This is a genomic window from Agrobacterium vitis (assembly GCF_014926405.1).
Classification (GTDB): domain Bacteria; phylum Pseudomonadota; class Alphaproteobacteria; order Rhizobiales; family Rhizobiaceae; genus Allorhizobium; species Allorhizobium vitis_H.
Map to the genome: position 1 here is coordinate 2810387 of NZ_JACXXJ020000005.1, position 113062 is coordinate 2923448.

Annotated in this window: 112 protein-coding genes (2 of these 112 cut by a window edge); 55 read left to right on the forward strand and 57 right to left on the reverse strand. The window is 58.6% G+C overall.

The genetic code is table 11. From position 1 onward, the window contains the following. On the reverse strand, positions 1-628 hold the 5' portion of the coding sequence (locus IEI95_RS24355; RefSeq protein ID WP_156531334.1) for a nucleoside hydrolase. 317 nt of this gene lie to the left of the window's left edge; only the first 628 of its 945 coding nucleotides appear in the window; its start codon is at positions 626-628; the stop codon falls past the left edge of the window. Between the two features lie 211 nt (positions 629-839). On the opposite strand from IEI95_RS24355, the gene IEI95_RS24360 reads away from it, so the two are divergent. Further along, positions 840-1268, forward strand: a complete 429-nt coding sequence (locus IEI95_RS24360; protein WP_012654843.1) for an Hsp20 family protein — start codon at positions 840-842, stop codon at positions 1266-1268. A gap of 143 nt (positions 1269-1411) precedes the next feature. Continuing rightward, positions 1412-1669, forward strand: a complete 258-nt coding sequence (locus IEI95_RS24365; RefSeq protein ID WP_012654842.1) for a BQ00720 family protein — start codon at positions 1412-1414, stop codon at positions 1667-1669. 230 nt (positions 1670-1899) lie between these two features. Here IEI95_RS24365 and trmB read toward each other — a convergent pair whose 3' ends face one another. From trmB to IEI95_RS24465, 20 genes are all read right to left on the reverse strand, one after another. Next, complete coding sequence (gene trmB, locus IEI95_RS24370; RefSeq protein WP_012654841.1) at positions 1900-2598, reverse strand: tRNA (guanine(46)-N(7))-methyltransferase TrmB; 699 nt, start codon at positions 2596-2598, stop codon at positions 1900-1902. A 5-nt stretch (positions 2599-2603) separates the two neighbouring features. Next, a complete protein-coding gene (gene metK / locus IEI95_RS24375; protein WP_194417126.1) occupies positions 2604-3842 on the reverse strand; it encodes a methionine adenosyltransferase in 1239 nt (412 codons plus the stop codon). Positions 3843-4016: 174 nt separating this feature from the next. Next, positions 4017-4439, reverse strand: coding sequence for a helix-turn-helix domain-containing protein (locus tag IEI95_RS24380; RefSeq protein WP_012654839.1), 423 nt, complete (start codon positions 4437-4439; stop codon positions 4017-4019). Positions 4440-4585: 146 nt separating this feature from the next. Next, positions 4586-6172 (reverse strand): apolipoprotein N-acyltransferase, encoded by a 1587-nt coding sequence (gene lnt / locus IEI95_RS24385; RefSeq protein ID WP_156531333.1) that lies wholly within the window; start codon positions 6170-6172, stop codon positions 4586-4588. A 229-nt stretch (positions 6173-6401) separates the two neighbouring features. Then, on the reverse strand, positions 6402-7439 hold the full coding sequence (locus IEI95_RS24390) for a hemolysin family protein (RefSeq protein ID WP_012654837.1): 1038 nt from the start codon (positions 7437-7439) through the stop codon (positions 6402-6404). A gap of 12 nt (positions 7440-7451) precedes the next feature. Beyond that, on the reverse strand, positions 7452-7955 hold the full coding sequence (gene ybeY, locus IEI95_RS24395; RefSeq protein ID WP_156531332.1) for an rRNA maturation RNase YbeY: 504 nt from the start codon (positions 7953-7955) through the stop codon (positions 7452-7454). 36 nt (positions 7956-7991) lie between these two features. Further along, positions 7992-9065, reverse strand: coding sequence for a PhoH family protein (locus tag IEI95_RS24400; RefSeq protein ID WP_156531331.1), 1074 nt, complete (start codon positions 9063-9065; stop codon positions 7992-7994). Between the two features lie 41 nt (positions 9066-9106). Next, complete coding sequence (gene miaB / locus IEI95_RS24405) at positions 9107-10489, reverse strand: tRNA (N6-isopentenyl adenosine(37)-C2)-methylthiotransferase MiaB (RefSeq protein ID WP_156531597.1); 1383 nt, start codon at positions 10487-10489, stop codon at positions 9107-9109. Positions 10490-10630: 141 nt separating this feature from the next. Continuing rightward, positions 10631-11428, reverse strand: coding sequence for a lyso-ornithine lipid O-acyltransferase (olsA, locus tag IEI95_RS24410; RefSeq protein ID WP_156531330.1), 798 nt, complete (start codon positions 11426-11428; stop codon positions 10631-10633). 31 nt (positions 11429-11459) lie between these two features. After that, positions 11460-11888 carry a Fur family transcriptional regulator gene (locus IEI95_RS24415; protein ID WP_041696121.1) on the reverse strand — a complete coding sequence of 143 codons (429 nt, stop codon included), beginning with the start codon at positions 11886-11888 and terminating at the stop codon, positions 11460-11462. A 37-nt stretch (positions 11889-11925) separates the two neighbouring features. Beyond that, positions 11926-12423 carry a GNAT family N-acetyltransferase gene (locus IEI95_RS24420; protein ID WP_012654831.1) on the reverse strand — a complete coding sequence of 166 codons (498 nt, stop codon included), beginning with the start codon at positions 12421-12423 and terminating at the stop codon, positions 11926-11928. 172 nt (positions 12424-12595) lie between these two features. Continuing rightward, positions 12596-13285, reverse strand: a complete 690-nt coding sequence (gene tsaB, locus IEI95_RS24425) for a tRNA (adenosine(37)-N6)-threonylcarbamoyltransferase complex dimerization subunit type 1 TsaB (RefSeq protein ID WP_156531329.1) — start codon at positions 13283-13285, stop codon at positions 12596-12598. Between the two features lie 79 nt (positions 13286-13364). Continuing rightward, positions 13365-13925, reverse strand: a complete 561-nt coding sequence (locus tag IEI95_RS24430) for a NifU family protein (protein ID WP_012654829.1) — start codon at positions 13923-13925, stop codon at positions 13365-13367. 163 nt (positions 13926-14088) lie between these two features. Then, a complete protein-coding gene (locus IEI95_RS24435) occupies positions 14089-14580 on the reverse strand; it encodes a universal stress protein (RefSeq protein ID WP_070163734.1) in 492 nt (163 codons plus the stop codon). Between the two features lie 89 nt (positions 14581-14669). After that, on the reverse strand, positions 14670-15734 hold the full coding sequence (gene trpS, locus IEI95_RS24440; RefSeq protein WP_012654827.1) for a tryptophan--tRNA ligase: 1065 nt from the start codon (positions 15732-15734) through the stop codon (positions 14670-14672). A 105-nt stretch (positions 15735-15839) separates the two neighbouring features. Further along, positions 15840-16244, reverse strand: coding sequence for a VOC family protein (locus tag IEI95_RS24445; RefSeq protein ID WP_156531328.1), 405 nt, complete (start codon positions 16242-16244; stop codon positions 15840-15842). Beyond that, the gene (gene murJ / locus IEI95_RS24450; protein WP_156531327.1) at positions 16231-17829 is read right to left on the reverse strand and encodes a murein biosynthesis integral membrane protein MurJ; all 1599 of its coding nucleotides are present in this window, start codon (positions 17827-17829) and stop codon (positions 16231-16233) included. The genes IEI95_RS24445 and murJ overlap by 14 nt, the downstream gene beginning before the upstream one ends. 1 nt (position 17830) lies before the next feature. Beyond that, positions 17831-20656 carry a [protein-PII] uridylyltransferase gene (locus IEI95_RS24455; protein ID WP_012654824.1) on the reverse strand — a complete coding sequence of 942 codons (2826 nt, stop codon included), beginning with the start codon at positions 20654-20656 and terminating at the stop codon, positions 17831-17833. Between the two features lie 168 nt (positions 20657-20824). Further along, complete coding sequence (mutS, locus tag IEI95_RS24460; RefSeq protein WP_234890876.1) at positions 20825-23476, reverse strand: DNA mismatch repair protein MutS; 2652 nt, start codon at positions 23474-23476, stop codon at positions 20825-20827. A gap of 222 nt (positions 23477-23698) precedes the next feature. Continuing rightward, a complete protein-coding gene (locus IEI95_RS24465; RefSeq protein WP_156531326.1) occupies positions 23699-24673 on the reverse strand; it encodes a LysR substrate-binding domain-containing protein in 975 nt (324 codons plus the stop codon). 142 nt (positions 24674-24815) lie between these two features. On the opposite strand from IEI95_RS24465, the gene IEI95_RS24470 reads away from it, so the two are divergent. Then, positions 24816-25094 carry a hypothetical protein gene (locus IEI95_RS24470; protein WP_194417129.1) on the forward strand — a complete coding sequence of 93 codons (279 nt, stop codon included), beginning with the start codon at positions 24816-24818 and terminating at the stop codon, positions 25092-25094. Here IEI95_RS24470 and olsB read toward each other — a convergent pair. The 7 genes from olsB to IEI95_RS24505 form a co-directional block, all read right to left on the reverse strand. Further along, a complete protein-coding gene (gene olsB / locus IEI95_RS24475) occupies positions 25091-25966 on the reverse strand; it encodes a l-ornithine N(alpha)-acyltransferase (protein ID WP_012654820.1) in 876 nt (291 codons plus the stop codon). The genes IEI95_RS24470 and olsB overlap by 4 nt on opposite strands. Positions 25967-26119: 153 nt before the next feature. Further along, the gene (locus IEI95_RS24480; protein WP_156531323.1) at positions 26120-27754 is read right to left on the reverse strand and encodes a hybrid sensor histidine kinase/response regulator; all 1635 of its coding nucleotides are present in this window, start codon (positions 27752-27754) and stop codon (positions 26120-26122) included. Between the two features lie 427 nt (positions 27755-28181). Continuing rightward, positions 28182-28673, reverse strand: a complete 492-nt coding sequence (gene lspA / locus IEI95_RS24485) for a signal peptidase II (RefSeq protein ID WP_012654818.1) — start codon at positions 28671-28673, stop codon at positions 28182-28184. Then, positions 28670-29566 carry a TrmH family RNA methyltransferase gene (locus tag IEI95_RS24490; protein ID WP_156531322.1) on the reverse strand — a complete coding sequence of 299 codons (897 nt, stop codon included), beginning with the start codon at positions 29564-29566 and terminating at the stop codon, positions 28670-28672. Before IEI95_RS24490 ends, lspA begins: the two co-directional genes overlap by 4 nt. Next, the gene (locus IEI95_RS24495; protein WP_409050037.1) at positions 29563-30621 is read right to left on the reverse strand and encodes a class I SAM-dependent methyltransferase; all 1059 of its coding nucleotides are present in this window, start codon (positions 30619-30621) and stop codon (positions 29563-29565) included. The genes IEI95_RS24490 and IEI95_RS24495 overlap by 4 nt, the downstream gene beginning before the upstream one ends. Positions 30622-31084: 463 nt before the next feature. Further along, positions 31085-31432 carry a LapA family protein gene (locus tag IEI95_RS24500; RefSeq protein WP_041697404.1) on the reverse strand — a complete coding sequence of 116 codons (348 nt, stop codon included), beginning with the start codon at positions 31430-31432 and terminating at the stop codon, positions 31085-31087. A gap of 237 nt (positions 31433-31669) precedes the next feature. Beyond that, positions 31670-31981, reverse strand: a complete 312-nt coding sequence (locus IEI95_RS24505; RefSeq protein WP_012654814.1) for an integration host factor subunit beta — start codon at positions 31979-31981, stop codon at positions 31670-31672. Positions 31982-32448: 467 nt separating this feature from the next. Between IEI95_RS24505 and lptC the strand changes: the two genes are divergently transcribed. From lptC to ptsN, 6 genes are all read left to right on the forward strand, one after another. Next, positions 32449-33114, forward strand: coding sequence for an LPS export ABC transporter periplasmic protein LptC (lptC, locus tag IEI95_RS24510; protein ID WP_156531321.1), 666 nt, complete (start codon positions 32449-32451; stop codon positions 33112-33114). A 9-nt stretch (positions 33115-33123) separates the two neighbouring features. Continuing rightward, entirely contained in the window at positions 33124-33687 is a 564-nt protein-coding gene (locus tag IEI95_RS24515) for an LptA/OstA family protein (protein WP_012654812.1), read from the forward strand. A 29-nt stretch (positions 33688-33716) separates the two neighbouring features. Then, the gene (gene lptB, locus IEI95_RS24520) at positions 33717-34508 is read left to right on the forward strand and encodes an LPS export ABC transporter ATP-binding protein (RefSeq protein WP_087727208.1); all 792 of its coding nucleotides are present in this window, start codon (positions 33717-33719) and stop codon (positions 34506-34508) included. 208 nt (positions 34509-34716) lie between these two features. Continuing rightward, on the forward strand, positions 34717-36306 hold the full coding sequence (gene rpoN, locus IEI95_RS24525; protein WP_156531320.1) for an RNA polymerase factor sigma-54: 1590 nt from the start codon (positions 34717-34719) through the stop codon (positions 36304-36306). Between the two features lie 334 nt (positions 36307-36640). Next, complete coding sequence (gene hpf, locus IEI95_RS24530) at positions 36641-37207, forward strand: ribosome hibernation-promoting factor, HPF/YfiA family (RefSeq protein ID WP_070151431.1); 567 nt, start codon at positions 36641-36643, stop codon at positions 37205-37207. A gap of 71 nt (positions 37208-37278) precedes the next feature. Then, on the forward strand, positions 37279-37743 hold the full coding sequence (ptsN, locus tag IEI95_RS24535) for a PTS IIA-like nitrogen regulatory protein PtsN (RefSeq protein WP_012654808.1): 465 nt from the start codon (positions 37279-37281) through the stop codon (positions 37741-37743). 86 nt (positions 37744-37829) lie between these two features. On the opposite strand, the gene grpE is transcribed toward ptsN, so the two are convergent. Next, positions 37830-38456: a nucleotide exchange factor GrpE gene (gene grpE, locus IEI95_RS24540; RefSeq protein ID WP_070163763.1), complete on the reverse strand. Its 627-nt coding sequence runs from the start codon at positions 38454-38456 to the stop codon at positions 37830-37832. A gap of 99 nt (positions 38457-38555) precedes the next feature. After that, positions 38556-39638, reverse strand: a complete 1083-nt coding sequence (hrcA, locus tag IEI95_RS24545; RefSeq protein WP_012654806.1) for a heat-inducible transcriptional repressor HrcA — start codon at positions 39636-39638, stop codon at positions 38556-38558. Between the two features lie 287 nt (positions 39639-39925). Here hrcA and rph point away from each other — a divergent pair, with 287 nt between their 5' ends. The 5 genes from rph to IEI95_RS24570 are packed head-to-tail and all read left to right on the forward strand — an operon-like array spanning position 39926 to position 43698. Next, a complete protein-coding gene (gene rph / locus IEI95_RS24550; protein ID WP_060719646.1) occupies positions 39926-40645 on the forward strand; it encodes a ribonuclease PH in 720 nt (239 codons plus the stop codon). Positions 40646-40658: 13 nt separating this feature from the next. After that, on the forward strand, positions 40659-41075 hold the full coding sequence (locus tag IEI95_RS24555; protein WP_156531319.1) for a VOC family protein: 417 nt from the start codon (positions 40659-40661) through the stop codon (positions 41073-41075). A 9-nt stretch (positions 41076-41084) separates the two neighbouring features. Next, complete coding sequence (gene rdgB, locus IEI95_RS24560; protein ID WP_156531318.1) at positions 41085-41729, forward strand: RdgB/HAM1 family non-canonical purine NTP pyrophosphatase; 645 nt, start codon at positions 41085-41087, stop codon at positions 41727-41729. A gap of 6 nt (positions 41730-41735) precedes the next feature. Continuing rightward, positions 41736-42917, forward strand: coding sequence for a radical SAM family heme chaperone HemW (hemW, locus tag IEI95_RS24565; protein WP_156531317.1), 1182 nt, complete (start codon positions 41736-41738; stop codon positions 42915-42917). Between the two features lie 40 nt (positions 42918-42957). Continuing rightward, positions 42958-43698 (forward strand): class I SAM-dependent methyltransferase, encoded by a 741-nt coding sequence (locus IEI95_RS24570; protein WP_156531316.1) that lies wholly within the window; start codon positions 42958-42960, stop codon positions 43696-43698. Between the two features lie 19 nt (positions 43699-43717). Here the strand turns inward: IEI95_RS24570 and IEI95_RS24575 are convergent, their stop codons facing one another. The 4 genes from IEI95_RS24575 to mutM all read right to left on the reverse strand — a co-directional run bounded on the left by IEI95_RS24575 (position 43718) and on the right by mutM (position 48722). After that, positions 43718-44635 (reverse strand): DMT family transporter, encoded by a 918-nt coding sequence (locus tag IEI95_RS24575; protein ID WP_234890855.1) that lies wholly within the window; start codon positions 44633-44635, stop codon positions 43718-43720. A gap of 193 nt (positions 44636-44828) precedes the next feature. After that, entirely contained in the window at positions 44829-46403 is a 1575-nt protein-coding gene (gene dnaA, locus IEI95_RS24580) for a chromosomal replication initiator protein DnaA (RefSeq protein ID WP_012654799.1), read from the reverse strand. Between the two features lie 933 nt (positions 46404-47336). Then, positions 47337-47603, reverse strand: a complete 267-nt coding sequence (rpsT, locus tag IEI95_RS24585; protein WP_012654798.1) for a 30S ribosomal protein S20 — start codon at positions 47601-47603, stop codon at positions 47337-47339. Positions 47604-47828: 225 nt separating this feature from the next. Further along, positions 47829-48722 carry a bifunctional DNA-formamidopyrimidine glycosylase/DNA-(apurinic or apyrimidinic site) lyase gene (mutM, locus tag IEI95_RS24590; RefSeq protein ID WP_156531315.1) on the reverse strand — a complete coding sequence of 298 codons (894 nt, stop codon included), beginning with the start codon at positions 48720-48722 and terminating at the stop codon, positions 47829-47831. Positions 48723-48912: 190 nt separating this feature from the next. On the opposite strand from mutM, the gene ubiE reads away from it, so the two are divergent. The 6 genes from ubiE (at position 48913) to coaBC (ending at position 55610) form a co-directional block, all read left to right on the forward strand. Continuing rightward, a complete protein-coding gene (ubiE, locus tag IEI95_RS24595) occupies positions 48913-49689 on the forward strand; it encodes a bifunctional demethylmenaquinone methyltransferase/2-methoxy-6-polyprenyl-1,4-benzoquinol methylase UbiE (RefSeq protein ID WP_156531314.1) in 777 nt (258 codons plus the stop codon). Positions 49690-49730: 41 nt separating this feature from the next. After that, on the forward strand, positions 49731-51314 hold the full coding sequence (ubiB, locus tag IEI95_RS24600) for a 2-polyprenylphenol 6-hydroxylase (protein WP_156531313.1): 1584 nt from the start codon (positions 49731-49733) through the stop codon (positions 51312-51314). Between the two features lie 6 nt (positions 51315-51320). Beyond that, the gene (locus IEI95_RS24605; RefSeq protein ID WP_012654794.1) at positions 51321-52808 is read left to right on the forward strand and encodes a sensor histidine kinase; all 1488 of its coding nucleotides are present in this window, start codon (positions 51321-51323) and stop codon (positions 52806-52808) included. A 2-nt stretch (positions 52809-52810) separates the two neighbouring features. Beyond that, positions 52811-53248, forward strand: coding sequence for a response regulator (locus IEI95_RS24610; RefSeq protein WP_012654793.1), 438 nt, complete (start codon positions 52811-52813; stop codon positions 53246-53248). A 15-nt stretch (positions 53249-53263) separates the two neighbouring features. After that, positions 53264-54298: a sensor histidine kinase gene (locus tag IEI95_RS24615; protein WP_012654792.1), complete on the forward strand. Its 1035-nt coding sequence runs from the start codon at positions 53264-53266 to the stop codon at positions 54296-54298. A gap of 94 nt (positions 54299-54392) precedes the next feature. Further along, complete coding sequence (gene coaBC / locus IEI95_RS24620; RefSeq protein ID WP_156531312.1) at positions 54393-55610, forward strand: bifunctional phosphopantothenoylcysteine decarboxylase/phosphopantothenate--cysteine ligase CoaBC; 1218 nt, start codon at positions 54393-54395, stop codon at positions 55608-55610. On the opposite strand, the gene IEI95_RS24625 is transcribed toward coaBC, so the two are convergent. Together IEI95_RS24625 and IEI95_RS24630 are read right to left on the reverse strand one after the other, a co-directional pair. After that, the gene (locus tag IEI95_RS24625) at positions 55607-56128 is read right to left on the reverse strand and encodes a chromate transporter (protein WP_071202523.1); all 522 of its coding nucleotides are present in this window, start codon (positions 56126-56128) and stop codon (positions 55607-55609) included. The two genes, coaBC and IEI95_RS24625, sit on opposite strands and share 4 nt — an antisense overlap. Next, entirely contained in the window at positions 56125-56688 is a 564-nt protein-coding gene (locus tag IEI95_RS24630; RefSeq protein ID WP_194417131.1) for a chromate transporter, read from the reverse strand. The genes IEI95_RS24625 and IEI95_RS24630 overlap by 4 nt, the downstream gene beginning before the upstream one ends. A gap of 269 nt (positions 56689-56957) precedes the next feature. On the opposite strand from IEI95_RS24630, the gene IEI95_RS24635 reads away from it, so the two are divergent. Further along, positions 56958-57263 carry a type II toxin-antitoxin system MqsR family toxin gene (locus tag IEI95_RS24635; RefSeq protein ID WP_156531310.1) on the forward strand — a complete coding sequence of 102 codons (306 nt, stop codon included), beginning with the start codon at positions 56958-56960 and terminating at the stop codon, positions 57261-57263. Between the two features lie 2 nt (positions 57264-57265). After that, entirely contained in the window at positions 57266-57664 is a 399-nt protein-coding gene (locus tag IEI95_RS24640) for a type II TA system antitoxin MqsA family protein (protein ID WP_156531309.1), read from the forward strand. A gap of 139 nt (positions 57665-57803) precedes the next feature. Here the strand turns inward: IEI95_RS24640 and IEI95_RS24645 are convergent, their stop codons facing one another. Continuing rightward, positions 57804-58619 carry a class II glutamine amidotransferase gene (locus IEI95_RS24645; RefSeq protein ID WP_156531308.1) on the reverse strand — a complete coding sequence of 272 codons (816 nt, stop codon included), beginning with the start codon at positions 58617-58619 and terminating at the stop codon, positions 57804-57806. A 281-nt stretch (positions 58620-58900) separates the two neighbouring features. Between IEI95_RS24645 and IEI95_RS24650 the strand changes: the two genes are divergently transcribed. From IEI95_RS24650 to IEI95_RS24660, 3 genes are all read left to right on the forward strand, one after another. Next, positions 58901-59812, forward strand: coding sequence for a pirin family protein (locus tag IEI95_RS24650; protein WP_012654786.1), 912 nt, complete (start codon positions 58901-58903; stop codon positions 59810-59812). Between the two features lie 120 nt (positions 59813-59932). Further along, positions 59933-60508, forward strand: a complete 576-nt coding sequence (locus tag IEI95_RS24655) for a dual specificity protein phosphatase family protein (protein ID WP_087727088.1) — start codon at positions 59933-59935, stop codon at positions 60506-60508. A 48-nt stretch (positions 60509-60556) separates the two neighbouring features. Continuing rightward, positions 60557-60961, forward strand: coding sequence for a GFA family protein (locus IEI95_RS24660; RefSeq protein WP_156531307.1), 405 nt, complete (start codon positions 60557-60559; stop codon positions 60959-60961). 11 nt (positions 60962-60972) lie between these two features. On the opposite strand, the gene thiD is transcribed toward IEI95_RS24660, so the two are convergent. Further along, positions 60973-61845 (reverse strand): bifunctional hydroxymethylpyrimidine kinase/phosphomethylpyrimidine kinase, encoded by an 873-nt coding sequence (gene thiD / locus IEI95_RS24665; RefSeq protein ID WP_156531306.1) that lies wholly within the window; start codon positions 61843-61845, stop codon positions 60973-60975. A gap of 211 nt (positions 61846-62056) precedes the next feature. Here thiD and otsB point away from each other — a divergent pair, with 211 nt between their 5' ends. Continuing rightward, positions 62057-62857: a trehalose-phosphatase gene (gene otsB, locus IEI95_RS24670; protein WP_156537844.1), complete on the forward strand. Its 801-nt coding sequence runs from the start codon at positions 62057-62059 to the stop codon at positions 62855-62857. Between the two features lie 29 nt (positions 62858-62886). Further along, positions 62887-64290 (forward strand): alpha,alpha-trehalose-phosphate synthase (UDP-forming), encoded by a 1404-nt coding sequence (gene otsA / locus IEI95_RS24675; RefSeq protein WP_156549185.1) that lies wholly within the window; start codon positions 62887-62889, stop codon positions 64288-64290. A 64-nt stretch (positions 64291-64354) separates the two neighbouring features. Here the strand turns inward: otsA and IEI95_RS24680 are convergent, their stop codons facing one another. Beyond that, positions 64355-65938 carry a peptide chain release factor 3 gene (locus tag IEI95_RS24680; RefSeq protein ID WP_012654780.1) on the reverse strand — a complete coding sequence of 528 codons (1584 nt, stop codon included), beginning with the start codon at positions 65936-65938 and terminating at the stop codon, positions 64355-64357. Between the two features lie 84 nt (positions 65939-66022). Here IEI95_RS24680 and dut point away from each other — a divergent pair, with 84 nt between their 5' ends. Then, a complete protein-coding gene (dut, locus tag IEI95_RS24685) occupies positions 66023-66487 on the forward strand; it encodes a dUTP diphosphatase (protein WP_194417132.1) in 465 nt (154 codons plus the stop codon). A 4-nt stretch (positions 66488-66491) separates the two neighbouring features. Here the strand turns inward: dut and IEI95_RS24690 are convergent, their stop codons facing one another. Next, positions 66492-67124, reverse strand: a complete 633-nt coding sequence (locus IEI95_RS24690; RefSeq protein ID WP_156531302.1) for a LysE family translocator — start codon at positions 67122-67124, stop codon at positions 66492-66494. 129 nt (positions 67125-67253) lie between these two features. Here IEI95_RS24690 and IEI95_RS24695 point away from each other — a divergent pair, with 129 nt between their 5' ends. Together IEI95_RS24695 and cysK are read left to right on the forward strand one after the other, a co-directional pair. After that, positions 67254-67871, forward strand: coding sequence for a LysE family translocator (locus IEI95_RS24695; protein WP_156531301.1), 618 nt, complete (start codon positions 67254-67256; stop codon positions 67869-67871). Between the two features lie 135 nt (positions 67872-68006). Then, the gene (gene cysK, locus IEI95_RS24700; RefSeq protein WP_012654775.1) at positions 68007-68975 is read left to right on the forward strand and encodes a cysteine synthase A; all 969 of its coding nucleotides are present in this window, start codon (positions 68007-68009) and stop codon (positions 68973-68975) included. Positions 68976-69362: 387 nt separating this feature from the next. On the opposite strand, the gene IEI95_RS24705 is transcribed toward cysK, so the two are convergent. The 9 genes from IEI95_RS24705 to rsmI all read right to left on the reverse strand — a co-directional run bounded on the left by IEI95_RS24705 (position 69363) and on the right by rsmI (position 78622). Next, positions 69363-70895 (reverse strand): YifB family Mg chelatase-like AAA ATPase, encoded by a 1533-nt coding sequence (locus IEI95_RS24705; protein ID WP_194417133.1) that lies wholly within the window; start codon positions 70893-70895, stop codon positions 69363-69365. A 346-nt stretch (positions 70896-71241) separates the two neighbouring features. Beyond that, the gene (gene gshB, locus IEI95_RS24710; protein WP_156531300.1) at positions 71242-72189 is read right to left on the reverse strand and encodes a glutathione synthase; all 948 of its coding nucleotides are present in this window, start codon (positions 72187-72189) and stop codon (positions 71242-71244) included. Between the two features lie 86 nt (positions 72190-72275). Beyond that, positions 72276-72767, reverse strand: coding sequence for a cupin domain-containing protein (locus tag IEI95_RS24715; RefSeq protein ID WP_156531299.1), 492 nt, complete (start codon positions 72765-72767; stop codon positions 72276-72278). Positions 72768-72918: 151 nt separating this feature from the next. Further along, positions 72919-74025: a sn-glycerol-3-phosphate import ATP-binding protein UgpC gene (locus IEI95_RS24720; protein ID WP_087727080.1), complete on the reverse strand. Its 1107-nt coding sequence runs from the start codon at positions 74023-74025 to the stop codon at positions 72919-72921. 11 nt (positions 74026-74036) lie between these two features. Further along, positions 74037-74879, reverse strand: a complete 843-nt coding sequence (ugpE, locus tag IEI95_RS24725) for a sn-glycerol-3-phosphate ABC transporter permease UgpE (RefSeq protein ID WP_012654770.1) — start codon at positions 74877-74879, stop codon at positions 74037-74039. Positions 74880-74889: 10 nt separating this feature from the next. Beyond that, positions 74890-75771 carry an ABC transporter permease subunit gene (locus tag IEI95_RS24730; RefSeq protein WP_156536337.1) on the reverse strand — a complete coding sequence of 294 codons (882 nt, stop codon included), beginning with the start codon at positions 75769-75771 and terminating at the stop codon, positions 74890-74892. Between the two features lie 75 nt (positions 75772-75846). After that, positions 75847-77145, reverse strand: coding sequence for an extracellular solute-binding protein (locus IEI95_RS24735; RefSeq protein ID WP_156536336.1), 1299 nt, complete (start codon positions 77143-77145; stop codon positions 75847-75849). A gap of 173 nt (positions 77146-77318) precedes the next feature. Next, on the reverse strand, positions 77319-77705 hold the full coding sequence (locus tag IEI95_RS24740) for a YraN family protein (protein WP_194417134.1): 387 nt from the start codon (positions 77703-77705) through the stop codon (positions 77319-77321). Further along, complete coding sequence (rsmI, locus tag IEI95_RS24745) at positions 77702-78622, reverse strand: 16S rRNA (cytidine(1402)-2'-O)-methyltransferase (protein WP_156537848.1); 921 nt, start codon at positions 78620-78622, stop codon at positions 77702-77704. The genes IEI95_RS24740 and rsmI overlap by 4 nt, the downstream gene beginning before the upstream one ends. 298 nt (positions 78623-78920) lie before the next feature. On the opposite strand from rsmI, the gene dnaN reads away from it, so the two are divergent. From dnaN to pyrF, 4 genes are all read left to right on the forward strand, one after another. Beyond that, positions 78921-80039: a DNA polymerase III subunit beta gene (dnaN, locus tag IEI95_RS24750; RefSeq protein ID WP_060719676.1), complete on the forward strand. Its 1119-nt coding sequence runs from the start codon at positions 78921-78923 to the stop codon at positions 80037-80039. A gap of 242 nt (positions 80040-80281) precedes the next feature. Continuing rightward, positions 80282-80875, forward strand: a complete 594-nt coding sequence (gene pmtA, locus IEI95_RS24755; protein ID WP_060719677.1) for a phospholipid N-methyltransferase PmtA — start codon at positions 80282-80284, stop codon at positions 80873-80875. Positions 80876-80888: 13 nt separating this feature from the next. Beyond that, a complete protein-coding gene (locus tag IEI95_RS24760) occupies positions 80889-81476 on the forward strand; it encodes a histidine phosphatase family protein (RefSeq protein WP_156536335.1) in 588 nt (195 codons plus the stop codon). Beyond that, positions 81476-82171, forward strand: a complete 696-nt coding sequence (pyrF, locus tag IEI95_RS24765) for an orotidine-5'-phosphate decarboxylase (RefSeq protein ID WP_156536334.1) — start codon at positions 81476-81478, stop codon at positions 82169-82171. The genes IEI95_RS24760 and pyrF overlap by 1 nt, the downstream gene beginning before the upstream one ends. 19 nt (positions 82172-82190) lie before the next feature. Here pyrF and IEI95_RS24770 read toward each other — a convergent pair whose 3' ends face one another. Next, positions 82191-83330 (reverse strand): right-handed parallel beta-helix repeat-containing protein, encoded by a 1140-nt coding sequence (locus tag IEI95_RS24770; protein WP_194417135.1) that lies wholly within the window; start codon positions 83328-83330, stop codon positions 82191-82193. Between the two features lie 265 nt (positions 83331-83595). On the opposite strand from IEI95_RS24770, the gene IEI95_RS24775 reads away from it, so the two are divergent. Together IEI95_RS24775 and IEI95_RS24780 are read left to right on the forward strand one after the other, a co-directional pair. Beyond that, entirely contained in the window at positions 83596-83886 is a 291-nt protein-coding gene (locus tag IEI95_RS24775; protein WP_012654760.1) for a DUF1330 domain-containing protein, read from the forward strand. A 153-nt stretch (positions 83887-84039) separates the two neighbouring features. Further along, entirely contained in the window at positions 84040-85017 is a 978-nt protein-coding gene (locus IEI95_RS24780; protein ID WP_012654759.1) for a complex I NDUFA9 subunit family protein, read from the forward strand. Positions 85018-85188: 171 nt separating this feature from the next. Here the strand turns inward: IEI95_RS24780 and IEI95_RS24785 are convergent, their stop codons facing one another. Beyond that, on the reverse strand, positions 85189-85374 hold the full coding sequence (locus tag IEI95_RS24785; RefSeq protein WP_194417136.1) for a hypothetical protein: 186 nt from the start codon (positions 85372-85374) through the stop codon (positions 85189-85191). 376 nt (positions 85375-85750) lie between these two features. Next, positions 85751-86557 carry an undecaprenyl-diphosphate phosphatase gene (locus IEI95_RS24790; protein WP_194417137.1) on the reverse strand — a complete coding sequence of 269 codons (807 nt, stop codon included), beginning with the start codon at positions 86555-86557 and terminating at the stop codon, positions 85751-85753. A gap of 173 nt (positions 86558-86730) precedes the next feature. Here IEI95_RS24790 and IEI95_RS24795 point away from each other — a divergent pair, with 173 nt between their 5' ends. The 13 genes from IEI95_RS24795 to guaA all read left to right on the forward strand — a co-directional run bounded on the left by IEI95_RS24795 (position 86731) and on the right by guaA (position 100227). Continuing rightward, on the forward strand, positions 86731-87423 hold the full coding sequence (locus IEI95_RS24795) for a glutathione S-transferase family protein (protein WP_012654757.1): 693 nt from the start codon (positions 86731-86733) through the stop codon (positions 87421-87423). Between the two features lie 11 nt (positions 87424-87434). Next, entirely contained in the window at positions 87435-88607 is a 1173-nt protein-coding gene (gene queG, locus IEI95_RS24800; protein ID WP_194417138.1) for a tRNA epoxyqueuosine(34) reductase QueG, read from the forward strand. Beyond that, a complete protein-coding gene (locus IEI95_RS24805) occupies positions 88604-89476 on the forward strand; it encodes an SDR family oxidoreductase (RefSeq protein ID WP_194417139.1) in 873 nt (290 codons plus the stop codon). The genes queG and IEI95_RS24805 overlap by 4 nt, the downstream gene beginning before the upstream one ends. A gap of 373 nt (positions 89477-89849) precedes the next feature. Next, positions 89850-90185 carry a septal ring lytic transglycosylase RlpA family protein gene (locus IEI95_RS24810; protein ID WP_409065484.1) on the forward strand — a complete coding sequence of 112 codons (336 nt, stop codon included), beginning with the start codon at positions 89850-89852 and terminating at the stop codon, positions 90183-90185. 198 nt (positions 90186-90383) lie between these two features. Continuing rightward, positions 90384-91670, forward strand: coding sequence for an RsmB/NOP family class I SAM-dependent RNA methyltransferase (locus tag IEI95_RS24815; protein WP_156536329.1), 1287 nt, complete (start codon positions 90384-90386; stop codon positions 91668-91670). 116 nt (positions 91671-91786) lie between these two features. Next, a complete protein-coding gene (locus IEI95_RS24820; RefSeq protein WP_156536328.1) occupies positions 91787-93064 on the forward strand; it encodes an imelysin family protein in 1278 nt (425 codons plus the stop codon). 116 nt (positions 93065-93180) lie between these two features. Then, the gene (locus IEI95_RS24825) at positions 93181-94668 is read left to right on the forward strand and encodes a di-heme oxidoreductase family protein (protein WP_234894781.1); all 1488 of its coding nucleotides are present in this window, start codon (positions 93181-93183) and stop codon (positions 94666-94668) included. After that, a complete protein-coding gene (locus IEI95_RS24830) occupies positions 94668-95792 on the forward strand; it encodes an imelysin family protein (RefSeq protein ID WP_156536326.1) in 1125 nt (374 codons plus the stop codon). The genes IEI95_RS24825 and IEI95_RS24830 overlap by 1 nt, the downstream gene beginning before the upstream one ends. Before the next feature lie 5 nt (positions 95793-95797). Beyond that, a complete protein-coding gene (locus tag IEI95_RS24835; RefSeq protein ID WP_156536325.1) occupies positions 95798-96871 on the forward strand; it encodes a DUF1513 domain-containing protein in 1074 nt (357 codons plus the stop codon). 48 nt (positions 96872-96919) lie between these two features. Next, positions 96920-97384: a TspO/MBR family protein gene (locus tag IEI95_RS24840; RefSeq protein ID WP_156536324.1), complete on the forward strand. Its 465-nt coding sequence runs from the start codon at positions 96920-96922 to the stop codon at positions 97382-97384. Positions 97385-97507: 123 nt separating this feature from the next. Then, the gene (locus IEI95_RS24845; protein ID WP_156536323.1) at positions 97508-97945 is read left to right on the forward strand and encodes a PaaI family thioesterase; all 438 of its coding nucleotides are present in this window, start codon (positions 97508-97510) and stop codon (positions 97943-97945) included. Continuing rightward, the gene (locus IEI95_RS24850; protein ID WP_156536322.1) at positions 97942-98580 is read left to right on the forward strand and encodes a 5'-methylthioadenosine/S-adenosylhomocysteine nucleosidase; all 639 of its coding nucleotides are present in this window, start codon (positions 97942-97944) and stop codon (positions 98578-98580) included. Before IEI95_RS24845 ends, IEI95_RS24850 begins: the two co-directional genes overlap by 4 nt. An 84-nt stretch (positions 98581-98664) precedes the next feature. Next, a complete protein-coding gene (gene guaA / locus IEI95_RS24855; protein ID WP_012654745.1) occupies positions 98665-100227 on the forward strand; it encodes a glutamine-hydrolyzing GMP synthase in 1563 nt (520 codons plus the stop codon). A gap of 130 nt (positions 100228-100357) precedes the next feature. Here guaA and IEI95_RS24860 read toward each other — a convergent pair whose 3' ends face one another. After that, positions 100358-101260, reverse strand: coding sequence for a LysR family transcriptional regulator (locus IEI95_RS24860; RefSeq protein ID WP_194417140.1), 903 nt, complete (start codon positions 101258-101260; stop codon positions 100358-100360). A gap of 108 nt (positions 101261-101368) precedes the next feature. Between IEI95_RS24860 and IEI95_RS24865 the strand changes: the two genes are divergently transcribed. The 4 genes from IEI95_RS24865 (at position 101369) to IEI95_RS24880 (ending at position 108278) form a co-directional block, all read left to right on the forward strand. Then, positions 101369-102940 carry an NADH-quinone oxidoreductase subunit L gene (locus IEI95_RS24865; protein WP_194417141.1) on the forward strand — a complete coding sequence of 524 codons (1572 nt, stop codon included), beginning with the start codon at positions 101369-101371 and terminating at the stop codon, positions 102938-102940. A gap of 19 nt (positions 102941-102959) precedes the next feature. Next, entirely contained in the window at positions 102960-105398 is a 2439-nt protein-coding gene (locus tag IEI95_RS24870) for a DUF2309 domain-containing protein (RefSeq protein ID WP_194417142.1), read from the forward strand. A 213-nt stretch (positions 105399-105611) separates the two neighbouring features. After that, entirely contained in the window at positions 105612-107174 is a 1563-nt protein-coding gene (locus IEI95_RS24875) for a putative bifunctional diguanylate cyclase/phosphodiesterase (protein WP_234890967.1), read from the forward strand. A gap of 111 nt (positions 107175-107285) precedes the next feature. Continuing rightward, entirely contained in the window at positions 107286-108278 is a 993-nt protein-coding gene (locus IEI95_RS24880; RefSeq protein ID WP_156532429.1) for an adenosine kinase, read from the forward strand. 60 nt (positions 108279-108338) lie between these two features. On the opposite strand, the gene IEI95_RS24885 is transcribed toward IEI95_RS24880, so the two are convergent. Beyond that, complete coding sequence (locus tag IEI95_RS24885) at positions 108339-108878, reverse strand: SH3 domain-containing protein (RefSeq protein WP_156532430.1); 540 nt, start codon at positions 108876-108878, stop codon at positions 108339-108341. A gap of 288 nt (positions 108879-109166) precedes the next feature. Between IEI95_RS24885 and IEI95_RS24890 the strand changes: the two genes are divergently transcribed. After that, complete coding sequence (locus IEI95_RS24890) at positions 109167-110171, forward strand: 2-hydroxyacid dehydrogenase (protein WP_012654736.1); 1005 nt, start codon at positions 109167-109169, stop codon at positions 110169-110171. Between the two features lie 79 nt (positions 110172-110250). On the opposite strand, the gene IEI95_RS24895 is transcribed toward IEI95_RS24890, so the two are convergent. From IEI95_RS24895 to recF, 3 genes are read right to left on the reverse strand one after another with little or no spacing between them, the layout of a single operon-like run. Then, positions 110251-110727, reverse strand: coding sequence for a GNAT family N-acetyltransferase (locus tag IEI95_RS24895; RefSeq protein ID WP_081355219.1), 477 nt, complete (start codon positions 110725-110727; stop codon positions 110251-110253). A gap of 42 nt (positions 110728-110769) precedes the next feature. Further along, positions 110770-111540 (reverse strand): molybdopterin-synthase adenylyltransferase MoeB, encoded by a 771-nt coding sequence (locus tag IEI95_RS24900; RefSeq protein WP_194417362.1) that lies wholly within the window; start codon positions 111538-111540, stop codon positions 110770-110772. 35 nt (positions 111541-111575) lie between these two features. Continuing rightward, entirely contained in the window at positions 111576-112700 is a 1125-nt protein-coding gene (gene recF, locus IEI95_RS24905; RefSeq protein WP_156532432.1) for a DNA replication/repair protein RecF, read from the reverse strand. A gap of 162 nt (positions 112701-112862) precedes the next feature. Between recF and IEI95_RS24910 the strand changes: the two genes are divergently transcribed. After that, positions 112863-113062: the 5' portion of a SlyX family protein gene (locus IEI95_RS24910; protein WP_156532433.1), read on the forward strand. 25 nt of this gene lie beyond the right edge of the window; only the first 200 of its 225 coding nucleotides appear in the window; the start codon lies at positions 112863-112865; its stop codon lies off the right edge, out of view.

The following is a 113062-nucleotide window of genomic DNA, read 5'->3' on the forward strand; positions in this document are numbered from 1 at the left end:
TGCGGGCAACCCGGGCCTTGGTGGTCAAAAGCTGGTGGGTGACGTCCAGCGGCATCATCACGATCGGGATGCCTGAACCAAACACAATCCGGGATGCCTGCGGATCGACATAGACATTGAACTCCGCCGCAGGGGTAATATTGCCACCCTCGAAAAAGCCGCCACCCATCATCACAAGTTCACGAACACGCGGTGCAATATCCGGGGCCTTTTGCAGTGCCAGGGCAATATTGGTCTGCGGTCCGAGCGTGCAGAGCGTAATGGTGCCCGCTGGCTCGCGGCGAATGGTATCGATGATAAAATCGACCGCATGCTGGTCTTGAACCGGCATGACCGGCTCATCGACCTCGGCCCCGTCCAGCCCGGTCTTGCCATGCACATGTTCCGCCGTCACCTGGGGCCGCTCCAGAGGCTTCAGTGCGCCTTCATAGACCGGTAGGTCTAATCGGCCCGACAGTTCGCAGACGATACGGGCATTGCGGCTGGTCATCGACAGGGGAACATTTCCTGCAACCACCGTCAGGCCGAGGACGTCCAACTGATCGGGACTGGCAAGCGCCAGCATGATGGCTGCGGCATCGTCCTGACCGGGATCGGTATCGATGATGATTTTTCTGGGCTTTTCCATGCGGGCCTATCCTTGGATTGATAGGGTTTGATGGACGGGCAGCCGGGCTATTGTCAAGATCTATCGTGCCGGTCAAACGCTTGTTTCCCGCCCTCGGGGCTCCCATATCTTAACCAAAGTACAGACATGCCGACCACCGGAAACACAATCCCGCAACGACTGGCCCGCAAGGACCGACTTGTCGTCTGGCGGGGGGCCAGACGAGGACAGAATGCGACGGACAAAATCCATCACCACACCCCTGCTGCTGGGTTTCGACATTACCGATGCCGTGTTGAGTCAGTTGGCCCGGACCAGCGACGGCTATCCGCCCTATAATATCGAGCTTGTTCGCCGCACCAGCGACCATGAAGGGGACCGGTTGCGGATTACTCTTGCCGTGGCGGGCTTTTCCGAGAGCGATCTGGAGGTTCTGGTCGAGGGAAACCAGCTGATCATTCGAGGTTCCCAGACCGAACGCCCGGATGCCGATTATTTGTTTCGCGGCATAGCCGCACGGAACTTTCAGCGCAGTTTCCTGTTAACGGACGGAATGGACGTTTCGCGCGCACGGATGCGAAACGGCCTACTGGTGGTCGAACTAATTCGTCCTGATACGCAGCAAATGGTAAGGAAAATTAATATTTCCGCCTCAGACTAGGATCATGGCGCTTTTGCACAAGTTCCTTGGACCGGGTCGGTTTCAGGACCACATACTGCAAAAGATATAGGGTGTTACAGCAGATTTCGCGCGTCCTGGTGAAGGCTGTTGTGCCGCCCCTCCCTCAATGACGGAGATCCGGAATGTTGATTAAAGAAGCCACCTCCAAGCTCTCGAAAAATGAGCTGGCACATCTTGGCTCCGGCGAAGTGGGCTATATCCGCAAGATCCGTTACGACGAAGTGTCCCGCTGCTTTCCCGATGCCCCGGAAATCGACCCGCGCACGGATCTCTGGGCGCTATTTGCCGCTGACGGCACACCCATCCTGCTTACCGATAACCGCTCCTCCACCTTCTTCAAGGCCGCAGAAGACGAGTTGAAAACCGTCAGCCTACACTGAGCTTTCATCGATAACGATTGACTAAAAACACCCTGCGCCATGCATTGCGCAGGGTGTTTTGATTCGCACTTTAAGTGAAGATGAAAGCGTCTCCGCAGAGGCTTGAGCCTATAACAGGCCACGGCAAGACCTGCCTCAATCAAGCCTGAATATTTCAAAGCTTTTATGCAGTTGAGATACTCGAAATCTTTTCCAGTCAGGAAGACTCGCGGCTCTTCAAGAGCCTTGGATTAGGTCCTGCGGAAGGTCAAATAAGCCGATGAACGGCCCTCGCGACGGGCTTTGGCCTCATAGCGCGTGCCTGGCCAGCCCTCGTAGGGCGTCAGCCAATCGGCGGAGCTTTCGGCCAGCCAATCGAAACCGCCATGGTTGCGGCAATGCAGCAGCGTCCAGTTCACGTAGGTATCGATATCAGAGGCGAAGCAGAAATTTGCGCCTGGTTTCAACACCCGGTGAAACCGCTCCAGGTTGACCTGCGAGACGAAACGGCGCTTCCAATGCTTGCGCTTTGGCCAGGGGTCAGCGTAGAGAAGATCGATCTGATCGATCGATGACGCTGGCAGCCAGTCCAGCAATTGCGTGGCATCGTCGTCATAGACCCGGATATTGGGCAGACCCTCATCCTCAATTACGGCCAGCAGCTTGGCCATGGAATTGACGAAGGGCTCGACGCCAATAAAGCCGGTCGTGGCATCATGTCTGGCACGGTGGGCCAGATGTTCGCCCCCACCAAAGCCGATTTCCAGGCGTATGCGCTGCACCGGCACAGGAAACAGTGTCTTCAAATCGCCAGGCGCTGCCGACCCCAAGTCTAACTTGCGTTCGGGCAGGAGATGGGTCATCCGCTCGACTTGCTGGTCGCGGAGCGGCTTTCCCTTGCGACGACCGAAAAAGGCTTCGGTCGCCCGGCTACGGCGATCTGTGGTCATCGTATTCAGCCCTTCAAGGCTTCCTTGAGCGGCTTGACCAGATCAAGCTTCTCCCATGCGAAGGAGCCGTCACGGCCAGCCTTGCGGCCAAAATGGCCATAGGCAGAGGTCTTGGCATAGATTGGCTTGTTGAGATCGAGATGGCGGCGAATACCGGTCGGAGACAGATCCATCACGCAGCGGATTGCCGCCTCGATCTGGTCCTCGGTATATTTGCCGGTACCATGCAGATCGACATAGATCGACAAAGGCTGAGCAATGCCGATCGCATAGGCGATCTGGATGGTGCAGCGCTCCGCTAAGCCGGCTGCAACCACGTTCTTGGCCAGATAACGCGCTGCATAAGCAGCCGAGCGGTCGACCTTGGTGGTATCCTTGCCGGAAAATGCGCCACCGCCATGCGGGGCCGCGCCACCATAGGTGTCGACGATGATCTTGCGACCTGTCAGGCCTGCATCGCCATCGGGACCGCCGATCACGAATTTGCCGGTCGGGTTGATATACCACTTGCAGTCGTCAGCAACCTTCAGGTCGCCAAACGCTTCGAGAATATAGGGCTCAACGACCGAACGGACCTTGGCCGAATCCCAGCTTTCGTCGAGATGCTGCGTGGAAAGCACGATGGAGGCGACATCGGAAGGCTTGCCATCAACATAACGGACAGTGACCTGGCTCTTGGCATCGGGACCAAGTTTGCCCACGTCGCCCTCGCCCTTTTTACGGGCTGCCGAGAGAAGCTGAAGGATCTTGTGGGAATAATAGATCGGTGCAGGCATCAGGTCCGGCGTTTCGCCGCAGGCATAGCCGAACATAATGCCCTGGTCACCTGCGCCTTCGCCGCCTTCATGGTCGGCAGCCTTGTCGACGCCTTGGGCGATATGGGCCGACTGGGAATGCAGGAGAACGTCGATCTTGGCGGTCTTCCAATGGAAGCCGTCCTGTTCATAGCCGATGTCGCGGATTGCCTTGCGCGCCGCAGCCTTGAACTTGGCAGGGTTGATGACCTCATTGCCGTTCTTGTCGGTCTTCATCAGGCTCGGCGGCAGGCGAACCTCACCGGCGATGACAACACGATTGGTGGTCGCCAGCGTCTCGCAGGCGATGCGCACCGTCCAGGGATCCACCCCGGTCCGTGCCGCTTCACGATAGACCAGATCGACGATTTCGTCCGAAATTCGGTCGCAGACCTTGTCTGGATGACCTTCCGAAACGGACTCACTCGTAAACAGATAGTTTGAGCGCATGCGGGATTCCCCTCAATGAACCAGATGCTCCTGTGATAGAGGCTCCAAGCCTCAAAAACAAGGACACAACGACATAAATATATCTTTATGTCAGCAAGCCTTTCTCAAACGTGACCAAGACATAAAAAAAGCGGCTTAATCGCCGCTTTTTTTTCGAGCCCTGAAGGGTCCCGGTTATTCCGCGTCTGCGTCGGCGGCAAGCGCCTTGACCAGATCGACGACTTTACGGCGCACTTTCGGATCGTTGATCTTCACGAAAGCGCGGTTCAGCTGCAGGCCTTCGGAAGACGAGAGGAAGTCCACGACATAGTTGGAACTGGCCGCCTCGGAAAAGCCATTGGCGCCTGCTACAACCTGCTCACCCGGTGCATCCTCGAAAAAGAACGAGACGGGTACATTCAGAATGCTTGAAATATTCTGCAAGCGGCTGGCGCCGACACGATTTGTGCCTTTTTCGTACTTCTGAATTTGTTGAAACGTAATGCCGAGGCTTTCGCCCAGCTTTTCCTGGCTCATTCCGAGCATGGTGCGGCGAAGACGAATCCGGCTACCGACATGAATGTCGATGGGGTTAGGCTTCTTTTTGTTTTCGAGCATGTGACGATCCTGAAGACAGTTGAAATTGATCTTAACCCGTAGCGCTTGCAACTTCATATAACGTTACGTTGCACACGCCAGCGCTTCAAGCGCTGGATTACAAGCACTACCAAGCTACAGCACTATGCATTTTTAGGGGTTTTTCGTCAATTCACTCTCGATATTAAACCTAAACGAGAAATTACAGCCGCAGATAATAACAAAGCAGTTACCGCCCAAAAGTTGTATTTATTATGATTTACATTGGTTTCAGGCGCAACTGATAGCGTAAAAGTTGCATTTTCCACGCCTTCAGCGTTCAATCGCAAACCCGAAAACACGCGTCCCCGTCCGTCAATTAAGGCAGAAATGCCATTATTGGCGGCGCGAATAATTGGCAGCCCAGTCTCGACGGCGCGTAATCTTGCCTGTTGAAAATGCTGAAATGGACCTGGCGTATCTCCAAACCAGGCATCGTTGGTGACATTGATTATGGCATTGGCCCCGGATAATCCCTTAACCATTTCGTCAGGAAAAATGACCTCGTAACAGATCAACGGATAGAGCTTCAGCCCCCCCGGAAGGGTCATAAGGGACCGTGATGCACCTGGAGAAAAGCCTCCTGGCAGGTCGATAATGTTGGTAATACCGAGCTTCGACAGGATGTCCTGCCATGGGACATATTCCCCAAATGGCACAAGATGGACCTTGTCGGCGGCGGCAAGGATCTGCCCCTGACTGTCGATTGCATAGATCGAATTATAATAGCGCGGGGCAATTCCGGCACCCTGATCTTCCGAACGGACTGTGCCGGTGATCAGCACTTGGCCCTCCTGCAACGTCCCGGCAATCTGCCGCAAGGCGTCTGGATTTTCGGTGAGGATGAAGGGAATGGTGGTTTCCGGCCAGACAATCACATCCGGGCGTGGCTGATCGGCCGGTGTCGGCAACGCTGTCAGGCGAAGATGTTTCTCGAAAATCGCAACGCGGTCGGTATCGTCCATCTTCGCTGCCTGGTCTATATTCGGCTGGACCAGGCGCATTGTCACCTTCCGTCCGTCCGGCTCCGGCAGAGACAGCCGGTAAGCGCCATAGCCGAGATGGCCGCAGATCAATATTCCGGCCAGCGCCAGCCCGAGCTTTGCCCCACGGCGGGTTCCCAGAAGAGCCGGGGCGGCAAAGACGAAGACGGCAAGGGCCGAAACCCCGAAAAGACCCAGCACCGCAGCCGATTGCATCATCAATGGGATGGGCATGGCGCCATAGCCGATGGCATTCCAGGGAAAGCCCGTGGCAACAAAGCTGCGCAGCCATTCGGTTATACCGAACATCGCCGCCAGCGCGGCAATCCGGCCAAGGCCTTCGGACCAGAGCAGACGGGCGGCAAGGCAGGCCAAGCCATAAAACACCGCCAACACCGCCGGCAGGCCGAGCACCGCGAGCGGCAGTGCCCAGGCAAATTCGTCGGCCTCCACCATCAGCGCATTGCCCAACCACCAGAGCCCAGCAACGAAATAACCGAAGCCGAACAGCCAGCCGATCCAGAAGGCGGACCGCAGTCCCCGCGACCAGCTCCTGTCGGGATTGCCACTTACACCATCGAGCAGCCAGACAAGCATGGAGAAGGAGAAAAACAGAGCGGCAAAGAACCCTACCGGCGGCAACGCCAGCGCCCCGACCGCGCCTGAGGCAATGGCAAGAAGGGCACGTCGCCATCCCGCCAGAAGCATGATCCTTGCCGCCAACCGTTCCATCTTCGCCCCCAAGACCTTGCTATTGCATAATTTCAAAGACCTCAAATGCTTGAGATACTTGAAAACGGAATACGGGCTGCCCTTTTCAAGGCCAGTTCGTATAGCACTTCAAATTTACGACAAAGGGCAAGACACTGCCACAACCCTGCCTGCAAGAATCGAAGAGGCGGCAGTTCTTTTTAAAAACTGCCGCCTCGTCTTAAACCATAGGTGATGGGCTACATGCCCGCTACTTACCCTGCCCGGATCCGACTGTCTGCAAATCGGCGCCTTCCTGCAGGCGCTTGGCAATGGGCGCCATGCGGGTGATGCGGACCTTCTTCACTCTTCGCGGATCGGCATCGAGAATATGTAGCTCGAAGCCTGCCACCGCCTGCACCACTTCACCACGCTGCGGCACCCGGCCAATCGCGGTGGAGAGCAATCCGCCCAGAGTATCGACTTCATCGATTTCCGCACTGATATCGAAATCGGGACCGATCACCTCGGCGATTTCCTCAAGTTCGATGCGGGCATCGGCCAGATAGACATCCTGTGAGACGCGGGTGACCAGCGCCTCTTCCTTATCATGCTCATCTTCAATGTCGCCAACCACCATCTCGACGATGTCTTCATGCGAAACCAGGCCATCGGTGCCGCCATATTCGTCGATCACCAGCGCCATCTGGGTGCGGGCAGCCTGCATACGGGCCAGAAGGTCGGAGGCTTGCATGGACGGTGGCACGAACAGGATGGAGCGGATGATGCCAGCCTCCTCCAGCGTCACGCCAAGATCGACGCAGGCGAGGTCGAGGCCGTTGCCGTTCAGCGCCTTCAGGGTGATATAGGAGAGAAGATCGCGGATATGCACCATGCCGCGTGGATCATCCAGCGTGTCGCAATAGACCGGCATGCGCGAATGGCCGGTTTGCTGGAACAGGGTCATCAATTCGCCGATGCTGGTCTCGACATCGACAGCATGGATATCGGAGCGCGGCACCATGACATCTTCGACGCGCACTTCGCGAAAGCGCAGGATATTGTGCAACATCGCCCGCTCTTCGGCGGAAAAGGCCTCTTCAGCGGCCCTGTCGGACATCAGCGCGTCGGCGATATCCTCACGCAGGTTGCCGCCGGCGGGTTTCAAGATCCGGGCGGCACGCGCCCAGAAAGATGATTGCGGCTTGTGGGCCGCGGAACTTCGCTGCGGACTAGACCCCTCTTCGGAGGAGGAGCCGTCCTGCTCCTTCGTGGCCTCACTGGCCGATCGTGTCGAAAAATCGCTCATTTTACCGTTCTATCAAACCGGGACTTGACCCGCATAAGGATCAGATAAGCCAAGACCGGCCAAAATGCGAGTCTCCAGTCCCTCCATCTCCTCCGCCTCATCCTCGGTCATGTGATCATAACCGAAAAGGTGGAGGAATCCATGCACCATCAAATGCGTCAGATGGTCCGTAATCGTTTTCTCCAGCTCCGCCGCTTCCCGCTCCACGGTCTGGCGGGCAATGACGATATCGCCCAGCATCGGTCCCGGCTTATCGCCGGGCTCTATCGGATAAGCCGGAAAGGACAGAACATTGGTCGGCTTGTCCTGCCCCCGCCATTCGCTATTGATCGCCTGGATCTCGGTATCCCCGGTGAAGACCAGAGAGACCTCTGCAGGCATCGATGCAAAAGGCTGGCCTTCAGCAGCGATGAAATCCGCCGCATGGTCCAAAATCCGTGTGCTCAACGCCTCGAGTTCCGCCTCATCCGGCCAGCCATCGGTTTCGATAGCGATCTGAACGTCAAGTTTCTTCATCAATCACACGCACTCAACCAAGGACACAGCAACAGGTTATTCCGGCTTCTCGCCTTCGAGAGGCTGCGTATAGTGAGGCTCAGGCTGCGCATATTGGGCATCATAGGCCCTGACGATCCGCCCGACAAGCGGGTGACGCACAACATCGACATCCTTGAAGCGCACGAAAGAGACGCCTTCCACGCCAGCCAGAATATCCAAGGCCTCAACCAGACCGGATTTTACACCGCGCGGCAGGTCCACCTGGCTCGGGTCGCCGGTAATGATCATCCGGGAATTTTCGCCAAGCCGCGTCAGAAACATCTTCATCTGCATGGATGTGGTGTTCTGTGCTTCATCAAGAATGATGGCGGCATTGGCCAGCGTGCGCCCGCGCATGAAAGCCAGCGGGGCAATTTCGATTACGCCCGCGGTAATCGCCCGCTCCACCTTGTCGCCCAGCATCATATCATAGAGGGCATCGTAGAGCGGCCGCAGGTAAGGATCGACCTTTTCCTTCATATCGCCGGGCAGGAAGCCCAGCCGTTCACCCGCCTCGACCGCCGGGCGCGACAGGATGATCTTGTCGACGGCGCCACGTTCCAGCAATTGCGCGGCCTGCGCCACGGCCAGATAGGTCTTGCCGGTGCCAGCCGGGCCGGTGCCGAACACCAGTTCGGACCGCTCCAGCGCCCGCATATAGGCATCCTGGGTCGGTGTGCGGGCAACAATGGTTTTCTTGCGGGTAGAAATCTGCGCCATGCTGAGCTTGGCCTTGCGCTCCAGCGTCGGCAAGGTCAGCTGGTCATCGGCGGCCACCGCCATGCGAATCGCACCTTCCACGTCGGAAGCCTCGACGCTGCCGCCGCTTTGCAGCCTGGCATAGAGGAAATCCAGCGCCCGGCGCGCCTGGTTGGTGGCCATGATGTCGCCGGAGATGGAGACGGAATTGCCGCGCGCGCTGGCTTTGATATTCAGCCGCTGCTCCAGCAACTTCAGGTTTTGTTCGAACTGGCCGAAAAGCTCGCTGGCATGCCGGTTGTTCTCGAACGTCAAGATGAAGTGATTGGCGTCGGTCGCGGCGGTTTTGGTGTTGCGCGAGGGTGAGGTTACCACTTCTGGTGCGTTCAAGCGATCAGGCTCCCTATCGGAATTCAGTCCCTGCCCTCACTCTAACTCTCTGCCACCTCGGCAAACAAGCTGTTTGGGCCGATATCCGTGATTCGTACCTGAATAATGTCGCCTATTTGCGAAGGTTTTGCATCAACATTCACAGACTGCAACCACGGAGACCGGCCAATAATCTGTCCCGGCATCCGGCCCGGCTTTTCCAAAAGCAGGTCCATGGTCTGCCCCACCAGCGAGCGGGCAAAGTCATGCTGTTGTTTTAACAACAGTTCCTGCAATCGAGCCAGCCGTTCGGTCTTGACGTCCTCGGCCACATGGTCGGGCATGTCGGCACCGGGCGTGCCTGGACGTGGCGAATATTTGAACGAAAAGGCCTGTGCATAGCCGATCCGCTCGACCAATTTCATTGTGTCTTCGAAATCCGCGTCGGTTTCGCCGGGAAAACCGACGATGAAATCGCCTGATATGGCGATGTCTGGACGCGCCTCGCGGATACGATCGACGAGAGCGATGTAATCGGCAGCTTTATGCCGACGGTTCATCGCTTTCAGTATCCGGTCGGAACCCGACTGTACCGGCAGATGCAGATAGGGCATCAACATCCGCAGATCGCGATGTGCCTCGATCAGCCGCTCGTCCATGTCACGCGGATGGCTGGTCGTATAGCGCAGCCGGGCAAGGCCTGGAATTTCGGCGAGCTTGTAAAGAAGATCGCCCAGGCCCATCTCACGCCCGTCCGGTCCCTTGCCATGCCAGGCATTGACGTTCTGACCAAGCAGGGTGATTTCGCGCACACCGCTTTCCACCAGCCTCTGGGCTTCACCCAGCAATTGGGCAAGCGGACGGGAAACCTCGGACCCACGGGTATAGGGTACCACGCAGAAGGTGCAGAATTTATCACAGCCTTCCTGCACGGTCAGAAAAGCCGTGATCATCCGGCGCTTGCCGGCGATCTTCGTTGGATCGGGCAGGTGCTCGAACTTGTCTTCGACGGCATAATCGGTATCGACCACCCGCTCTCCGCTTCGCGCCCGTCTTAGGGCCTGCGGCAGGCGGTGATAGGTCTGCGGACCGACAACCACATCGACGCCCGGCTCACGGCGGACGATTTCCTCGCCCTCGGCCTGGGCGACGCAACCGGCCACGCCGATCATGAATTCCTCGCCTCTCGCAGCGCGGACCTTTTTCATTTCGCGCAGGCGCCCAAGCGCCGAATAAACCTTGTCGGCGGCCTTTTCGCGGATATGACAGGTATTGAGCAGCACGAGGCTGGCTTCCTCCATATCCTCGGTCGATTGATAGCCTTCAGCCACCAGCGCATCGGCCATGCGGCTGCTGTCATAGACATTCATCTGGCAGCCATAGGTCTTGATAAACACCTTCTTCTGCGGCGCAGGCTTTTGCTGGGCAGAGGTGTGGTCAACCATGGCGGACACCGGCTCTACCGATGCTGAAAGGCTTGAAATTTCCTGGGTCATGGCGCGCTTTTATACCAATGATCGGCATTAGCAAAGAGTGCCGCAACATCCCAATGAAAAGCGGCAGACAGTTCGTTGTTCTAGAGTCTGCTATTCGATAGTCCGGCCCAGTAGCTTTGACAGCAGCATGCGGCGGATCTCCGCTTCCACCTTAGCGCTCACCCGCTTGCGATTGCTATCCTTGGTATAGGCGACCGGCGCACCGAAGCAGACATCGACATCCACCGCAGCCACGTTGAGCAGACCGGCCAGATGCGGTCCAAGCGTGACATCGCCCGGCCAACTGACCAGTGGCCGATGGAAGCGGCCCATCGGCATGCCATGGATTCCCGTATAGGCGATGGCAACCGGCTGCACATAGACCACGCCCTCAGGAGCAAGCGGCACTGCCATGGCGGCAGCGCCAAACAGCGAGGATTTGACCGGCAGCAGCCGATTGCCGTCTGACGTCGTGCCCTCAGGAAACAGAACAACGATTTCACCATCCGCCATGCGGGCCGCAATATCATTGACCTGCTCACCGGAAGAACGCTTTTCCTCGCGGCGAATGAAAATGCTTTTTTGCAGCTTGGCCAGCGTCCCGAAAATCGGCCATTCCGACACTTCCATCTTGGCGATGAACACCACATCGGCAATGGAACTCAGCACCAGGATATCGGTCCAGGAACAGTGATTGACGGCCAGCATCAACGGCCTTTGCCGTTCCGGCAGGCCATGCAGCCGCACCCGGATACCGAGAACCAGACAGGCAATCCTATGCCAGTAGCGCGGCAACAGCCGTCGTATTTTCAGATCGAACGCCAGGCCAAGCAATTGCAGCGGCAACATAATCAGCGTGACGACGACAAGCAGCGTCAGCATGAAGACAGTTCGGATGGTGATGATCATGGCTGCCACGAACAGCCAAAGCTTGCCCTGCTCACGGCTCGTCCTTCGCCAATGGCACGCCATAGAGTTCCAGCCGGTGATCCACCAGCCGGAAGCCGTGTTCTCGAGCGATTCGCTCCTGGAGCGCCTCGATCTCGGGTGAGCGGAACTCGATGACCACGCCCGTCTTCAAATCGATCAGATGATCGTGATGTTCTTCCGGCACCGTTTCGTAACGGGAGCGCCCATCGCGAAAATCATGACGGGCGATAATCCCCGCATCCTCAAACAGCTTGACGGTGCGATAGACGGTCGAGATCGAAATTTTGGCGTCTATCGCCGAGGAGCGGCGGTACAGCTCCTCGACGTCAGGATGGTCGTCGCAGCCTTCCAGGATGCGCGCGATGATCCGCCGCTGTTCGGTCATGCGCATTCCACGCTCCGCGCAGAGCTCTTCAAGCGTTTTCGGCGTCTCCGTCATGATGGTCCGGTTGCTCGTGAATTTCGATAGTCACGAGTTAGCGAAGATCGCGCCGCATGACAAGCGCTGCACTGCGACGACCGTTGGCATCGGCGTAATAAGCGGGCCTTTCGCCAGCTTTTTCAAAGCCAAGCTTGCGGTAGAGATTGATGGCGGGATGATTGCCATCATCCACTTCGAGGAACATGATTTCGCCGCCGCGCACCCTGGATTCGCGCATCGCGCCCTGCATCAGCCGCCAGCCAAGGCCGTTTCGGGCGCCCTTTTCATGCACGGCAATCGTCAGGATTTCTGCTTCGCCCGCTGCTTCGCGGGCCAGCACGAAACCGCTGAGCTGCGGCTTGAACATCAGCGTATTGGTCTGGCGAATCACGAAACCGAAAACATTGGGCTGCAACAGCAGGCTTTCGAATGCGCCATCATTCCATGGCTGCGAAAACCGCTGGCCATGCAATTCCGACACGTCATGGCAATCGTCCAGCTCCATAGCGACGATTTCAAACTCGGCTTTACGGGCAAAAATTGTTTCAAGCATAAGACCCTCCCCAGAGTCAGGATAAAATATGTTTATTCCGACATGCTCACGGCACAGATTACCCGATAATTCCTAAGATCACCTGGGATTTATGGTGAAAATACGCAGCAGATTTAACTATATTGCGTTTATCGTCTACAAACCCACCAGCCCATCGTGCTCTAAAACAGGATCATGCCCGCGCCACGGCAAAACCTGCCTGCGGCTTGACATCCGGCCCCCGCAAGTAAAGCGGTTTTGGCTTGCCCGAGGCCTGCGCAACCGCTCCAAGCCTGGCAATATCCTCCATCGGAAAGTGATCTGCCTCCACTGTTGCAGCCTCTTCACTTTCCCCTGCCACGTTTTTCTCCAGCAGCCGGCATGCCGAACCGGTGACGCGTCCTGCGCCATGCCTGGCAAGCTCAGCCGCCATCGCCCGAAATTCGTCCACCGACAGCAATCGAGCGTCATCCAGCGCCACGGCATCAGGGCTGAAACTCTGGACATAGACCTCATCGCGCTTGGCATCCATCGCAGCAAGCACCGCAACCGCGCCACCCCGCCTGCGCTCTGCCGCCGCCAGAACGGCAAGCGTTGAAATGCCGACGATATCGACACCCAGCGCCAGAGCTAGCCCCCGCGCCGCCGACAGGCCGACGCGAATGCCGGTAAAGGAACCGGGACCAATGGTGACCGCAACCCGCTCGACACTGCTGAGCGCAAGTGACGCCTCGGTCAGGACCGCGTCGATCATGCCCATCAGCTTTTCGGCATGACCACGGCCAATCGTTTCGCTTCTGGCCGCCAGCATCCGGTCAAGATCGCTGTCATACAGGCCAACAGCGCAATCAACGCCGGCGGTGTCGATTGCCAAAAGGATCATGCCTGCTCGCTTTTCATTGCGTGACGTTTCACATTTATCGAAAGCGCGGCAACCTAAGGGACGCCGCGCCCAAACCGTATCAAACGGCTTCGACTTCCTGCACTTCGGGAATGAAATGGCGCAGCAGGTTCTGTACGCCATGCTTCAGTGTCGCGGTGGAGGATGGGCAACCCGCGCAAGAGCCCTTCATGTTAAGAAACACCTTGCCATCGCGGAAACCACGGAAAGTGATATCGCCGCCATCCTGGGCGACGGCCGGACGAACCCGGGTTTCCAGCAGTTCCTTGATGGTGGCAACGATGGTCTCGTCACCCTCGTTGAAGAACTCTTCGTCCGACGCCTCATCTCCTGCCACAGCGCTGCCCATGATCGGCGCGCCGCTCATGAAATGCTCCATGATCGAACCGAGTATGGCCGGCTTCAGATGCGGCCATTCGGCAGTATCCTTGGTCACGGTCACAAAGTCATAGCCAAAGAACACGGAGGTGACGCCGGGTATGGCAAACAGCTTTTCAGCCAGTGGCGAGGCCATGGCCGCCTCCCGGTCGCGGAATTCAGCCGTGCCATTGTCCATCACCACCTTGCCCGGCAGGAATTTCAAAGTAGCCGGATTGGGGGTGGATTCCGTCTGAATGAACATCACAAACTCCTTGCGAACCGGTCAAGCCGGGTCCGATTTAGAATGCTTCAAAAATAAACCTTCGCAGGTCCTGCTTCAAGCACTGGCTGCAAATAAAGATCTTATACCACGGCTCGAAGATGCCGAGGCAGTCTTACCTTGAAGGCATGTCCAGCCTCACTTTTCAGCAAAGCGCGTCGATTTCTTCATTGCTCAGCGTATCCGGCAGCACAGTCACCGGAATAGGAAACGCCTGCGCCCGCCCGGCGATCATCGAGACCAGCGGGCCAGGCCCGTCCTTGGCCGAGCCTGCGGCTAGAACGAGGATGGCGATATCGCGATCTTCCTCAATCACCGCCTGGATCTGCTCGGCGGCACTGCCCTCGCGGATGACGATTTCCGGTTCAAGCCCAATGGTTTCACGCACCGTCTGGGCAGATTTCGCCATAACGGCTTCGGCAGCTTCCTGGGCCTCGGCCCGCATAATTTCCTCGACACCCAGCCATTGCTGGAAATCGCCCTCGGGAATCACATAGAGCAGAACCAGCCCGCCATTGGAATTCTTGGCGCGCCTGCCTGCATAATGGACGGCGCGGGAGCATTCCGGCGTATCGTCGATGACCGTCAGAAATTTCCGTCGGTGCCCGTCAAGACGCGATAGACGTTTCGATACCATGGCCTGCCCTGTTCGTCGGGCCGGATCGACCGGCCCCGATAACCGTTACCTGATGACGCGTGACACCTGCCACGCATCATCATAAAAGCTTAGCGCACGAAACCGATAATGTCGCGGATTTCCGTCATGGTTTTTTCGGCACGGACCCGCGCCCGCTCACCACCATCGCGCAACACGGCGTCGATATGAGCAGGGTCACCCATCAAACGGCGCATTTCACCAGTGATCGGCGACAGAACCTCGACAGCAAGTTCGATAAGAGCAGGCTTGAATACTGAGAACTGCTGCCCGCCGAATTCCGCCAGCACCTCGGCTTTGGTCTTGTCGGCAAGGGCTGCATAAATACCAACCAGATTATCGGCCTCCGGCCGTCCGGCCAGTCCATCCGTTTCGCTTGGCAAGGCGTCCGGATCGGTCTTGGCCTTGCGGATCTTCTTGGCAATCGCCTCGGCATCGTCCATCAGGTTGATGCGCGACAGATCCGAAGGATCGGACTTCGACATTTTCTTGGTGCCATCCTTCAGGCTCATCACCCTGGGGGCCGGACCGTCGATCAGCGGTTCGACCATCGGGAAATAGGCATGCACCGGTTCGTTGCCGACAGTGATATCGATGCCAAGTCCGGTCGGGCGGATCTGTTGGGCAAAATCCAGATTGAACTTCATGGCGATATCGCGGGTCAGTTCCAGATGCTGCTTCTGGTCATCGCCCACAGGCACATGGGTGGCGCGGTAGACCAGGATGTCGGCAGCCATCAGGCTCGGATAGGCAAACAGGCCAAGCGAGGCCTGCTCACGGTCCTTGCCCGCCTTGTCCTTGAACTGGGTCATCCGGTTCATCCAGCCGATGCGGGCGACACAGTTGAAGATCCAGGCCAGTTCGGCATGTTGTGGCACTTGGCTCTGGTTGAAAACGATATGCTTGACCGGGTCGATACCCGCCGCGAGAAAAGCCGCCGTGATCGACCGGATCTGACCGCGCATATCCTCATGCACCAGCTGCGCCGTCAGCGCATGCAGGTCAACGACGCAATACATGCAGTCGTTATTTTCCTGGAGCGCGACGAATTTGCGGATCGCGCCGAGGTAATTGCCAAGATGGAGATTGCCGGTGGGCTGAACGCCGGAAAAAACCAGCGGCTGAAATTCGCTCATGATTGACCTCAGCAGGCTTGTGGAGGGCCTGATACCTCGTGTGGATTTATAGCGCTTATGCACAGGCAGACGTTCCCGATCAAGCGGGGAACGGCTAAGGCGCGATTATAATTTGGGCTCGATCAGGTCCCAGCGATTGCCGTAGAGATCTTCGAACACGGCAACTGTGCCGTAGAGTTCGTAACGCGGCTCTTCCTGAAAGACGATGCCATCAGCGATAAACGCCGCATGATCACGGGCAAAGTCATCCGTTTCCAGAAAGAAGGCAACCCGGCCGCCTGTTTGGTTGCCGATTGTCGCCAGCTGTTTTTCTCCATCCGCCTGCGCCAGAAGCAGCCCGGCACCGTCTTCAGTGGGAGAGATAACCACCCAGCGCTTGCCATCGCCCAGGTCGATATCTGCTTTGCAGGCAAAGCCCAGCTTGCCGCAATAAAAGGCCAGCGCCCGATCATAATCATCAACCACAAGCGTTACGGTGGCGATGCGTTTTACCGGCCTATTCTGCGTCATCGGCGGCCTCGCTTGGCGTCGCGCGCGCCTTGCGCTTAAGATTGCGTCTCAGCATGCCGATATCCGCGCCGCCGATCAGGAAGGCCAGCGAGAAATAGATCAGCATCGCCAGGCCGATCTGGATGAACAGCACCAACACCTTGTGCAGGAAGGGCGAACCGGTGCCGATATAAGGCGCGAAAAAGCCCGACAGCGCCATCAGCGCCGCGCCCATGGCCAGCGCCGCCAGCAAAAGCCGCAGCGCCCGGGACACCAGCGCCCATTCCACCTGCAAATGTCCGCGCCGTACCAGCATGGTGAACAGCAGAACCGTGTTGATCGCGCCCGCCGTCGCTTCGGCAATGGCGATACCCCGCTCCTGCAACAGCGGAAACAGCGAAATGGCCAGCGCCGAATTGACCACCACCGAAATGCCGGTGAAGCGCATCGGGGTTTTTGTATCCTCGCGGGCGTAAAAACCGGGCTGCAGCGCCTTGATCATCACGAAACCGGGCAGGCCCAAGCCGTAATAGGCGAGGATTGCCCCGACAATGGCGGTATTGTGCGCGGTAAACGCGCCGCGCTCATAAAGCACCCGGATGATATCATCCGACAGCACCCACAGCCCGACCGCCGCTGGCAGGGTCAGGAACAGCACGAATTCAATCGACCGATTCTGAATGGTTGAAGCCTCGCGCTGGTGGTCGGATTTCAGCGCCCGCGCCAGCTCCGGCAAAAGCACCACGCCGACGGCAACGCCCACCACGCCCAAGGGCAATTGATAGATACGGTCGGCATATTGCAGGGCGGCAATCGCCCCATCCTTGGAGGAGGCAATGGCCTGGCCGATCAACTGGTTGATCTGGGTAATGCCGCCAGTCACCGCGGCAGGGACGGCGAGCACCAGCAACCGTTTCACGTTGGGGGTGATCTTCGGCCATTTGAAACCGAGCCTTATCCCCGCATGGCGCACGCCGATATAGACCACCAGCAACTGCAAAATCCCGGCCACCAGCACCGACCAGGAGAGATACCAGGCCGTTACGACAGGCTCGACGCCATGGTAGAGCGCATAAAACAGCGCACTGATCATCACCAGATTGAGAAAGATCGGCGCGACGGCGGCGGCGAAAAAGTGATGCAGCGAATTGAGCATGCCGCTCAGCATCGCCGTCAACGACATGCACATCAGATAGGGAAACATCACCACGGCGAGACGCACGGTCAGCGAAAACTTTTCCGCGTCATCGGCAAAACCCGGTGCGATGACAAACCGCACCAGGAGCGGCATGGAAAGCTCCATGGCGATGGTGATCAGCAACAGGACGGTAAAGAGGACGCCGAAGACTTCCTCGGAAAAACGCTTGGCGCCGTCCAGTCCGTTCGCCTCGATTTCCTTGGAAAACAGCGGCACGAAAGCAGCGTTGAAGGCGCCTTCGGCAAACAACCGGCGAAACAGGTTGGGAAAGCGGAAAGCCGCATAAAACACATCGGCCATCGGCCCAGTGCCAAGCGCTGCCGCCATCAGGGTTTCGCGGGCAAACCCGAACAATCGGCTGCCAAGCGTGGCGCCGCCAACGGTCATGAACTTCTTGACGAGGGACATATCAGACGCGGGCTTTCTTTTCAGCAGCCGGGGATTTCGTCGCGGCGGGCGCGATAATGCCCGATGGCATCTGCTCGCGCAATTCGTCGGGTTGCTCGCTCATCACCGCTTTCAGCCGGACCGAAATGGAGCCCTGCCGGTTTTCATTGGTGATCTTCTGGCCGACCAGATCGATGACGTAAAACGTATCGATGACCTTTTCACCAAAGGTGGTGATACGGGCCGAGTGAATATCGAGCGACAGATCGGCCAGGACCGCCGTGACCTCGGCCAGCAGACCAATGCGGTCGAGGCATTCGATCTCGATCACTGTAAACTTATTGGAAAGGCTGTTGGAAATCGTCACATGCGGCTTGACGGTGAAGGTCTTGTTGCGTTTGCGGCCCTTGGTGCGGGTGGCAATCACTTCCGGCAGGCGCTTCTTGCCCGCCAGCACGTCTTCGATCATCTTGCTAATCGTATTGGCCCGGCGCATCTCGTCCTCGTCAATGGGAAACTCCCTGTTGATGAGAATGGTATCGAGCGCCCGGCCATCCGAGGTGGTAAAAATCTGCGCATCGGCAATATTGGCGCCCGCCGCCGCACAGGCACCGGCAATGATCGACAACAGGCGCGGATGGTCAGGGGCAAGCACCGTGATCTCGGTGATCGCGTGGAAGGAATGGGTGCGGACCATGGTTGCCAACGCCTGATCGGCCTTGTCAGCCTGGCGGATAAAATGGGCATGGCGCACCTGGTCTTCCAAAGGCACCGTCAGCAAATAGGGTTGGTAATGCAGCTTGGTATAGGTTTTCTGGTCCTTCTGGCTCCAGTCCGACAGGGCCTCCGCCAATTGCTCGGCGGCCTGTTTGGCGCGCTCCTTGCGCGGGCTTTCGGAAAACCCGCCTGATAGCAGCAATTCGGTTTCATAATAGAGCGTGCGCAGCAATTGGCCTTTCCAGCCGTTCCAGACGCCCGGACCGACGGCGCGGATATCGCAGACCGTCAGCACCAGAAGCATGCGCAGCCTGTCAAGCGACTGCACCTTCTCGGCGAAATCGGTAATGGTCTTGCGGTCATGCAGATCGCGGGTCTGGGCGACCATCGACATCAGCAGATGCTGATCAATCAACCAGACCACCAATTCGGTCTGCTTGTCGTTCAAACCAAGACGCGGGCAGAGACGCCGGGCAACCTTGGCACCGGCAATCGAATGATCCTCCTGACGGCCCTTGGCGATGTCATGCAGCAGCACCGCGACGAACAGCACAGTGCGCTCCTCTATATTCGGCATCAGCTTGACGGCCAACGGATGGATGTCGGCATGCTGCCCCTGATCGACCTCGGCCAGAATGCCGACTGAGCGGATCAAATGCTCGTCCACGGTATAATGATGATACATGTTGAACTGCATCATCGAAACGATCCGCCCGAAATCCGGGATGAACTTGCCCAGAACGCCCGCTTCGTTCATCCGGGTCAGCATCAGCGCCGGGTCGCGTTTGGAGGTCAGGATGGAGAGGAACAGCCGGTTGGCCTCCTCGTTCTCGCGGAAATCATGATCGATCAGCGGCAGGCAGCGGGTAATCGCCTTGAGCGCATCGGGATGGAATTCCAGCCCATGCAGATCGGCGACATGGAAAAACCGCATGATATTGATCGGATCACGCTTGAAAATGTCCGGACCGGACAGAGCGATCCGGCCCCTGTCCTCGATGAACTCAGGCGTGCCGGGAATGCGCCGGGGCCGATGGGCAAAACGCCCGATGGCTGCGGTCAGTCCTGGAGCGGCCTTTGCCTGCTTATCCTCCAGGCTGGCACAGACGATCCGGGTCAGGTCGCCGACATTTTTGGCGACATGGAAGTAATGCTTCATGAAGCGTTCGACCTCCGAAAGGCCGGGACGGGCATTATAGCCGAGATTGCGGGCAATTTCCGGCTGAAGATCGAAAGACAGCCGCTCTTCCGGCTTGCCGGTGGCGAAATGCATATGGCAGCGCACCGCCCAGAGAAAATCGTCGGATTTCTGAAACATCCGCCATTCCTGGCGCGACAGAACACCAAGTTTGACCAGATCGGCCGGATCGGAAATCCGGTAATAATATTTGGCGATCCAGAACAGCGTGTGCAGATCGCGCAATCCGCCTTTGCCTTCCTTCACATTCGGCTCGACAAGATAACGGGTATCGCCCGCCTTGCGGTGCCGTTCATCACGTTCGGCCAGTTTGGCGGCAATGAATTCAGGCGCGGTCTTTTCAACCACCTCCGCATCGAACCGTTTCTGCAATTCGCCAACCAGCAGCGCTTCCCCGCAGATGAAACGGGTTTCGAGAATGGCGGTCCTGATGGTCATATCGGTGCGCGACAGCCGGATGCATTCCTCAACGAGGCGGGTGGCATGGCCGACCTTAAAACCCAGATCCCAGAGAATATAGAGCAGGAATTCCACCGCCTTGCGGGCATCCGCCCCGGCCTTGACTGAAAGCAGGAACAGGAGATCGATGTCGGAACCGGGAGCAAGGGTGCTGCGGCCATAACCGCCGACCGCAGCCACCGCAAATTCCTGCTGGGTGGTGGGGTAGACAGCCTGGGTGACCATGCGATGCACCAGCGTGATCAGATTGTCCTGGAGATTGGAAATCATCCCGGCGCATTCCAACCCGCTGCCATTGGTGGTCAGATGGCGCAGGGCCGCCTCCCGGCCATCAATGCTTGCTTTTTTCAACAAGGGGAGAATGGCGGCCCGTGTTTCCGGCACTTTGCCATTCTGGAGCACGATGGACATGCATTCCGCCTCCAATGCCTTGAAATCGGGGAGCGTTGCGTCTGATAGGTCGTGCTTTGCCATGATCGTCCGGTTATCTGTTCCCTGCCGCTTGGAATGAGGCGGCTTTTGTCTGTCACGGGTTTAGCGTTTTTAAGGCGCTGCGGGCAACAGGATAGCCGATAATTCCTAAAATCCGTTGACTGAGCCAAAACCAGAAAGCACAGAACCAAAAAGCAACACGATTCTGGATCAGGATTTCGCCAGAGTGGTTTTCAGATCGTAGAGCGCATCCATCGCTTGCCTTGGCGTCAAGTCATCCAGATTGAGGCTGCGCAATGCCTCTTCCACCGCCGACACCTGCGCCCCTGTCCCCGTCCGGCTCTCCCGCCTCTGACTGACCTGAAACAGCGGCAGGTCGTCAATCAACTGGCTGGCCGGATTTTTGCGATCGGCATCTTCGAGCTGCGACAACACTGCGCGGGCGCGCTCCACCACCATGCCCGGCAGCCCGGCCAGTCGCGCCACCTGGATGCCGTAGGAGCGGTCAGCGGCACCAGCCCCAACCTCATGCAGGAAAATTACCTCGCCATGCCATTCCTTGACTTTCATAGTGACGTTCGACAGCCGGACAAGCTTTTCAGACAGCGCCGTCAGCTCGTGAAAATGCGTGGCAAACAACGACCGGCAGCGATTGACCTCATGCAGATGCTCGACAGTCGCCCACGCAATCGACAGGCCGTCGAATGTCGCCGTACCACGGCCAATCTCATCGAGAATGACCAGAGACCGCTCGCCCGCCTGATTGAGAATGGCCGCCGTTTCCACCATCTCGACCATGAAGGTCGAACGGCCCCGCGCCAGATCGTCGGAGGCGCCAACGCGGGAAAACAGCCGATCGACAATACCGATATGCGCCGATCCGGCAGGTACGAAAGACCCCATCTGGGCGAGAATGGCGATCAGCGCATTCTGGCGCAGAAAGGTGGATTTACCGCCCATGTTCGGACCGGTCAGCATCCAGATCGCGCCGTGCTTCTGATCGCCTACTGGTGAAAGATCGCAATTATTGGCGATGAAAGGGCTGGCCGCCTGCTTGCGCAAGGCCTGCTCGACCACCGGATGACGCCCGGCGACAATGGAAAACATCCTGCTGTCATCGACCAGGGGCCTGCAATAGCCCTGCTCCTCGGCCAGCACGGCAAGACCGGCGGCCACATCGATCACTGCCAGCGCGCGCGCTGCTTTCTTGATGGCCTCGGCCTCGGTCACCACCGCCTGACGCATCCGCTCAAACGCCGCAAGCTCGATTTCCAGCGCCTGTCCCGCCGCATTGGCAATGCGGCTTTCGAGATCAGCCAGTTCGGTCGTGGTAAAGCGCATGGCATTGGCCATAGACTGGCGATGGATAAAGCGGGCCTTGGCTTCGCCCTCGATCAGCGGCCCGGCATTGCCGGCGGTGACTTCGATGAAATAGCCCAGCACATTGTTATGCTTGATCTTCAGCGACTTGACGCCGGTTTCTTCGGCATATTGCAATTGCAGCCCGGCGATCACCCGGCGCGACTGGTCACGCAGCGCCCGCACCTCGTCCAGCCCCTCATCGGCGCCCTCTCTCAAAAACCCGCCATCGCGTTTCAACAATGGCAGATCTTCCGCCAGTTGCGAGGCCAGCAGATTTTCGAGCGATGGTGATAGCATTTCGAGATCGATGAGCGCCGAGGCAAGCTCATCCGGCAGGACAGCCCCCCGCAGCAACCCAGCCACATCGCCTGATGTGGACAACCCATACCGGATCGCCGCCAGATCTCTTGGCCCGCCTCGGTCCAGCGCCAGCCGCGACAGGGCACGTGGCATATCCGGGGCGCGTTTCAAAAGGTCGCGCAGCCGCTCACACAGAAAACCGTCCGTCAACAAATAAGCAACCGCATCCTGCCGCTGCGCAATTGCCACAACCTCCGTCAAGGGCGACATCAGCCGTTCGGCCATCAGCCGCGCGCCGCCCCCGGTTACGGTTCGGTCAATGGTGTTGAGCAGGGAACCCTGTTTCTGGCCGGAAAGGGTCTTCACCAATTCCAGATTGGCGCGGGTGGCCGCGTCAATAAACAGCGTCGAGGACGAGGATTGCCGCTCAGGCAACCCAAGCGGCGGACGCTCGGACATCTGGGTTTTTTCCACATAGGCAATCGCCGCCGAAGCCGCAGCCATTTCTGGCCGTGAAAACCCGCCGAAACCGTCGAGCGTCTTGACGTTGAAATAGCGCGTGATGCGCCCCTCCGCCGAAGCGCTATCGAACAGCACCGATGGCTGCGGCACGACCACGCGGCCAAGCACATCAAAGGCCGGCTTCAGGTCCGGGTCCTGCATCAACGTTTCGGCGACGATCACTTCACGCGGATCGATGCGGAAAATATCGGCCAGCAGACGGGTGGGATTGGTTTCAGCCAGACGGAAGACGCCAGTGGAAATATCGATCCAGGCCAGCGCCAGTTCATCGCCGCTGCCGCGCACCCGTGCCAGCGCCATCAGATAATTGGTCTCCGACGGCGACAGCAGCTTTTCCTCCGTCAGCGTGCCGGGCGTGACCAGACGCACCACGTCACGCTTGACCACGGATTTGGAGCCGCGCTTCTTTGCCTCAGCCGGGTCTTCCACCTGTTCGCAAACGGCGACACGGAACCCGAGCGTGATCAGCTTTTGCAGATAATCGTCAGAGGCATGTACAGGGACACCGCACATCGGAATGTCTTGACCCAGATGCTGCCCGCGCTTGGTCAGGGTAATGCCGAGCGCCCGGGACGCCTCGACGGCGTCCTCGAAAAACAGCTCATAGAAATCGCCCATCCGGTAAAACAGCAGCGAACCGGGATTGTTCGCCTTGATTTCAATATACTGTTCCATCATCGGGGTTGCCGTTGCGCGGCTTTCTTGCGACGTCAGGGCGGCGGTGTTGAGCACATCCGGTTCGGCAGCTTTGTCGATGATCACAGGTTCACGCTTTGCAAAATTGAGGGTATCGGGACACGACCGCGTCCAGACGACATCTAACGATGTTCAAGCCACAATGACAACCGATGCAGCGGCAAGCCACCCGCCTGCCCACAAAAAGCTGCGGTCGCACAAAGATCAACCGCACTCGCCTTTCAGAAATGGGCCTTTCAGAAATGGGCTTTCCAGAAAAGGGCCGCCTAGAAAAGGAATTGCCTTGGCGAGACGGGTCATATCCTCGTGAAGCTCACCGCGCAGCCACCGCTTGAAGGCATCGACCTTGTCATTGCGGCGCGCGCCTTCTGGGCTGACGAAATAATGGGCAAGCCCTGTCGGCACTGCCGGCCCGAAGGGCGCCACCAACTGCCCCTGCTGTAATTGCTGGGAAGCAATCGTCTGCCAGGCCAGCAAGATGCCTTGCCCAGCCAGTGCAGCGTCCAGGCATAGAGAGGCTTCGCTAAAGACGTGCCGTGTGCGGACCGATCGCCCGGGAAGCCCTGCAGCGGCCAGCCATACATCCCAACTGAACATCGCCCGGCCATCTTCAACAATCGGCAAGTCCAGGAGATCGGCTGGTGATTGCAGACGCTTTGCCATGGCAGGTGTGCAGACCGGAAAAACCTTCTGCTCCAGCAGCAACTCGGCCCGTACACCGGGCCAGTCACCACGCCCGACCCGAATACACAGATCGACATCGGAGCTTGATGGATCGATTAACCGGTCGCTTGCCTCCATTCTAAGACGGATCGTCGGAAACCGTTCTGAAAACGCACCAATGCGATGCACCAACCAGCGTGCAGCAAAGACCGGCGCCACCGAAATCGTTAAAACCGTATCATCGCTCTTCAGCGCAAGCGCCACTGCCCCCGACAAATGCCGAAAGCCCGCACTCAAACGGTCAAGCACCGGCTCAGCCACATCTGTCGGCACCATGCCGCGGCTGGTTCGCTCGAATAATTGCAATTGCAACTGCTGCTCAGCCTTGATGACCTGCTGGCTGATGGCACCGATCGAAACGCCAAGTTCGCTGGCAGCCGCTTGCAGAGAGCCTAGCCGCCCGACAGCCTCCACGGCCCGCAATCCATTGAGATGCACCAAATTGAGTTTGCTCATCCAGGAAATCTATAGGCACCGCCCAAAAATCTCAATTGCCGATAGCAGAGAACTCTCTAGCCTTTGAAGGCCTGATACAGCACGGCAAAGGATGTAACCATGAAGATTATCTGGAGATTTTTCTCAAGGTCAGGATCTTCGGATGCCTGCAATTACGCCGCGAGCAAAGATCCACTTCTGCATCCAGATTTGGTGGGTCTATCGCAACGGCAATTGGCCGACCTCGTCATCCCGCCCGAGCAACCAATGGAAATGCAAAACGATGAACCGCTGGCAAAATCTGCAGCGTCCTGCGTTTCAGCAAACAGACACCTTCGACAGAAGGTGCCAGTTTCAACCTGAACCGGACAGTTCCCAGCTTTCTTTACTGAAAGCGATCTTTTCGAGAAAGCCGGGCTTCGGCTTTCCTGATATAGCCTAGCTCGCAAACCGCCCGGCATCGGCACCGTAATAATTCACGTAGCGATCGGAAATGCTGGTAATTGGCAGGACGATTAGCACATCGGTGGTGTTGAAGGCATGGTCGACCACGGCACCGGTACCGATCATCGCGCCGAGACGCAGATAACCCTTGACCAGCGGCGGCATGGCGGACAGCGCCTTGCGGGCATTGACGATTTCGGATGGCATCAAGTCCATGGGGCAGAACAGTTCCGGGCGGGCACGAACCGCCCATTCGCCGCGGGCTTCGGCATTCTGCGCCAGAAAGGACAGAGCCAGCGCATGCTGTTCCGGCTGCACGCCTGGAAAAGAGGCGCAGCCGATCATGGCGCTCATATTGTGGCGCAGCGCGTAGGCCCAGTTTCCCTGCCAGAGCAATTCTACCGTCCGCTTGGTGCGATAATTCGGCAGGACACAGGAACGGCCAAGCTCCATGAAGCGCTTGTCGGGATGTCGGGCGATGAGATCGTCCAGCGCAAATTCCGAGGCGGAATAGAAGCCGAAATTGGCCAGCGCCACTTCATGACGCAGCAGCCGATAGGTGCCGACGATCTGATCTTCCGGATCACCCTCAATGGCGTGGTCTAGAACCAGAAGATGATCGCAGATTTCATCGAACGCATCGATATCGCGCTTCTGCCGCATGGCATCGGGCGGCAGCATGGCATTCATCTCTTCGACGAATACCCGGTAGCGCACCGCCTGGGCCGCATCGATCTCACGTGCATTGCGGGCGAGCCTGGTTTCCAGCGTACCGATCCGGCCCAGGACATCGCCAGCAGGGCCGGACACTGCACCGGAGGAACGCTCCGTTTCAGGTGTGACTGCACGATCAAGGAGTTCGACTGTCATGGCGGTTCATCCGGCTCTGTTCAAACAAGACCTGTTAAACACGGATATGCGACAAGATGTTGACACAGGATACGCTGATTTCGATTTTTACGGCGGTTTTTCCCGTAAAATCAATGGATACTCCAAGATAATAATAGGAAATTTTCTCGGAATCTAGCCGTACAGTCTTGTACGATGTGTTTTCATCAGCGAGGCAATTTCATTCAGCAGGCGCTCGGGATTGACAGGCTTCTGCAAGACCAGATCCGCGCCGCTGGTCAGCGCCTCGGCCCGGGCGGCATCCCTGAGATCGCCGGTCAAGACCAGGATGGGGCAGCGCGGGCGGCGTTTCAATTGTTCGATCATCCGCACGTAGCGCAGAACTGAGCTGCCATCACCGCCAGGCATGCCGAGATCGGTAATGATAAGATCCAGTTTTACCGCCTCTTCCAAAGCCACTTCACGGCGTAGGGCATCGAAATCATTGACCACGCCAACCATATGACCGGCTTTCTGCAAGACGGCCCGCAACAGGGTTGCATTGACGAAATCGTCCTCTCCGACCAGAACATTGAGCACCTCGGGGACCTGTTTGCCCGGCTCCATGCCTTCTCCCGAAAGCAAGACACCTGCATGGGAGACATCGGTATCCTGTACATCGACATGGGCCGCATCCACACCACTCATCAGCCCCCGCAGCACATCGCTCAAGGTTTGCTCACGCAGCGGACGGATCAGCCAGGCATCGAAACCGGTCAGCGGCCGCACAGGCCGCTCTTCCGGATTGACCAGATAGATGCGCCGAATTTTTCCCAAACCGGACAGCCGTCTGGCGAGATTGGCATCGTAATCGGAAATGCAGCGATGATCGACGATCAGATCCGTCAGGTGAGCATCCTGCCTCTCGACCTGATCCAAAAGGTCAAGCGCCTCTTCGGTTTTCTTTGCCCAATGGCAAAACCCGCCAAGCGTACGAATGGTCATGGACGCGCCTTCAGCCGCCGGACCGTCGGGCGCCAGCAGCAGAACGCTGGACCCTGACAGCAGCGACTGCCGCTGGGAAACGGTCCGATCCTGCGCAATCGCCTTGGTTGGCAAGCGGATCTCGAAGGACGTTCCCCGTCCGCGCACGGTTTCAATAATCGACAGAGAACCGCCGAGCGCCATCATCAACCGCTGGGAAATGAACAGGCCGAGGCCCGTGCCACCACTGCGCTGCACCGGGTCTCCGCCTTGCGAAAACTCGACGAACAGCCGAGTGCGTTCCTCTTCCGTCATGCCAGGACCAGTGTCGCGGACCCGCACCACCAATTCGTCGCCAATGCAGCTGGCCGACACCAGCACACCACCCTCGACGGTGAATTTCACCGCATTGCCGATGACATTGAACAAAACCTGCCGCAGCCGAGCGACATCGATATCGACTTCCTCGGGAACCCCGGACTGTGTCGTCGCGGCGATCTCGATACCCTTGGCATGGGCGCGTGGCGACAACATCTCGACCACGCCTTCAATCAGACGCCTCGGCGACACACGTTGATTGTGAAGTTCGAAATGGCCAGTTTCAAGCGTCGTATAATCAAGAAGGTCGGCAATCAATTGTTGCAGGGATTCGCCCGCTTGCACGATGCCGGACAGATAGTTGCGCTGCTCTGGAGACAGATCGGTCCGGCCCAGCAAATGACTCATGCCGAGAATGCCGTTCAGCGGCGTGCGCATTTCATGACTGACAGTGGCAAGCAGACGGGTGCGAACGAGTTCCGCACTCGCGATGGATGGGAGGACAGGGCTCTGCGTCTTCGATAGCATCTGCGCCTACTCCGGCAACTGTCCGGCAAAGCCTTTCGGAAGAGGAGGATGAAACCCACCTTAGTTCGGTGTTTTTTCCATCGTCCGGTATCCGGCGCGCCCACCAAGATCACGACATTTATCTGGCCACACCACCAGGTCCCTGCAAGAAACGTCAGGTACGCTATGGTGCTTCAAATCCGCTGCATAACTCTCTCATTAAACCAAGGCCGATTTGATGAATTATGCAGTAGCAAAGCCCCGTCAATGTTTTGTTACGACCGGCACACCACGTTCAATCTCGGTAAACCGACCCTCAATGCTGCGTGAAAAAACCGCTTGGGGCGAGCGGCTCACGGCATGAAGCAATTCTGTTCCATGCCATGCTACACCTTTTGGGGAAAATTTCCATCACTAGTTCGACGTGGCCGAGCGGGAAATTTCGCCTCTACCCTTTTGAGCGGCGCAGAACCAGCAGTTCTTCCAGCAGGATGAAGCCCGCCCCTATTGTAATCAAGCTATCGGCCAGGTTGAAGACCGCAAACGACCATGTCTCGGTATGAAACAAGATATAGTCCACCACATAGCCATAGGTGAAGCGGTCGATGATATTACCGAAAGCGCCGGCAATGATCAGGCAATAGCCCAGATGCGCAAACTGGTGATCGCGGCTGGTCTGGCGCCAGAGCCAGGCGACAAAAGCGACGATGGCAAGCCGCATGACGACGATGACCCAGGCATCGAGATGCGAAAGCATGGAAAAGGCCACGCCGAGATTGTGGGTGCGAAACAGGCCAAGCATCGGCACAACAGGCACGAGTTCATGCATGGGCAAGCTGACCTCAACCGCATATTTGATCGCCTGGTCCAAAATCAGCAGCGACAGGATGAACAGGATGGCCGGAACCGGGCGACAAAACAAGGCAGCGGAACGGGTCATTTGGCCTCGTCGAGGGTGAGAAGATGGCGCCGGGCTTCAAACAGCATGACGCCAGTTGCCACAGCCAGATTAAGGGAATCGGCCAATCCGGCCTGAGGGATGCGCGCCAGCATGTCAGCCCGGCTGGCCAATTCCTCCGGCAGGCCGGATTGCTCATTGCCCATCAGCACCACGACCGGGCGGCGCTTGTAATCCACGGTACGGTAATCCACCGCGCCAGCCAGATGGGTGGCGACGACGCTGACGCCAGCCTTGGTCTTCCAGCCGAGAAAATCAGCAACGGTGGTCTTGACCAGCGGCAGCGCGAAAATCGACCCCATCGTAGCACGCACCGTCTCCATGGCGAAAGGATCGGTGCTGTCACCAATCAGCATGACACCAGAGGCACCCGCTGCATCGGCAGTGCGGATAATCGTGCCGAGATTGCCGGGATCGCGCACCCGGTCGAGCGCCACCCAGGTTTCCCGCTCCGTCAGGCTGACATCCTTCAGCGCCTTCCAGCGCTGATCGAACACACCCGCCACCATTTGCGGATTGTCTTTGCGGGTAATGGAGGCCATGACCTTTTCGCTGACCTCCAGCACCATGCCGCCATGGGCAACGGTGCGCGCCGCGATCCGTTCCACCTGCGGCTTGCCCTTGGCAGCCTTGGAATAGATCAGGTAGCGCAGGCTCCAGCCGAGCTCCACCGCATCGATCACCAGCTTCAGGCCTTCGGCCAGAAACGTCCGCGTCTCGTCGCGGGTCTTTTTCTGGGAAAGCGCCTTGATATCCTTGACGATCGGATTGGCGAGGCTGGTGACTTCCTTCACCTGCCCAACCTTGCCCTGCACGCCTCTTTCCGCGGAGCTAGCCGCAAAACCGGAAGCGCCATCCTTGAACCCGTTACTCATTTTGGAACCCATCTGCTGAACAGCGACGTGGACAAGGCCCGCCCAGGTGTCTTGCCATCCAGACCTGCTTCGCGCAGGACCAGTTCACCAGACTCGACCAGACCGCCCTTGCCGCGCATGGTCTCGCGCATCAATTCATGGATAGCGTAGAAGCTGGCGCGGATTGAATAGGCCGTCAGCACCAGGCCTTCGGCCTTGGGCGACAGGATTTCCCGGCACAGCGACAGCATCAGCGGCAAATGCTCGAACAGATGCCAGACCTCGCCATTCGGACCTCGGCCAAATTTTGGCGGGTCGGTGAGGATGATGTCATACTGGCTGCCGCGCCGCTCTTCCCGCTGGATAAATTTCATTGCGTCATCGCAGATCCAGCGGATCGGAGCCCGGTCGAGACGGCTGAGCGCCTGGTTTTCCCGCGCCCAACCGATTGCCTTCTTCGATGCATCCACATGGGTGACTTCGGCACCCGCCGCCGCCGCAACCAGTGAGGCGACGCCGGTATAGCCGAAAAGATTGAGCACTCTCAATGGCCGCTCTGCGTTCGCGATCTTTGCTTTCTCAACCCGGTCTTTCATCCAGGTCCAATGGGCGATCTGTTCGGGAAAGACGCCAACATGGCGAAAGGACGTGAAGCGCCCGAGAAAATCGACGCCCAACAGCGAAAGCGGCCAGGTTTCGCCCAGCGCCTCGCGGGGAAAGCGCCAGCGGCCCATGCCATCCTCGTCGGTATCGCCGGAAAACACCGCATCGGCTTTTTCCCAGACATGCGGAGCAAGGCCCGGCGGCCAGAGAGCCTGTGCTTCGGGGCGCACGATCCGATAGGGGCCGTATTGTTCGAGTTTCAGACCATGACCACTGTCGATCAGGTGAAAATCGCCAGCCCCCATCGATTCCAGAATGAGCGGCAGCTTCTCGCGGGGCAGCGGGCCTGGGCGAAGCGCCAATGGCGCATTGGCGGGTGTTGCCGAATCCTGCACAGGATCTTTTTCCATGCGGGGCGATGGTGCGGAAACCCTTGCCGTTTCCCTAGCATCTGCGCCTGCCTGGCTGCGCACCGGCTTTTGCCCGGTACCACGATAAGGGCTTCCCCCATTGCGATCGGGCTGAGACTTGGCTGGGAGAGATGCGGCGGGGCGAGAGGAAGAACGCCCCTTGCCGGCGGACGCCGTGCCGGGAGCGCTCTTGCTGGGTGGTCGGCGGGATTTGTCTTTCACAATCGGCTCGGCTTTCCGATGACAGCGCCCTGAACCCACGACGAGCCTGGAATTGCTCGCGCGGTTCTATGGTAACGCTTCATAACGACGTCATGGTCTCCTGGCCGTCTCCGGTTCAGGCATGGTATTGGCTATAGTCATAATTCCTCACATCGGGTCCGATCCAAGGAATTATGCGGTAGGTTGCCCGCGCAAATTATGCTCGAAATCGAAAACATAAATCCTGCGTGGCCAAGGCAGCGGGCCTTTATCATTCAAACGCCGCGGAGAAAAGGGTAGCGAGCAGCTTAAGTTCCGGCAACCGTCAAGGCGATGGCAACTGGCTCACGTGACCGGATGCCGCGATCTGCTCGGCTCGCTTCTTCTGCTGATCGGCCTCGCCACGCCATTTTACCGCAGCACGTGCCTCATGCCGGGCGCGCTTGCGGTGCTTGCCCTGGGTCAGCCAAGTGGCAAAACTGCCTGCCAAGGCGCCAAGCAAAAAAGTGATCAGCAGGAAGACGAAGAAGGGCGCGCCTGCCGACAGCATCTGATCATCAGGGCGGAATGGATTAAGCGCCAGCGTCACCCATTGCCGATTGGCAACGCACAGCACGATCAGCACCACCGCCAGCGGCACCAGAATGACGATATTGAAAATCTTTTTGACCACCATCACGCATCTCCTGCCGGATCTTGCCGCCGCCGGGTTTTATCGTTGCCGATTACTGTCATCACGACGAAAAACCGACAACCCTGCAACTCACAGTCCAACGGCCTCTTCACCACGAATTGCGTCATCATATGGAAAGGGGCCGGGCTCATGCAAGGCCGGCCCGGATAATTCGCCCGATATCATTTGCAGGGTCACGACACGCCGGAATGCAACGCCGAACGGCTGAAGATCCGATCAGTCGGCGTCGCCGTCATCCTCGTCGTCCATGCCGGGATTGAGGCGCTCGCGCAATTCCTTGCCGGTCTTGAAAAACGGCACCCATTTTTCCTCGACGAAAACCGTATCCCCCGTGCGGGGATTGCGTCCGGTCCGCGACGGGCGGTTTTTCACCGAAAAAGCGCCGAAGCCCCGCAATTCGACACGATTGCCGGACGCGAGCGCATCGGTGATTTCATCCAGAACGGCGTTGACGATGTTTTCCACGTCGCGGTGATAAAGATGCGGATTGCGGGCCGCAACGATTTGCACCAGCTCGGATTTGATCACGTTAACCCCCTGTTCGGTCTAGACAGTTCACTGAAAATCAGTTCGCGGGGCCCAGCCCGCCTTAAAAGCGGCAGAGCAACGGCCGCCAGCTTGTTCGGGTGTAAAACACCATAAAAAATTGGATTAATCAATCGCTTAAGCCCACATGTCGCTGACGATTTCATATCCACGGTCCAATGCGAGTCAATTCGGATTGTAAAATCGACAAATACAACCGAAAAATAACCTGTCATCATAGCATCCAGCATGCACGAGACAGATAGTGGCACGCAGTCTGCTGCGGGTCGAGCATTGACAAAAGACGAGGGATAGCACCGCTCCCCCACAAAAAGCCGCAGGCGGAAAGCTTGTAACAGACTTGAAAAAATCCATATTTCCAGCCAGTAACTGTCTTGAATGGTAGCTGGAAGCGGTTCACCCGGAAGACGGGTGACAAAATAACCGATCGGCTCTACGGATTATCGAGCATGCTCAAGCGTTTAGATAAAGGTGCCCTAGAGCCGCGCCCACCTGCCCCCGATACCTCCTATCGCAAGGCGGTCGGTCACTCGCATCGAGTCAGGCGGCTGCGCATCGCCTTGCCGGCTTTAGCGGTCGTGCTCTCGCTTGGCTTTGTTGCTGTCTCCGTCGTCAGGGCTTACCTGCCCGACAACATCAAGATCGAGGGCGCCAAGATCGAGGATGGCAAGGTCGTCATGGCCAAGCCAGCCATATCCGGACGCAATTCAAACGGCGCGCCCTATTCGATGAATGCCGTGCGGGCGCTGCAAGATATCAAGAACCCCAACCTCATCACGCTGGAAACGATTACAGCGACCATGCCGGTCAATGATGACACCTCCGCCGATATCAAGGCACAAAGGGGCACCTATGACCGCTCTTCCGACAAGATGGTGCTGGACAGGCCCTTCACGATCCATCTCTCCAGCGGTGTGGACGCAGAGTTTCAATCCGCCGATCTTGACGTGAAAGCGGGAAAGCTTAAGACAAATCAACCGGTCTCCATCAAGACGAAAGAGTCATCAATCGTTGCACAGTCGATGGATATGACCGATAAGGGACAGACAATCACGCTGACGGGCGCGGTCCGATTGAATATCGCACCGACCGCCCTGCAGAAACCGGGCAACTGAGAACAGATCATGACGCACAGCCACCGTCGCCTTTCCTTCCGCGTTGCTTGCGCCACGCTGACCGCAGGCCTTGTCGCGACCGCAGCCGCAACCGGCGCGTTTGCCCAGTCCGCTACCAGCAACATGAACAGTCTGAAACTGTCCGGCGACAAGCCGATCCAGATCGAAAGCGATGCATTGGAAGTGCATCAGCAAGAGAACAAAGCCAACTTCAACGGCAATGTGAAGGTGGTTCAGGGCACCACCACGATGCGTTCCGGCACGATGGTGGTGAAATACAAGGGCCAGGGCGCGGCTGTGACCAGCGGCGACGCCAAGATCGACACGATCGATGTGGCCGATAACGTCATTCTCAATACCGAAACCCAGCAGGCCACGGCCGACAAGGGCCATTTCGACATGAACACCCAGATCTTTACGCTGGATGGCGACAAGGTCGTGCTGTCGGAAGGCGGCAATGTGTTCGTCGGCTGCAAGCTCACCGTCCATATGACGACGGGCGAAGCCAAGCTCGACAGTTGTGGCAAGCGCGTGCAAATCCAGCTGGATCCCAAGTCCAAGCAGAAACCCTGATTGCGAACGCAGACGTGAAAGTTCCCGGTTTGACATCCAAGCAACAGGACGCGAATGCCGCCGCGCCATCAGACGCAGCACGCGAGAAGAACAGGTACGAAGGTACGCTGATCGCCCATGGGCTGACGAAAACCTATAATACCCGCCGCGTGGTCAATGGGGCTTCGCTCGTCGTGCGCAGGGGTGAGGCTGTCGGCCTTCTCGGACCGAATGGCGCTGGCAAGACCACCTGTTTCTACATGATTACCGGCCTCGTGCCGGTCGACATGGGCACGATCGCCATCAACGGCAATGACGTGACCTCAATGCCAATGTACCGCCGCTCCCGGCTGGGCGTCGGCTATCTGCCGCAGGAAGCCTCGATTTTCCGCGGCCTGTCGGTCGAGGACAATATCCGCGCCGTGCTGGAACTGCATGAAAGCGACAAGACCAAGCGCGAGCAAAAATTGAACGAACTTCTCGCCGAATTCAATATCGAGAAACTGCGCAAGGCGGCAGCCGTCTCCTTGTCGGGCGGCGAACGGCGGCGCCTGGAAATCGCCCGGGCGCTGGCAACCGATCCGACCTTCATGCTTCTGGATGAGCCTTTCGCCGGCGTCGACCCGATTTCCGTGTCTGATATCCAGAACCTCGTGCGGCATCTGACGGCACGCGGCATCGGTGTGCTGATCACCGATCATAACGTTCGAGAAACGCTGGGCCTGATCGACCGTGCCTATATCATCCACGCCGGTGAAGTGCTGACGCACGGGCGGGCCGACGACATCGTCAACAATCCCGATGTACGACGTCTCTATCTTGGCGAGAAATTCAGCCTCTAATACGCGCAATTCGATGGGATGCCGTATTGAAAACGGCATCCGTGCCGCAAAGAGCCTCGCGTTTTCAGGTTATTTGCGTCGGAAGCCGCTCTGCGGCTTGACCAAACCTTATAAAAAAGCAATTTTTGGGCCACTTGGAACTTCGGAAAATCCAAAACAGGAACAAAAGGGGTCCGAGAGGGAATAGTAGGGGAGTTTTTCGTCCGCCATGGCCCTATCAGCCAATCTTTTCCTTCGCCAAAACCAGTCGCTGGTGATGACGCCGCAGCTGATGCAATCGATTCAGCTGCTCCAAATGACCCATTTCGAGCTTGTGCAATTCATTGCGCAAGAGGTCGAGAAGAATCCACTGCTTGAATTTGCGCCAAATGACGAAGGAACAGGCAGCAGCGAACCAGGCACGGATAGCGAAGCCCCGCCAGCACCAGCCCCCTCCGATACATTGCAGAGTGACTGGTATGAACATGGTGGCGATGGCGATCTGAACGAGCGGCTGGACGCCAATTTCGGCACAGCCTTTTCCGATGATGGCGCCAACCCGAAGACCGATGCACCCGAAATGCTTGGCCAGTGGAAATCGATGCCCGGCGCCCAGGGAGATGGCGAGGGCTATGACCTGGACGATTTCGTGGCTGGCAAGGTTTCGTTGCGCGACCATCTCGGCCAGCAATTGCCTTTTGTGCTCTCGTCCGCATCAGATCGGATGATTGCGCTGGCCCTGATCGACCAGCTGGACGAGGCCGGATATCTGCGCGCCGACCTGGATGAGGTCGCCAAGCAGATGGGGGCGTCCCGAGACGATATGGAACGGATTCTGGCAGCCCTTCAGACCATGGAGCCCGCCGGCCTGTTTGCGCGCAATCTTGGCGAATGCCTGGCCATTCAACTGCGCCAGCGCGACCGGCTGGACCCGGCCATGGCCGCACTGATCGGCAATCTGGATTATCTGGCCAAGCGTGACTTTGCGAGCCTGAAGCGGTTATGCGGCGTGGATGAGGAAGACCTGCTCGATATGCTGGCCGAAATCCGCAAGCTTAATCCCAAGCCCGGCGCTGGTTTCGAAACCGATGCACTGGAAACAGTCGTGCCCGATATTCTGGTGGCGCCCTCGCTCGAAGGTGGCTGGCTGGTGGAGTTGAATGCGGAAACCCTGCCGCGCGTGCTGGTCAACAATGCCTATTTCACCGAGATCCGCCGCAGCAGCCTGCGGGAAGGCGCCATGAAGACTGCCAATGGCCAAAGTGGCAATGGCAAAACCGGCCAGAGCAAGGCCGAGGGCGAACAGGCCTTTTTGACGGATTGCCTGCAAACCGCCAATTGGCTGACCCGCAGCCTCGATCAGCGCGCCAAAACCATCATGAAGGTGGCGACCGAAATCATTCGCCAGCAGGACGCCTTCCTGCGCCATGGGGTCGACCATCTGCGTCCGCTGAACCTGAAGACGGTGGCCGACGCCATCAAAATGCACGAGTCCACCGTCAGCCGCGTCACATCCAACAAATATATGCTGACACCACGTGGGCTGTTCGAGCTGAAATATTTCTTCAGCGTCTCCATCGGCTCGGCAGAAGGCGGTGACAGCCATTCAGCTGAGGCGGTTCGTCATCGTATCCGCATGTTGATTGCTCAAGAAAGCCCCGAGAATATCCTCTCAGACGACGATATTGTCGAAAGCCTGAAAAACGGCGGTGTCGAGCTTGCCCGCCGCACGGTTGCCAAATATCGCGAAGCAATGAACATCGCCTCCTCCGTCCAGAGGCGCCGGGAAAAGCGCGCCCTGGCGCGGAACCCGGGCTGATGTCAGCTCTTTGCAATAATCCTTAACAAAACATTGACATTGGCGCCCGCGCCAATTAGAGGATACCGCCAAAACACGGGAACGATTTTGGGATAGTGACATGTACAAAATCAGAGACTTAGTCTTATCCTGCGCAATTTTTTCACCCCAGTCCGCCCTTGACATGCGGGTTGTTCCAGGCCTGAACGGACAGACGCTCCGCTTTGGCCCGGCCCGATAGGATAAATTGCCCCGGCATATGGCCGAGCTTTTATCTTGGACTATGGAAACGCTTGGATGCGCCCCGCGCTTGGCGTAAACTCACCCTGCAAATCACGATAAGAAGGGAAACTCCATGAGTGTACGCGTAACCGGCAAACATATGGAAATCGGCGAATCTTTCCGGCAACGGATAGAAGTCCAGATCACTGACGCCGTAAGCAAATACTTTGACGGAGGGTATTCCAGTCAGGTCACGGTGACAAAATCAGCCTCGCGGTTTTCCGCAGACTGCGCCCTGCACCTCGATACCGGTATAAACCTGCATGCAACCGGCACTGCCGTCGATCCGCAAGTCGCCTTCGACACCGCCGCAGAGCGGATCGAAAAGCGCCTGCGGCGCTACAAGCGCAAGCTGAAGGATCACCATATCCCAGCCAACAACTTCGAAATCAGCTATACGGTCATGGACCCGGTTTCAGAAGAAGACGAGGATGTGCCGGAGGATTTTGCCCCGACCATCGTGGCCGAAAGCACCAAGAAGGTCAAAACCATGTCTGTCGCCACCGCCGTCATGGCGCTGGATATGACGGATGAGCCCATTGTTCTGTTCCGCAGCCCTGGCAAGGACGAGTTGAACATTGTCTATCGCCGCAATGACGGTAATATTGGTTGGATCGATTCCGCCGCAATCAAGGGCTGACACGCCCTCGGAAAGCGGTGGCCGACCACCGCTTTCCCCTTCATGTGTCGGCGGAATAAGGATTTTTCGAAATGGCCTTGGCAGATTTGCTACAGCAAGATGCGATATTGCCCGTCCTCAGGGTCAATTCCAAAAAACAACTTCTCCAGGAACTGGCTGCCAAAGCCTCGAAACTGATCGGTATTCCCGAACGGGAAATCTTCGACGTCATCCTGCAACGGGAAAAGCTCGGCTCCACCGGCGTCGGCAATGGCATTGCCATTCCCCACGGCAAGCTGACCAGTATTTCCACCATTCAAGGCGTCTTCGCCCGTCTGGAAACCCCAATTGATTTCGAAGCGCTGGACGAACAGCCCGTGGATCTGGTCTTCCTGCTTCTGGCACCCGAAGGGGCCGGTGCCGATCATTTGAAAGCCTTGTCGCGCATCGCCCGCGTGCTTCGCGATCAGGACCTGGTTGCCAAGCTGCGCGCCAGCGACAGCGCCACCGCCATCTATACATTCCTGAACCAGGACCAGGCCTCGAACGCAGCCTGACCGCTTTCTATTTAACGTATGGTATTACGCAAAAAGCGCCGCGCATCACTGCGCAGCGCTTTTTCTTTTTCCAGTAAAAGAAAGGGTCAGGCCTTGCTTTCCGCATCGGAAGCCTGCGCCGCCTCTGCCTTAGGGCCACCCTTGGCAACGCCAACCATAGCCGGACGCAGGACCCGATCGCCAATCGTATAGCCGGGCTGCACGACCTGCACGACCGTATTGTTGGGGACTTGCGGATTGGGGATTTCGAACATCGCCTGATGGAAATTCGGATCGAATTTCTGACCTTCCGGCTCGATCTTGCGTACACCATGGCGCTCGAGCGTCGACAGCATCGCCCGCTCGGTCATCTCGACACCTTCGATCAATGCCGTCAGGCCGGCTTGCGCCTCCTCCTTGGCTTCATCAGGGACAGCGTCGATGGCGCGGCGCAGATTGTCGGACACGGCCAGCATGTCACGGGCAAAAGCGGTGACCGCATAGGACTTGGCATCCTTGACATCGCGCTCGGTGCGGCGGCGCAGATTGTCCATTTCAGCCGCCAGACGCAGGAAGCGATCACGCAACTCCGCATTTTCAGCCTGCAGGGCTGCTGTCGGGTCATTATCCTGCCCGGCATCCTCAGCGGTCGAATTGGTCTCTTCCTGTACCTGGGGTTCAATCTGCGCGTCTGCGGCAGCGTCAGGTCCGTTTTTAGCTGTTTCGTCGGTCATGACGTTCTCCGAAATACTGTTTCTCGTCCGGCCCCGATATCAGGGTTCGGCGGCAAAAAATCAAGGGTCGAGTGATGATCTCATGTGGTGTTGCTAAGGTCAGTGGCCGCTGCGGGTCATCTTGGCCATCACCTGGGCGGTATAATCCACCATCGGCACGATACGGGAATAGTTGAGGCGGGTCGGACCGATCACGCCGACGGCCCCGACAATCCTGTCGTCGCCGTCGCGGTAGGGCGCAACGATCAGCGACGACCCGGAAAGCGAAAACAGCTTGTTCTCCGAACCGATGAAAATTCTGACACCCGGCCCGCTTTCGGCCAGATTGAGGATCTCGATCAGACTTTCCTTACGCTCCAGATCATCAAACAGCAGCCGCAGCCGATCAACATCCTCGACGCCCGCCAGACCTTCCAGCAGATTGGCGCGGCCACGCACGATCAACCGGGTCGGTTTGTCGCCCTCGCCGCCGGACCAGACCGCCAGCCCACGCTGCACGAGATCCTGGGAGAGAACATCCAGCTCGCTGGCCACCTGATCCTTCAACTGGACCAGCTGGCCGCGCACTTCATGCAGCGTCTGGCCGGACAGATGCGCATTGAGGAAATTGGCCGCCTCGGTCAATTGCGAGGCTGTGATGCCCGCCGGGAGTTCGATGATCCGGTTTTCGACCTGGTTAAACTCACCGACCAGCACTGCCAGTGCCTTGGTCGGCTCCAGTCGGATGAATTCGACGTGTTTCAGCACCGGATCGGATTTCGCCGCCACCACCAGGCCCGCACCACGCGACAGGCCAGACAGCATACGGCTGGCCTCGTTATAGAGCGTTTCCATCGGCTGGTCTTCCGAGGAGCGCATCTGCCGTTCGATCGAGCCGCGATCTTGCTCCGACAAGCGACCGACCTGCATGAAAGCATCGACAAAAAAACGCAATCCCGTCTGGGTTGGCAAACGCCCAGCACTGATATGGGGGGAATAGATCAGGCCGAGCTCTTCCAGGTCGCTCATCACATTGCGCACCGAGGCGGGCGACAGCGACATCGGCAGAATGCGCGACAGATTGCGCGAGCCAAGCGGTTCACCGGATTCCAGATAGGTCTCGACAATGCGGCGAAAGATCTCCCTGGATCGCTCATCCAGTGCCATTGACACATCGCCTGCGGTAATTGGGTTTTTCCCCATTTCGCTCATGTTTGCTGCTGCACCTATCCTTAATATAGCTGCTGATTGACCAATCACAACGGCTTTTGGTGAGGAAGTCCCGGTTTGAGCGGACCATACCGGCTTTTCCTTTGCAAAACCGTCAAACCACTCGTAGAAGGCAGCCAGGACGCCAAGCAGGACTGGAAATGCCCCGGACAGATTTCCGGGCCAGATCTGCCCAGAACGGCCCAGACGGGCATTGAAACGAAAATAAGCGGACAGAGGTTGGTGTGCCAGCCAGTGACTGCTCGACCGAGGAGACGGAAATGCGACCTTCAGGCAGAAAAACCGACCAGATGCGCAAGATATCGTTCGAGCGCAATTTTTCCAAACATGCCGAAGGCTCCTGTCTCGTCAAGTTTGGCGATACCCATGTCCTGTGCACGGCAAGCCTCGAAGATCGCACTCCGCCCTGGCTGCGCAACACAGGCAAGGGCTGGGTGACAGCCGAATACGGCATGCTGCCGCGCGCCACCGGCGAGCGAATGAAGCGTGAAGCGTCCTCCGGCAAGCAGAGCGGTCGCACCCAGGAAATCCAACGGCTGATTGGTCGTTCACTGCGCGCCGTGGTCGATCTGGAAGCCCTAGGCGAACGGCAGATCTCGCTCGATTGCGATGTGATCCAGGCCGATGGCGGCACCCGCACAGCCTCGATTACCGGCGCATGGATTGCCTTGCACGATTGCCTGAAATGGATGGAATCGCGCAACATCATCAAGGTGGACCGGGTGCTGAAGGACCATGTCGCGGCGATTTCCTGCGGTATTTTCGCCGCCCAGCCGGTGATTGACCTGGATTACCTGGAGGACTCTGCCGCCGAAACCGATGCCAATTTCGTCATGACCGGCACAGGCGGCATTGTCGAGATCCAGGGCACCGCCGAAGGCAAGCCGTTCAGCCAGGAAGAATTCCTGACCCTTCTCGGCCTTGCCCAGACAGGCATTGCCGAATTGGTGGACCTGCAAAAACAGGCGATTGCCGGATAAAGAGAGCATCATAATGGCCACAAGCATTGAAGGCATTCTGGAAACCTCACTGTATGTCGATGATCTCGACGCGGCAGAGCGTTTCTATGCCGGCCTGCTCGGCCTTGAGGTGATCATCAGCCAGCCGGGGCGTCATGTGTTCCTGCGCTGTGGGCCGGGCGTTCTGCTGCTGTTTAATGCAGCCGAAACCATCAAGCCCGCAGAGCCCGACGCTCTGCCGGTGCCAGCCCATGGTGCCGTCGGGCCAGGTCATGCCTGCTTTCGGATGGACGGTGCGGCAATGGATGGTATGGCGTCACGGTTGTTGAGCCATGGCGTGGCCATCGAGGCGGATTTTCTCTGGCCGAATGGTGCGCGTTCGATTTATTTCCGCGACCCAGCGGGCAATAGTCTGGAATGCGCCGAAGCCCGGCTTTGGCAGATTGAATAGGATCGGATGATGCGCAAACTCGATACCAGAACCATTGTCGTCGCCAGCCACAATGCCGGCAAGATCGCTGAAATTGCCGACCTGATCGGCCCCTTCGGCTTTGCTGCCAAATCGGCCAAGGAACTCGGCTTCATCGAGCCGGACGAAACCGGCACGACATTCGAAGAAAACGCTGCCATCAAGGCCCTGGCTTCGGCAAAAGCCTCTGGCCTGCCGGCGCTGTCTGATGATTCCGGTCTGGTCATCGATGCCTTGGACGGCGCGCCGGGCGTCTATACCGCCAATTGGGCCGAGCGCGAGGATGGCAGCCGCGATTTTGCCATGGCCATGGAAAAGGTCGAGCATGCCTTGCAGGAAAAAGGCGCGGCAACACTTGAGAGCCGGACGGCTCGTTTTGTCAGCGTGCTGTGTCTGGGCTGGCCCGATGGCCATACCGAGTTTTTCCGAGGTGAAGTGGAAGGTGTGGTCGCCTGGCCGCCCCGCGGCACCTCCGGCTTTGGATACGATCCGATCTTCCAGCCAGAAGGATTTTCGACCACGTTTGGCGAAATGACCTCGGAAGAAAAACACGGCTGGAAGCCGGGCGATGCGCAAGCCCTGTCGCACCGGGCGCGCGCTTTCAAGCTCTTCGTCGAAACCTGCCTGAACGCCTGAGGATTTATGGCCGAGCCAACGTCGCTTCTCCTTCCAGACACCGGCGAACCGGGCTTTGGCATCTATATTCACTGGCCGTTCTGCGCGGCCAAATGCCCCTATTGTGACTTCAACAGCCATGTCCGCCACCAGAAGGTCGACCAGCCGCGCTTCACGGCAGCTTTCCTGAAGGAAATGGAGACGATGCGGGCCATGAGCGGCCCCAAGACCGTTACCAGCATCTTCCTCGGCGGCGGTACGCCTTCGCTGATGGACCCGGCCACGGTGGGTGCCATCCTGGACGGAATCGCCCGCTACTGGACCGTGCCGCGTGGCATCGAGATCACCATGGAAGCCAATCCGACCAGCGTCGAAGCCGAACGGTTTCGGGGCTATCGGTCAGCTGGCGTCAACCGGGTGTCGCTCGGCGTGCAAGCGCTCAATGATGCCGATCTGAAATTTCTGGGCCGGATGCATTCGGTGGAGGATGCACTGAAAGCCGTCCGGCTGGCACGCGAGATTTTCCCGCGCATGTCCTTCGACCTGATCTATGCCCGTCCCAATCAGACGATTGCCGATTGGGATGCCGAGTTGAAGCTGGCGATTTCCTATGCGGTGGACCATCTGTCGCTCTATCAGCTGACCATCGAGGAAGGCACGCCATTCTTCGGCCTGCACAAGGCTGGCAAGATCATTACACCCGATGAGGAACATGCGGCCCAGCTCTATGAGGCGACGCAGGAGATCACCGAGCGCGAAGGCCTGCCCGCCTATGAGGTTTCCAACCATGCGCGGCCCGGCGCCGAGAGCCGTCACAACCTGACCTATTGGCGCTATGGTGATTATGCCGGTATTGGCCCTGGCGCCCATGGACGGCTGACGCAGGGCCATGAAAAACTGGCGACCGCCACCGAAAAACACCCGGAAACCTGGCTTTCAGCGGTCGAACAGAACGGCCACGGCATGGTCATCCAGGACGCGCTGGGTTCCGAAGAACAGTCCGACGAATTGCTGCTGATGGGCCTCAGGCTGCGCGAAGGCGTCGATCTCGCCCGTTGGCAGCAATTGTCCGGTCGCGATCCGGACCCGGTCCGCGAACAATTTTTACTGGAACACGGATTTATCGAACGTCTCGGCAATTCCCGGCTGCGCTGCACGCCAAAAGGCATGCTGGTTCTGGATGCCGTCGTGGCAGATCTCGCCTGCTGAGCAATCATAAACAGACGCAAGGATAGAGGGAGAAGCGTCAATGCCCGTAGATGATGCCTTTGCGCTGCATGACATGGCCGTTTTCTATGACAGCTTCAACATTCATGGCGAAGACGGGGATTTCTACGACGCCTATCCAAAAACGCCCTGCCGAATTCTCGATATCGGCTGCGGCACAGGCTCGGTGACGCTCCGGCTGGCAAGACGCGGCCATCAGGTGACAGGGATCGATCCCGCGCCGGGCATGTTGGCTCTGGCAAAAGCCAAAGATAAGGAAGGGTTGGTGCGCTGGATTGCCGCCAATGCCTTCGATCTCAATCTCGATAGAGAGCAATTCGATCTGATCATCATGACCGGCCATGTCTTTCAGGTCTTTCTCGATGATGAAGAAACCCTTCTGGCGCTCACCAATGCCCGCCGCCATCTCTCGCCGGGTGGACAGATGATCATCGAGAGCCGCAACCCGCTGCTGCGCGCCTGGGAAGGATGGACCGAAGCCACAACCCGCAACACAGCGCAGGTGCCTGGTATCGGCTCTGTCGAGGTTTTCTATCAGGTCGACAGGACCGAAGGGGAGCATGTCACCTTTGACGCGACCTTCACGCTGCTGGAGACCGGTGAACAACGGATCAGTCGCAGTTGCCTGCGTTTCCCTGGTAGCGGCAAGATCGAACAGCTCTTCAAGGCAGCCGGGTTCAAGAGCATCGACATGCTCGGCTGGTGGGATGGCCGCCGCTTTGAGCCGACCAGCCCGGAAATCATTGCCATCGCCAGCGTCTGAGGCGACACGGCGCGTGCGGTCAGGCGACTGCCCGCCGGCGAAGCCGACGCCATAGCCTGCCATCGATGGCGGCAAGTCCGAGCGCGATCAAGACCATGCCGACCAGATGGCGGGGGGCGACCTGGTCTCCCAGCACCAAAGCCCCCAGCAGAATGGCGCTGGGGGGAATAAGGATGGTAACCAGCATCAGGTTGGTGGCACCAGCCGTCGACAATATCCGGAAAAACAGCACATAGCCGACAGCTGTTGACAGCAATGCCAGTCCCAGCAGAGCCGCAATGCTGTCGAGACCGGGAACGGGCAAGGTCCAGGGGGCGTCGACTATCAGCGTGATCGGCAGGAGCACCATCGTTGCCGCCGTCACCTGGCCCGCGGCGGGCAAGAGAGGGGCTAATCCCATCGCCTTGAAGCGCCGCCCGAAAAGACCGGCAAAGGCATAGGAAACTGCCGCCAGCATCACGGCCAACTCACCCCAGAGATCGGCACCGAGATGTCCGAGCACGGCGGGGCCGATCATAACCGCCACACCGGCAACCCCGATCAGCACACCGGCCAGCCGGTTGGCGGTCAGCTTCTCATCGGCGGTCAGAAAATGCGCGATGATCACGCCGAACAGCGGCGTCGTCGCGTTGAAAATCGCCGCCAACCCGACCGGAATATGGGTCTGGCCCCAGACGATCAGGGTGAAGGGAATAACATTGTTGAGAAGGCCCATGCCGAGAAAGGCAAGCCAAACCTTACCGCTGCGCGGAACCGACTGGCCCGACAGGTGGACGATGATCCACAGCGCCATTGCGGCAAGCGCAACACGGGCGGTGACGATGGTCAGCGGCGGCCAGACCTTTACCAGAATGCCGATGAACAGGAAGGAGCCGCCCCATAGCACCGAAAGCACCAGCAGCATCGCCCATTCCTGGGCACCCATCTGTTTTTGCATAACCGGCCTCTCACCATGTCTCTTTATCGGAGATGGTTATTGCTCTTTTGGAGCAGGGTCGCCACCCGTTTCTTGCGGATTTACAATCCATCTCCTCTGCCAATGACAAGAAAACAGCGCCATTTGTCCGTGAAGACAAATGGCGCTGTGATCTACAAAAAGCATAGGGAGGCCAAGCGAGGCGACGATCCGATTACTCGTTGATCAGGCGGCGCAGCAGCTCGATTTCCTGCGACAATTTCTGGTCGCCGGAGATCAGTTCCTCGATCTTGCGCACGGCATGCAGTACCGTGGTGTGATCGCGGCCACCGAAACGACGGCCAATTTCCGGGAAAGACCGGGGCGTCAGGGTCTTTGACAGATACATAGCGATCTGGCGCGGCTTGACGATGACACGAGTGCGGCGGTTGGACACCAATTCCTGGCGCGAGACATTGTAATGGCGTGCAACAACACGCTGAATGTCTTCGATGCGAACCCGCTTCTGCTCGGCAGCACCGACCAGATGGGCCAGCAGCTCATCGACGCGCTCAATGGTCATATTGGCTTCGAACGAACGGCGGAACAGCAGCTGGTTGAACGCACCTTCCAGATCACGGCCTGAGCTGGCGACATTGCGGGCCACATGGGCGATGATCTCGGCTGGAATTTCCAGGCTCGGATCTTCTTTCTTGGCCAGTGCCAACCTTGTCTTCAGCATGTCGAGGCGCATGTCGTAATCAGGCGCCTCCATCTCGATGGCAACGCCGCCTTGCAGGCGCGAGCGAACGCGCTGATCAAGCGATTCCAGCTCCCAGGGCGCGCGGTCGGCGGCCACGACCACCTGCTTGGCGCTGTCGAGCAGCATGTTCAGCAAATGGCAGAATTCATGCTGGATGGTTTTACCTTGGAGGAACTGCATGTCGTCAATGATCAACAGGTCGATATTGCGCAGCGAGTCCTTCAAAGTCAGAGCATCGTTGTCGCGGATGGCCGTGGCAAAGCGCCACATAAAATATTCCGCCGTCAGATAGACGACGCGCGGCGCACGAGGGCTATGGATTGCAGCATTGGCGATGGCCTGGAGCAGATGCGTCTTGCCCAGACCGACCGACGAATGAATGAACAACGGATTGAAGCGCACCGCACCTGCACCGGCCTCAGCAATGGTCTTGGCGGCGGCAACCGCAACTCGGTTGGACGCGCCTTCGACGAAACCGTCAAAGGTATAGCGGCTGTCGAGCGGCGAGCCGAACAACGGTCCCTGTACGGGAGCGCGCTGCGGTGCTGCGGCATTGGCGATGGCAGGTGCCATCTGGCCAATGCTTTGCGGCGCCTGACGCTTCTGGGAAGACGACAGGGAGGGTTCGACGGCACGGTCTTCGACAACCGGCGCCCGGCTATTGCGGCTGGCGCTCCGCACCAGGATTTCGATCTTCAGGATGCTGGCGTCTTCCGCCTGGAAAATCGAGGTAATCAGGTCGAGATAACGATTGTTGATCCAGGACTTCAGGAAGGTCGTCGGCACGCTGAGCCGGATAACGCTCTTTGAAGAGGAATGCAGTTTCAACCGACCAAACCAGCTGGCAAACACATCCGGGCCGACCTGGGCCCGCAGCCGGGCACTGAACCGCTCGAACAGCGCATCGTATCGAACTTCATCGCCTGCCACCGTATCGTCTACCACCGCATTCGGGCCGCCTGTCGCGTCAGGGCTAACGGCCTGATCTATCGTGCGCGCCTCGTCCCCACTGGCTGCTGCACTTGCCGTTACCATCTTCATCTGCATCTCGCCGCCTTCCAATTGTCCACATGTGCCGGCCAGTTGCCATTGCTGGCCGACGCTTCAAGTTCTTGCATTTGACTGCCTGAGACTTCCAACACCGACATCCCCTCGTAAGGACACCGGTCTCGTCAGGCATTCACCATCATGCATTCTCACAGCAGCATGCGTCTTAAAGAACGCAAACCATGCTGATCATCATATCTGCCAAATGGAGCTCCTCAATCCGCATTGCCTAATTTAATGCAGCAGGGAATGAGCATATGCCGTTATGACACAGGTATTTCGTTCAAGGCCCTTCATCCTCGTTTATGTCGGGCCAGTCTTTCCCTCTCTTATTCAGAAATTTAAATAGTATGCTTCCAACTTAAGCTGGACACACAAACTCCAACTCTCGTTTCCTGAAATGGAAACGAGTTCCGTATGAGAACCAATGTATGATGAAACGAAACTGAGCCGTTCCGCCCGGAGAGGATTTTCAGAAAAACCAGCTTTTGCAGCTTGTGTCTTTCCGACAGGAGCCAAGATCCGCACCTCTCTTGAAATGCATTTAGGCAGGATCGAATGCCGAGATCAACAATGAATTTTACCTAAAATTAACAGCGCGCCATTGACTCCGTCCCGGAAGTTTCCCGGAGCACAAAAGCCAAAAAAGAATCGCTTTTGAATCAAGGAGTTTGGCGGGCTCCATCATTGCAAGCCCTGATATTGCCTGAAAATAAAAAAATCACTTGACTCAAAATCGCACAGTCCTGCCGTAAAGGAAAGAACGATCAGGAGGGAGAACCTCCGGCAAGCCATTGATCTAAAAAGGAATATCGTGTCACTGGAGTGACATGAAACCGTAACGTGCAATAGTGATGAAATGAGAAAAATATCAAAACGCGAAAAGCCCGGCTAAAAAGCCAGGCTGATCAAAATGTTAATTTTCGACGAAAATTAGGCGGCGAGCGCCTTGACGCGGCTGGCAAGACGCGAAATCTTGCGCGACGCGGTATTGGCGTGAACAACGCCCTTGGAAGCAGCGCGGTGCAGTTCAGGCTGGGCAGCCTTCAATGCGGCTGCAGCCAGTGCCTGATCGCCAGAAGCGATGGCTTCTTCAACCTTGCGCACAAAGTTACGAACGCGCGTACGGCGGCTCTTGTTGATTGCGGTGCGGCGAGCGATCTTGCGGGTCGCCTTCTTCGCCGATGTAGTATTGGCCATGGATGCCTCTCTCGAATACGAACCAAAACTCCACCTTCGCCGCCAAGTCGTTGCGACCTGCAATACCAGCAATTCGGGAGCAATCGTGGAAAGCGATAAGCTTTCCTAACTGTGGCCGGGCATATAGCGGGAAAGAACGGCGTCGTCAACGCGCTTTCTCAACCTTTGTGCCGGCAGGCGCCCTTCGAACCGCCACATCATTTTCGCCAGAGGCCCGAAGGCGCTTCATCTCTGACACTGAGGGCAATGGAAGGTAGACCGCCCCGCCTGGGTCATGCGCTCGACCGTCCCTGTGCAGCCAGGGGTGCGGCAGGCTTCGCCTTCGCGGTCATAGACATTGAAACTGTGCTGGAAATAGCCAAGCGAGCCATCGGCCTGGATATGATCGCGCAGCGAGGAGCCGCCGGCCTCGATCGCCTCGGCGATGACCGTGCGAATGGCCTGCGTCAGGTCTTCCAGTGCCGCCACGGGCTTTCCTTGCGCAGTGACCAGCGCGCGTGCCGGTGTTTCCGGCGACAAATGCGCCCGCCACAAGGCTTCGCAGACATAGATATTGCCAAGACCGGCAATCACCTTCTGATCGAGAAGGGCGGTTTTCAAAGGCTGCGCCTTGCCCTTGAATCGCAAGGCCAGATAGTCGGCATCGAGCGCATTGCCGACCGGCTCCGGCCCCAGCCCGGCAAAGGCGGCATGACGATCCATGTGACGGCGCTCGACCATATCCATGAAGCCGAAGCGGCGTGGGTCATTATAGATCACCCTCAATGGGTCGCCCTCCGGCCCGCTCAGATGAAAGATCACATGGTCATGCTTTTCATCTCGCGAACGCGCCATATGAAACTGACCGGGCAGGCCGGTCTCATTTGCGGCTTCGATCCGATAGGAGCCGGACATGCCGAGATGGGAGACGACGGAGACACCGTCATCGAGATCGATCAGCAGATATTTTGCCCGCCGCGACAGGGAGACGATCAGCCGGCCTTGCGTCCTCGCCGCAAAATCGACCGGCAAAGGAAAGCGCAGATCCGGCCGCCGCAGTTCCAGACGGGTCAGCCGCCGCCCCTCCATGGATGGTGCCAGTCCCCGTTTTACGGTCTCCACCTCTGGTAATTCCGGCATGAAGGCTCCATGTTTCTATTCCAGTGGCAGGCATCATGGTTTAAGGACGAGACGGCCTGCCATGGCATTGCCCTGCCAATATCCCGCCACTATCCCGACGGGCAATTGCAATCGTGCCGCAGACATAGTGCAAGGGACCGGGCTTCGCCAAGGTCGCTGGTGTAGTTTTAGAGAGAATGGAGTTGAGCCGATGGTCGCAAGCCGCACCTCCGCCGATGGCGGCATGGAAACCTCCTACGGCTTCCGCGATGTGGCGGAAGGCGAAAAGCAGGGCCTTGTCAACGACGTGTTCCACAAGGTTGCCAAGCGCTACGACATCATGAACGACGTGATGTCGGCCGGCATGCACCGGGTTTGGAAGGATGCGCTGATTGCAGCCCTCAACCCGCGCAAGGATGCAGGCTACAAGGTGCTGGACGTGGCCGGCGGCACGGGCGATATCGCCTTTCGCATCGTTGAAGCCTCACGCAGGCTTGCCCATGCCACCGTGCTCGACATCAACGGCTCCATGCTGGGCGTCGGCCAGGAGCGGGCCCAGAAAAAAGGCCTCTCCGACAATCTCACCTTCGTCGAGGCCAATGCCGAGGCCCTGCCCTTCGAGGCCAATCAATTCGACGCCTATACCATCGCCTTCGGCATTCGCAATGTGCCCCGCATCGATGTGGCGCTGAGCGAGGCCTACCGCGTGCTGAAACGCGGCGGGCGGCTGCTGGTGCTGGAATTTTCCGAGGTGCAGATGCCGCTGCTGGATCGTTTTTACGATCAATGGTCATTCAAGGCGATCCCACGGTTTGGCAAGATGATCACCGGTGAGGCCGAGCCCTATCAGTATCTGGTGGAATCGATCCGCAAGTTCCCCAATCAGCAGGATTTTGCCGCGATGATCACCAAGGCGGGCTTTTCGAAGGTGTCCTTCACCAACTATACCGGCGGCATTGCTGCCCTTCATTCCGGCTGGAAGATCTGAACAATGCCTGACCGAAAGACCGCCGGATTGAAGATCGATTGATGAGCACAGTCAGCGCCTATTTCAGGTTGGCCCGTGTCGGCTGGATTCTCGTTCGCGAAGGCGTTGTCTCGGCGCTGCCGTCCGAAGGACTGCCGCCGAGCGTCGGCTTTGCAAAGAAAGTCGCCGCGGTCTTCGAGCGCAAGCGCGCCCGAGGCACATTGCGGTCCGACCGCCTGTCCCAAGCCGTCGAGCGGCTGGGGCCGTCCTATGCCAAAATCGGCCAGTTCCTGGCGACCCGGCCCGATGTGGTCGGCGCCGAACTTGCCTATGACCTGACCGGATTGCAGGACCGCATGGCCTTCTTTCCGACGGGGGAAGCCAAGGCATCGATTGAATTGTCGCTTGGGCGTCCGGTCGAGGAGCTTTATGCCAGTTTCGGCGAGCCGATTGCCGCAGCCTCTATCGCCCAGGTGCATCCCTGCATGGTGGAAACGCCTGTCGGCGTGAAACAGGTTGCCGTCAAGGTGATCCGTCCCGGTGTACGGCGCCGTTTCGCGGCCGATCTCGAAGTCATGTATCTCGTGTCGCATTTGCAGGAAATGCTGCTGCCGCAGACCCGCAGATTGCGCCCCGTCGAGGTGACGAAAACGCTTGAGCAGACCACGAAAGTGGAAATGGACCTGCGGCTCGAGGCCGCCGCTCTGTCGGAACTGGGCGAAAACACCGCCAGTGATCCCGGCTTCAGGGTTCCGCAGGTCGATTGGGAACGCACGGGCCGCGATGTCATCACCATGGAATGGATCGACGGCGTCAAGATGTCCGATGTCGAGGCGTTGAAAGCCGCCGGTCATGATCTCGATGCGCTGGCCGATACGTTGATCCAGTCCTTCCTGCGCCATACGCTGCGCGACGGCTTCTTCCATGCCGACATGCATCCGGGCAATCTGTTCGTCGATCCAACAGGCATGATCGTTGCCGTGGACATGGGCATTTGCGGACGGCTCGGCAAGAAAGAGCGGCGGTTTCTGGCGGAAATTCTCTATGGCTTCATCACCCGCGATTACATGCGGGTGGCGGAAGTGCATTTCGAAGCCGGCTATGTGCCATCTCATCACAATATGGCCAGCTTTGCCCAGGCGATCCGGGCGATCGGCGAGCCCATTCACGGCCAGCCGGCCGAGACCATTTCCATGGCACGGTTGCTGACGCTGCTGTTTGAAGTCACTGAACTGTTCGACATGCAGACAAGGCCGGAACTGGTGATGCTACAAAAAACCATGGTGGTGGTCGAAGGCGTCTCGCGGATGCTCAATCCACGGTTCAACATGTGGAAGGCATCAGAGCCTGTCGTCGCGGACTGGATCAAAGCCAATCTTGGTCCAAAACGCATCGTCACCGACATGAAGGACGGCATTCGCGCCGCAGTGCGGGTGGCGGAAGCCCTGCCGGAAATCGCAGCCAAAACCGAGAAATTCCATAGTGAATTGATGCAGATGAGCGAGCATGGACTGCGTTTCGACGAGAGCACCACCGATGCAATCGGCAGGGCGCAGGCACGCCACAGTCGCTCAGGCCGACTGGCCCTCTGGGTGATTGCGCTCTGCCTGCTGTTCATTGCGTTTCAACTGGGTCATGGCGGGTAGGATTGCATGTCGGCAACAAACGCAGGTTTCATCCGCTCCAGTCTGTTTGTGCTTGGCCTGGGCTGCCTCCTCCTGGTCAGCCTGATCGGCTCGACCCTGTGGCTGACCGGCAAGACTCGCGTCACCTTCGGAACTGTTGTCGAGGAGCGGGTCATTCGGCGCGCCAGCGCCGACCTGATGCAGACGCTGACTGATGCGGAAACAGGGCAGAGAGGCTATCTGATTACCCGCGATGTCGCTTTCCTGACCCCATACAGCCAGGCCATCGGCGATGTGACCACGGAAATGGACAGTCTCGTCCATCTGCTGGAGCCGCGCCCTGAGCATGCCCCGGATGTCGAGAAGCTGCGCGAATTGGTAAAGGCCAAGCTTGAAGAATTGGCCAGGACCGTCGAGCTGACCCGCAGCGGCGACATCCGCCAGGCCTACGAACTTGTCCGGGCCGGTTACGGCAAGCAGCTGATGGACCAGATCCGCACCGTGCTTGACGAGGTCCGCGACGAATCCGACAACAGGATAGACCAGGGAATTGCCAGTCAGCTCCTGGCCATCGGCTGGTTGCAGGTCTTTACCATTGGCGGGGCCGTGGCCATCGTGATCGTGATCGGCGGCGCGATCCTGATCATCATCCAGCACGTGCGCGATCTGTTGAAGGCCCGCCAGGAGGTGGAGGTCCTCAATGCGGGGCTGGAAGAACGTGTGCAGGAGCGAACCGAAGACCTGATGCAGGCCAACCAGGAAATCCAGCGCTTCGCCTATATCATCACCCACGACCTGCGCGCCCCCCTCGTCAATATCATGGGCTTTACCGCCGAACTGGACAGCGCGCTCCAGATATTGAAGACCTATGTTCTGGCTGATGGACAACCCTTGACGCCGCAACAGATTGAGGATGCGCGGCTTGCCGCCTCCGAGGACCTGCCGGAAGCGATTTCCTTCATCCGCTCCTCGACCCGCAAGATGGACGGGCTGATCAACGCCATCCTGAAAATCTCACGCGACGGACGCCGCCAGCTCAAGCCGGAAGAGCTGGATCTGAAGCCGCTGATCGAGACAACGGCCGCCAGCGTCCACCACCAGATCAGCGAGAGCGGCGGGCATACCGAAATTTCAACCGACGTTGCCAGCATCATATCCGACAGGTTGTCCCTGGAGCAAATTCTCGGTAACCTTTTTGACAACGCTATCAAATATAAGTCCCCAGATCGCCCGGTCGTTCTTTCTATCCGGGCGGTCTCGGATGGACGGCACTTCATTCGCCTGGAAATAGAGGATAACGGCCGCGGCATCGCTGAGCAGGATCATGAACGGATTTTCGAGCTTTTCCGCCGCTCGGGACAGCAGAACCAGGTGGGTGAAGGCATTGGCCTTGCCCATGTGCGCTCATTGACGCGCAACCTGGGAGGTGAAATTACCGTACGCTCCAAGATCGGCGTCGGCTCGACATTTATTTTGCGCTTGCCGCGCGACCTTTCGAAACTGGTAGGGACCTGAGCATGAAAGCAGTGGCCAAGGAAGTGACCATCGTCATGGTCGAAGACGACGAGGGACATGCACGCCTGATCGAAAAAAATGTCCGCCGGGCCGGGGTCAACAATGAGATCGTGCCGTTTACCAATGGCACCGACGCGCTGGATTATATCCTGGGTACGGACCGTTCCGGCGAAACCTCGGCAGATCGATACCTGCTAATTTTACTCGATCTTAACTTGCCGGATATGTCGGGCACCGATATACTCGAACAAGTTAAGACCAATCAGCACACACGTCGGCTGCCGGTCGTCATTCTCACCACAACGGATGATCAACGGGAAATTCAGCGCTGCTACGATCTTGGTGCGAATGTCTACATCACCAAACCGGTGGATTATGACAATTTCGCCAATGCCATTCGTCAGCTCGGGCTGTTCTTTTCCGTGATGCAGATTCCGTAACGAGCCGACCGCCCCATGAATGTCCGAATTCTTTATCTCGATGACGACCCGGCCATCGTGCGACTGGTGCAGAAAGCACTCGGGCGCAACGGACATTCCGTCACCCATGCCGAAGATCTGGAGCGGGCGCTGGGCTTTCTGGCGTCTGAAAACTTCGACGTTATTGTTCTCGATCATTATCTCAGCAATATGACCGGTCACGATGTGCTGGCGCATTTGCGTGGACGGCATATCATGACGCCGGTGGTCTATGTGACCGGTTCCAACGAAGCCCGTATCGCCATAGACGCGATCAAGGCAGGCGCCTCCGATTACGTCATCAAGACGACCAGCGAGGATTTCCTGTCGCTGCTGGAAAGCGCCATCCGACAATCGGTCGAAAATGCCCGGCTGCGCGAAGCCAAGGTCAAAGCGGACGAGGAAATCCGCCTTGCCAAGGAAAGGGCGGAAGCGCTGCTCAGCGAGGTCAACCACCGCGTTGCCAACAGTCTGGCATTGGTGGCAAGCCTACTGCGGCTTCAGATCGCCAATGCCCGCAGCGATGAGGTCAAGGCCGAGCTGACAGAGACCCAGGCTCGCATTACCGCCATTGCCGGCATGCATCGCAGCCTCTACACGTCAGACGATGTCAGCCGGGTCGATATGGACATTTATATCGCCAATCTGGTACGGGAAATCGGCGGTTCGCTTGCCAATCCCGACAAGCCGATCACCCTGACAGTCGATGCCGAGCCGATTTCTCTCACCGCTGACCGCGCCGTCTCCATCGGCATGATCGTCACCGAACTGGTGACCAATGCGATCAAATATGCCTATCCCGACCGTAAGGACGGCGAAATCCGCGTGCGGCTGTGTCATGCGCAGCCCGGCCATGCGCTGTTGACGGTGGAGGATGACGGCATCGGCATCAGTCCTGGCGCTGCCCCGAAGGGCACTGGCCTCGGCAGCCGGATCATCAAATCCATGGCCGCAACGCTGGGCGAAGGGCTCTTCTACCAGGAGATCGCGGCGGGAACGATTGCCTGCGTGCCGATAGACCTAGCCCGATAGAGGATTGGATCGATTCCGTATCTTATCGTTTCTCCTTTCAGGCGCTTATGCGGTAATGTCCGGTTCGCACCGATAATTTCATGGCAGGCTTTTCATGACGCTGACGGATAAGCGTATTCTCCTGATCATCAGCGGCGGCATTGCCGCCTATAAAAGCCTGGAACTGATCCGGCGGCTGCGCGAGCGAGGTGCCTCGGTGCGCCCGATCATGACGCGGGCCGCACAGGAATTCATTACGCCGCTCGCGGTCGGCGCGCTCTCGGCCTCCCATGTCTATACCGACCTGTTTTCCCGCGAGGACGAACAGGATGTCGGCCATATCCGGCTGGCGCGTGAGTGCGACCTGATCCTCGTTGCGCCCGTGACCGCCGACCTGATGGCGAAAATGGCGCACGGGCTGGCTGATGACCTGGCCTCGGCGGTGCTGCTTGCCGCCGACCGGCCCGTGCTGATCGCACCGGCCATGAACCCGAAAATGTGGGCGCATCCCGCCACCCTGCGCAATGTCGCACAGCTCAAGGCCGATGGCATCCAATTCATCGGGCCAATGGCCGGCGAAATGGCCGAAAGTGGGGAAGCCGGTCTTGGCCGCATGGCCGAGCCGCTGGAGATCGTTACCAAGGTCGAAGCCTGTCTTGACGCCTCCTTCAAGCCGTTGGCGGGCAAAAAGGCCATTGTCACCTCCGGCCCGACCCATGAGCCGATCGATCCGGTGCGCTATATCGCCAACCGATCCTCCGGCAAGCAGGGCCATGCCATTGCCAGCGCGCTTGCCCGGCTGGGTGCCGAGGTGACGCTGGTATCCGGCCCGGTCAGCCTTGCCGACCCCAAAGGCGTTAAAACGATCCATGTGGAGCGGGCCGAGGAGATGCGGGACGCCGTACTCACACACCTGCCCGCCGATATCGCCGTGATGGTCGCGGCTGTGGCCGACTGGCGGGTCGAGATGGCATCAGAGCACAAGATCAAGAAACAGCCAGGCAATGCCGCTCCGATGCTGGCACTGACCGAAAATCCGGACATTCTGAAGACGGTCGGACACCATGAAAAACGCCCGGCACTGGTGATCGGCTTTGCGGCGGAAACCCGCGATATCGCCGACAATGGCCGTGCCAAACTGGAGCGCAAAGGCGCTGACCTGATCGTTGCCAACGACGTTTCACCGCAGACCGGCATTATGGGTGGGGACCGAAATCGCGTAACCCTGATTTACAAGGATCGCACCGAGGACTGGCCGGATATGGACAAGGATGCCGTTGCCGAGCGGCTTGCAGAGACCATTGCGGGGATGCTCGGCGTCAAATCTCCCTAAATAAAGATCAGGCCGATCAGCGCACCGCTGCCGAGCGCGATCAGCGGGTGAACCTTGGTCATGGCGGTCAGCACCGCACAGCCAGCTGCAATGCCAATGAGAATTGGGCTGGTTGCCGAGGCCTTGGTGATAACAGCGGCGCTGGAGGTGACGAGGCCTGCCGTCATCGGCGCAAGCCCGGCCTGGACGATGCGCCGCCAGGGCCGGTCCTTGAAGCGCTCCCAGAGGGTGACGGCACCGGCAGTGATCAGCGAGGACGGACCGAATTTGGCGATGGACGTGACGACCACCCCGGCAAAGCCCGCCACATGCCAGCCGACCAGCGGCACCACCATCATATTCGGCCCCGGAGCCGCCTGGGCCAGCGCAAACAGCGCGCTGAATTCGCTGGCGCTCATCCAATGCTGAACCTCCACCACCCGGCGCTGCATTTCCGGCAGGATGGCATTGCCGCCACCAAAGGCGATCAGCGACAATTCCGTAAAAATCAGCGCAAGAGAAATCAGGGTGGCAATCATTTCGACAATTTCCAGCTCAGAACAATGGAGACCGGCGCCAGAACCAACATGGTGGCGAAAAGCGGCAAGCGGAAAACCGCAATGGCAACGAAGCACAGGGCAACGATGGCCAGCGCCCACAGCTTGTGTTTCAGCGGTTGCAGGACTTTCCAGGCCAGCGAGATCAGCAGGCCAGAAGCCGCCGCCGCCAGACCCGCAAACAGATGCTCGACCTGCGGATTGTCGCGGTAACGGTCGTAAATATAACCGAGACAGATAACGATGGCCGTCGGTGCGGCAATCAGGCCGAAGGCGGCGGCCAGCGCACCCCTCCAGCCCTGGAACTTCAACCCAACCGCCACCGACATATTGATGATATTGCCACCCGGCAGGAACTGGCAGAGGCCAAGCAGATCCATGAATTCGCCAGGGGAGAGCCAGCGCCGGTCCTCCACCATCATCCGCCGTGCCATCGGCAACACACCGCCAAACCCCATCAGGCCGAGCCCAAGAAACCCGGTAAACAATTCGGCAATGCCGGGATGATGGTGCGGGGTCTCTGTCTCGACTGTCTCTGCCATGATGCTCATTCCAGTGGCGTATACTTCTCAATATGCCGCGGGATTCACGATGTCCAATAATTAGGATAGGCCATCTTCTATCTATCAAAGCGAGCCACAATCACGCTGCGCGTCGATTTTGATGTCATCATCAACCGTCTCCTTGATCTAACCGATGGAGAAGCGGAACGATTGAGCCGTTTGATAAAGGCAGTACCAATCATTTAGAAATCAACTTCGAAAATATTTTTAACCTAATTGCCAAATTAGCCTAAGAGGTGTATTTAATAATGACAGAAAAGAAGATAGCGCATTACCCATTGGAAGACGTTGGCGCGTGCATTGATGCCAACACAGTTCGGGCAACGATGAGTGCGTATGACGGGGCTGATGAGTTAGGGATCGAAACGCTTGCTGCGATGTGTGCGGTCATCAAAAGGCTGACTGTCAAAGATTTTTATAAATCCATGACAACGCACAAGGATCATACGATATGGCAAGACGTATACAGGCCATTCATCGATGATGAAACGCAAGCCTATATCAAATTGACCATCACCAATGGACTATTGATCGTATCGTTCAAGGAGAAGTGACGATGAAATGCCCTGTATGCGGCGGCGCAGAACTGACCCATGAAACGCGGGAGATTCCCTACACCTACAAAGGCAAAACGATAACAATCAAAGGCATTGAGGGCGATTTCTGCCATGCCTGCAACGAAGTTATCTTAGATCGCCTGAACGGCGATGAGTACGCCACCAAAATCCGCGCTTTCAAGCGACAGGTTAATGAAGAAGCCGGTATCGATCCGGATTTCATCGCCAAAGTCCGTAAAAAGCTCGATCTCGACCAAAAAGAGGCGGGTCGCGTCTTCGGCGGTGGTGACAATGCGTTTTCACGCTATGAACGCGGACGTGCGAAACCGCCCGTTTCCCTTGTGAAGTTGTTGACGATCCTCGACAAGCACCCGGAGCTTATGGCTGAGGTCAAGTAGCCGTATTAAAAATGGGTTTAATCTCAACAAGGCTATCAATGAAACGAGACGCGTACGACGAAGATTGAGAGGGCACGAGAAAAGCAACAGTTCGCGTCATTATGTATGGACTGATTGTCTGTAATGTCCGGTCGTTTTCCTAAACCGCCATTTCCGTCACCCGAGCAGGCGCGCCGCCGATTTCCGGCTCAAAACCCATGACATTCAGACCCTCATCATTGAGGATCACGGCGCTGCCAGGCGGGATCTCTACCCAGGTTTCCGTGTCATCGTTGAGCGGTTCGGACACCAGGCAATGCCCGCCCTTACTCCCCATCGGCCCGGCATACAGCGTCGGGGCAAAGGCGTCGGTGGAATAGCGCACCGCATACAGCGCCTCGCCATCAGAGAAGGCGGCGGTGAAACGCACCCGGGTCGTGCCAATGATCTCTGCGCTCAGCCTTTCGGCAAAACCGATGGCCTCAGCCATCGCCGCAATCGGGCGATGCTTCATGCCGAATTGCATGGCCAGCAAAAACAGCAGTTCGGAATCGGTCGAGCCGGTGCGGGCGTTGAAATATTCGTCGTCCAGCATGCTTTCCATGGCGCGGCGGATACGGTCGAAATGATCGATCTGGCCGTTATGCATGAAAGACCAGTTGCCATACACAAACGGGTGGCAATTGTCGCGCCGGGTCGCGCCATGGGTTGCGGCGCGCACATGCGCCAGAAACAGCGGCGAGCGGATCTGCCGGGCAATGCTTTTCAGGTTACAGTCCGACCAGGCAGGCAGAACATCGCGAAAACGGCCCGGCTCCGGCCGGTCACCGTACCAGGCAAGGCCAAAACCGTCCGCGTTGGTGGATGTCTTGGCGCGGGTGGCGCAGACGGATTGCTCGATCAGCGAATGGGCGGGTGACGATACCAACTCCTCGATAAAGAGCGGTTCTCCCCGATAGGCTGCCCAACGACACATGGCATTCATGCTCCGGCAAGACCGGTCCTCATTTGTCCCGGCAAAGCCAATCTTGAAGGAAGGTGTATAATGAAGCGTAAAGCTCGGCTTTCTTCATGTCAGATTCGTGACGAAAGCAGTAATCACATTTTGCAGTGCGGCATTGTGTTTTGTGAAGATCGGATGGGTTTCCGTGAAGAACTGCTTCTGTGAACACTGCGTTGCGCTTGATGCCCTTCGCCTGCGTTTGAAAAGCCTTATATTGGCTGCAAATCATATTCCGCTCGAAAGGAGCCAGACCGATGTCCATTCGCCCCGTCAAACACGAAAGTCGCGCCACGCCCACCATGGAAGGGGCCGGTGTCAAGCTGCACCGCGTCTTCGGCTTCGGCGATCCCTCGATGACTGATCCGTTCCTGATGATGGACGATTTTCGCAATGATGATCCGCAGGATTATATCCGCGGCTTTCCCTGGCATCCGCATCGCGGCATTGAAACCATCACCTATGTTCTGGCCGGAACGGTGGACCATGGCGACAGCCTCGGCAATCATGGCCAGCTTGGCGCAGGCGACCTTCAGTGGATGACGGCAGGTAGCGGCATCATGCATCAGGAAATGCCGAAGGGCGATTTTTCCGGCAAGATGCACGGCTTCCAGCTCTGGGCCAACCTGCCCTCCTCGCTGAAAATGACCGCACCGCGCTATCAGGACATCAAATCTGCCGACATTCCTGTCGTGGTCGATGACGATGGCACGGCGGTGCGGGTGATCAGCGGCGATTTCTGGGGCAAATCCGGCCCGGTCGATGGCATTGCCGCAGAGCCTGTTTATCTCGATATCTCCGTTCCACCCGGCAAGACCAAGCGTTTTCCTGTCGATACCTATCGGTCGGCCTTTGCCTATATTTTCGCGGGCTCCGGCTCGTTCCGCGATGCCTCCAAGCCGTTCGGTGTCAAAGTCGAGAAAGAATTTCAGGGCGAAGAACTGAATATCCGTGACCTCTCCGGCAATCGCACGCTGGTGGTCTTTGATACCGGCGACGAAATCACCGTTCAGGCTGGTGAAAAGGGTATCCGCTTCCTGCTGGTGACCGGCAAGCCGATCAAGGAGCCAGTGGCCTGGCATGGACCGATCGTCATGAACAGCCGGGAAGAGCTGATGGAGGCCATGCGCGAATTGAAGAACGGCACCTTCATCAAGGCCGATCATTGATCACTGCGTATTGACGACACTGTGATGATAGGACGCGGCAGGTGGTCGCGTCTTTCAGTTCGATGTCAGGTTCGGCTTTTACAGGGTGGATGGTTATTTGATCCGACCCTGTGTGAGCCCATGTCCATCCTGCTGGCGAAAGCCGTCCGCTACACCGCCCTTGCCTGCCTGACCGGTCTGCTGTCCTGCGGCGCTTACCTTGGCTATCTCCGCCTGACAGGCAATTTCCACGAGGTCATTCCAGGCGAATTCTATCGCTCCGCCCAACCGAGTGCCGCCGATATCAAGGACTATGCCGGGCGCTACGGCATCAAGACCATCGTCAATCTTCGCGGCCCCTCCCCTTCCCCCTGGTATGCGCAGGAAGTCGCAACCGCCCGGGAACTTGGTATCGACCACATCGATTTTCGCATGTCGGCTGGCAAGGGCCTGACCATCGACAAGGCCGAGCAACTGGTCGCTCTGCTGAAATCCGCACCAAAGCCCATCCTTATCCATTGCGAGGGCGGTGCAGACCGCAGCGGTCTCGCCTCCGTGCTCTACCTGCAACAGATCGCCGGGGTGCAGGAGGACACAGCAGAGCAACAACTCTGGCCGGTGATCTATGGCCATGTTGGCATCCCCTATGTCACCAAGGCCTATGCCATGGACCGCAGTTGGCTGGATTTTGAAAAGGCCATGGGGATCGAAAGCTGAGCCTTATGCATTATAGTCCCCTAGAATGCGTCGCGGGAGGCTCAGAACATGCAGATTGATGGACAGTGCCATTGTGGCAATGTGACCTATCGTGCCGAAATCGACCCTGAGAATGTCGGCATTTGCCATTGCACCGATTGCCAACGCCTGACAGGTTCACCATTCCGGGTCACGGTTTCAACCCCGCGCGACAAACTGCATCTAACGGGAAGTCCACCGAAATCCTATGTGAAATACGGCGACAATGGTCGCATGCGCTATCAGTTCTTCTGCCCGGACTGCGGCACGCCCGTGCTGACATCAGGCGAAGGCACGGATGCCGATACCTGGGGCATCCGCTGGGGTAGCATCAACCAACGGGACGCCCTGCTGCCAAAACATCAAAGCTGGCGCCGGTCCTCCGTCCTCTGGCTTGACAGCATCGGCGCCCTCCCAGGGTCAGAGACGGAATAACATTCTGTCGGCTACTTCGGCCATGTCTGGTAAAAATGATGAACGGGTCCGTGGCCGGAACCAACGCTCAATTGTCCGGCGGACCGGACTGCGCCAGCCAGCCAGGCCTTTGCCACCGTGACCGCTTTTGCCAAAGCATCGTCTGTTCCACTGTCCTTCGTCCCTTGGTTCATGGCCTTAGCAAGCTCGGCGGCAATCGCGCTGGACAGCGAGCAACCGGTACCATGAGTGTTGGCGGTGGCAATCCTTTTGCCTTCCAGCCACAGGGTCAGCGTTGGCGTGACCAGCAGATCGGGGCTCTCGTTACCGGGCAAATGCCCACCCTTCAAAAGCACCGCCTTGGCACCCAGTCCCAACAAGGCCCTGGCCTGTGCCTCCATGCCGTCGCGCTCCACGGCCTCGGCCACACGCAGAAGTGCGGCAGCCTCCGGCAGGTTGGGGGTGATCAGGCGGACCCGCGGCAAGAGCTGCCCGACCAGCGCGCCAACCGCCTTGTCATCCAGCAGCGCGGCCCCGCCCTTGGCAACCATGACCGGGTCAAGAATAACCGGCACTGCCGTGTGTCCGGCCAGCACAGCGGCCACCGCGCCGACGATATCGGCATTGGCCAGCATGCCGATTTTCACCGCATCGACCCGGATATCGGCAAAAACCGTCTCAACCTGTCTTGCAACGAACATGGGATCCAGCAATTCGACAGCTGCCACCCCTTGGGTATTCTGGGCCGTCAGCGCCGTCAGCGCCGCCATGCCATAGACACCCAAAGCCGAAAATACCTTCAGGTCCGCCTGAATACCCGCTCCGCCAGACGGATCGGAACCGGCAATCGACAAGACATTGGCGATGCGAGGCAGAGGCGTTTCATCGTTTGTTTGAACGGTCATGATCGTCCTCGTCGAAGTCAATAGTCTCCAACACCTCGGCTCCTGTTGATGGAAAAGGTGGGCGGCGGGGCAGATCTATCGCAGTTTTCCATGCTCCTGTCACGGTCCCGCCAATTATGCTGCATTGCGCAATTACCTGCATTTTGCGGGAACCAAACTGGACACCCGTCGTTATCCTGGCGTCAACAGGTCGTGTGAAACGAGGCGGGATATGGAAAACCAGCAATCGGCAATCAAGCGATCGCCAGCTCGAACCGAACAAAAAGACGCAGCAGCGCTGCTGTTTGATCTTCTTCAGGCCGAGCCTCACCGCTACGCATTGTTTCTCGATATTGATGGTACCTTGCTGGATCTTGCCGAGAGCCCGGATGGAATCCGTGTGCCGGTTGGTCTGGCAGACGATCTGGCCGCCCTGTCAGGACGCATGGGCGGGGCACTTGCTCTCGTGACCGGGCGGGCCTTGGCCTACGCTGACCGGCTGTTTGCGCCAAAGCACTTCCCGATTGCCGGATTGCACGGCACCGAGCGGCGTACGGTTAAAGGCACGGTGATCCGCAGTGAGCCAAGTGCGGCTTTCCTAGCGGTTAAGCAAGGCCTTCCAAAGCTCGAACAGGCCTGGCCGGGCGTGCTGGTCGAGGACAAGGGTGCCGCCATCGCCGTTCACTATCGCCAAGCGCCCGCCTGCGCCGACGTGGTGGAAAAAGCGATAGTGGAGGCCTTTCAGGCAGCGGGTCCCGGCTATGAGCTGCAACGCGGCAAGATGGTCGTCGAAATCCGCCCCGACAGCGCCGACAAAGGCCGGGCCTTGCAGTCCTATCTGGCCGAGCCGCCCTTCACCGACCGGGTTGCCATCGCCATTGGTGACGACGTGACTGACGAGGCAATGTTTGAATGCGTCAACCGCTTGGGCGGCCTGTCGATCCGCGTCGGCGATCTCGAAGGAAGCGTGGCCAGCCAGTCTCTGGCGAGCCCGCAGCTCCTGCGTGACACGCTGGCCAGATTCGCCCGCTAAAGCTGAACAACGATAAGAAGGATAATGATATGAGCAGACTTGTTGTGGTTTCCAACCGTGTTCCCGTACCCGACAAGACCAATAAGGCGCCGGCGGGAGGTTTGGCCGTCGCGTTGCGGGCTGCCCTTGAGGACAAGGGCGGCATCTGGATGGGCTGGTCGGGCGTCTCCAGCGGCGAGGAAGAAGCCGGTGAGCTTGCGATGATCGAGGATGGCAAGATCACTTACGCCCTGACGGATCTAACCGACCGCGATGTCGATGAATATTATCACGGCTTTGCCAACCGCGTGCTGTGGCCAACGTTTCACTACCGCCTTGACCTGACCGATTATGCCCGCAAGGACATGACCGGCTATTTCCGGGTTAACCGGTTTTTCGCCGAGCGGCTCGTGCCGCTGCTGAAGCCTGACGATACGATCTGGGTCCAGGATTATCACCTGATCCCGCTGGCCAAGGAATTGCGGCAGATGGGGGTGAAGAACCGGATCGGTTTCTTCCTGCACATCCCGCTTCCGCCCGCCGATGTGCTGTTTGCCATGCCGGTCTATGAAACACTGATCGAAAGTCTGGCCCATTACGATCTGGTCGGCTTCCAGACTGATTTCGACCATGCCAATTTCGTCGGAGCTCTTGTACGCGAGGGGATTGGCGAGGCGATCGCGGGCAACAAGATCAAATCCCATGATCGGACGTTCAAGGCGGGCCATTATCCGATTGGCATTGAGACAGCGGCCTTTGCCGCCTATGCGCGTCGCGCCGTGCGAAACGTCATGGTGAAGCGCGCTGCGCAAAGCATTGAAGGCAAGGCATTGGTAATCGGCGTAGACCGGCTGGATTATTCCAAGGGCCTGACCCAGCGGCTGGATGCCTATGAGCATTTCATCAATGCCAATCCGAACTATCAGGGCAAAGTCACCTATTTGCAGATCACCCCGAAATCCCGCTCTGAAGTGCCGGAATATGAGGCCATGCAGCGCACCGTGGCCGAACAGGCCGGGCGCGTGAATGGCGCGCTGGGCACGGTGGATTGGGTGCCGATCCGCTATATGACCCGCTCGGTGGCACGTCCGGTGCTGGCTGGGCTCTATCGGCTGGCCAAGGTCGGGCTGGTGACGCCGATGCGTGACGGCATGAACCTGGTTGCCAAGGAATATGTTGCCGCCCAGGACCCCGATGATCCCGGCGTTCTCGTCCTGTCACGCTTTGCCGGGGCGGCCCGCGAATTGAAGGGGGCCTTGCTGGTCAATCCATACGATACGGAAGGCACAGCCCAGGCCATTGCCCGCGCCCTCGATATGCCGCTTGCCGAGCGTCAGCAACGCTGGAAAGGCATGATGGACCATCTGCTGGTCAACGATGTCAACCATTGGTGTGACACGTTCCTCTCGGATCTGATGGAAATGCCGAGGGAAAAGTCCGCCGAAGCGGCGTAAAAACAGTCTGAGACCGCATCACGATCTTTCAATCGTGATGCGGTCTCAAGCTTTTCAACAATGATCATGCCGCCTTGGCGACGTGATATTCCTTGATCGCCACCATCTTGATCGCCGGATAACGTTCTGCCTCATAGCGCAGCGAAAACGCATCCTGCGCCATGAACACCGGGTCGCCGTCCAGATCCCGGCAGATGTCACCGCGCCGCGCCGTCATGAACTTGTCGAGTTCGCCGGGTTGATCTGACGAAATCCAGCGGCAGACGGAAAAGCGCGACATTTCAAACGACACCGGCAGGGTATATTCACCCGAAAGCCGTTCCTTCAGCACATCGAGCTGCAAGGCCCCGACCACGCCGACAATGGCGGGCGAACCGTCTTCCGGCGAAAACAGCTGCACGACGCCCTCTTCGGCCATTTGCTGCAAGGCTTCCTTCAGCTTCTTGGCCTTCATCGCATCTTCGAGCCGCACGCGGCGCAGGATTTCCGGCGAAAAGTTCGGCACACCCTGAAACACCAGCGCTTCACCTTCGGTCAGCGTATCGCCGATGCGCAGCGTGCCGTGGTTGGGAATGCCCACCACGTCACCAGCAAAGGCGGTATCGGCCAATTGCCGCTGCGAAGCAAAGAAGAATTGCGGCGCCGTCAGGCCCATCAGCTTGCCGGTACGCGCCAGCCGCGCCTTCATGCCGCGCTCCAGCTTGCCAGAGCAGATCCGCGCAAAGGCGATGCGGTCGCGGTGATTGGGGTCCATATTGGCCTGGATCTTGAAGACGAAGGCGGTCATCTTGTCTTCCGCCGCATGCACCTTGCGGATATCGGCCATCTGGTCACGTGGCGGCGGGGCGAAATCGCCCAGCGCATTGATCAGGTCGCGCACGCCAAAATTTCGGAGCGCCGAACCGAAGAACACAGGCGTCATATGGCCTTCCAGAAAGGCCTGCCGGTCGAAGGGGCGGCAGGCTTCCTGCGCCAGCTCCAGCTCGTCGATAAAGGTCTGACGCTCGTTTTCCGGCAGGTTTTCCGCGACATTCTTCGGGCTATTGACCGGCAAAGCCTCGACCTGCTTATCGGAACCACGGAAGGTGTTATCGACCAGATTATAGGAGCCGCAGAAGCTTTTCGAACGACCGACCGGCCAGGTAATCGGGGCGGTGTCCAGCGCCAGCTTTTCTTCTACTTCATCCAGAACCTCGAAAATATCCCGGCTTTCACGGTCCATCTTGTTGACGAAGGTGATGATCGGAATATCGCGCATCCGGCAGACTTCGAACAATTTCAGCGTGCGCGGCTCGATACCCTTGGCAGCATCGATGACCATGACGGCAGCATCCACCGCCGTCAGCGTGCGATACGTATCGTCGGCGAAATCTTCATGGCCGGGCGTATCGAGAATATTGAAGACATTGCCCTCATATTCGAAGGTCATCACCGAGGTGACGACGGAAATGCCGCGCTCACGCTCGATCTTCATCCAGTCCGAACGGGTCTGTATCCGGTCTTTCTTGGCTTTCACCTCACCGGCCAGCTGGATCGCGCCGCCGAACAGCAGCAGCTTTTCGGTCAGCGTGGTTTTACCAGCATCCGGGTGAGCGATAATAGCGAAGGTGCGGCGGCGGGAGACCGCCTCTGCGAGCGTTTCGGCCATGTGAGGAATTCCTTTTAACTGGCCGGTTATCTAGCGTTTTGGCGTTCAATATGCAATTGACCCCGACAAACAAAGGATACCCCCATGCACGATACGTCCGCGCCACGCCTTCATCTCAAGCGTCTATCCCATGGTGAAGGGCTGGAATTGCCCGCCTATGAGACGGCGGGTGCGGCTGGCATGGACCTGCGCGCAGCCGTAACCGAGGCCGAGCCGCTGACCCTTGCCCCCGGAAAACGCGCTCTGGTGCCAACCGGGCTGATTATGGAAATCCCCCAAGGTTTCGAAGCGCAGATCCGCCCCCGCTCCGGCCTCGCCTTCAAAAACGGCATCACCTGCCTCAACACCCCCGGCACCATCGACAGCGATTACCGCGGAGAAGTAAAAGTGCTGCTGATCAATCTTGGAGACGAGGATTTCACCATCACTCGTGGCATGCGCGTGGCCCAGATGGTGATTGCGCCGGTAACGCAGGCGCAGATGATTGAGATAACAGAAACATCGGATACGGTGCGGGGTACGGGCGGATTTGGCTCGACGGGGGTATGATACCTCACCGCTGCGCCTGTGTCGCCATCCTCACCGCCAGCACGGCCAGTACCGTCCCCATCAACCAGCGCTGCACCATGATCCATAGCGGGCGGCGGCTGAGAAACAGGGCGATGGAGCCAGCCATCAGCGCGATCATCCCATTGATCGTGGTGCCGATGGCGATCTGGGTGAGGCCGAGAAACAGCGATTGCATGAAAACGCTGCCATTGGCCGGATCGATGAATTGCGGAAGCAACGACAGATAGAGAACGGCCACCTTCGGATTGAGGAGATTGGTCACGAGGCCCATGGCAAACAGCCGTCTCGGGCTGTCCTTGGGCAGGTCGCGCACCTGAAACGGCGAACGACCGCCCGGCCTGACCGCCTGCCAGGCCAGATAAGCGAGATAGGCTGCACCGGCCAGTTTCAACGCCTCATAGGCATAGGGCACGGCCATCAGCAACACCGTAATCCCCAGCACCGACATCAGCATGTAGATCAGGAAGCCAAAGGCAACACCGCCGAGCGAGACCAGTCCGGCCATCGGCCCCTGACAGATGGAGCGAGACACAAGATAGACCATATTCGGGCCGGGTGTCAGCGCCATGCCAAGGCAAATCAGGGCAAAGGCAAGAAGTGAAGTCGTCGTGGGCATGGCGTGTCCTTGGTGACGTGCTGTAAAATCAGAAAAAGCAGAAAGCATCCCATCAGGCAATTTCAATCGTGTCACCGTTGCAAGTTGCAGCCGGGCGGATTAGCAATACGGCGTTGAAGGAGATGCACCATGACACTTGCCAGCCTGCTTGCCTATGCCGGAGCCCTGTTCATTGCCGCCGCCATTCCCGGCCCTGGCATGACGGCGATTGTGGCGCGGGCGCTCGGCTCCGGTTTTCGCCCAACCTTTTTCATGGGGCTGGGCCTGATTCTGGGTGATCTCTGCTATCTGACCGCCGTCATTCTGGGCCTTGCCTATATTGCCCAGACCTTCGTGACGCCGTTCCTGATTATCAAATTCGCAGGCACGCTCTACCTGGCCTATATCGCCTGGAAGCTCTGGACGGCAGGGCTTTTGCCGCAGAATATCGAGGCGCGCAAAACTGCGGGCGTGATGGCATCCTTCCTGTCCGGCCTGTTCGTGACGCTCGGCAACCCGAAGACCATGCTGTTCTACGTCGCCCTGGTGCCGACCCTCATTCCGCTCGAGGCCATTGGCCCGGCGGATTACGGGCTATTGGTCGGCACGACATTCGTGGTGCTGATGGCCGTGCTCATTCCCTATATTCTTCTGGCTGCCAAGGCGCGGCTGCTGCTGAAGCAGCCCTCCGCGTTGAAACTGCTCAACCGGGCCGCCGCCAGCATCCTGGCCGGAACCGCCGCCTATATCGCCACAAAGGCGGCGTGAAATAAACATTTGTTTTCGCTGGTTTTGCAGCGGGTTTTTTCTCCCCGGAACCACGGCGATAGGCAAAGGGTTCTGGTCGCTTGGGTGATTTGATCCTATTGTCGCTGCAAAGCGCGTTATTCTGGAGGATCACACATGTCTGAAGCAAAGAAGCCTGGCCGTGGCCGCATCTATGGCTCGATCACCGAGACCATCGGCGATACGCCCATCGTGCGGCTGGACAAGCTGGCGAAGGAAAAGGGCGTCAAGGCGCATCTTCTGGCCAAGCTGGAATTCTTCAACCCGATTGCCTCCGTCAAGGACCGCATCGGTGTGGCGATGATCGAGAGCCTGGAAACCCAGGGGACGATCACACCTGGCAAGACCGTTCTGGTCGAGCCGACCTCCGGCAATACCGGCATTGCGCTGGCCTTTGCCGCTGCTGCCAAAGGCTATCGCCTGATCCTGACCATGCCGGAAACCATGTCCATCGAGCGTCGCAAGATGCTGGCGCTGTTGGGCGCAGAACTGGTGTTGACCGAAGGGCCGAAAGGCATGAAGGGCGCGATTGCCAAGGCCGAGGAACTGGCCGCGACCATTCCCGACGCCATCATCCCGCAGCAGTTTGAAAACCCGGCCAATCCGGAAATCCACCGCAAGACCACCGCGGAAGAGATCTGGAACGACACCAATGGCGAAGTAGACATTTTCGTTTCCGGCATCGGCACTGGCGGCACAATTACCGGCACCGGCCAGGTGCTGAAAGCCAAGAAACCGTCTGTTCAGGTGATCGCCGTGGAACCTGCCGACAGCCCGGTTCTGTCGGGTGGCAATCCCGGCCCCCACAAGATCCAGGGCATCGGCGCTGGTTTCGCCCCGAAGATCCTCGATACCGGGATCTACGACGAAGTTGTCACCGTCACCAATGACGAAGCATTTGAACTGGCCCGGCTGGTCGCCCGGCTGGAAGGGGTGCCAGTCGGCATTTCCTCAGGTGCCGCCCTCACCGCCGCCATCAAGGTTGGACAGCGCCCGGAGAATGCCGGAAAGACCATCGTGGTGATCATTCCTTCCTTTGCCGAACGCTATCTCTCGACGGCACTGTTTGCAGGCCTTGGCGAATAATCGCAGTCAATGCGCTGATCCATACGATTGGCGAGCATCAAGCAATGAAGACGAGGGCTACAGCAACAGGTGTAGCCCTCAATTTATTGGCAAACCTCGATCTCGGCATTTCGTAATCCTCGGGCTTGCCCCGAGGATCTGTTGTGGCTGAATAAGCCATTGACGTTGTTACTTCAATTGACGCGCTTACAGCGCCGTGCGTCCTATATGGCGCACAAAGGTTCGCTGTCGCTGTTTATATCTGCTGCATCATTTTCTCTTTAAACCGATTCCGGCTTAAAGAATTATGCAGTAGATGCTCGGCACAAGGCCGAGCATGACGTCGAGGATAAATGCAGCCTTTGTTAGCAGTTTGAGGGCTACAGCAGCAGGTGCAGTCCTGTTTCGTTATGCAGCAGCCGTCAGGCGTTCCGAGGGAATACGATAGGAAATCGCCTCGGCTAGATGAATCCGGCCAAGCGCCTCCGAGCCATCCAGATCGGCCAAGGTCCTCGCCACTTTTAACACCCGATGATAGGCGCGCGCCGAAAACTTGAACTTCTCCGCCGCATCCCGCAATAACTGCAAGCCAGCAGCATCCGGTGCGGCCAGCTTTTCGATCAGCGCCGTAGAGCACCGCGCATTCATGCGGATCTCAGGCACGCCTGCCTCGATAAACCGTTCCGTTTGCCGCTGTCGCGCCACCGCGACGCGGCGAGCGACATCGGCGCTTTTTTCCGCGGCCATCGGCTTGATCAGGTCCATGGCCGAGACAGCGGGGACATCGATGCGAATATCGATCCGGTCCAGCAGCGGCCCGGAGATCCGGCCCTGATATTCGGTCAGGCAGCGAATGCCGCGTGCGCAGGTATGGCCCGGCTCACCCGCCATGCCGCAACGGCAAGGGTTCATCGCGGCAATCAACTGGAAACTGGCCGGATAGGTAACGCGGTGATTGGCGCGAGCGATGACGCATTCGCCACTTTCCAGCGGTTGGCGCAGGGCATCCAGCACCTGCGGCGAAAATTCCGGAAATTCGTCAAGAAATAACACACCGTTATGGGCAAGCGAGGCCTCGCCCGGCCGGGCGCGCAAGCCGCCGCCGACCAGCGCCGCCATGGTGGCGGAATGATGCGGCGTGCGAAATGGTCTGCGGTCTGACAATTTGCCACCGGCCAATTGCCCAGCCATGGAATGGATCATCGAAACATCCAGAAGCTCCGGTGCCGACAACACCGGCAGGATGGACGGCAGGCGGGCCGCCAGCATGGATTTCCCCGATCCCGGCGGGCCGACCATCAGCAGGTTGTGGCCCCCGGCAGCGGCCACTTCCAACGCCCGCTTGGCGCTTTCCTGACCGCGAATATCGGCGAGGTCAGGCAGGTTGCCCGGCAGCGCCCGGCTGGCCGGGTTCGGGCGCGTCAGAACCTGGGTGCCACGAAAATGATTGGCCAAAGCGATCAGACTGCGGGGGGCGAGAATATCCATGTCTGAGCCCGCCCAGGCTGCCTCCGGGCCGCTATCCGCCGGGCAGATCAGCCCTTTGCCAAGCGCATTGGCTGCCATGGCCGCTGGCAAAGCACCGGCAACGGCAGCAATCGTGCCATCCAGGTTCAACTCACCAACCACAAGATAATCGCCCAGCACATCGGCGGGAATGGCGCCCAGCGCCGCCATCAGGCCAAGGGCGATGGCCAGATCGAAATGCGACCCTTCCTTGGGCAGATCCGCAGGCGCCAGATTGATGGTGACCCGCTTGGGCGGCAGCGCCAGTCCAGAAGCATGCAGGGCCGCCTGAACCCGTTCCCGGCTTTCGGCCACCGCCTTGTCCGGCAGGCCGACAATCTGCACGCCGATCTTGCCGGGTGCGACCATGACCTGCACATCAACGGGTACGCCATCTATTCCCTGAAACGCAACCGTGCCCACCCGTGCAACCATATCCCAGCCCCCTTGCCAGCAGCGGTCCATCTGCCCCTACGCAATTTCATGGATTTCGCCGGACGAAAAAGAGAAAATGCGTTTAAAATCAATTTTTTAAATCAAGTCATCGAGCAAAGCCCGAAGCGGGCAAGCTGCAATTTCCTGCAACCATAGTTTTGCATGAAAAACAAAGGACGACAAGAACAATAAATGAACAAAGACCCGTTTCGAGGGCAAAATGGTTGTATTTGGTTGCGCTTTCAGAACAAAGGGGAACGCTTATGGCACCCCGCAACATCAAAGGTTTTATCAAACCCAACGTGGCGGGGCGCAGAAAACACTCTCCGATCTATTATTGAGCGGATCAGGACCGCTTTTTCTCGATGGCGTTCCAGAGCAGGCTGGCGATATCGGCACCGCCGAAATTCTTCACCTCGCGGATACCGGTTGGCGAAGTGACGTTGATCTCGGTCATATAATCGCCGATCACGTCAATGCCGACCAGCAGGAAGCCGCGTTCGCGCAGCGCAGGCCCGATCCGGGCGCAGATTTCACGCTCGCGAGTCGTCAGTTCCGTTGGTTCCGGCTTGCCTCCCGCATGCATGTTGGAGCGCGCATCATGCTCGGCAGGCACCCGGTTAATCGCGCCGACGGGTTCACCGTCCACCAGGATGATCCGCTTGTCGCCCTTGCGCACGGCAGGCAAATAGCCCTGGGCGATAAAGGGTTCGCGGAACATCTGGCCGAACATTTCCATCAGCGAGGAGAAATTGCGGTCGTCACGGGTGGAATGGAACACCCCTGCCCCACCATTGCCGTAGAGCGGCTTCAGGATAATATCGCCCTGTTCGGCCCGGAAAGCGGCAATTTCCGCCGGGTCGCGGGTGATCAGCGTTGGCGGCATCAGGTCGGCATATTCGGTGACGAAGATCTTTTCCGGCGAATTGCGCACCCAGGCCGGATCGTTGACAACAAGCGTCTTCGGATGAATGCGTTCCAGCATATGCGTGGCGGTGATATAAGCCATGTCGAATGGCGGGTCCTGGCGCAGCAGCACCACATCCATCGTCGACAGATCGACGCGCTCCGGGCTGCCGAGGGTGAAGTGATCGCCCTTCACATCCCGCAGTTCCATCGGCTCAACCGTCGCATAGACGCGGCCATCGCGCATGGTCAGCCGGTCGGGCGTATAGTGGAACAGCTTATAGCCCCGCGCTTGAGCCTCCAGGCTCATGGCGAAGGTGGAATCCCCTGAAATATTGATGGAGGATACATGGTCCATCTGGACGGCGACATTGCGGATCTGGGCCATAATCTTTCTCGCGTTGCATTTGGAGGAAGATTTAGGACGCGGCGACCACGAACGCAACGTCCGGCAGAGGCCAAATTTTCAACCGCTCAAATCGGGGCGCGCGATCCGCTCCGCAGGGCATTTCGAAGTCGGTAAAGCGTCGCGATTGGCTCCGGAAAAGGTTTACGCAGAAATGCGATCTTGCGCACATAGGTCTCGATGCGCCAGGTGGCCCAGGTCCCACCCTTGAAATAGGCGATGTCACCGGTCTTCAGCAACCGCTCGGTGCCATCCTGCGCGGTCACATGCACTTCGCCCTCCTGGATCACCACGGTCTCGTCCCAGCCGAAATACCAGCGGAAACTACCGGCGGTACAATCCCAGACGGCTGTCGAACTTGCTTCATCAGGACTTTGTGAGTGATTGGCCAGCCGGGCCTGCGGATCGCCCTCAAGAACCCAGTCCGGATTGATTGGCGCTGGTTGCAGGCTCAAATGATCGGCATTGGCGGCCACCAGCGGTGGCGTGTCTTCCGCTCTAAACCGTGGCAAAGCCATGGCTGCCCCGGCCATGGCTGCAAACAAAAGCTTGACTGGCATCGATGTCCCCCATGATGTCCCCGAATTTTATGGGAACCCTATCAAATTCGGGTTAATCCAGTCACATGCATTTTAGCGTTTGCCCAAGAAAGCGGTGAAGGGAAACGTGACAATCGGCTCTCGCTGGCAATGGCGTGAGCCGACCGGCTTTTCAGGCCTCTACCGTCTCAGCCTGAGCCCCGAAGGTCATCTGTGCGGTGGCAAAGGGCAGAGCAAGGCGGCGGCCTTCCCGGTCGAAGAAGTGGAATTTCTGTGGATCGACCCCCAGCCGCATCTCGTTTGACAGCACAGTCGAAACCGGCAGCGAGGCGCAAAGAGCCTGATCGCCGACAAAACCATGCACGAGGCGGACAGCCCCCAATTCTTCCACATAATCGACACGGAATGGCACATAGGGCTGACCAGGGGCTGCAACCGTCAGATCCTCCGCCCGAAGGCCGATCGTGACTTCGCCGCGATAATCGGTCTCGCCCTCAAAGGTGAAGCTGACCGGCCAAAGCGACAGACGATTGCCGTCCAGGCGGCCGGTAATCAGGTTCATGGCTGGCGAGCCGATGAAGCTGGCGACAAAGGTCGAGGCAGGCGCGTGATAAACTTCAAGCGGCGTACCGATCTGCTCGATCCGGCCACCGTTCAGCACCACCAGCCGGTCGGCCAGCGTCATCGCTTCCAGCTGGTCGTGCGTGACATAGATCGATGTCGTGCCAAGCCGGCGTTGGAGCTTGCGGATCTCGACGCGCATGGAGACGCGCAGCTTGGCATCGAGATTGGACAGCGGCTCGTCAAACAGGAAAACGGCCGGCTTGCGCACGATGGCACGGCCCATGGCAACGCGCTGGCGCTGGCCACCGGACAATGCCTTGGGCTTGCGGTCCAGATAGGGTTGCAGTTCCAGCATCCGGGCGGCCTCGGCCACGCGGGCCTCAATCTCGTCCTTAGGGGTTTTGCGGTTTTTCAGGCCATAGGCCAGGTTCTGCCGCACCGTCATATGCGGGTAGAGCGCGTAATTCTGGAACACCATGGCGATGTCGCGGTCTGCCGGTTCAACCTGATTAACGGCGCGATCACCAATGCGCACCACGCCTTCTGAAATGCTTTCCAGCCCGGCCACCATGCGCAAAAGCGTGGATTTGCCGCAGCCGGAGGGGCCAACCAGCACGATGAATTCGCCGTCGTTGATCTGGATGTCCACGCTGTTCACAGCACGCACACCGCCGTCATAGATCTTGGAGACCTGATTGATATCGATGGAAGCCATTGGACTGTCCTTTACTTGTCGGTTTCGGTGAGGCCCTTGATGAACCAGCTCTGGAACACCACCACGATGATGACAGGGGGCAGAATAGCGAGCACGGCCATGGCAAAGGCTTCGTTATAATCGGGAATTTGCGCACCCACCCAGACCTGAAGGATCTGCTTGATACCGCGCATCAGTGTGTAAAAGCTCTCATCCGTGGTCATCAGCATGGGCCAGAGATACTGGTTCCAACCATAGACGAACATGATGATGAACACCGCCGCAATCATCGTGCGCGACAGCGGGATCAAAATATCAATCAGGAACTTGAATGGACCGGCACCGTCGATACGGGCCGCTTCCAACAGCTCTTCCGGCACGGATTTAAAGAATTGCCGGAAAAAGAAAGTGCCGGTGGCAGACGCCAGCAGCGGCAGGATCAGGCCGGTATAGGAATTCAAAAGCCCCAGATCACTCGCCACCTTGTAGGACGGCATGATGCGCACTTCCAGCGGCAACAGCAGCGTGGTGAAGATGATCCAGAAGGCCAGCGTGGCAAAGCGGAAGCGGAAATAGACAATCGCATAGGCTGCCATCATCGACAGCACGATCTTGCCGATGGCAAAGCCAAGGCCGAGGATCAGCGAATTGAGCAGCATGCTGAGACCCGTGACCTTGCCGTTAAAGCCGGTCTGGGCAAACAGCACCTTGTTATAGGTCTCGCCAAGATGTCCGCCCATGGAGAGCATCAGGCCCTTTTGGTGGATTTCGGCTGCCGTATGCGATGAGGTGGTGAAGGCCACAACCAGCGGGCCGAGCATCACAAGAACACCGAGCAGCAAGATCACATGGTCGAAGAGTTTGGTTTTATACATGGTCTTCTCCTCAACCGTAATGGACGCGCCGCTCGATGAAGCGGAACTGGATCATTGTCAAAACCAGCACGACGACCATCAGGATCACCGACTGCGCGGAAGAAGAGCCGATGTCATTGCTCCGGAAGCCATCGGTATAAACCTTGTAAACCAAGGTGATCGGGTTATCGGCGGGCTTATCCTTGACGATCACGTCAATCACACCAAACGTATCGAACAGCGAATAGGTCATGTTGACCACCAGCAGGAAAAACGCGGTCGGCGTCAAAAGCGGCATGGTCACGGTCCAGAACCGGCGCGTGCCGGAGCGGCAATCCAGCGTGGCGGCTTCGCGCACCGAGGCCGGAATGCCCTGAAGGCCTGAGAGAATGAAGATGAAATTGTAGGGAATCTGGTTCCAGACCGCGATTGTCACCATGGCAAAGGCGGTGTCAAAATAGTTCAGACCCACCTTCATGTCCCAGCCAAACAGGGCGACGAATTTCACGAAGGGACCGATGTGCTGATCAAAGAACATCATGCCGATCAGGCCAGCCACAGGCGGCGCGATGGCGTAGACAACGATCAGCAGGGTCTTGTAGGCCGATTGTCCGCGGATCACAGCATCAGCCTTGACGGCGAGCACGGTTCCGATGGACAGCACCAAAAACGTCACCACCACGCTGAAGCACAGCGTAAACAGCGCGATTTTGCGATATTCAGACGAGCTGAACATATCGATATAATTGGCCAGCCCCACGAAGGTTGAGCCAAAGCCGAACGGGTCCTCAATATAGAAGGACGACTGAATGGCCTGCACCGCCGGCCAATAGAAGAAGATCGCCACAATGCACAATTGCGGAGCCAAAAAGACATAAGGCAGAAATCGCGAGTTGAACTGAACGCGCTTCATCGCGGCAACCTTTCAAAGCAAGTCCCGGAGGCGATAGATCGCCTCCGGGAGAGATCAGATCTCAATTGTCAGGGTTCAGCCTGCGGTCTTGGCAAAGCGTGCCAGGATTTCGTCAGCTTCCTTCTTGATGGTTTCCATCGCAGCCTTTGGCGTGGTTTCACCAGAGAAGATCTTGTTGTATTCGCGTTCCATCACAGAGCGGATCTGTGGGTAGAAACCAAGGCGATAGCCCTTGTCCCATTCGCCGCCTGGAAGCTGAAGCTGCTTGATGCCCACTTCGGCAACAGGAGCCTTTTCGTAATAGCCTTCCTTCTTGGCCAACTCGTAAGCCGCCGTGGTGATGGCAACATAACCGGTGGCCTGATGGTAGAATTTCTGGATTTCAGGCTGAGTCAGGAAGTTGAAGAAAGCGGCTGTGCACTTGTTTTCAGCTTCCGTCTTGCCGGACATGGCATAAAGGGCAGCGCCGCCGATGAAGCTATGCACGCCCGCACCCTTGATCGAGCCCCAGTAGGGCAGGAAGGTTGCCGAAAACGGCATGGAGGCGGTCTTCTGCAAGCCACCGAACGAGCCGGAAGAGCCAACCCAAAGCGCAACCTTACCCTCTTCAAAAGGCTTCTGGTTGTCGTTCCAGCCTGCGCCGTAATAGGCGAAGTAACCCTCGTCCTTCCAGGCCTTCAACTTGTCATACATCATCACGTGGTTTGGATCGGTCACGTTGATGGTGGTCCCTGCAAGACCATCATACCCATTGTTGTTCGAAGCAAACTGGATGTTGTTGCGCGAGAAGAAATTCTCGGTGAATTCCCAGGTCAACTGCGACTGAACCAGCGGAATATAACCGGCAGCCTTCAGCTTTGGGGCAATGGCTTCAAACTCTTCCCAGGTCTTTGGCGCTTCAACGCCAGCCTTTTTCAGGGCTTCTGTGTTGATATAGAGAATAGGCGCCGAGGAGTTGAACGGCATGCCGACGAACTTGCCGGTCTTATCGGCGTAGAAGTAGCGCACACCTTCGATGAAAGCACTGCGGTCAAACTTGTAACCGGCCTTCAACAGCAGATCTTCTGCTGGAATAGTGGCACCCTTGGCATTGATGATCGTCGCAGAACCGGCATCGAACACCTGAAGAATGTTTGGCTGATCATGCGAACGGAATGCCGCGATGCCAGCCGCCAGCGCTTCTTCGTAGGAGCCCTTCGACACCGGCGTCAGAACGCATTCGCTCTGGGCAGCGTTGAACTTCTGCGACAATTCATTGATGACTTCGCCGTTGCGGCCACCCATGCCGTGCCACCAGCTGATGTTGGTTGCGGCAAATGATGATGTGGTCGATACGGTCACGGCCAGCGCCGCCATCGAAAGCTTCTTGAACATGGTAGATCCTCTCCGCCAATCTGGGGTGAGCATGCCCTTAGTGAGCCAAGATGACAGAGAATTGAATATTTTGTGACAGCACAGTCATATTGGCAGTGAAAATGAATTCCTGCCAAAATATCCAATGTAAATGCTTACTATAAATACTCGGTATACTCTGGGGTAGTGGATTATCAAAAAGCACCAGAAAAGTGCCTGGGCCAGCGCCAGGGCAAGACCGCGACAATGTCGCAGCGGATCGACAGGCGGCTGGCATCCGGCTGACGGCACAGCCAGAGATCTCCGGCAGCGCGAATGCGGCGCTGGCTCTCAAAACTCACAGCATCGACGGCCGATTGCTGCGTGGCACGCGCCTTGACCTCAACCAGCACGACCAGATCGCCGCGCCGAACGATAAGGTCGATTTCACCTGAGCGGGTTTTGTAACGCAAGGCGACGATCCGGTACCCCTTCGACAGCAGATAGGCAGCCGCCAGATATTCCGACCAACGGCCACGCCGCTCGGCTCGCTTGCGCGCTGCGCCGGATGGGTCTTTCGGCCTTTTGTCCTGAACCCTCACCCGGCCTTCAACTCCAGCAGGCGCTGATAGAGATCCTTGCGCGGCAGGCCGGTCTGGCGGGCGGCCTCAGTAGCCGCCCCCGCCGTCGGCAGGGTTTGCGCGAGCTGTACCAGCAACCGGTCCACATCGGCGGCATCCGGGGGACCAGAGGGAAGCGGCGGCCCGACCACCAGCACGACCTCACCTTTGACCTGGCGTTCGTCATCATACCAGTCGGATAATTCTGCCAGAGTGCCGCGTCGGAATTCCTCGAATGTCTTCGTCAGTTCGCGGCAGACGCAGGCGCTGCGCTCGGCGCCCAATACCTCGGCAGCTGCGGCAAGAGTCGCACCGATGCGATGCGGCGATTCAAAGAAGATCAGCGTGGCCGGTGTTGCCGCCCATTGCGCAAGCCGGTCGCGGCGGGCCTTGTCCTTGGTGGGCAGGAAACCCGCAAACAGGAAGGCATCATTGGGCAGGCCGGAGCCGACCAGTGCTGCAAGCGGCGCCGACGGCCCCGGCAAAGGCACGACCCGCAGCCCCGCCTCAATGGCAAGCTTCGCCAGCCGATATCCCGGATCGGAGACCAGCGGTGTCCCCGCATCGGAAACCAGCGCCACGGATTTGCCTGACGCAAGCGCCTCGATCAGCTTCGGTCCGACCTCTTCGGCATTATATTCGTGATAGGCATAGGGACGGGTGGTGATACCATAGCGGTCCAGAAGAACACGGGTGACGCGGGTATCCTCGCAGGCCAGAACATCGGCCCCGGCCAGCACTTCCAAAGCCCGCAGCGTGATGTCGGAGAGGTTGCCGATCGGGGTTGCCACCAGATAGAGCGCCGGCTCGATTGGCCGGGCCGTGACCGGGCGATCATGCAGCCGGAAACTTTTCTGCCCGTCATTCGGCGTGTTCACAGTCTCTGCCACGGCACTCATCCCATTCTCTCTTCATTCGGATAGTCCTTGGCCGGACCAGTCCACTCAGGCGCATGACATGCATGGCCTGCCCTTGTTATGGGCGAGGCAGGCCGCCCCCGCAAGCGCCCCTGCACGCCAAGGAGCGTGATCTGTGGTGGAAAGCCTCGGCCAAGACGTGCCAAAAGACGGCAGGCCCTTGCATTTTGATCGTCTTTGCTGCCATTTTGCCCGTCCGAATAAAGCCGGGCACAATCGCCCGGATCAAGGCAAGCCGATCCCGAATGCCGGATCGCACAGGTCGAAAGTGGCAGCGTCGATGCGTATTACTCTTGAACGGTCCAATCTTCTCAAGTCCCTGAACCATGTTCACCGGGTGGTCGAACGGCGCAATACCATTCCGATCCTGTCCAACGTGCTGCTGCGCGCCGAAGGCCAGAGCCTGTCGATGAAGGCAACCGACCTCGATCTGGAAGTGACCGAAGCAACCCCGGCCAATATCGAGCAGGCCGGTGCGACCACGGTTCCCGCGCATCTGCTCTATGAAATCGTCCGCAAATTGTCTGACGGTGCCGAGGTGCTGCTCTCGACCAATCCGGATGGCGCCAGCATGACGGTTGCCTCCGGTCGTTCGAAATTCTCGCTGCAATGCCTGCCGGAGCAGGATTTTCCCGACCTGACCACCGGCAGCTTCAGCCATTCCTTCAAGCTGAAGGCCTCCGACCTCAAAATGCTGATCGATCGCACCCAGTTCGCGATCTCAACGGAAGAAACCCGCTATTATCTGAACGGCATTTACCTCCACACCATAGAAGCCGATGGCAAGTTGAAGCTGCGCGCCGTCGCAACCGATGGCCACCGGCTGGCCCGCGCCGATGTGGAAGCACCTTCGGGTTCGGAAGGCATGCCGGGTATCATCATTCCGCGCAAAACGGTTGGCGAGTTGCAGAAGCTGGTCGATAACCCCGATCTCACCGTGTCGCTCGAAGTGTCGGATGCCAAGATCCGCTTCAATATCGGCGAGATCGTCATGACCTCGAAGCTGATCGACGGCACCTTCCCCGATTATCAACGGGTCATTCCCCAGGCCAATGACAAGGAAATGCGGGTCGATTGCCAGACCTTCGCCCGCGCCGTCGACCGTGTCTCCACCATTTCGTCGGAACGTGGCCGGGCGGTGAAGCTGGCCATCGGCGACGGCCATCTGATGCTGACGGTCAACAACCCGGATTCGGGCAGCGCCACCGAGGAAGTCGCCGTCGGCTACGAAAGCGACGCGATGGAAATCGGCTTCAACGCCAAATATCTGCTCGACATCACCGCGCAACTGTCCGGCGAAGAGGCGATTTTCCTTCTGGCCGATGCCGGATCGCCGACCCTGATCCGCGATACCGCCGGTGACGATGCGCTTTACGTGCTGATGCCGATGCGCGTTTAGGTTCTCCGTCTCTGCCATCAATCAATAACGCCGTCTCGTGCGCAAGCCGGGGCGGCGTTATTGTTTTGTCTGGCCCGGAAAGGGCTGGCTGAATTGCGTCTTTTTCAACACCGTCCAACTTGGGTCAGACACAAAATTTTCACATGCGCGCCATTTTGTCTTGTTTTCGCGACAAATCGCATCAACATGCCGATTATGCGCCCATGATCGGCGCAGCATATCTTTTTAGGAGATGACTGCGAATGAAGCTCAACCTGAAGCAACGGCTGGAAAAGAAGTTCGACGAGGAAATCCGTTTCTTCAAGGGCATGATGCAGGGGCCGAAGCTGGTGGGCGCCATCGTGCCGACCTCCACCATTACTGCCCGGCGCATGGCCAGCATCATCACGCCGGAAAGCGGGTTGCCGGTGCTGGAACTGGGACCGGGAACCGGCGTGATCACCAAGGCGATCCTGGCGCGCGGCATCAAGCCGGAGAAACTGGTATCCGTCGAATATTCCGCCGACTTCCACCGGCACCTGACCCAGACGATCCCCGGCGTCAATTTTGTCCACGGTGACGCCTTCAACCTGGAAAAGACGCTGGGCCCGCTGTCCGGCCTGTCCTTTGACTGCGTGATTTCCGCCATGCCGCTCCTGAACTTCCCGATGCAGGAGCGCATCCGGCTGCTGGAGGACCTTTTGGACCGCATGCCGCATGGACGGCCCGTCATGCAGATTTCCTACGGACCGATGTCGCCGATCATCGCCAAGGGCGGCAGCTATTTCATCCAGCATTTCGATTTCGTGGTCCGCAATATTCCACCAGCCCAGCTCTGGATCTATCGCCGCCGCTAAAGAGACCCAAGACATGTTTGCCGTCTACATCACCCATCCGCAGGTCCGGATCGACCCGGACGTGCCGGTGCCGCAATGGGGACTGTCCGACATGGGACAGGAACGGACCCGCAGGACGGCTGAGGCCGCCTGGGTGCGCCAGCTTGGCCGCATCGTCAGCAGCGCCGAGACCAAGGCCGTGGAAACAGCGGCGATCCTGGCGGGTGCGGCCACTATCGGTGTCGAACAGATCGAGACCATGCATGAAAACGACCGCTCCGCGACCGGCTTTCTGACCCCGCCGGAGTTTGAAAAGGCGGCGGACTGGTTCTTTGCCCATCCTGAGGACAGTTTTTGCGGCTGGGAACGGGCCATCGATGCGCAGGCCCGGATTGTCGGAGCGATTCAGGATGTTCTTGGCAGCCACGATCCGGCTGTTCCTATCGCCTTCATCGGTCACGGCGGCGTCGGAACCCTGTTGAAATGTCACCTGCAAGGCCAGCCGATTAGCCGAAGCGGCGATCAACCGCCGGGCGGCGGCAATCTCTTCTGCTTCACTCTTGCGGATCTGACCGTCACATGCGACTGGACCGCCATGGAAACCTGGCAGGGAGATCGTTGATGGATGCGCGCAATCGTTTGATCGTGGGGCTTGACGTCGCCACCGTCGCTGAGGCGGAAAAACTGGTCTCGACGCTGGCCGAAGACGTGACCTTCTACAAGATCGGCTATCAACTGGCCTTCGCAGGCGGGCTGGAATTTGCCCGAGACCTCGCCCAAAGCGGCAAGAAGGTCTTCCTGGATATGAAACTGCTCGATATCGACAATACCGTCGCCTCGGCGGTGGAGAATATTGTCCGGATGGGCATGACCATGCTGACGCTGCATGCCTATCCTAAAGCCATGCAGGCAGCCGTGGAAGCAGCGCAAGGGTCAGGTCTCTGCCTGCTCGGCGTGACGGTCTTAACCTCAATGGATGACCAGGATCTCACCGATGCCGGTTATCAGGGCGATGCCCGGTCACTGGTCCTGAAGCGAGCCGCCCAGGCAAAAGAAAAAGGCATGGGCGGTATCGTCTGCTCGGCGCAGGAAGCCCAGGCTGTGCGCGCCATTCTCGGCTCCGACATGGCCATTGTCACGCCCGGCATCCGCCCCGCTGGCAGTGATGCCGGTGACCAGAAACGGGTGATGACACCGGCAGACGCCATCCATGCCGGTTCCAGCCATTTGGTTGTCGGCCGCCCGATCGTCAAGGCAGACGATCCGAGAGCCGCAACCCAGGTCATTCTCGCCGAAATGCAGGCCGCTTTCACCTGACGTCTATGAGGAGTTGTCCTCAAGGCTTGATGCCATTGCCGCTCAGCACATTGTTTTGGCCATTGTCGCGGATCAGGTCGGCGTCCCCACCAATGATTTGGTTGCCACTGACGGTGTTGAAATCGGCAAAGCTGTGATTGTCGGCACCGCTACCGAAAGGGGCGGGCGGGTCCTGGTAGCAATAGAGATTGCGCCAGGCCTCGCGGGCATTCAGCCAGATGGCCGGGCGCGGGCGAAAAACGTCCTGGTAGGTGAATTTATTATCGGCGATCCGGTTATGCTGCGGGGTCTGGTGGCGGATGGTGCCGCCCTCGCCGCAATTGCGGTAGAGAAAAATACCGCCATGCTGCGCGTTGGCGAAGCTATTGGCTTCGATGACATTATGCGCCGATCCGTCCACCGCGATCATTTCGCGGCTTCGCGTCGCCAGTTCGAAACTATTGCCTGAAATGGTGTTATGCGCGGTCTCCGCATCGAGATAGATCGCCGATCCCTTGGTCTGCCCCTGGATGGTCGAGTGCGACAGGGTCACATGGGTGACACCGGGGGCGACATAAAGCGGGATAGGACCATCAGCGACAATCGACAGAGTGTCCAGCACGATGCCGGACGGTGCGACCGACTGGGCATATTCGGTATGATTGCGATTGAGCGAGGATTGCCGCACCAGCTCCGCCTCGCCATTGGCGCCAAGCCCCATGATGTGGATGGAACCGTAGATCTTGCAATTGCGGATCACGATATCGTGCGGAACGCTCCAACTGCCGTCATCCTTGCGCAGCGACGCAATGCGGATGGTGGGCGGCGCGCCCTTCGGCACACTTCCCGGCAGGCCAATAACACCGCCATGGCAATCGATGCTGACACCGCTGGCATCGGCCCCCAGCAATTCCAGGTTTTGCATCACCAGATCGTCATGGGTCAACTCGACCTTGCAGGCCAACCGCAAGACACTTTCGGCCTCAAGCGGCGTGTCGCGCAGCGCATCATAAACCGAGGGAGCGCAGGGCTTGGCAAGCGCGCCATGGCTGGCAGCAGGCGCGGAGGCCGCGAACGCACTGCCTTCCATCAGCGAGACGGTGGCAAAGGGGACCGGCAGCAAAGGAACGGACAATAGGAAAAACAACAGGACCGGCGTGAGCTTTGGAAGCCTGTTCATCTCCCTGCTCATTTCATTGTGTATCAGGTTGCGGATATTGACCACCTTGACCCCGTCTCCGATTGGTACCCCAGACGGGCTGGCCGTCGCGCTGAATTTGACAATGCCTCACTCTTGCGGCCAAAGCCAAGGCCACAAAACATCGCACAAGCGCCCTTTCCATCCTTCAAACCATTGGCCGCCCATATTGGCCGCCCGTACTGGCCCACTTGACCTTGCAGCAAAATTCACCGATCACCAAAGAGAAACCGAAAGAGGTGATTTGATGGCAAAGGGATATTGGATCGCGCGCGTCGATGTGCGTGATGCGGAACGCTACAAGGATTACGTCTCGACGGCAAAGCCGGCTTTTGAGCGTTTCGGTGCTGTCTTTCTGGCCCGTGGCGGCAAGACGGATGCCGTGGAAGGCCAAAGCCGGGCCCGCAACGTGGTCATCGAGTTTCCGTCCTTTCAGGCCGCTTATGATTGCTATCACTCACCGGAATATCAGGCCGCCGTCAAGATCCGCCAGGAAGTCGCCGACGGCGAGATTGTCTTGGTCGAAGGCAATCTTTGATCCCAGTTTCAAAGCGGTTCCATTAACTCTGGTCCCAGACATTTACTCTTGTCCAAGACATGGGACAGCATGATTCTGCTTCACCTCGCTGCGCATTAGCGATATGAGACAGCAGATGAATTGGTCTGATATTCCGATCCGCAGGAGCACTCTATGACGTTCGCAAATCTTCCGCCGCTCGTTACCGTTTTCGGAGGCTCCGGATTCGTGGGCAGGCATGTGGTGCGGGTGCTGGCCCAACGCGGTTATCGGGTGCGCGTCGCGGTACGCCGCCCCGATCTGGCGGGTTTCGTGCTGCCATTCGGCAATGTCGGACAGATTTCGCTGTCCCAGGCCAATCTGCGCTACCGCGACAGCGTCGCAAAGGCTGTTGAAGGCGCATCGGTTGTCGTCAATTGCGTCGGCATCCTGCTGGAATCAGGCCGCAACAAGTTCGACGCCGTGCAGGATTTCGGTGCCCGTGCCGTGGCTGAAGCAGCAACCGCTGCAGGTGCCAGGCTGGTGCATATCTCGGCCATCGGCGCCGATGCGAAATCCGCCTCCAGCTACGCAGCCAGCAAGGGCCGTGGCGAAGATGCCATCCGCCAGGTCGCGCCGGGCGCGGTCATCCTTCGGCCATCCATCGTTTTCGGCCCCGAGGACAGCTTCTTCAACAAGTTTGCCGCAATGGCCCGCCTGTCGCCCGTCCTGCCCTTGATCGGCGGCGGCAAGACGAAATTCCAGCCGGTCTTCGTCGAAGACGTGGCCGAAGCCGTGGCCAAAGCCGTCGATGGCAAGGTGGCTGCCGGTCTCTTTGAGCTGGGCGGACCGGAAGTTCTGACCTTCCGGCAATGTCTTGAGGAAATGCTGCGGGTTATCGACCGCACCAATCCGCTGGTGTCGCTGCCCTTCGGTATCGCTTCGCTGCTTGCCTCCGTCGCCTCGGCTATTCCGCTGATCACACCGCCGCTGACCAATGATCAGCTGACGCTGCTGAAAAGTGATAACGTGGTCTCCGAAGCCGCCAAAAAGGAAGGCAGGACGCTCACAGCCCTTGGTATTACGCCGACAGCTGTTGCCGCCGTGCTGCCCTCCTATCTCATCCATTTCCGTCCGCATGGACAATATAGCCGCTCCGGCAAGGCAGCCTGATCGGCATCGGATTGAGAATCACTCTTTAGAATCGTTCATGCGCCCCATACGGCGCATGAAAAGAGGCTTGTTTTGATCCAGGAAAAGCGAAACCCAGCTTTACCGCAATGGCAAGCTTAGTCTCCAGTGCGGCGCGGGCCATGTGTCGGCGTTGCACAAAAGACGCAGAAATTAATTAGTTTCATTAACTGCCAATTCAGCACATTCCGCTATTGATGTTGAGGTGGGCCATGCGTAAAGACGGATCAATGCATGGGCCAGCGTTCTTCGCACCCGCCATTTCACATTCTTCTGAGGTACTGATTTCATGGGCAAATCTATCGCACTGTTTTTTGCGTGTGCGGCATTGGTTGTCATCGCAGGTTCCTTCGTCGCTCCCTCGACGGTCGCAGCTCGTAAGGGCAATTGCGCACCCGCCTACGGTGTTGACCCTTGCAGCACGGGCTCGATCGCCCGCTGAGACCTGCGGGTCATCCTGTTCCCCGTCACAGACCCTTTCCGGGAACCGTAAAAAGCGGTTTTCAATCAGGGTATGCGTAAAACAACGAGATAGTTTCTCTCGTTTACGTTTCTGGAAGCGCGTTTCCATTTTTCTCTGAAAAACACTAGGGCGCCGTGCGTTCATAAAACGCGCGGCGCTGTAGGAATTCATGTGCGTCACGCCGCCAATCGTTTGACGACGCGCCACAGGATGGGCAGGCCCCTCAAAGCAAAGGGGCCCCTTGGGTTTGTCTTATCCCCAGACCAGAAGGCCAATCAGGCCCACGACGCCGACGGCAATCCGCCACCAGGCAAAGGGTGCATAGCCGCGGCGAGAGACGAAATCGAGCAGTCCACGCACCACAAACAGCGCCGAAATGAAAGCTGCAAGGAAACCGACGCCAATCAGCAGGCCGTCATCCATGCTGAGCGCATTGCGGTTCTTGTAGAGATCCAGCACGAAGGCCCCCAGCATGGTCGGCATCGCCAGGAAAAACGAAAATTCGGCGGCCGAACGCTTATCTGTGCCCATCAGCAGCGAGCCGACAATGGTTGCGCCCGACCGCGATGTGCCGGGAATCATCGCCAGGCACTGAAACAGACCGATCTTCAGAGCCAGTGACAGCGGATAATCCATCACGTCGGTATAGCGGGGCTTGAACGTCATCCGATCAACCCACAGAAGAATCACCCCGCCCAGGATCAGCATCACGCAGATCAGCATCGGGGTTTCAAACAGCACGGACTTGATGAAGTCGTGGGCCAGCGCGCCAATGATGGCCGCGGGCAGGAAAGCCACCAGCACAGCCAGGACGAAATGGCGGCTTTTGGGATTGCTGGGCAAAGACAGCGCAATCCCCAGCAATTTCTGGATATAGACAGCCAAAATAGCAAGAATGGCACCGAGCTGAATCAGCACTGCAAAGGTGTTTCCGGGCGATTTGAAGCCGAGAAAATGGCCGGCCAACAGCACATGCGCCGTCGAAGACACCGGGATGAATTCCGTAAGGCCCTCGATAAGACCGAGAAGAAGGGCGCTGACGATCGATTGATCTTCCATGGATTGTCCTTTGATAGGCGTGACAAGGAAAGCGATTCGCTTGTATGACGGAATGAAATTCCTATAGACGCAAGGTTGGCCCCCTGGCCAGATGTTATGGCCAGATGGAATGGCCAGCCAAGAGAAACCAGACAGCCCCGATCATCGCCCCCAACCGGAACAGTGCCCCATCAATGCCCACTTTGTATCACCATCCGATGTCAACCACGTCCCGCTTTGTCCGATTGATCCTGTCGGAATACGGTTTTCAGGCAGATCTGGTCGAAGAACAGACCTGGGAAAAGCGCCGGGAATTTCTCACCCTCAATCCCGCTGGCACCCTGCCCGTCTATGTCGATGACAATATGCGTACGCTCTGTGGCTGCACGGTCATATCGGAATTCCTGGACGAAACCCATGGCGTGTTGAAGAGGGACCGTCGGCTTTTGGCCGAAGACCCCTTCCAGCGCGCCGAAATCCGCCGGCTGGTCGATTGGTTCCTGCAAAAGATGGAACAGGACGTCACCCGGCCATTGGCCCGCGAGCGGGTGTTCAAATTGCAGATCCCCAACGGTCTTGGTGGTGGCGCGCCGGATTCCAAGGTGCTGCGCACCGCCCGTGGCAATATTCGCCAGCACATGAAATATCTGAGCTGGCTGGCTGGCTCGCGCACCTGGCTGGCGGGCGACCGGCTCAGCTATGGCGATCTTGCTGCCGGTGCGGCGATATCGGTGCTGGATTATCTCGGCGAGATCGACTGGGCGGAATCACCGATTGCCAAGGACTGGTATCAGCGGCTGAAATCGCGCCCGTCGTTCCGACCGCTGCTGGCCGAGCGGGTGCGCGGCCTCACCCCTGTTTCCCACTATGCGGATCTGGATTTCTGACGGAAAAAGCCATGGTCAAGGAAAGCAACCCCGAGCGGACGGCGGAAAAGGCCAAGGCCCGGGCCGCGAAGCTTTCCGCCTTCATTCGTCAGGAAGCGGCTGACAAGGGTTTCGACCTCTGTCGGATCACCGGGCCGGAGAGCATTCCCCAGGCCCCTGCCCGGTTGCTGGAGTTCGTGGACGCTGGCTATCACGGCACCATGGCCTGGATGGAGGAGACGCGCGAGCGGCGCGGCGATCCAAAAGTGCTGTGGGCACAGGTCCGCTCCATCGTGATGTTCGGCCTGAATTACGGCCCTGAGATCGATCCGCGCCACTTACAGGCGCAGCCCGACAAGGCAGCGATCTCTGTCTACGCCCGCAACCGCGACTATCACGACATCATCAAGGGCAAGCTGAAGGAGATTGCCACGCGCTTTGCCGCCCGGGCTGGTGAGGATGTGAAAGTTTTCGTCGATACAGCCCCTGTCATGGAAAAGCCGCTGGCCGCCGCCGCCGGGCTTGGCTGGCAGGGCAAGCATACCAATCTGGTCAGCCGCGATTACGGCTCCTGGCTGTTTCTCGGCAGCCTGTTCACCACAGCAGAGCTGGAACTGGACGCAGCGGAGCGCGACCATTGCGGCTCCTGCCGCGCCTGTCTCGATGCCTGCCCGACATCGGCCTTTCCGGCCCCCTACCAGATCGATGCCCGCCGCTGCATCTCTTATCTGACCATCGAGCATAAGGGCGTGATCGACCGCGACCTGCGCCCGGCTTTCGGCAACCGGATCTATGGCTGCGACGATTGTCTGGCCGCCTGTCCCTGGAACAAGTTCGCAGCGCAGGCGCGGGAGATCAAGCTTCAGGCCCGCGAAGACCTGATGGCACCTGACATCGCCTTTTTCCTCACCCTTGACGATCCAGGCTTCCGCAGCCATTTCAGTGGCTCGCCGGTCAAGCGGATCGGACGTGACAGGTTTGTGCGCAATGTGCTGATCGCGGCTGGCAATTCGGGACTGTCAACGCTGATCACGCCCTGCCTGGACCTGCTCGCCGATGCCTCACCGGATGTGCGTGGCATGGCGGTCTGGGCGCTGTCGCGCCTGATGCCGCCGCAGGCGTTTCGCGCTCTCGCACATTATAGAGAGAATGAGCCCGATAGCGATGTCAGGGCGGAATGGATAGCAGCCGGAGTGACCCCATGAGAGTGATGATTTTTGGCGCCGGATATTCCGGCAAGGCGATTGGCCAGCACTTTATCCAGCAGGGCATTCCCGTCAGTGGCACGACGCGCTCACCGGCCAAGGCCAAGGCTTTGAGCGATCTCGGCATCGAACCGCTGGTTTTCGATGGCCAACGTCTCTCGGATGAGATCATTCAGGCCATGGCCTGCGCCACCCATGTTGTCCAATCGATTGCTCCGGGCAGCGATGGCGACCCGCTGCTGCGGCTGACGGAGGGCGCGCTGAAGACATGGATGCCCAAAGTGCAATGGCTGGCCTATCTGTCGACCGTCGGCGTCTATGGCGACCACCAGGGCGCATGGGTGGATGAAGACACGGTCTGCAAACCTGTCTCGGTGCGCTCCGTGGAGCGGGTGGAGGCAGAACAGGCCTGGGAGAGAGCCGCGCTTGCAGCAGGTGTGCCGCTCTCGACACTGCGGCTGTCAGGCATTTACGGGCCGGGTCGCAATGGTCTTGTCAACATGGCCGAAGGCACGGCCCGGCGTCTGGTGAAAAAGGATCAGGTGTTCAACCGGATCCGCGTCGAAGATATTGCCGCCGCGACCTGGTTTCTGGCCGTGCGAAACGAGCAGGGGATCTTCAATATCACCGACCACGAACCCGCCCCGCCACAGGATGTGGTGGCAGAGGCCGCAAGGTTGATGGGGATCGAGCCGCCGCCGGAACAAGCGTTCGAAACGGCCGAGCTGTCGCCGATGGCGCGGTCCTTTTACGGTGAGAATAAGCGGGTAATGAATGCCAAGGTCCGGGCGCTGGGCTTTGCCTTTGCCTATCCCGACTACCGGGTTTCTCTCAGCCAACTCTGGGCTTCAGGCCGCTGGCGGGGGTAAGCAAGCACATTCATTCCTGAATTGCGCCCTATTTCGCTCAAAAATTGCGCCAATTTCGCCATATTTGCTGACTTACCCCTGCGTTTGATGTGTAATTTTTCGAGACAAGGGAAAAATATTTTGTGATCGATTCAAAATCACATAGCTCGCAATATTATTGCGTTTTTAGGCTGTTTTTAAACAGTTTTTCTAAATTCCTACCAAAAAGTAAATTTCGCTTCATCATCACGAATATATCTTAACGTAACATTCCGTGATCGACTGAGGCACTTTTTTGCCATTTTTGACCACCTTTAAGCCTCCCTACGCAAATTTCATCTCAGAAATAGCAACGGGAAACGAAAACTTGGTGCCTCTCAGTCGGTCAGTCCTCATCGCAGCAGCTATTACCTCTCTTGTTGCTTTCAGCCCTCTCCAGGCCTTTGCAGCAAATGGTTGCGGTGGCGCTTCCTGGTATGCGCTATACTCGCGCACTGCTTCTGGCGAACGGATGAACCCTACGACCTTTACAGCCGCTCACAAGTCATTGCCCTTCGGCTCCAAGGTCAAGGTCACCAACCGCAACAACGGCAAGACAGTCGTGGTGCGGATCAATGATCGCGGTCCGTTCATCAAGGGCCGGGTTCTGGATCTCTCGAAGGCTGCCGCCGCCGATATCGGCATGGTCGGCAGCGGCACAGCCAAGGTCTGCTACGAGCTGATCGGCTAGGATTTGTTGATATTCAGGCCTGGTCGGGCTGAAAACGGCGCATGAGTTAAACCTCCACAAAAGTACCTATTATCCTGATGCGTATTGCTTCTATCGAAAATCTGCCCCCACTTTTTGGTAGTCTTCAGTAACGCAGCTTGCCCCAACGGCATTTCATCGCTACCACGCAAGGTCTGATGGATCACCAAGGAGAAGACCATGCGTTTGGGCGGACGGCTAGCCGGGGCAATCGAAGTTCTGAGCGATATCGAGACACGCCGCAGGCCAGTGGCCGACGCCCTGAAGGATTGGGGCCTAGCGCATCGCTTCGCCGGATCCGGTGATCGCGCCGCCATCGGCAATATCGTTTATGACGCGCTGCGCATGAAGCTTTCCCACGCCTACATGATGGATGACGACAGCCCTGCAGCCCTCGGCTATGCCGTATTGCTGCGACAATGGGGAATGGCCCCCGAAAGCCTTGCAGCGGACCTTGATGGCGACAGCTTTGCCCCTGCCCCGCTGACACAGGCACAGACGGAGGCCTTTTCCAGCCGCACGCTGGAGGACGCACCGCAGTTTGTCCAGGGCGATATCCCGGAATGGGTGGTGCCTAGCTTCGAAGCCGTGTTCGGAGCCGACTGGCTGCGCGAGGCACAGGCGCTGGCCGTGCGTCCCAGCCTCGATCTGCGCGTCAACACGCTGAAGGCCAATCGCGACAAGGTCCTCAAGGCGCTGTCGCATACGCAGGCAAGGCCTGCCACTATTTCTCCCATCGGCATCCGCATCGAGCCGGGTGAAGGCCCGTCACGCCTGCCGAATGTCACCGCCGAGCTTGGCTTCCAGAAGGGCTGGTTCGAGGTTCAGGATGAGGGGTCGCAGATCGTCTCGGCGCTGGTCGAACCGAGAGAAGGTCACCAGGTGTTGGATTTCTGCGCAGGCGGCGGTGGCAAGACGCTGGCCATGGCCGCCGCCATGGGCAACAAGGGCCAGGTGCATGCCTATGATAGCGACCGCAAGCGGCTGGCGCCGATCATCGAGCGGCTGAAACGGGCAGGCACCCATAATATTCAGGTCCATGACCGGATCGCCGCCCTGCAATCTTTGACTGGACGGTTCGACAAGGTCTTGGTCGATGCCCCCTGCACCGGCACCGGCACCTGGCGGCGCAGGCCCGACACCAAATGGCGGCTGACCGACCGCAATTTGCAGGAGCGGATCGAACAGCAGCAACAAGCGCTGACTGAGGCTGCTACCTATGTCCGGTCCGGCGGCGAGCTGATCTACGTTACCTGCTCGGTGCTGCCAGAGGAAAACGACCGGCAGATCGAAGCCTTCACCGCCGCCCATCCGCAATTTTCGCCGATGCCGATGCTGGAGCGCTGGACGGGGCTGTTTGGCGCGTCTGTCGCCAAGCCCATCTCCGCCAATGGCAAAAGCCTGACCTTAAGCCCTGCCGCAACCGACACGGATGGGTTTTTCTTCTGCCGGATGGTCAAGGCTTGAGATCGGGATGCACCCTAAATACTTAGGGCTATTCCTGATTGTTTGACACTAGTTTAATTTTGTTCCATGACATGCCACAGACCACAAGCGGCGCTAAAGGCGCCAGAGGAGAGGGCATGTCTCGACCATTCATGATCGGCGCCGGACTGGCGCTTTTCATCGCTTCGACCAGCTTTGCCGCTCCGGCAGCGAAAGCGCCGGAAGCAGATGCAGTGCTGAAGCATTATGCAGAGCTGGCGGAGGCGAAATACCAGGATTCGCTCACCACAGCCAAGACGCTGGATGCCGCCGTTGACGCGCTGCTTGCCAAGCCCAGCAAGTCAACGCTCAACAAGGCCCGCTCCGCCTGGATCAAGGCGCGTGTGCCCTATCAGCAGTCGGAAGTCTATCGCTTCGGCAACAAGATTGTTGATGACTGGGAAGGCAAGGTCAATGCCTGGCCGCTGGACGAAGGCCTGATCGACTATGTCGATAAATCCTACGGCACGGAAAGCGATACCAATGCGCTGTACACCGCCAATGTGATTGCCAATACCAAGATCAAGATCAACGGCGAAGAGGTGGATGCCACCAATCTGACACCGGATTTCCTGGCCAACAAGCTCCAGGAAGCCGGTGGCGTCGAGGCCAATGTGGCAACCGGCTACCATGCCATCGAATTTCTGCTCTGGGGCCAGGATCTGAACGGCACCGGCCCAGGCGCTGGCAACCGTCCTTTTACCGATTACGACCTGAAGAATTGCACCGGCGGCCATTGCGACCGACGCGCCCAATATCTGAAGTCGGCCTCGACCCTGCTGGTGTCCGATCTTCAGGAAATGGTCGATGCCTGGAAGCCGGAAGGCGAAGCAACCAAGACCTTGCTGGCCGATCCAACCTCTGGCCTCAAAGCTATTTTGACCGGCATGGGCTCACTGTCCTACGGCGAACTGGCTGGTGAGCGCATGAAGCTTGGGCTGCTGCTGCACGATCCGGAAGAAGAGCATGACTGCTTCTCCGACAACACCCACAATTCACATTATTACGACGCACTCGGCATCCGCTCGGCCTATACCGGCAAATATACCCGCGTCGATGGCACCAAGATGACTGGCCCGTCCCTGTCGGATCTGGTTGCTGCCAAGGACAAGGCGCTGGACAAGGAAATGAAGTCCAAGCTGAACACGACGATGAAGGCGATGACTGCTCTGGTGAAGCGTGCCAAGACCGTCGAGCACTATGACCAGATGATTGCCGAGAACAACAAGGACGGCAATGCCACCGTTCAGGCTGGCATCGACGGCCTGATCGACCAGACCAAGTCGATCCAGCGCGTCGTGGCTGCCCTCGATCTCGGCGAAGTCAAGCTGGAAGGCTCCGACAGCCTCGACAACCCCAGCGCCGTCTTCAAGTAAAATATCATTGAAAACAGATGGCCGCTGCCCAGCACCGGGCGGCGGCCATTCTCATAGGGATGCCGAACGTGCGGCTGAAGACAGCGACGATAATCCTGCTTGGCGGCGCCCTCCTGATGGGAAGCCTGCTCGAAAGCAGCCTGATAGCAGGCGCCTTTGCAGCGGAGCTGCGCCCGGATCTCACACCGGCCGATCGCATCAAGGTCAATGCCGTTACAGTCCCCGCCAACGACTTTTCAAAAGCTGAAGCCTTTGAGGCGATGACGGCGGGCGCTGCGAGTTCTACTGGTCCCGCCGATGCCAAGGCCTTTACCCATCCGCTCGCCACCTTGAGTTTCGAGCAGCAGCAGCAGTTTTCGCTTGGCGAAGCGCTTTTTCAGAAATTCTGGGTCTCCGCTCCCTCCTCCACCCAGGCCTCGGACGGGTTGGGGCCGCTGTTCAATGCCCGCTCCTGCGAAAGCTGCCATCAGCGCGGCGGTCGTGGCCATCCACCCGGACCGGATGGCGATGCCACCTCGATGTTTCTAAGGCTGGCACGTCCGGCGCATACCGACGAGGAAAAGGCCGCGATTGCCGCCTTGAAGGCGCTGAATTTTGGCGATGACACCTATGGCCGGCAATTGCAGGACCGCGCCGTACCCGGTCTTGCCGCCGAAGGGCGGCTGGCCGTGACCTATCAACCGAAGACCGTGACGCTTGCCGGTGGTGAAACGGAGACGCTGCGGGTTCCCACCTATAGCATCGACGCGCTCGGTTATGGTCCGCTTGGAGCCGACACCACACTATCACCGCGCATCGCCAATCCAATGATCGGCATGGGCCTGATCGAGGCGATTGCCGACGAGGATATTCTGGCGAATGCCGAACGGCAGGCCAAAGACGGCAATGGCATTTCGGGAACCGTTGCCAAGGTGCGCGATCACCTGAGCGGCGACATCAAGATCGGACGCTTCGGCTGGAAGGCGGAAAACGCCACGGTCCGCGATCAGGCGGCGAGCGCCTTGGCCGGGGACATCGGCATCTCCTCTCCCGACGATCCGCGTCATGCAGGCGATTGCACGGCAAACCAGCCGCAATGCCTCGCGTTACCCAATGGCGTGCAGGCAAGGCTTGGCCCAGTCGAGGCACCGCCCCCGGTGCTGGATCTGATGACCTTCTATAGCGAAACGCTGGCCCCTCCCAAGCGCCGCGACGTGACAAAGCCCGAAGTTTTGGCCGGCAAAGAGCTGTTTTATGCATCCGGTTGCGCCAGCTGCCACCAGCCGAAATATGTGACGCGGCGCAATGCCGCCTACCCGGCCCTTTCCTTCCAGCTGATCTGGCCCTATTCCGATTTCCTGCTGCATGATATGGGTCCCGATCTGGCCGATGGGCAACAGGTCGGCTTGGCCAGCGGCCAGCAATGGCGCACGCCGCCGCTCTGGGGCATGGGTCTCACGGCCACAGTCGGCGGTCGCCAGGCCTATCTGCATGACGGGCGCGCCACCTCCCTGCCGCAAGCCATTCTCTGGCACGGCGGCGAGGCGGAAAACGCCCGCAACGCCTTTGCATCCATGACGCCGGGCGACCGCAAGGCGTTGATTACATTTCTGGAGTCACTCTGATGCCCAATGCTCGATGCCGGATTTTGACCCTCGCCCTGGCACTATCCCTCTTCCCGCTCCAGGCCTTGCCCGTTTTGGCGCAGGACGCCACCCCCCATGCAACAGCCCTGCAAACCGCAGCGGTGCCGGACGTGATGGCAAAGACGGTAGATGGCTTTATCCGCCCCGGCTATCGCAATTTTCTCGACAAGGCCAAGGCCCTGCATGCCGGGATGAATACTCTTTGCGCCACCCCTTCCGAGCAAACCGTCAAAGCGGCCAAGGATGGCTTTGAGCAGGCCGTGCGCGCCTGGGCGCGGATCGAGATTGTCCGGGTTGGGCCGGTGATTGAGGAAAATCGCTTTGAGCACATCCTGTTTTACCCGGACCGCAAGGGGCTGGCACTGAAGCAGATCCAGGGTGCCATCGCTTCCAATGACGACAGCTTTACAAAGCCCGAAGCCCTGCATGAGAAAAGCGTGGCAATCCAGGGGCTTGGCGCGTTGGAATATGTGCTCTACGGTATCGGCTCCGAGACTTTGAACCAGCCAGATGGTGCGTTCCGCTGCCGCTATGGCGCGGCGATTGCTGGCAATATCGAAAACATGGCGGGTGAACTTTCCAGCCTCTGGGAAGCGCCCGGCGGCATCCAGACCGCCTGGAAACAGCCCGGCCCGGACAATGATGTCTTTCGCACCCCATCGGAGGCCGTCACCGGCCTGCTCGGCATTCTCGTCCACGGCACCGAGACCGTGCGCGACGAGCGGATCGAGACATTTTTCAAAGGTGCAGGCGGGCGGATCGCGCCCAAGCAGGCGATTTTCTGGCGCTCCGGCCTGACCTTTGTCAGCATGCAGGAAAACCTGACCGGTCTCAAACAGCTTCTCAACGACACAGGCGCTGCAAACCTGTTGCCGGAGGGCAAGCGGGGCGTCATCCCCGCCATCAATACGCTGGCCGACCGTCTGATCCAGACCACCCAATCCATGACGCCGGATGTGGAGGCGGCCGTTGGCCAACCCGACAACCGCAAGAAACTGGTCAGCCTGCTGGATGACAGCCGCAGCATGATCACCGATCTCAGCGACGGGCTGGGCGGCGGCGTCGGCCTCAGCGCCGGTTTTTCCTTCGCGGACGGGGATTGATCCCGATGCGCGGCGCGTTGATGGACAGGCGACACTTTCTGAAAGCCGCAGGCGCCGTTTATCTGGCCGGACTGACAGCGGCGCAGGCGCAAGCGCTGACGGCAACCGATGCCGTCTATGCCTCCGCCTTTCGCGCCCAGGATGGATCATTTGACGCTGCCTTGCTGAGCGAAGATGGCCGGATCGTTGCGCGCGTCGCTCTGCCAGGCCGCGCCCACGGTCTTGCGGCCAGCGCCAGTAAGGTGGCCGCCTTTGCGAGGCGACCCGGTACATTCATCTTCATCTTCGACCGGCAACAGCAGGTGGCGCCTGTCGTCGTCAACGCCCCGGCGGGCCGTCATTTCTACGGCCACGGGCATTTTTCGCCCGATGGCAAGCTGCTCTATGCCAGCGAGAACGATTTTGACAACAATCGCGGCCTGATCGGGCTTTACGATGCGACAGACGGATTTCGCCGGATCGGCGAATTTTCCGCCCATGGCATCGGCACCCATGACATGAGCGTCAGCGATGACGGCAGCCTGCTGATCATCGCCAATGGCGGTATCGAGACCAATCCCGATTTCGGCCGCACCAAGCTCAATCTCGACCATATGCAGCCATCTCTGGTGCTGGCCGATGCCAGGACCGGCGCATTGATTGAAAAACACGCGCTGCCCGAAGCCCTGCGCCAGCTTTCGACCCGGCATATCGATCTCGATGCGCGTGGCCGGATCTGGTTTGCCTGTCAGTATGAAGGCCCCCGCCGCGACCTGCCGCCACTGGTCGGCCATTTCAGGCGCGGCGAAGCGCTACACTGGCTCGACCTGCCTCCCGATATCACCCGTGGGCTTGCAAATTATGTCGGGGCGATTGCGGTTAACCGTCGCGAGGGATTGGTCGGCATCACCTCACCGAATGGCGGTCTCTCGGTAACGCTGGATGCCGACAGCGGCAAGGTGCTGAACACCGCCAGCCTGAGCGAGGCGGCTGGTATTGCGCCTGCCGCCCATGGCTTTGCGACATCCTCCTATGATGGCAGGTTCCTGGACAGGTCCGAGGCCGTGAACTGGGACCAGCACATCATTCGCATCGGATGATGGCTTATCCCCTTCCATCCAGGGCTTGATGCTATAGGTAGTCACGTTATGCGTAACGCTCTCACCAATCTCATCTTCATGGCCGCCGTCACCGGTATCGGCACAATGATCGGGCTGACCAATCTGCCGGGCGACTGGTATGACGGGCTGGAAAAGCCTTTCTTCAATCCGCCGGGCTGGATCTTCGGCCCGGTCTGGACCGTGCTTTACGTGCTGATCGGCCTTGCGGGCGCTCGGATCTGGCAGCGGATGCGGCAATCGCGCGGCGTATCACGTGCCATGGCGCTGTGGTTTGGCCAGATGCTGCTGAATTTTCTCTGGTCTCCGGCTTTCTTCGGCGCTCACAGTACCGGTCTCGGGTTGATCGTCATTCTGCCGATGCTGGCGCTGATCCTCGCCTTCGTCTGGCAGGTCCGGCGCCTGGATCGGGTGGCGATGCTATGCTTCATCCCCTATGCCGCCTGGGTTGCCTTTGCCACCGTGCTGAACGGCGCGCTTTTCCTGCTGAATTAACCACTGCCGCAAAACCGTCGCGCCCAAACCCCATCAACAGGCCAAACCCCATCAACAGGCTTGCCGAACCGGTTCTGTCATGCCAAATGGCAGGCAGACGAGAGGGAAAGAGGCGGCAGCCACATGGACGCGGATATCCAGCAGCGGATCACGGCAAGCTTTGCACGGCAGGGCGCCATGCAGACCATTGGCGCGGAACTGACCCGCATCAGCCATAAAATGGTGGAAATCGAGCTGGCGTTTCACGACAAGCTCACCCAACAACATGGCTTCATGCATGCAGGCGTAATTTCCGCCGCCCTCGACGCGGCTTGCAGCTACGCCGCCTATACGGTGATCGCGCCGGAGACCTCGCTGCTGACCATCGAATTCAAGGTCAATATGATGTCGCCGGGGCGCGGCGACCGTTTTCTGTTTCGCGGCGAGATCACCAAGCCCGGCTCCACCATTATCGTCGCCGATGGCCGTGGCTATGCCATCTCCGACGGCCCAGCCAAATTAATTGCCTCGATGACCAGCACACTGATGGTGATGCGAGGCCGTGAGGATATCAGGGAATGACATTTGAACTGAAATCGGTTTGCAGCAAGTCCATTCTGTTCGTCATGGCAGTCGATGCTGAATATGGCCCGCTCCTGCGCCTGCGCATCCAACCGCTGATGACCGGGGTCGGTCCGGTGGAAAGCGCCATTGTCACCACCAATGCCCTAAGAGACCTCCAGGCAGCAGGAACGCTTCCAGATCTCGTCGTCTCGCTGGGTTCGGCGGGCTCGGCACGGCTGGAACAGACCGAGGTCTATCAGGTCTCCTCGGTCGCCTACCGGGATATGGACGCCTCGCCGCTTGGTTTCGAGAAAGGCTGTACGCCGTTCCTCGATCTGCCTGCTACGGTGGACCTGCCGCTGCGCATTCCCGGCGTTGCCGTGGCCAGCCTGTCGACCGGCGGCAATATCGTCTCAGGCCCGGTGTATGACAGCATCGCCGCTGACATGGTCGATATGGAAACCTATGCGGTGCTGCGCGCCTGTCAGGCCTTCAACCTGCCGCTGATCGGCCTTCGCGGCATTTCCGATGGCAAGGCGGAGCTGAAACATGTCGGCGACTGGACGGAGTATCTGCATGTCGTTGACCGCAACCTGGCCCAGGCGGTGGACGCGCTGGTCAAGGCGGTGGAAGACGGCACCTTCTGGTTCTGATCCGGCCCAGCCGAACACGAGATTTTTTGCCATGCCGGCATTTCCCGGATTGCCACGGACACTGCTTTTCATTAAAGGCTCGACATGACCCAGACAGCACATCCCGACAGCGTTCTCATCATCGATTTCGGCAGCCAGGTAACGCAGCTGATTGCGCGGCGCGTTCGTGAAACCGGCGTGTACTGCGAAATCGTCCCTTTCCAGTCATCCGAAGAGGGCTTCGCGCGGTTGAAGCCGAAAGCGGTTATCCTGTCTGGAAGCCCGGCCTCTGCATTGGATGAAGGCAGCCCACGCGTTCCCCAGGTGATTTTCGACAGCGGCCTGCCGATCTTCGGTATCTGCTATGGCCAGCAAACCATCTGCGCCCAGCTGGGTGGCAAGGTGGAAGCCGGACATCACCGCGAATTCGGTCGTGCCTTCCTCGAAATCGAGCAGGATTGCAAGTTGTTCGAAGGTCTCTGGTCGGTTGGCTCACGTCATCAGGTCTGGATGTCGCATGGCGACCGCGTTACCGCGATCCCGCCGGGCTTTCGGGTTCTGGCCACCTCGTCCAATGCGCCCTTCGCGTTCATTGCCGATGAGGCCCGCAAATATTACGCCGTGCAGTTCCACCCGGAAGTGGTCCATACGCCTGACGGCGCCAAGCTGATCCAGAATTTCGTCCATAATATCGCTGGCATTACCGGCGACTGGAGCATGTCTGCCTACCGCGCCAAGGCCGTGGAACAGATCCGCGCCCAGGTCGGTGACAAGCGGGTGATTTGCGCCTTGTCCGGCGGCGTCGATAGTTCGGTCGCAGCCCTGCTGATCCATGAGGCGGTTGGCGACCAGCTGACCTGCATCCTGGTTGACCACGGCCTGATGCGCAAGAACGAGGCGGCGGATGTCGTTGCCATGTTCAAGGAACATTACAATCTCCATCTGATCCATGTCGATGCCATTGACCGCTTCGTCGGCGAGCTGGAAGGCGTGTCCGACCCGGAAACCAAGCGCAAGATCATTGGCCGCCTGTTCATCGAGACCTTCGAGGAAGAAGCCAAGAAGCTCGGCGGCGCAGACTTCCTCGGCCAGGGCACCCTCTATCCAGACGTCATCGAAAGCGTTTCATTCTCCGGCGGCCCGTCTGTCACTATCAAGAGCCATCACAATGTCGGCGGTCTTCCAGACCGGATGAACATGAAGCTGGTGGAACCGCTGCGCGAATTGTTCAAGGACGAAGTGCGGGTGCTCGGCAAGGAGCTTGGCCTGCCCGACTCGTTCATTGGCCGTCACCCCTTCCCAGGCCCCGGCCTTGCCATTCGCTGCCCCGGCGGCGTGACCCGCGAAAAGCTCGACATCCTGCGCGAAGCCGACGCCATCTATCTGGACGAAATCCGCAAGGCCGGCCTTTATGACGCTATCTGGCAGGCCTTCGCCGTGTTGCTGCCGGTCCAGACCGTTGGCGTGATGGGCGATGGCCGCACCTATGAATTCGTCTGCGCGCTGCGCGCCGTCACCTCCGTTGATGGCATGACCGCGGATTTCTACCACTATGACATGGAATTCCTCGGCCGCGCCGCTACCCGCATCATCAACGAAGTCCGCGGCATCAACCGCGTCGTCTATGACGTGACATCCAAGCCGCCCGGCACCATCGAGTGGGAATGATGTAAAGCCGGGATGGGACCAGTTTCCGTCCCCTTTTGCCCAGATCCTTGATGCTCTCGCGGATCGTTAGAGCAGCGTGCAGAAAATTGGAACCAGCCCGGTTGTCTGATTTTTTGTGTGCGCATTGGATTTATCCGAGAACCGGTTCCCACTTTTCGGTCCGATGCTCTAGCAATTCAGCCAGCAAGGTGTTTGGAAAACGCCGCTTCTGAATAATGGCGTAAAAACTCTCCGTCACTTCGGGAATACGGCAATGCTCAATGAGCAAGCCAGCCTCCAACTCATCCCGCACCACGATTGGCGGCACCAGCGTGACACCTTCGCGCTCGCGTGCCAGAAGGCGCAGCATCGCCATATCATCGACCTCGGCCAGAATGACAGGTCTTATTCCGGCCATTTCGAGAATCCGGTCAAAGGCCACGCGGATATCGCTATCGAGGCTGGGCAAGAGCAACGGCTCGGTGCGCAGGTCGTCGGGAAATTTAAAACTCTGCCCATCAGGCCGGGGTCGCCCGACCAGGCTGACCGGCTGCTCGTTCAGCAGATGATTGCGCAGCAGTGAGCGTGCATCACGCGGGGCAGCGCTGTTTGCCAGCACCACATCGACGGCATGGGCTTCGAGTTGCGCTAAGAGATCGCGCATATTGCCGGAGCGCACGATCAGCTCCACGTCGGAGCGACCGACCAGCGGGCGCAGGAATTCCAGCTGGAAGTTGCGCGACAGCGTCGTCAGCGCCCCGACCCGCAGCACTTGGCGGCTGGCGGTCGGGCGGCCACTGAGCGTGCTCATCAATTCGTCACCGGCCTTGAACACCGTGTCGGCATAATCAAGCGCGATCTGTCCGGCCTCTGTCAGCACGAGCTTCTTGCCAACGCGCTCAAACAGCGCATGACCCATCTGATGTTCGAGCTTCTGGATCTGAACCGAAAGCGCCGATTGCGACAGGTTCATGTGTTGAGCGGCCCGTGTCAGGCTGCCTTCATGCGCGACCGCCCAGAAATAGCGGAGATGATTAAAATTTAGATCTCTCATATCGTTCTTTTAAAACGAACGATATCGACAAAACAATGAATTTTTCTTGGGCTCAGGGCTTGGATAAGAGTGGTCTCCGAAGCGATCTTGCCTGAAGGGAATACCTCCGTGTCCATCCAGTTCCTGCCCTTGCTGGCACCCCTTGTCCTGCTTGCGAGCGCCGCCATCAGCTTTGTCCAAACACAGCAAAGGCCCCGATATAGCCCTCGGCTGGCGCAGGCCGCAGCGCTGCTGGCACTTGCAATCGCACTTGCCTCAGTCATCGTGCTGATCCTGCTTGGCCCCGGCAGCAGTCGGTTGATCGGTTTTGCAAGGGCGGGTCTATCGGTTCGGCTGGATGCCATCAGCGCCACCATGCTGGTTCTGGTGACATTCATCGGCTGGGTGGTCACACGCTATGCCGCCACCTATCTGGATGGCGAGGACCGGCAGGGGCCGTTTACCGGCTGGCTCTGCGCCACACTTGCCTCGGTGCTGTTGCTGGTCACGGCAGGCAACCTGCTGCAACTGGTGCTCGCCTGGATCGCTACCAGCCTGTTTCTGCATAAATTGCTGCTGTTTTATCCAGGGCGGGTGGCGGCCCAGCGCGCCGCACGCAAGAAATTCATCACCGCCCGCCTCGGCGATGCAGCGCTGGCCGGTGCGGCCGCTTTGCTGGCAATGGCGTATGGAACCGCCGATATCGGCGCAATCCTCAATGCGGCCCGTGCCGAATATGACGCAGGACAGAGCGGAGGCCTTGTTCTTGCCGCAGCAAGCCTGCTGGCGCTGGCAGCCGCGCTTAAATCCGCACAGTTTCCCACCCATGGCTGGCTGACCGAGGTGATGGAAACACCAACCCCTGTTTCCGCACTTTTGCATGCGGGGGTGATCAATGCCGGTGGCTTTCTGCTGATCCGTTTTGCCGATATCATGCTGCTTGCCCCCGGCGTGCTGGCGGCGCTGGTCATACTGGGCGGCTTCACGGCCCTGTTCGGCAGTCTGGTGATGCTGACCCAACCAGCGGTCAAAACCTCGCTCGCCTGGTCTACCGTGGCGCAGATGGGCTTCATGATCTTCGAATGCGGCCTGGGGCTGTTTGCGCTGGCCCTGCTGCATATCGTGGCGCATTCACTCTACAAAGCCCATTCCTTTCTCGCCTCTGGTGGTGCGGTGGAACGGGTCGCAGCACTGCCCCGGCCCGGCCCCGTAGCCGTACCCGATGCGGGCGCGGTCGGGCGAGCTTTTCTGTCGGCCCTTGCCATCTACTGTGTCGTGGGCTTGTGTTTCGGGTTGACGCATAAATCGCCACAAGCCATTGCGCTTGGAGCCATCCTGATTTTCGGTGTCGCCTATATGCTCGCCCAAGGCTTTGCCGATGCTGCCCCCAAGGCATTGACCCGGCGCACGGCGATCTATGCCATCACCACTTCGATCGGCTATTTCGCCCTGCAAATGGCTGCGACCCTGATGACATCAGGGGTCTTGCCCCCCACGCCTACGCCGGAACCGCTGGAATGGGCGCTGATCATGCTGGCCGTCGTCAGCTTCGGCCTGGTCGCCGTTGTACAGGCCATGTTCCCGCTCTGGGCCTATCATCCGGCAGCGGCGGGCCTGCGCGTCCATCTTTCCAACGGTTTCTACGTCAATGCCATCTTCGACCGTCTGGTCGGCGGCTGGTCGATCCGCAGCCTGTCTTGATGAAATCGGAGTTTTGACCATGTTGCATAGCCCTATCCCAATCAAAGCCGATCCGATGATCTTCGAGACGGCGGCAGACCGTGCCGCACGGGCCATTCCTCCCGTCTGGCCGTTGATGTCGAGTGTCGCCGTCAATCCTTTTCTGGGGCAAGCGGGTGAAACCCTTGCCAAGGCAGGTGCCCGGCTGGCGCGGGTGGCGGGCATCGCCATCACCATGCCGCGCCACTGGTACCAGCAGAAAATTGACACGGGTGAGATTTCCGATGCGGATCTGCTCGCGGCCTTGGCCTGCGCGCCTGCCGATCTGCGGCCAACCGATCTCGCTGCCCTGAAGGCCGCCGCCGCTCTCAACCCGCCAAGACCACAGGCACTGGCCTCGGTGGCGGATCTAGCGGCGCAGGCCTCAGGGGTGGATTGGCCGGGTCTGCTGACCGAGCGGCTTGGTGCCTGGATGGCGGGCTATTTCGATGAGGGTCAGGCGCTTTGGGCCGCGCCACGCGGCAAGAGCGCCTATGGTGCCTGGCGGGCCGTGGCAACCCATGACCTGACGCCGGAAATCGCCGGTCTGCGCGGTTTTGCACGGCATGTCTCAGAGGCACCTGAAACAGCAATGGCGGTTATCGCCCGTGTCTGCATCCGTCTCGGTCTGCCTGTCGAGGCGCTGGAGACCTATTTTCACCAGATGCTGATGTCATTGGGTGGCTGGGGGCAATATGCACGCTACAAGCTCTGGCAGGCGGAACTGGCCGGTGGATCCGACCAAACGATCACGGACCTTCTGGCAATCCGCCTGATCTGGGAAGAGGCGCTGTTTCTGCGCTATGGCGACCAAATCGACGAAGCCTGGGCGCATGTGCGGGTTGCCCATGCGGCACCGGTCGTGGCGACGCCAGATCTGGTGATCGACGCCATCCTTCAAGATGCCGCCGAACGCGCAGCACAGCGGGAACTGGCGCGGACTCTTATACAGGCGCAGGCAAAAACCGCCCCGCAGATCCACGAGACCCGGCCTCTGGTTCAGGCCGCCTTCTGTATCGATGTGCGCTCCGAAGTGTTTCGCCGTGCGCTTGAGAGCCTCAATCCACAGATCCAGACGCTCGGCTTTGCAGGCTTTTTCGGTCTGGCCGCGTCGCATCGCCGTTTCGCCTCCGATGTCGCGGAATCGCGGTTTCCGGTCCTGCTCAATCCTGCACTCAAATCCCGCGCTGGCGGGCCTTACAGGGCAGAGGATGCCGAGCCGCAGCGGGTCAAGGCCCGGGCAAAGCGGGCCTGGGGCCGGTTCAAGCTGGCGGCTGTCTCTTCCTTCGCTTTCGTCGAGGCGACGGGGCCGATCTATGTCGGCAAGCTGCTGAGTGATGCACTCGGCCTCCCCCACGCTTCAGCCCCGAATGACCCCGCACCACAACTCGATCCGGCGCTCGATCTGGCGAGCCGGGTCAAGGCAGCCGGGGCGGTGCTACGCGCCATGTCGCTGACCACGGGCTTTGCACGGCTGGTGCTTCTGGCGGGACATGGCGCCAATACTGTCAACAATCCCCATGCCAGCGGCCTGCATTGCGGCGCCTGCGGCGGCTATTCGGGCGAGGTCAATGCCCGTCTGCTGGCGGCCTTGCTGAATGACCCTGAGGTCCGGGCCGGACTGACCGAGATCGGTATCGAGATCCCGCAGGATACACTGTTCCTGGCGGCCCTGCATGATACGACCACCGACCGGGTGATGCTCTATGCGGATGATCATCCCTGCCAAACCCATGAGGCCGATATCGCACAGGCCAGAACCTGGCTTGCCGATGCAGGCAGGCTTGCAAGGGGCGAGCGCGCGCTTCGCCTGCCGCGCGCAGCAGATGAGGCCTCCCTCTCAAAACGCAGCAGCGACTGGTCAGAGACCCGGCCCGAATGGGCGCTGGCCGGCTGCCGGGCCTTTATCGCCGCCCCCAGATCACGCACCGCCACTAAAAACCTCGAAGGACGAGCCTTCCTGCATGATTATGATTGGACACAGGACAAGAGCTTCAGCACGTTGGAGCTGATCCTGACCGCTCCGGTCATCGTTGCAAGCTGGATCAGCCTGCAATATTACGGCTCAACCGTGGCACCTGAGGCTTTCGGTGGTGGCAACAAGCTTCTGCACAATGTGACGGGTGGTATCGGCGTGGTGGAAGGCAATGGCGGGCTTTTGCGGGCCGGTCTTCCCTGGCAATCGGTCCATGACGGGCAGAATTATATGCACGAACCGCTGCGCCTGTCGGTCTGCCTTGAGGCACCCGTCGCGGCAATCAGTGAGGTACTGGGCCGCCATGATGGGGTGCGCACCCTGTTTGACAATGGCTGGCTACATCTTTTTACCCTCAATGAGGAGGGCAGCATAGCCTGGCGATACAATGGCGGTCTGCAATGGGTGCCGATGGATGACACAGAGGACGTCGAACAGAGGTCAAAGCTCAAGGTTGCCGTGTAATCGGGACTGGCGGCTGAAACAGGAATTCAATGAGCGCGGTCTGGGGTGGGCATCCCGTCGGTGATGATCCCAATCTGGCATCACAATTATGCCCATCACATCTGCGTATTTCCTATTTAAGGAATATTTTTAACGGCTATTTCACAGTGATTGTGCTTTCGTCATGACTGGCAAACGGGGTTGACCGTAGCCGGGGAGATCGACAGCGTGAAGATGGCATCTATATTTCGAAACAAGCCAATAAAAGACGGCGCTATATTGCTGAGCGTCGGGGCTGCGATATGGGCCATTGCTATCCAATTCGACTTCCATGAGCATCTCGATGCCTTCCTGCATCGCAATGAAGCCTGGCAACTCGATGAATTTTTCAACGTCGTGACGATTACCGGACTGCTCAGTCTGATCTTCGCCGCGAGGCGCATTGGCGAGCTGAAAGCAGAGATCCGGCTGAGAAACGCCGCCGAAAACAATATGGACTGGCTGGCCCATCACGACGCCCTGACCGGGCTGCCCAATCGTCGGGCCCTGTCCGATCGGCAGGCTGAGATGGAAGCCTTGCAGGATGGACGCCACTGGGTGATCTACTCCATAGATCTCGACGGGTTCAAGAAGGTCAACGACCTCGTGGGCCATCAGGGCGGCGACCTGCTTTTGCGGGAAGTGGCGCAGCGCTTAACGCATGCCTTGCCCAATGCCGATGTCTATCGGATGGGCGGCGATGAATTCCTGTTGGTCAGCCCTCGCCCGGCGAATATGGATTATCGCCATGCGGGCCAGCATATCGCCAGGCTTTTGTGCAATCCTTACGATATTGGCGGCATGACCAGCGAAATCGGTGCCAGTGTTGGTTTTGCGCTGTTTCCGGAAGACAGCGACGACTTCAAGGATGCCACGCACTGCGCCGATGTGGCGATGTATGTCGCCAAGAAAGCCGGGCAGAACAGCGTCTATGGCTTCGAGCGAATCATGGAAGACCGGGTCATGCGGCGGGCCGAAACCGAAATGGCGCTGAAGCGTGCGATCCGTGACAACCTGATCGTTCCCTATTATCAACCTTTGATCGACCTCAAGTCCGGTGAATTGCGTGGATTCGAGGCGTTGGCACGATGGAAAACCGGCCCTAACCACTATGTTCCCCCCAGTGATTTCATCGAATTGGCGGAAACTGCCGGGCTGATTGTCGAGCTGTCGGATAGTCTGTTTCGCCAGGCTTGTCTTGACGCGCTGCAATGGCCCGACACTGTACGGCTGGCCTTCAACATCTCGCCAACGCAATTCATCGACCGCCAGTTGAGCCTGCGGATCATGTCGATCCTGATGGAGACAGGATTTCCACCCAGCCGACTGGAGATCGAGATCACCGAGACAGCGCTGGTGCATGATATCGAACTGGCAACCCAGATCCTGGCGGATCTCCGGCAGAGCGGCATTCGGATTGCCTTGGACGATTTTGGCACGGGCTATTCCAGCCTGTCGCAATTGTCGAAATTCACCTTCGACAAGATCAAGATCGATCGGAGTTTTGTCATGAGCTACGATGTTGACAAAAAACAGGAAGATATCATGCGCGCCATTCTGGGCCTCGGCCAGGGTCTTGGCATTGCCACTACCGCCGAGGGTATCGAGGACGAGAACCAGTTGGCATTTCTGAAAAGCATCGGCTGCGATTTCGGCCAGGGCTTTTTGTTCAGCAAGGCGCTGCCAGCAGAAGAGGCGCTCTCATTAACGACCAAGGATGCCACAATAAAGCCAGATTCGGCAACCGTGGCACGATAGAAACTGAGCTCGATAGCCGGCGGGGCCATTCAGGCCGGCAATTTTATCTTTCCTGAACGCCAAAATTCGCTAAGAGCTTATCGTAATATCAATGGACGGATTCAGCCTCCCATGACGCAATTTGACGTGCTCACCATCGGCAACGCTATCGTTGACATCATCTCCCGCTGTGAGGATCAGTTCCTGGAAGAAAACGGCATCGTCAAAGGCGCCATGAACCTGATCGATGCGGAGCGCGCCACACGGCTCTACAGCTTGATGGGGCCAGCCATCGAGGCCTCCGGCGGCAGTGCGGGCAATACGGCGGCAGGCATTGCGAGTTTTGGCGGCAAGGCGGCCTATTTCGGCAAGGTAGCCGAAGACGAATTGGGTGAAATTTTCGCCCATGACATTCGCGCCCAGGGCGTTCATTACCAGACCACGGCCAAGGGCCAGCATCCGCCAACCGCTCGCTGCATGATTTTCGTCACCGAAGACGGCGAGCGCTCGATGAACACCTATCTCGGCGCTTGCGTGGAGTTCGGTCCTGAAGATGTCGAGCCGGAGGTGGTGAAACAGGCCAAGGTCACCTATTTCGAAGGCTATCTCTGGGACCCGCCGCGTGCCAAGCAGGCGATTGTCGATTGCGCCCGCATTGCCCATGAGCATGGACGGGAGATGTCGATGACCCTGTCCGACAGTTTCTGCGTGCATCGCTACCGCGCCGAATTCCTCGACCTGATGCGCTCAGGCACCGTCGACATCGTGTTTGCCAATCGGCAGGAAGCGCTTGCCCTCTATGAGACGGAGGATTTCGACGCAGCGCTAGAGCAGATCGCCAAGGATTGCAAACTGGCCGCCGTGACCATGAGCGAAGAGGGAGCGATGATCGTCCGCGGCAGCGAGCGCATCCATGTGCCTGCCACCACCATCGCCGAACTGGTCGACACGACCGGTGCTGGCGATCTGTTCGCCTCCGGTTTTCTCTACGGCTATACGCAGGGGCGATCTCTGGAAGAGTGTGGCAAGCTCGGTTGCCTGGCAGCCGGTCTGGTCATCCAGCAGATGGGACCGCGACCGCTGGCCTCGCTGCAAGAAGCAGCCGCCGAAGCAGGGCTTATTTAAAAGGCCCGCTTATGGGAAGCCTTACGTTATCTAGAGGCTCCCCTTATTTGAAGGCTTCTCTTACTTGAAGGCCTCTCCGGGATAGGCGCCCCAGACTTCCCCCTGGGCGACCCATCCTTTGGTGCCGTCCACTTCGGCGCGGCACCAATTGCCATTGCATTCCAGCAGCTTCATCAGCACGCCGGGTTGAAGCTTGGCGACCACGCCCGCCCCGGCCTGCCCATCGCGGCGCATATTGACATAGATATCGTCGCCCTTGCCCTTCATCCACGGTGCTGCAAGCGCACTGCGTTCGCCGGACAGCAATGTCTGGTTCACCCAGCCTTCGGTGCCATCGGCGTCGCGAATGCGCCGCCAATTGTCATATTCCTGAATGATTTCAACCGGCAATCCTGACCGTGTATACATCCAGGACGTGGCATAATCCGTGCTGGGGCCAATGCGCAGATTGACCCTTGCCGATTTCAACGTCACGAAACGCGGCAGAGGCAGACCGCTCATGCCCTTGGTTGGACCTTGCGCGACGGCGGCGCCTGCCCATATGACACAGAGAGCGGCGATGAAAGGAATGAGACAGGAGCGTTTGAACCCGTTGGGCATGGCATTTCCGTTGATCGATCGATAAAACGAAACCCGAAGCCCCCGCCAGCGGTTCCGTCGCTTGTATGTGATCCTTAACGGCGAAGATATAATTGTCTTCCCGAACAGGTTTGATAGAAATAAGCCGGACTGCGCAATATCTCTCTCGACCATAATGGCTCGAGAATAATAGTGCGGAGCTGGCGAAACCTCTTGAAACATCCGTCCCGCGCCAGCGACGCGCGACGACTGGCCGGAATCATCGCCTGTGTTGGTTAAGGACCTGTTTACAAAGCATCGAAAGTCTTCATGACCCAGCGGAAAAAGACCAAGGTTTACATCACGCGCAAACTGCCGGACGCAGTGGAAACCCGCATGCGGGAATTGTTCGAGGCAGAGTTGAACATTGACGACACGCCGCGCAGCCGGGACGCCCTGATGGATGCGGTGAAAACCTGTGATGTTCTGGTGCCGACCGTGACCGACCGAATCGATGCCGGATTGATCGAGGCGGCTGGCCCGCAACTGAAACTGATTGCCAGTTTTTCCAACGGCACCGACCATATCGATGTCGATGCCGCGGCCCGCAAGGGCATTACCGTGACCAATACGCCGAATGTGCTGAGCGAAGATACCGCCGACATGACCATGGCGCTGATTCTCGCCGGCCCACGGCGCCTGGCGGAAGGCTCGCGCATTCTGACCGACCAGCCCGGCGAATGGGCCGGATGGTCGCCGACCTGGATGCTGGGACGGCGGATCTGGGGCAAGCGGATCGGCATTGTCGGCATGGGCCGGATCGGCACCGCGGTCGCCAGGCGGGCCAAGGCGTTCGGACTTGCTATCCACTATCACAACCGCAAACGGGTCAGCCCGCAGACGGAAGATGAGCTGGAGGCAACCTATTGGGACAGTCTGGACCAGATGCTGGCGCGGGTCGACATCGTCTCGGTCAATTGTCCATCCACACCGGCCACCTACCATCTGCTTTCGGCCCGGCGCTTGGCGCTGATGCAACCAACCAGCTATATCGTCAATACCGCCCGGGGCGGCATTATCGACGAGAGTGCCCTCATTCAATGCATCCGTGACGGCAAGATCGCGGGCGCAGGTCTGGATGTGTTCGAGAATGAACCGGCGGTCAATCCGAAGCTGCTGAAGCTGGCGGAAGACGGCAAGGTCGTGTTGCTGCCGCATATGGGATCGGCGACGATTGAAGGCCGGATCGATATGGGTGACAAGGTGATCATCAATATCCGCACCTATTTCGATGGCCACAGGCCACCGAACCGGGTTTTGCCGGGGCGCGACTGATCACAGATGCTTTCATAAAAGGCTTGAGATAGTCGAAACCGAAATACGAACAGCCATGTTCAATGGCTGTTCGTATCAATCAGACGAGTGGCTTTTCCATCAGAACGAACGTCGCCCGGTCATAACCGGGATGGCTTTTTTCCCCGACAACATGGAAGCCCCATTTTTCGAAGCGCTTGTGATTGTTATCAAGCTCGATACGGGTTTCCAATTGCAAGTGCCTGACACCACAGGCATGAGCAACACCTTCTGCCGCTTTCAGCATGGCGCGGCCAATCCCTTGCCCTTGAAGGCCCGGAAGAACGGCGACTTTGCCGACATAGAGCCTGTCTGCCTCGCTCTGGCGGCAGAACAGACAGCCGACCAGCTTGCCATCGATCAGGGCGGCATAACCGATTTCCTCATGCGCCTTGGCTTTCAGGGCTTCCGCCGTCAGCTTCAACGCCGAAGACGGCGGATCGATCAGCGGATGCATGTAGTCGAAAGCTTCCAGCACCAGGGCCAGAAGATCATCCCAATTTTCAAAATGCTCGTCGATCTGAATGATCTCGACCATGGTCAGCCTTTCCTGTTCCTGTCATCGCTCTGGCCTGTTTTGTCATGGCGCGGACCTGTTGCTGTCACGACGCCGGTAGCGCACCGTGTCGAACCGAGCGGACAGGGCATCATACATTAGCAGACGTCCTACTAACGGTTCCCCAATGCCGGTAATAAGTTTGATCGCTTCCATGGCCATCAAGGTGCCGATCACCCCGGTCAGCGCACCGATAATGCCGGTCTCGGCGCAGGTGGGAATGAGACCGGCAGGCGGCTTTTCCGGAAAAAGATCGCGGTAACCAGGATAGAGCACCCCATCCGGTCCAGTCTCATAGGGTTTCAGCACTGTCAGCGAGCCTTCAAAACGCCCCACAGCACCCGTCACCAATGGGCGGCAATGCTGTTGTCCGGCATCGGCGGCGGCATAGCGGCTGTCGAAATTGTCCGAACCGTCGATCAGCAGATCGAACCGGGGCAGATGCGTTGCCGCAAAATCCGCATCGAAGCGCTGCTCGAACCGCATCACCCGCACATGTGGATTGAGCCTGGCAATGGCCTTTGCCGCGCTCTCCGTCTTCAGATCGTTCAGCGTGCCGCTGTCATGGATCACCTGCCGTTGCAGGTTGGAGAGCGAGACGTGGTCGTCATCGGCAATACCCAGCGTGCCGATACCGGCTGCGGCCAGATATTGCAGCACGGGCGCACCAAGCCCGCCTGCGCCAATCACCAGCACGCGGGCGGCTTTCAGCTTCTGCTGGCCTGCCCCGCCGATTTCCGGCAACAGGATGTGGCGTTGATAACGCTGGATTTCTTCGGGTGAAAGCGGCTCCATGGCCTGTTGTCGCATGTCTTTGGCTTTCCGAACAGTCACAATGACAGATGGCCGTCATCCACTGTGACGAATTGTGCCCGATCGCCCAGACTTGCAAACATCTGCGCATCGGTGCCGGTCATGAAGGCCTGGCCGCCAAGCACATCGATCCGGTCGAACAGGGCAGCGCGGCGGCCCTCGTCGAGATGGGCGGCAATTTCATCCAAAAGCAGGATCGGCGCAAAGCCGGTCATCGTCGCCACCAGTTCGGCATGGGCAAGAATCAGGCCGATCAGCAGAGCCTTCTGCTCGCCGGTCGAGCAACGCTCGGCTTCCATGTCCTTTTCCCGGTGACGGACCAGAAGATCGCTGCGATGCGGCCCCTCCAGCGTGCGGCCTGCCGCTGCATCCCTGCCCCTGGAACCGGCCAGACTGTCGCGATAGGTGTCTTCGAGATCGATAGCCACCGTGCCTGCATGGTCATCCATGAAGCCCGACAGCATCAGGTCTGCCCCCGGAAAAGTTTCAGGCTCCCGTCGCTGCTCGATAAGAGCGGCCAGCAACCGCATCATTTCCTGACGGGCGAGCGCCATGGCAATGCCGAGCGCCGCCATCTGCTGCTCGATCCCGGCAAGCCAGCTGGCATCAAAACGACCTTCGGAGAGCAGTTTGTTGCGGCTGCGCATGGCGCGCTCAAAGTCGCTGGCGCGACGGCCATGCTGTGGATCGATCGACAGGACCAGCCGATCCAGAAACCGGCGCCGCTCGGAAGAGGAGCCGGTAAAGAGACCGTCCATGGCGGGCGTCAGCCACAGGACGCGCAGATGATCGGTCAATTCATCGACGGAGCGCACCGAGGCGCCATTGATGCGCAGACGCCGCACCGCCGTCTCGTCCAGAACCTCCGAACCGGTGCCAAGCTCCACGTCTCCGGCCATGCCCTCCAGGCTGGCAAAAATCGAAAATCCGCTTGCCGCACCGGCCCGCGCCACATCGGACAGCACCGCCCGGCGCAGCCCGCGCCCCGGCGACAGAAAGGAAACCGCTTCCATCAAATTGGTCTTGCCGGAACCATTATTGCCGGTCAGCACCACATGGCGGCCATCGAGCCGCAAGGAGGCGGAGCCGTAATTGCGGAAATCTGTCAGCTGCAGCCGGTTGATGAAGGTTTTTTCAGCCATACATTCCCATATCAAATCGTCTCACGGGACAAAGCTGTAGTGTCATATGTAAGACACGAAAAAAGCTGTATCATTTTATTGTCCGCATCAAGCCCAAAGCAATTCCGTTTCAGGCAATTATGCAGTAGCTCGTCCTGACGAAGACAATGGCAGGAGTACAGCATGGCTAGCGCGAAAGACGCCGACGCAGAAGACCGCCTGATCCGGCTTGAGGAAACGGTTGCCTATCAGGCCAAGACCATCGAAGAGCTTTCAGATCAGTTGACCGAGCAGTGGAAAGTGGTGGAGCAGACGCGGGCCAAGCTTGATCGGCTGACGGAACGGTTTCTCAGCCTCGAAGACCAAGCAGCGGACAGTGTACC

What these genes read in the sequence shown, in the direction of transcription:
- IEI95_RS24360 (WP_012654843.1), top strand. Translation starts at nt 840, where the DNA reads ATGCGACGGACAAAATCCATCACCACACCCCTGCTGCTGGGTTTCGAC.
- IEI95_RS24365 (WP_012654842.1), top strand. Translation starts at nt 1,412, where the DNA reads ATGTTGATTAAAGAAGCCACCTCCAAGCTCTCGAAAAATGAGCTGGCA.
- trmB (WP_012654841.1), bottom strand. Translation starts at nt 2,598, where the DNA reads ATGACCACAGATCGCCGTAGCCGGGCGACCGAAGCCTTTTTCGGTCGT.
- metK (WP_194417126.1), bottom strand. Translation starts at nt 3,842, where the DNA reads ATGCGCTCAAACTATCTGTTTACGAGTGAGTCCGTTTCGGAAGGTCAT.
- IEI95_RS24380 (WP_012654839.1), bottom strand. Translation starts at nt 4,439, where the DNA reads ATGCTCGAAAACAAAAAGAAGCCTAACCCCATCGACATTCATGTCGGT.
- lnt (WP_156531333.1), bottom strand. Translation starts at nt 6,172, where the DNA reads ATGGAACGGTTGGCGGCAAGGATCATGCTTCTGGCGGGATGGCGACGT.
- IEI95_RS24390 (WP_012654837.1), bottom strand. Translation starts at nt 7,439, where the DNA reads ATGAGCGATTTTTCGACACGATCGGCCAGTGAGGCCACGAAGGAGCAG.
- ybeY (WP_156531332.1), bottom strand. Translation starts at nt 7,955, where the DNA reads ATGAAGAAACTTGACGTTCAGATCGCTATCGAAACCGATGGCTGGCCG.
- miaB (WP_156531597.1), bottom strand. Translation starts at nt 10,489, where the DNA reads ATGGTTGACCACACCTCTGCCCAGCAAAAGCCTGCGCCGCAGAAGAAG.
- olsA (WP_156531330.1), bottom strand. Translation starts at nt 11,428, where the DNA reads ATGATCATCACCATCCGAACTGTCTTCATGCTGACGCTGCTTGTCGTC.
- IEI95_RS24415 (WP_041696121.1), bottom strand. Translation starts at nt 11,888, where the DNA reads ATGACGGAGACGCCGAAAACGCTTGAAGAGCTCTGCGCGGAGCGTGGA.
- IEI95_RS24420 (WP_012654831.1), bottom strand. Translation starts at nt 12,423, where the DNA reads ATGCTTGAAACAATTTTTGCCCGTAAAGCCGAGTTTGAAATCGTCGCT.
- tsaB (WP_156531329.1), bottom strand. Translation starts at nt 13,285, where the DNA reads ATGATCCTTTTGGCAATCGACACCGCCGGCGTTGATTGCGCTGTTGGC.
- IEI95_RS24430 (WP_012654829.1), bottom strand. Translation starts at nt 13,925, where the DNA reads ATGTTCATTCAGACGGAATCCACCCCCAATCCGGCTACTTTGAAATTC.
- IEI95_RS24435 (WP_070163734.1), bottom strand. Translation starts at nt 14,580, where the DNA reads ATGGTATCGAAACGTCTATCGCGTCTTGACGGGCACCGACGGAAATTT.
- trpS (WP_012654827.1), bottom strand. Translation starts at nt 15,734, where the DNA reads ATGAGCGAATTTCAGCCGCTGGTTTTTTCCGGCGTTCAGCCCACCGGC.
- IEI95_RS24445 (WP_156531328.1), bottom strand. Translation starts at nt 16,244, where the DNA reads ATGACGCAGAATAGGCCGGTAAAACGCATCGCCACCGTAACGCTTGTG.
- murJ (WP_156531327.1), bottom strand. Translation starts at nt 17,829, where the DNA reads ATGTCCCTCGTCAAGAAGTTCATGACCGTTGGCGGCGCCACGCTTGGC.
- IEI95_RS24455 (WP_012654824.1), bottom strand. Translation starts at nt 20,656, where the DNA reads ATGGCAAAGCACGACCTATCAGACGCAACGCTCCCCGATTTCAAGGCA.
- mutS (WP_234890876.1), bottom strand. Translation starts at nt 23,476, where the DNA reads ATGATGGAACAGTATATTGAAATCAAGGCGAACAATCCCGGTTCGCTG.
- IEI95_RS24465 (WP_156531326.1), bottom strand. Translation starts at nt 24,673, where the DNA reads ATGAGCAAACTCAATTTGGTGCATCTCAATGGATTGCGGGCCGTGGAG.
- IEI95_RS24470 (WP_194417129.1), top strand. Translation starts at nt 24,816, where the DNA reads ATGCCTGCAATTACGCCGCGAGCAAAGATCCACTTCTGCATCCAGATT.
- olsB (WP_012654820.1), bottom strand. Translation starts at nt 25,966, where the DNA reads ATGACAGTCGAACTCCTTGATCGTGCAGTCACACCTGAAACGGAGCGT.
- IEI95_RS24480 (WP_156531323.1), bottom strand. Translation starts at nt 27,754, where the DNA reads ATGCTATCGAAGACGCAGAGCCCTGTCCTCCCATCCATCGCGAGTGCG.
- lspA (WP_012654818.1), bottom strand. Translation starts at nt 28,673, where the DNA reads ATGACCCGTTCCGCTGCCTTGTTTTGTCGCCCGGTTCCGGCCATCCTG.
- IEI95_RS24490 (WP_156531322.1), bottom strand. Translation starts at nt 29,566, where the DNA reads ATGAGTAACGGGTTCAAGGATGGCGCTTCCGGTTTTGCGGCTAGCTCC.
- lptC (WP_156531321.1), top strand. Translation starts at nt 32,449, where the DNA reads ATGCTCAAGCGTTTAGATAAAGGTGCCCTAGAGCCGCGCCCACCTGCC.
- IEI95_RS24515 (WP_012654812.1), top strand. Translation starts at nt 33,124, where the DNA reads ATGACGCACAGCCACCGTCGCCTTTCCTTCCGCGTTGCTTGCGCCACG.
- rpoN (WP_156531320.1), top strand. Translation starts at nt 34,717, where the DNA reads ATGGCCCTATCAGCCAATCTTTTCCTTCGCCAAAACCAGTCGCTGGTG.
- hpf (WP_070151431.1), top strand. Translation starts at nt 36,641, where the DNA reads ATGAGTGTACGCGTAACCGGCAAACATATGGAAATCGGCGAATCTTTC.
- ptsN (WP_012654808.1), top strand. Translation starts at nt 37,279, where the DNA reads ATGGCCTTGGCAGATTTGCTACAGCAAGATGCGATATTGCCCGTCCTC.
- grpE (WP_070163763.1), bottom strand. Translation starts at nt 38,456, where the DNA reads ATGACCGACGAAACAGCTAAAAACGGACCTGACGCTGCCGCAGACGCG.
- hrcA (WP_012654806.1), bottom strand. Translation starts at nt 39,638, where the DNA reads ATGGGGAAAAACCCAATTACCGCAGGCGATGTGTCAATGGCACTGGAT.
- rph (WP_060719646.1), top strand. Translation starts at nt 39,926, where the DNA reads ATGCGACCTTCAGGCAGAAAAACCGACCAGATGCGCAAGATATCGTTC.
- IEI95_RS24555 (WP_156531319.1), top strand. Translation starts at nt 40,659, where the DNA reads ATGGCCACAAGCATTGAAGGCATTCTGGAAACCTCACTGTATGTCGAT.
- rdgB (WP_156531318.1), top strand. Translation starts at nt 41,085, where the DNA reads ATGCGCAAACTCGATACCAGAACCATTGTCGTCGCCAGCCACAATGCC.
- hemW (WP_156531317.1), top strand. Translation starts at nt 41,736, where the DNA reads ATGGCCGAGCCAACGTCGCTTCTCCTTCCAGACACCGGCGAACCGGGC.
- IEI95_RS24570 (WP_156531316.1), top strand. Translation starts at nt 42,958, where the DNA reads ATGCCCGTAGATGATGCCTTTGCGCTGCATGACATGGCCGTTTTCTAT.
- IEI95_RS24575 (WP_234890855.1), bottom strand. Translation starts at nt 44,635, where the DNA reads ATGCAAAAACAGATGGGTGCCCAGGAATGGGCGATGCTGCTGGTGCTT.
- dnaA (WP_012654799.1), bottom strand. Translation starts at nt 46,403, where the DNA reads ATGCAGATGAAGATGGTAACGGCAAGTGCAGCAGCCAGTGGGGACGAG.
- rpsT (WP_012654798.1), bottom strand. Translation starts at nt 47,603, where the DNA reads ATGGCCAATACTACATCGGCGAAGAAGGCGACCCGCAAGATCGCTCGC.
- mutM (WP_156531315.1), bottom strand. Translation starts at nt 48,722, where the DNA reads ATGCCGGAATTACCAGAGGTGGAGACCGTAAAACGGGGACTGGCACCA.
- ubiE (WP_156531314.1), top strand. Translation starts at nt 48,913, where the DNA reads ATGGTCGCAAGCCGCACCTCCGCCGATGGCGGCATGGAAACCTCCTAC.
- ubiB (WP_156531313.1), top strand. Translation starts at nt 49,731, where the DNA reads ATGAGCACAGTCAGCGCCTATTTCAGGTTGGCCCGTGTCGGCTGGATT.
- IEI95_RS24605 (WP_012654794.1), top strand. Translation starts at nt 51,321, where the DNA reads ATGTCGGCAACAAACGCAGGTTTCATCCGCTCCAGTCTGTTTGTGCTT.
- IEI95_RS24610 (WP_012654793.1), top strand. Translation starts at nt 52,811, where the DNA reads ATGAAAGCAGTGGCCAAGGAAGTGACCATCGTCATGGTCGAAGACGAC.
- IEI95_RS24615 (WP_012654792.1), top strand. Translation starts at nt 53,264, where the DNA reads ATGAATGTCCGAATTCTTTATCTCGATGACGACCCGGCCATCGTGCGA.
- coaBC (WP_156531312.1), top strand. Translation starts at nt 54,393, where the DNA reads ATGACGCTGACGGATAAGCGTATTCTCCTGATCATCAGCGGCGGCATT.
- IEI95_RS24625 (WP_071202523.1), bottom strand. Translation starts at nt 56,128, where the DNA reads ATGATTGCCACCCTGATTTCTCTTGCGCTGATTTTTACGGAATTGTCG.
- IEI95_RS24630 (WP_194417131.1), bottom strand. Translation starts at nt 56,688, where the DNA reads ATGGCAGAGACAGTCGAGACAGAGACCCCGCACCATCATCCCGGCATT.
- IEI95_RS24635 (WP_156531310.1), top strand. Translation starts at nt 56,958, where the DNA reads ATGACAGAAAAGAAGATAGCGCATTACCCATTGGAAGACGTTGGCGCG.
- IEI95_RS24640 (WP_156531309.1), top strand. Translation starts at nt 57,266, where the DNA reads ATGAAATGCCCTGTATGCGGCGGCGCAGAACTGACCCATGAAACGCGG.
- IEI95_RS24645 (WP_156531308.1), bottom strand. Translation starts at nt 58,619, where the DNA reads ATGTGTCGTTGGGCAGCCTATCGGGGAGAACCGCTCTTTATCGAGGAG.
- IEI95_RS24650 (WP_012654786.1), top strand. Translation starts at nt 58,901, where the DNA reads ATGTCCATTCGCCCCGTCAAACACGAAAGTCGCGCCACGCCCACCATG.
- IEI95_RS24655 (WP_087727088.1), top strand. Translation starts at nt 59,933, where the DNA reads ATGTCCATCCTGCTGGCGAAAGCCGTCCGCTACACCGCCCTTGCCTGC.
- IEI95_RS24660 (WP_156531307.1), top strand. Translation starts at nt 60,557, where the DNA reads ATGCAGATTGATGGACAGTGCCATTGTGGCAATGTGACCTATCGTGCC.
- thiD (WP_156531306.1), bottom strand. Translation starts at nt 61,845, where the DNA reads ATGACCGTTCAAACAAACGATGAAACGCCTCTGCCTCGCATCGCCAAT.
- otsB (WP_156537844.1), top strand. Translation starts at nt 62,057, where the DNA reads ATGGAAAACCAGCAATCGGCAATCAAGCGATCGCCAGCTCGAACCGAA.
- otsA (WP_156549185.1), top strand. Translation starts at nt 62,887, where the DNA reads ATGAGCAGACTTGTTGTGGTTTCCAACCGTGTTCCCGTACCCGACAAG.
- IEI95_RS24680 (WP_012654780.1), bottom strand. Translation starts at nt 65,938, where the DNA reads ATGGCCGAAACGCTCGCAGAGGCGGTCTCCCGCCGCCGCACCTTCGCT.
- dut (WP_194417132.1), top strand. Translation starts at nt 66,023, where the DNA reads ATGCACGATACGTCCGCGCCACGCCTTCATCTCAAGCGTCTATCCCAT.
- IEI95_RS24690 (WP_156531302.1), bottom strand. Translation starts at nt 67,124, where the DNA reads ATGCCCACGACGACTTCACTTCTTGCCTTTGCCCTGATTTGCCTTGGC.
- IEI95_RS24695 (WP_156531301.1), top strand. Translation starts at nt 67,254, where the DNA reads ATGACACTTGCCAGCCTGCTTGCCTATGCCGGAGCCCTGTTCATTGCC.
- cysK (WP_012654775.1), top strand. Translation starts at nt 68,007, where the DNA reads ATGTCTGAAGCAAAGAAGCCTGGCCGTGGCCGCATCTATGGCTCGATC.
- IEI95_RS24705 (WP_194417133.1), bottom strand. Translation starts at nt 70,895, where the DNA reads ATGGTTGCACGGGTGGGCACGGTTGCGTTTCAGGGAATAGATGGCGTA.
- gshB (WP_156531300.1), bottom strand. Translation starts at nt 72,189, where the DNA reads ATGGCCCAGATCCGCAATGTCGCCGTCCAGATGGACCATGTATCCTCC.
- IEI95_RS24715 (WP_156531299.1), bottom strand. Translation starts at nt 72,767, where the DNA reads ATGCCAGTCAAGCTTTTGTTTGCAGCCATGGCCGGGGCAGCCATGGCT.
- IEI95_RS24720 (WP_087727080.1), bottom strand. Translation starts at nt 74,025, where the DNA reads ATGGCTTCCATCGATATCAATCAGGTCTCCAAGATCTATGACGGCGGT.
- ugpE (WP_012654770.1), bottom strand. Translation starts at nt 74,879, where the DNA reads ATGTATAAAACCAAACTCTTCGACCATGTGATCTTGCTGCTCGGTGTT.
- IEI95_RS24730 (WP_156536337.1), bottom strand. Translation starts at nt 75,771, where the DNA reads ATGAAGCGCGTTCAGTTCAACTCGCGATTTCTGCCTTATGTCTTTTTG.
- IEI95_RS24735 (WP_156536336.1), bottom strand. Translation starts at nt 77,145, where the DNA reads ATGTTCAAGAAGCTTTCGATGGCGGCGCTGGCCGTGACCGTATCGACC.
- rsmI (WP_156537848.1), bottom strand. Translation starts at nt 78,622, where the DNA reads ATGAGTGCCGTGGCAGAGACTGTGAACACGCCGAATGACGGGCAGAAA.
- dnaN (WP_060719676.1), top strand. Translation starts at nt 78,921, where the DNA reads ATGCGTATTACTCTTGAACGGTCCAATCTTCTCAAGTCCCTGAACCAT.
- pmtA (WP_060719677.1), top strand. Translation starts at nt 80,282, where the DNA reads ATGAAGCTCAACCTGAAGCAACGGCTGGAAAAGAAGTTCGACGAGGAA.
- IEI95_RS24760 (WP_156536335.1), top strand. Translation starts at nt 80,889, where the DNA reads ATGTTTGCCGTCTACATCACCCATCCGCAGGTCCGGATCGACCCGGAC.
- pyrF (WP_156536334.1), top strand. Translation starts at nt 81,476, where the DNA reads ATGGATGCGCGCAATCGTTTGATCGTGGGGCTTGACGTCGCCACCGTC.
- IEI95_RS24770 (WP_194417135.1), bottom strand. Translation starts at nt 83,330, where the DNA reads ATGAACAGGCTTCCAAAGCTCACGCCGGTCCTGTTGTTTTTCCTATTG.
- IEI95_RS24775 (WP_012654760.1), top strand. Translation starts at nt 83,596, where the DNA reads ATGGCAAAGGGATATTGGATCGCGCGCGTCGATGTGCGTGATGCGGAA.
- IEI95_RS24780 (WP_012654759.1), top strand. Translation starts at nt 84,040, where the DNA reads ATGACGTTCGCAAATCTTCCGCCGCTCGTTACCGTTTTCGGAGGCTCC.
- IEI95_RS24785 (WP_194417136.1), bottom strand. Translation starts at nt 85,374, where the DNA reads ATGACAACCAATGCCGCACACGCAAAAAACAGTGCGATAGATTTGCCC.
- IEI95_RS24790 (WP_194417137.1), bottom strand. Translation starts at nt 86,557, where the DNA reads ATGGAAGATCAATCGATCGTCAGCGCCCTTCTTCTCGGTCTTATCGAG.
- IEI95_RS24795 (WP_012654757.1), top strand. Translation starts at nt 86,731, where the DNA reads ATGCCCACTTTGTATCACCATCCGATGTCAACCACGTCCCGCTTTGTC.
- queG (WP_194417138.1), top strand. Translation starts at nt 87,435, where the DNA reads ATGGTCAAGGAAAGCAACCCCGAGCGGACGGCGGAAAAGGCCAAGGCC.
- IEI95_RS24805 (WP_194417139.1), top strand. Translation starts at nt 88,604, where the DNA reads ATGAGAGTGATGATTTTTGGCGCCGGATATTCCGGCAAGGCGATTGGC.
- IEI95_RS24815 (WP_156536329.1), top strand. Translation starts at nt 90,384, where the DNA reads ATGCGTTTGGGCGGACGGCTAGCCGGGGCAATCGAAGTTCTGAGCGAT.
- IEI95_RS24820 (WP_156536328.1), top strand. Translation starts at nt 91,787, where the DNA reads ATGTCTCGACCATTCATGATCGGCGCCGGACTGGCGCTTTTCATCGCT.
- IEI95_RS24825 (WP_234894781.1), top strand. Translation starts at nt 93,181, where the DNA reads ATGGGAAGCCTGCTCGAAAGCAGCCTGATAGCAGGCGCCTTTGCAGCG.
- IEI95_RS24830 (WP_156536326.1), top strand. Translation starts at nt 94,668, where the DNA reads ATGCCCAATGCTCGATGCCGGATTTTGACCCTCGCCCTGGCACTATCC.
- IEI95_RS24835 (WP_156536325.1), top strand. Translation starts at nt 95,798, where the DNA reads ATGCGCGGCGCGTTGATGGACAGGCGACACTTTCTGAAAGCCGCAGGC.
- IEI95_RS24840 (WP_156536324.1), top strand. Translation starts at nt 96,920, where the DNA reads ATGCGTAACGCTCTCACCAATCTCATCTTCATGGCCGCCGTCACCGGT.
- IEI95_RS24845 (WP_156536323.1), top strand. Translation starts at nt 97,508, where the DNA reads ATGGACGCGGATATCCAGCAGCGGATCACGGCAAGCTTTGCACGGCAG.
- IEI95_RS24850 (WP_156536322.1), top strand. Translation starts at nt 97,942, where the DNA reads ATGACATTTGAACTGAAATCGGTTTGCAGCAAGTCCATTCTGTTCGTC.
- guaA (WP_012654745.1), top strand. Translation starts at nt 98,665, where the DNA reads ATGACCCAGACAGCACATCCCGACAGCGTTCTCATCATCGATTTCGGC.
- IEI95_RS24860 (WP_194417140.1), bottom strand. Translation starts at nt 101,260, where the DNA reads ATGAGAGATCTAAATTTTAATCATCTCCGCTATTTCTGGGCGGTCGCG.
- IEI95_RS24870 (WP_194417142.1), top strand. Translation starts at nt 102,960, where the DNA reads ATGTTGCATAGCCCTATCCCAATCAAAGCCGATCCGATGATCTTCGAG.
- IEI95_RS24875 (WP_234890967.1), top strand. Translation starts at nt 105,612, where the DNA reads ATGGCATCTATATTTCGAAACAAGCCAATAAAAGACGGCGCTATATTG.
- IEI95_RS24880 (WP_156532429.1), top strand. Translation starts at nt 107,286, where the DNA reads ATGACGCAATTTGACGTGCTCACCATCGGCAACGCTATCGTTGACATC.
- IEI95_RS24885 (WP_156532430.1), bottom strand. Translation starts at nt 108,878, where the DNA reads ATGCCCAACGGGTTCAAACGCTCCTGTCTCATTCCTTTCATCGCCGCT.
- IEI95_RS24890 (WP_012654736.1), top strand. Translation starts at nt 109,167, where the DNA reads ATGACCCAGCGGAAAAAGACCAAGGTTTACATCACGCGCAAACTGCCG.
- IEI95_RS24895 (WP_081355219.1), bottom strand. Translation starts at nt 110,727, where the DNA reads ATGGTCGAGATCATTCAGATCGACGAGCATTTTGAAAATTGGGATGAT.
- IEI95_RS24900 (WP_194417362.1), bottom strand. Translation starts at nt 111,540, where the DNA reads ATGGAGCCGCTTTCACCCGAAGAAATCCAGCGTTATCAACGCCACATC.
- recF (WP_156532432.1), bottom strand. Translation starts at nt 112,700, where the DNA reads ATGGCTGAAAAAACCTTCATCAACCGGCTGCAGCTGACAGATTTCCGC.